Source organism: Leucobacter sp. OLIS6 (assembly GCF_002752355.1).
Classification (GTDB): Bacteria; Actinomycetota; Actinomycetes; order Actinomycetales; family Microbacteriaceae; genus Leucobacter.
Genome location: NZ_MRAV01000010.1, coordinates 56711 through 150519, shown reverse-complemented (window position 1 = coordinate 150519; position 93809 = coordinate 56711). Strand labels below are relative to the sequence as shown.

The 93809-nt window shown below is 71.2% G+C and carries 75 protein-coding genes and 2 tRNA genes (1 of these 77 cut by a window edge); 22 read left to right on the top strand and 55 right to left on the bottom strand.

The genetic code is table 11. The annotated features are described in order from the left end of the window. On the bottom strand, positions 1-1792 hold a 1792-nt coding region (locus BMH31_RS06565; protein ID WP_241898172.1), incomplete at its 3' end, for an Ig-like domain-containing protein. A gap of 856 nt (positions 1793-2648) precedes the next feature. Between BMH31_RS06565 and BMH31_RS06560 the strand changes: the two genes are divergently transcribed. Further along, a complete protein-coding gene (locus BMH31_RS06560) occupies positions 2649-2921 on the top strand; it encodes a hypothetical protein (protein ID WP_143469801.1) in 273 nt (90 codons plus the stop codon). A gap of 61 nt (positions 2922-2982) precedes the next feature. On the opposite strand, the gene BMH31_RS06555 is transcribed toward BMH31_RS06560, so the two are convergent. From BMH31_RS06555 to BMH31_RS06500, 12 genes are all read right to left on the bottom strand, one after another. Continuing rightward, positions 2983-4182 carry a M20 family metallopeptidase gene (locus BMH31_RS06555; RefSeq protein ID WP_099723124.1) on the bottom strand — a complete coding sequence of 400 codons (1200 nt, stop codon included), beginning with the start codon at positions 4180-4182 and terminating at the stop codon, positions 2983-2985. A gap of 67 nt (positions 4183-4249) precedes the next feature. Continuing rightward, complete coding sequence (locus BMH31_RS06550; protein WP_158234918.1) at positions 4250-5698, bottom strand: MFS transporter; 1449 nt, start codon at positions 5696-5698, stop codon at positions 4250-4252. A 352-nt stretch (positions 5699-6050) separates the two neighbouring features. Beyond that, the gene (locus BMH31_RS06545) at positions 6051-6887 is read right to left on the bottom strand and encodes a GntR family transcriptional regulator (protein ID WP_099723121.1); all 837 of its coding nucleotides are present in this window, start codon (positions 6885-6887) and stop codon (positions 6051-6053) included. A 264-nt stretch (positions 6888-7151) separates the two neighbouring features. Beyond that, positions 7152-7223 (bottom strand) — tRNA-Thr (locus tag BMH31_RS06540). A gap of 989 nt (positions 7224-8212) precedes the next feature. Next, positions 8213-9775, bottom strand: a complete 1563-nt coding sequence (locus BMH31_RS06535; RefSeq protein ID WP_099723119.1) for an alpha/beta hydrolase — start codon at positions 9773-9775, stop codon at positions 8213-8215. After that, positions 9772-10917: a DNA polymerase III subunit delta' gene (locus BMH31_RS06530; RefSeq protein WP_099723127.1), complete on the bottom strand. Its 1146-nt coding sequence runs from the start codon at positions 10915-10917 to the stop codon at positions 9772-9774. Before BMH31_RS06530 ends, BMH31_RS06535 begins: the two co-directional genes overlap by 4 nt. 79 nt (positions 10918-10996) lie before the next feature. After that, positions 10997-11704: a response regulator transcription factor gene (locus tag BMH31_RS06525; protein WP_099723117.1), complete on the bottom strand. Its 708-nt coding sequence runs from the start codon at positions 11702-11704 to the stop codon at positions 10997-10999. Continuing rightward, positions 11701-13113 carry a histidine kinase gene (locus BMH31_RS06520; RefSeq protein ID WP_099723116.1) on the bottom strand — a complete coding sequence of 471 codons (1413 nt, stop codon included), beginning with the start codon at positions 13111-13113 and terminating at the stop codon, positions 11701-11703. Before BMH31_RS06520 ends, BMH31_RS06525 begins: the two co-directional genes overlap by 4 nt. A gap of 132 nt (positions 13114-13245) precedes the next feature. After that, positions 13246-13878, bottom strand: a complete 633-nt coding sequence (locus BMH31_RS06515; protein ID WP_046455531.1) for a YigZ family protein — start codon at positions 13876-13878, stop codon at positions 13246-13248. Positions 13879-13882: 4 nt separating this feature from the next. Beyond that, a complete protein-coding gene (locus BMH31_RS06510) occupies positions 13883-14269 on the bottom strand; it encodes an RNA-binding S4 domain-containing protein (protein ID WP_099723114.1) in 387 nt (128 codons plus the stop codon). Between the two features lie 120 nt (positions 14270-14389). Next, entirely contained in the window at positions 14390-23698 is a 9309-nt protein-coding gene (locus tag BMH31_RS06505) for an isopeptide-forming domain-containing fimbrial protein (protein WP_099723112.1), read from the bottom strand. A 472-nt stretch (positions 23699-24170) separates the two neighbouring features. Next, positions 24171-25640, bottom strand: coding sequence for a PLP-dependent aminotransferase family protein (locus BMH31_RS06500; RefSeq protein ID WP_099723110.1), 1470 nt, complete (start codon positions 25638-25640; stop codon positions 24171-24173). A gap of 61 nt (positions 25641-25701) precedes the next feature. On the opposite strand from BMH31_RS06500, the gene BMH31_RS06495 reads away from it, so the two are divergent. Both BMH31_RS06495 and BMH31_RS06490 read left to right on the top strand, forming a co-directional pair. Then, positions 25702-26313, top strand: coding sequence for a hypothetical protein (locus BMH31_RS06495; protein WP_099769558.1), 612 nt, complete (start codon positions 25702-25704; stop codon positions 26311-26313). 536 nt (positions 26314-26849) lie between these two features. Continuing rightward, complete coding sequence (locus BMH31_RS06490; protein WP_099723321.1) at positions 26850-27722, top strand: 3-methyladenine DNA glycosylase; 873 nt, start codon at positions 26850-26852, stop codon at positions 27720-27722. A 7-nt stretch (positions 27723-27729) separates the two neighbouring features. Here BMH31_RS06490 and BMH31_RS06485 read toward each other — a convergent pair whose 3' ends face one another. The 7 genes from BMH31_RS06485 to dnaK all read right to left on the bottom strand — a co-directional run bounded on the left by BMH31_RS06485 (position 27730) and on the right by dnaK (position 35353). Further along, positions 27730-28875, bottom strand: a complete 1146-nt coding sequence (locus tag BMH31_RS06485; protein ID WP_241898171.1) for a glycosyltransferase family 1 protein — start codon at positions 28873-28875, stop codon at positions 27730-27732. Beyond that, complete coding sequence (locus tag BMH31_RS06480) at positions 28872-30059, bottom strand: glycosyltransferase (RefSeq protein WP_099723322.1); 1188 nt, start codon at positions 30057-30059, stop codon at positions 28872-28874. The genes BMH31_RS06485 and BMH31_RS06480 overlap by 4 nt, the downstream gene beginning before the upstream one ends. Positions 30060-30212: 153 nt before the next feature. Further along, on the bottom strand, positions 30213-31424 hold the full coding sequence (locus BMH31_RS06475) for a methyltransferase (RefSeq protein WP_099723225.1): 1212 nt from the start codon (positions 31422-31424) through the stop codon (positions 30213-30215). Next, positions 31417-31827: a MerR family transcriptional regulator gene (locus BMH31_RS06470; RefSeq protein ID WP_046455559.1), complete on the bottom strand. Its 411-nt coding sequence runs from the start codon at positions 31825-31827 to the stop codon at positions 31417-31419. The genes BMH31_RS06475 and BMH31_RS06470 overlap by 8 nt, the downstream gene beginning before the upstream one ends. A 117-nt stretch (positions 31828-31944) precedes the next feature. After that, entirely contained in the window at positions 31945-32910 is a 966-nt protein-coding gene (locus BMH31_RS06465; protein ID WP_099723227.1) for a DnaJ C-terminal domain-containing protein, read from the bottom strand. Then, positions 32910-33503, bottom strand: coding sequence for a nucleotide exchange factor GrpE (locus BMH31_RS06460; RefSeq protein WP_099723229.1), 594 nt, complete (start codon positions 33501-33503; stop codon positions 32910-32912). The genes BMH31_RS06465 and BMH31_RS06460 overlap by 1 nt, the downstream gene beginning before the upstream one ends. Before the next feature lie 2 nt (positions 33504-33505). After that, complete coding sequence (gene dnaK / locus BMH31_RS06455) at positions 33506-35353, bottom strand: molecular chaperone DnaK (protein ID WP_099723230.1); 1848 nt, start codon at positions 35351-35353, stop codon at positions 33506-33508. A 237-nt stretch (positions 35354-35590) separates the two neighbouring features. On the opposite strand from dnaK, the gene BMH31_RS06450 reads away from it, so the two are divergent. The 5 genes from BMH31_RS06450 (at position 35591) to BMH31_RS06430 (ending at position 41659) form a co-directional block, all read left to right on the top strand. After that, positions 35591-36490: a hypothetical protein gene (locus tag BMH31_RS06450; RefSeq protein WP_099723232.1), complete on the top strand. Its 900-nt coding sequence runs from the start codon at positions 35591-35593 to the stop codon at positions 36488-36490. Between the two features lie 4 nt (positions 36491-36494). After that, on the top strand, positions 36495-37826 hold the full coding sequence (locus tag BMH31_RS06445) for an MFS transporter (protein ID WP_099723234.1): 1332 nt from the start codon (positions 36495-36497) through the stop codon (positions 37824-37826). Beyond that, entirely contained in the window at positions 37823-39034 is a 1212-nt protein-coding gene (locus tag BMH31_RS06440; protein ID WP_099723235.1) for a hypothetical protein, read from the top strand. Before BMH31_RS06445 ends, BMH31_RS06440 begins: the two co-directional genes overlap by 4 nt. 91 nt (positions 39035-39125) lie before the next feature. Next, entirely contained in the window at positions 39126-40388 is a 1263-nt protein-coding gene (locus BMH31_RS06435; RefSeq protein WP_046455519.1) for a DEAD/DEAH box helicase, read from the top strand. 755 nt (positions 40389-41143) lie between these two features. Continuing rightward, a complete protein-coding gene (locus BMH31_RS06430) occupies positions 41144-41659 on the top strand; it encodes a hypothetical protein (RefSeq protein WP_143469798.1) in 516 nt (171 codons plus the stop codon). A 65-nt stretch (positions 41660-41724) separates the two neighbouring features. Here BMH31_RS06430 and BMH31_RS15830 read toward each other — a convergent pair whose 3' ends face one another. After that, positions 41725-42822, bottom strand: a complete 1098-nt coding sequence (locus BMH31_RS15830) for a biliverdin-producing heme oxygenase (RefSeq protein WP_306460329.1) — start codon at positions 42820-42822, stop codon at positions 41725-41727. Between the two features lie 142 nt (positions 42823-42964). Here BMH31_RS15830 and BMH31_RS06420 point away from each other — a divergent pair, with 142 nt between their 5' ends. Then, positions 42965-44233, top strand: coding sequence for a serine hydrolase domain-containing protein (locus BMH31_RS06420; RefSeq protein ID WP_099723324.1), 1269 nt, complete (start codon positions 42965-42967; stop codon positions 44231-44233). 77 nt (positions 44234-44310) lie between these two features. After that, a tRNA-Gly gene (locus tag BMH31_RS06415) sits at positions 44311-44381 on the top strand. A 212-nt stretch (positions 44382-44593) separates the two neighbouring features. Here the strand turns inward: BMH31_RS06415 and BMH31_RS06410 are convergent. Beyond that, on the bottom strand, positions 44594-45526 hold the full coding sequence (locus BMH31_RS06410; RefSeq protein ID WP_099723237.1) for a sulfurtransferase: 933 nt from the start codon (positions 45524-45526) through the stop codon (positions 44594-44596). Positions 45527-45739: 213 nt separating this feature from the next. On the opposite strand from BMH31_RS06410, the gene BMH31_RS06405 reads away from it, so the two are divergent. Further along, positions 45740-46624 carry an exodeoxyribonuclease III gene (locus BMH31_RS06405; RefSeq protein WP_099723238.1) on the top strand — a complete coding sequence of 295 codons (885 nt, stop codon included), beginning with the start codon at positions 45740-45742 and terminating at the stop codon, positions 46622-46624. Between the two features lie 118 nt (positions 46625-46742). On the opposite strand, the gene BMH31_RS06400 is transcribed toward BMH31_RS06405, so the two are convergent. Continuing rightward, positions 46743-47864: an ABC transporter permease gene (locus tag BMH31_RS06400; protein WP_099723239.1), complete on the bottom strand. Its 1122-nt coding sequence runs from the start codon at positions 47862-47864 to the stop codon at positions 46743-46745. Next, a complete protein-coding gene (locus BMH31_RS06395; RefSeq protein WP_099723240.1) occupies positions 47861-48751 on the bottom strand; it encodes an ATP-binding cassette domain-containing protein in 891 nt (296 codons plus the stop codon). The genes BMH31_RS06400 and BMH31_RS06395 overlap by 4 nt, the downstream gene beginning before the upstream one ends. A 123-nt stretch (positions 48752-48874) precedes the next feature. On the opposite strand from BMH31_RS06395, the gene BMH31_RS06390 reads away from it, so the two are divergent. From BMH31_RS06390 to BMH31_RS06380, 3 genes are all read left to right on the top strand, one after another. Then, positions 48875-50164, top strand: a complete 1290-nt coding sequence (locus tag BMH31_RS06390; protein WP_099723325.1) for a sensor histidine kinase — start codon at positions 48875-48877, stop codon at positions 50162-50164. Next, positions 50161-50982: a response regulator transcription factor gene (locus tag BMH31_RS06385; RefSeq protein ID WP_099723241.1), complete on the top strand. Its 822-nt coding sequence runs from the start codon at positions 50161-50163 to the stop codon at positions 50980-50982. The genes BMH31_RS06390 and BMH31_RS06385 overlap by 4 nt, the downstream gene beginning before the upstream one ends. Positions 50983-51133: 151 nt before the next feature. Next, a complete protein-coding gene (locus BMH31_RS06380) occupies positions 51134-51958 on the top strand; it encodes a DUF1684 domain-containing protein (protein WP_143469797.1) in 825 nt (274 codons plus the stop codon). Between the two features lie 136 nt (positions 51959-52094). Here BMH31_RS06380 and BMH31_RS06375 read toward each other — a convergent pair whose 3' ends face one another. From BMH31_RS06375 to BMH31_RS06345, 7 genes are all read right to left on the bottom strand, one after another. Continuing rightward, the gene (locus tag BMH31_RS06375; RefSeq protein ID WP_099723244.1) at positions 52095-54314 is read right to left on the bottom strand and encodes an FAD/NAD(P)-binding protein; all 2220 of its coding nucleotides are present in this window, start codon (positions 54312-54314) and stop codon (positions 52095-52097) included. Further along, positions 54311-55330, bottom strand: a complete 1020-nt coding sequence (locus BMH31_RS06370) for an ABC transporter substrate-binding protein (protein WP_099723245.1) — start codon at positions 55328-55330, stop codon at positions 54311-54313. The genes BMH31_RS06375 and BMH31_RS06370 overlap by 4 nt, the downstream gene beginning before the upstream one ends. 90 nt (positions 55331-55420) lie before the next feature. After that, complete coding sequence (locus tag BMH31_RS06365) at positions 55421-56458, bottom strand: ABC transporter substrate-binding protein (protein WP_099723246.1); 1038 nt, start codon at positions 56456-56458, stop codon at positions 55421-55423. Positions 56459-56546: 88 nt separating this feature from the next. Beyond that, positions 56547-57380, bottom strand: coding sequence for an amino acid ABC transporter ATP-binding protein (locus BMH31_RS06360; RefSeq protein WP_099723248.1), 834 nt, complete (start codon positions 57378-57380; stop codon positions 56547-56549). Further along, on the bottom strand, positions 57377-58504 hold the full coding sequence (locus BMH31_RS06355) for an amino acid ABC transporter permease (protein ID WP_099723249.1): 1128 nt from the start codon (positions 58502-58504) through the stop codon (positions 57377-57379). The genes BMH31_RS06360 and BMH31_RS06355 overlap by 4 nt, the downstream gene beginning before the upstream one ends. After that, a complete protein-coding gene (locus BMH31_RS06350) occupies positions 58501-60396 on the bottom strand; it encodes an NtaA/DmoA family FMN-dependent monooxygenase (protein WP_099723250.1) in 1896 nt (631 codons plus the stop codon). Before BMH31_RS06350 ends, BMH31_RS06355 begins: the two co-directional genes overlap by 4 nt. Beyond that, entirely contained in the window at positions 60393-61724 is a 1332-nt protein-coding gene (locus BMH31_RS06345; protein WP_099723251.1) for an LLM class flavin-dependent oxidoreductase, read from the bottom strand. The genes BMH31_RS06350 and BMH31_RS06345 overlap by 4 nt, the downstream gene beginning before the upstream one ends. 212 nt (positions 61725-61936) lie before the next feature. On the opposite strand from BMH31_RS06345, the gene BMH31_RS06340 reads away from it, so the two are divergent. Further along, positions 61937-62491, top strand: coding sequence for a flavin reductase family protein (locus BMH31_RS06340; protein WP_241898170.1), 555 nt, complete (start codon positions 61937-61939; stop codon positions 62489-62491). Positions 62492-62587: 96 nt separating this feature from the next. Then, on the top strand, positions 62588-63565 hold the full coding sequence (locus BMH31_RS06335) for a zinc-binding dehydrogenase (RefSeq protein ID WP_099723253.1): 978 nt from the start codon (positions 62588-62590) through the stop codon (positions 63563-63565). 8 nt (positions 63566-63573) lie between these two features. Here the strand turns inward: BMH31_RS06335 and BMH31_RS06330 are convergent, their stop codons facing one another. Continuing rightward, positions 63574-64200 (bottom strand): GNAT family protein, encoded by a 627-nt coding sequence (locus BMH31_RS06330; protein WP_099723254.1) that lies wholly within the window; start codon positions 64198-64200, stop codon positions 63574-63576. 149 nt (positions 64201-64349) lie between these two features. Beyond that, positions 64350-64817, bottom strand: a complete 468-nt coding sequence (locus tag BMH31_RS06325; protein WP_099723255.1) for a DUF1801 domain-containing protein — start codon at positions 64815-64817, stop codon at positions 64350-64352. A gap of 154 nt (positions 64818-64971) precedes the next feature. On the opposite strand from BMH31_RS06325, the gene BMH31_RS06320 reads away from it, so the two are divergent. Beyond that, on the top strand, positions 64972-66342 hold the full coding sequence (locus tag BMH31_RS06320; protein WP_241898169.1) for a glutamate decarboxylase: 1371 nt from the start codon (positions 64972-64974) through the stop codon (positions 66340-66342). Between the two features lie 154 nt (positions 66343-66496). Here BMH31_RS06320 and BMH31_RS06315 read toward each other — a convergent pair whose 3' ends face one another. From BMH31_RS06315 to BMH31_RS06280, 8 genes are all read right to left on the bottom strand, one after another. Beyond that, positions 66497-67432, bottom strand: coding sequence for a ribokinase (locus BMH31_RS06315; RefSeq protein ID WP_199068231.1), 936 nt, complete (start codon positions 67430-67432; stop codon positions 66497-66499). Positions 67433-67441: 9 nt separating this feature from the next. Beyond that, complete coding sequence (locus BMH31_RS06310; RefSeq protein WP_099723257.1) at positions 67442-68395, bottom strand: nucleoside hydrolase; 954 nt, start codon at positions 68393-68395, stop codon at positions 67442-67444. A 2-nt stretch (positions 68396-68397) separates the two neighbouring features. Continuing rightward, positions 68398-69336, bottom strand: a complete 939-nt coding sequence (locus tag BMH31_RS06305; protein WP_099723258.1) for a nucleoside hydrolase — start codon at positions 69334-69336, stop codon at positions 68398-68400. Between the two features lie 97 nt (positions 69337-69433). After that, complete coding sequence (locus BMH31_RS06300) at positions 69434-70411, bottom strand: nucleoside hydrolase (RefSeq protein ID WP_099723259.1); 978 nt, start codon at positions 70409-70411, stop codon at positions 69434-69436. 170 nt (positions 70412-70581) lie between these two features. Continuing rightward, complete coding sequence (locus tag BMH31_RS06295; RefSeq protein WP_099723260.1) at positions 70582-71541, bottom strand: ABC transporter permease; 960 nt, start codon at positions 71539-71541, stop codon at positions 70582-70584. Continuing rightward, positions 71541-74345 (bottom strand): ATP-binding cassette domain-containing protein, encoded by a 2805-nt coding sequence (locus BMH31_RS06290; protein ID WP_099723261.1) that lies wholly within the window; start codon positions 74343-74345, stop codon positions 71541-71543. Before BMH31_RS06290 ends, BMH31_RS06295 begins: the two co-directional genes overlap by 1 nt. An 85-nt stretch (positions 74346-74430) precedes the next feature. Next, positions 74431-75453, bottom strand: a complete 1023-nt coding sequence (locus BMH31_RS06285) for a BMP family ABC transporter substrate-binding protein (RefSeq protein ID WP_158234917.1) — start codon at positions 75451-75453, stop codon at positions 74431-74433. Further along, entirely contained in the window at positions 75450-76556 is a 1107-nt protein-coding gene (locus BMH31_RS06280; RefSeq protein WP_158234916.1) for a LacI family DNA-binding transcriptional regulator, read from the bottom strand. The genes BMH31_RS06285 and BMH31_RS06280 overlap by 4 nt, the downstream gene beginning before the upstream one ends. A gap of 199 nt (positions 76557-76755) precedes the next feature. Here BMH31_RS06280 and BMH31_RS06275 point away from each other — a divergent pair, with 199 nt between their 5' ends. Both BMH31_RS06275 and BMH31_RS06270 read left to right on the top strand, forming a co-directional pair. Continuing rightward, a complete protein-coding gene (locus BMH31_RS06275) occupies positions 76756-77673 on the top strand; it encodes a pseudouridine-5'-phosphate glycosidase (protein ID WP_099723264.1) in 918 nt (305 codons plus the stop codon). Next, positions 77670-78560 (top strand): PfkB family carbohydrate kinase, encoded by an 891-nt coding sequence (locus BMH31_RS06270; protein ID WP_099723265.1) that lies wholly within the window; start codon positions 77670-77672, stop codon positions 78558-78560. Before BMH31_RS06275 ends, BMH31_RS06270 begins: the two co-directional genes overlap by 4 nt. Before the next feature lie 88 nt (positions 78561-78648). Here BMH31_RS06270 and BMH31_RS06265 read toward each other — a convergent pair whose 3' ends face one another. The 9 genes from BMH31_RS06265 to BMH31_RS06225 form a co-directional block, all read right to left on the bottom strand. Next, positions 78649-79302: a LysE family translocator gene (locus BMH31_RS06265; protein WP_099723266.1), complete on the bottom strand. Its 654-nt coding sequence runs from the start codon at positions 79300-79302 to the stop codon at positions 78649-78651. A gap of 95 nt (positions 79303-79397) precedes the next feature. After that, positions 79398-80108 (bottom strand): hypothetical protein, encoded by a 711-nt coding sequence (locus BMH31_RS06260; protein WP_099723267.1) that lies wholly within the window; start codon positions 80106-80108, stop codon positions 79398-79400. Then, positions 80105-81058 (bottom strand): ABC transporter ATP-binding protein, encoded by a 954-nt coding sequence (locus BMH31_RS06255; RefSeq protein ID WP_099723268.1) that lies wholly within the window; start codon positions 81056-81058, stop codon positions 80105-80107. The genes BMH31_RS06260 and BMH31_RS06255 overlap by 4 nt, the downstream gene beginning before the upstream one ends. Further along, positions 81055-81471 (bottom strand): GntR family transcriptional regulator, encoded by a 417-nt coding sequence (locus BMH31_RS06250; protein ID WP_099723269.1) that lies wholly within the window; start codon positions 81469-81471, stop codon positions 81055-81057. Before BMH31_RS06250 ends, BMH31_RS06255 begins: the two co-directional genes overlap by 4 nt. A 130-nt stretch (positions 81472-81601) precedes the next feature. Beyond that, positions 81602-82249, bottom strand: a complete 648-nt coding sequence (locus tag BMH31_RS06245) for a response regulator transcription factor (protein WP_099723270.1) — start codon at positions 82247-82249, stop codon at positions 81602-81604. After that, positions 82246-83502 carry a sensor histidine kinase gene (locus tag BMH31_RS06240; protein WP_099723271.1) on the bottom strand — a complete coding sequence of 419 codons (1257 nt, stop codon included), beginning with the start codon at positions 83500-83502 and terminating at the stop codon, positions 82246-82248. Before BMH31_RS06240 ends, BMH31_RS06245 begins: the two co-directional genes overlap by 4 nt. A gap of 34 nt (positions 83503-83536) precedes the next feature. Beyond that, positions 83537-84400: an ABC transporter permease gene (locus BMH31_RS06235; protein WP_099723272.1), complete on the bottom strand. Its 864-nt coding sequence runs from the start codon at positions 84398-84400 to the stop codon at positions 83537-83539. Further along, complete coding sequence (locus tag BMH31_RS06230) at positions 84397-85320, bottom strand: ABC transporter ATP-binding protein (RefSeq protein ID WP_099723273.1); 924 nt, start codon at positions 85318-85320, stop codon at positions 84397-84399. Before BMH31_RS06230 ends, BMH31_RS06235 begins: the two co-directional genes overlap by 4 nt. Positions 85321-85410: 90 nt before the next feature. Next, positions 85411-86919, bottom strand: a complete 1509-nt coding sequence (locus BMH31_RS06225) for an NnrS family protein (RefSeq protein ID WP_143469796.1) — start codon at positions 86917-86919, stop codon at positions 85411-85413. 133 nt (positions 86920-87052) lie between these two features. Between BMH31_RS06225 and BMH31_RS06220 the strand changes: the two genes are divergently transcribed. Continuing rightward, entirely contained in the window at positions 87053-88102 is a 1050-nt protein-coding gene (locus BMH31_RS06220) for a beta-eliminating lyase-related protein (RefSeq protein ID WP_099723327.1), read from the top strand. 60 nt (positions 88103-88162) lie between these two features. On the opposite strand, the gene codB is transcribed toward BMH31_RS06220, so the two are convergent. The 4 genes from codB to BMH31_RS06200 form a co-directional block, all read right to left on the bottom strand. Beyond that, positions 88163-89500, bottom strand: coding sequence for a cytosine permease (codB, locus tag BMH31_RS06215; protein WP_099723276.1), 1338 nt, complete (start codon positions 89498-89500; stop codon positions 88163-88165). Further along, positions 89497-90006, bottom strand: coding sequence for a nucleoside deaminase (locus BMH31_RS06210; protein ID WP_099723277.1), 510 nt, complete (start codon positions 90004-90006; stop codon positions 89497-89499). Before BMH31_RS06210 ends, codB begins: the two co-directional genes overlap by 4 nt. Continuing rightward, on the bottom strand, positions 89993-90868 hold the full coding sequence (locus tag BMH31_RS06205; RefSeq protein ID WP_099723278.1) for a CPBP family intramembrane glutamic endopeptidase: 876 nt from the start codon (positions 90866-90868) through the stop codon (positions 89993-89995). The genes BMH31_RS06210 and BMH31_RS06205 overlap by 14 nt, the downstream gene beginning before the upstream one ends. A 105-nt stretch (positions 90869-90973) precedes the next feature. After that, positions 90974-91588, bottom strand: coding sequence for a LysE/ArgO family amino acid transporter (locus tag BMH31_RS06200; RefSeq protein WP_099723279.1), 615 nt, complete (start codon positions 91586-91588; stop codon positions 90974-90976). 91 nt (positions 91589-91679) lie between these two features. Here BMH31_RS06200 and BMH31_RS06195 point away from each other — a divergent pair, with 91 nt between their 5' ends. Next, complete coding sequence (locus BMH31_RS06195) at positions 91680-92615, top strand: LysR family transcriptional regulator ArgP (protein WP_099723280.1); 936 nt, start codon at positions 91680-91682, stop codon at positions 92613-92615. A 9-nt stretch (positions 92616-92624) separates the two neighbouring features. Next, on the top strand, positions 92625-93572 hold the full coding sequence (locus tag BMH31_RS06190) for an AEC family transporter (protein ID WP_099723281.1): 948 nt from the start codon (positions 92625-92627) through the stop codon (positions 93570-93572). Here the strand turns inward: BMH31_RS06190 and BMH31_RS06185 are convergent. After that, on the bottom strand, positions 93562-93809 hold the 3' portion of the coding sequence (locus BMH31_RS06185; RefSeq protein ID WP_099723282.1) for a TRAP transporter large permease subunit. 1126 nt of this gene lie beyond the right edge of the window; the window shows 248 of its 1374 coding nt (coding positions 1127-1374); its start codon lies off the right edge, out of view; the stop codon is at positions 93562-93564. The genes BMH31_RS06190 and BMH31_RS06185 overlap by 11 nt on opposite strands.

The following is a 93809-nucleotide window of genomic DNA, read 5'->3' as shown; positions in this document are numbered from 1 at the left end:
GCTTGACGGCGAACGGGGCCGCGGACAGGGCGTCGGGGGCGAGATCACTCCGGGCGATCACGACACTCTTCGCTCCGCGCGGGTAGGAGTCCTTGGACACCTTCACTGCGGTCTCGTACCGGTTCGCACCTCCCAGGCGCTTCCACTTCGTCTTGCCCGTGCTGGTGCCGCCGGCGTTCGCGCCGGCGTTGCTGGACGCGTTCGTGATCGCGGCCGACTGGGAGGCGGCGTTCGCGTTCGTGGTGGCGCGCTGCGACGCGCCGGCGTTCGCGTTCGAGGAGTTATCGGCGTTCGCGGCAACTGCGGCTGCGGCTTCCGCTGCACTGTTGGAGGCGGAGGTCAGGTTCGCGGTCGTGTCCGTGGATGCCTGCTGGGTGGCGGCGGCCTTCGCCGCGGCCTCGGCGGAGATGTCGGCTGCGGCAGATGCCTGCGCGGTGTTGTCGGCGTAGGCGGCGGCTTCCGCGGCGCCCTTCACGGAGGCGTTGGAGTTGTCGTCGGCCTTCGCGGTCGCGGCAGCGGAGGCTGCGGCGTTCGCGTTCGCGCGGTCGTTGCTGTTGGACGCGGATCCCGGATCGGACCCGTTCGAACCGTTCGACCCGTTGTCGGCACCGTTCGAGCCCGTGTTGGCGCCGTTGGCGTCACCCGAAGCCCGCGAGCTCGCTTCCGAAGAGGCCTGCGTGGTCGCGGCGGACTTCGCCGACGCGGCAGCGTTCGACTCCGCAGCGGCCGAGGCCTGCGCGTTCGCAGCCGAAGTGGAGGTGCTGTCGGCGGAGCCGATCGCGGCACCCGAGGCTGCGGCAGACGCGTCCGAGTCGATGTTCGCCGACGCGTTCGTCGACGCGGTGGCGAGTGCGGCGGCCTGGGCTGCGGCCTTGGCCGATACGTCGGCTGCGGCGGATGCGATCGCGGTCGCGTCGGAGAACGCGGCGGCCTGCGCGGCGCCCTCGATCTTGGCGTTGCCCTGCCCGTCGGCGTTCGCGGATGCTGCGGCCGAAGCGGACGCGTTCATGTTCGCGCGGGCGTCCTGTTCGCTCGCGGAGTTCGTGTTCGAGTCTTTCGAGTCCTCGTCCGTCCCGTTCGCGCCGGTGTTCGGGTCGGCCTGCCCGCCCGCGTCGGGGCCCGCGGGAGCGGCCGGCTTCACGGTGAAGTCGATCTCTTCCTTCCCGCCGTGTTCGTCGGTCACGGTGATCGAGAGATCACCCTCGGGCTGCTTGGGCAGGGTGAGGGTCCAGTCACCGTTCTCGTCCGCGACGGTCTCGCCGAGCTTCTCCCCGTCGGGGCCGGTCACGGTGATCTTCGCGCCCGGCTCCGCGGTGCCCGACACGGTCGGCGTCTCCGACTCCACCGTCGCGCCCGGGGTCGGACCAGTCACGACGAGTTCTGCGATCTCGGCGGCGACTTCAACCGTGATCGTCGCGGTCGCTTCACTCGTTTCTCCACCGTCCTTCGGGGTCTGCACCGCGGTGAGCATGTTCGATCCCTCCGCAAGATCCGCTGTCGGCGCGAGGGACCACTTCCCGTCTTCACCGACCGTCACCGTACCGAGAGACGTACCGTCCTGGTCCTTTACCTCGACTTGAGCACCGGGATGACCGGTGCCCGCCAGTATCGGACGCCTGACAGTCGACTCGGCGTCGTGGAAGGACACGAATTCAGCGACGACATATTTGGATAGCGGCTCAAGGTACTGCTTGCCTACCGACCCAACCGAAGGCCTGATCACCTGCACCTGATCAAGAAAATAGTCATAGCCGTTGAGCTGGAGCGTGCGGTCGGAATGAAGCTTCCACATGAGCGGCTCACCGGTTCTGCTGCAGTCGCCATATGTAGTGCTTTGCGTGGGCTTACTGTCATAGAACTTGACACCCAGGCATTTTCCGTCAGGGCCGATAATCGGGCCGACCTTCCCCACCGCCGGAAGCGAAAACACCGAAGCCTGTTTAACCGCGTCGCTGTAGTTGTAATGCCAGCCAACCATGTGCTTTCCGTCCCGAACCTGATGGCGCCCGACCTGATATGCACCCGCGTTATGGCTATACACCCAGGGCCCAATCAGTCGCTCTTCTCCGGGCTTCAACACCGAACGATGCTCTGCCGCACTCGCCGGTGCCGCCTGCACCACGTCGGCCACCACGATCCCCCCGAGCGCGAGCGCGCCCGCCAGGCCGAGTGCGCCGAGGCGCTTCACGTTCTTCTTCGCCATCTTGCTGTCCTTTCGCCTCCCGCGGCCGCCGTGCCGGCCTGCGGGGCAAGTCTTCGTCGGTCCGTTCGGCCCGACACAGAAAGATTAACATGTTAGCTGTTATGCGTAAACAGTAACCACGCAGCAGGCTGCACCTCAGCACACTCGCGGCCCGATCAACTCCTGGTCAGGAGCAATATCAGCGCTCCAAACTTTTTCAACCGGAGCTGCGCTCGACCGCGTTCAACCGCTCCGAAACACCCCTGGCAGTTCCCGAGGCGCTCACCCGATCGCCCCGTCGATCACGCTGAAACCCGATCGTGCGAACCGGCTTCGGTAGTGCGCCTCCTATGAACAGCTCGGAACCGGCACCCACCGCCCGGTCCCCCTATCTCCTGTCGCTCGGCAATATCCATGCGACCGAGTACTGGGCGGTCACACCGCGGGGTCCTGGCCGCTCGCACGCGTGACCATTGCAGTGCGGGATCGCAGCGCCACCACACCAGGACGGGTGCTTCGAGCGTTGCTCGACACCATCTGGACCTCCGCGTTCTCGGTACTCACCTCGCTCGATATGGACTCGAGCACACACGGGCACCTCGCGATTAGCGTGCGCGCCGACGGACAGTCCCACCTTGCGCAGATACCCGTGGCCACCGAGCCCGAACGGGCCGAGGTGCTCGACCGGGTCGCCTCCTTGCAGCACCTGATCGGCAACGCGCGGATCTCGGAGCGATAGCGCGCGCCGACGCCCGGGCGCCAGCAGCAGCGGGGGCCGCGGCCCGCGCCCGAGACCGGCCTCAGCCGGCGAGCGACCTGAGCTTCCGCCACGCGAGGGTCGCGAGCGCGGCCGCCTGATCCCCCAGCACGGCGTCGTCGAAGATCACACGCGGCGAGTGGTTGAACTCCGCGGTCGCCGGATCCGTTCCGGGCGGGCTCGTCGCCAGCATCAAGAACGCGCCGGGCACCTCGTTCAGCACGTACGAGAAGTCCTCGGAGCCCATGCCCGGTTTCGGCAGCGTCTGCGCACGCGATTCCCCGAACGCCTCATCCAGCCAGGCCAGCGCCTCGTCCGCCGCGGCCGGGTCGTTGATCGTCACCGGGTACTGCTCCTCAAACACCGCCTCGGCGACCAGACCGTGCGCCGCCGCGATGTGCTCCGCCAGCCGCGGCGCCTCCTCGGCCACGCACTGCCGGGACGCCGCGGACAGCGTGCGCACTGTCGCCCGCAGCGTCACCGACTCGGGGATCACGTTGACCGCCTCGCTGCCCTGCAGCTGCGTCACCGACAGCACGATCGGGTCGAACACGTCGAAGCGCCGGGTCGCGAAGGTCTGCAGCGCGAGCACGATCTCGGCCGCGACCGGCACCGGATCGAGCACCTGGTGCGGCTGCGAGCCGTGCCCACCCCGCCCCCGCACCGTGATGCTCAGCTCGTTCGAGCCCGCCGCGACCGCTCCCGGCCGGGTCAGGAATACGCCGAACGGGCCCGGCGCGACGTGGATCCCGTACGCCGCGACCGGACGCTGCCCGGACGCCGCGAGCAGCCCCTCTTCGAGCATGATCTTCGCGCCGCCGTGCCCTTCCTCGCCCGGCTGGAACATGAACACCACATCGCCGGCCAGCTGATCCCGGTGCGCTGCGAGCAGGCGCGCGGCCCCCACGAGCCCCGCGGTATGCAGATCGTGCCCGCAGGCGTGCATGCGCCCATTCGTCGACGCGAAGTCGAGACCGGTTTGCTCGAGCACGGGCAGCGCGTCCATGTCGCCGCGCAGCAGCACCGTCGGCCCGGGTCGCCCGCCGCGCAGCACTGCCACGATCGACGTCAGCCGCTCGCCGAGGGTGATCTCGAGCCCCAGCGGATCCAGCTCCCCCAGCACCCGTCGCTGCGTCTCGGGCAGCAGCAGGCCCAGCTCGGGGCTGCGATGCAGGTCGCGACGCAGCGCCTGCAGTTCGGGCAGGATCACGGCGGCTTCGGCGACGAACGCGGGGGTACTCATGAGGGTCTCCTTCGACGGGGGGGGGGCCGGGGCAGTGCGCGGAAGGACCGAGCCGCCCCGGTGGGGTTCAGTGTGCCGCAGGGGGATCCGCAGCGGCTGCACGCTCGGCCGCGGTCTCGCGCGGCACCAAGAGCAGTGCGACGAAGCAGACGACGAACGCCGCCCCGCAGAAGACCCAGATCGAGATGTATCCGCCGATCCCCGCGAACTCCGCGCCCGGCACGAGCGCCGCACCCAGCATCGCCGCGAAGACCGCGCTCGCGAGCGCCCCGCCGAGCGTGCGCAACGAGTTGTAGATGCCCGCGGCGATGCCCGTGGATCCGGCGGGCGCCAACTCGGCGAGCCGGGCCGGCAGTGCCCCCAGCAGCAGACCGTAGCCGAGCCCCTGCACGACCGACGCGATCAGATAGCCACCGAACGATCCGTGCAGCGGCAAGACCAGGAAGTTGCCCGCAGCCGACAGGAACGCGCCGACGAGCAGCACCGTACGGATCCCGATGCGCGCCGAGAGCACGCTGAACAGCGCCGCGCCCACGGTCGCGAGGATCGTGATCGTGCCGATCACGAGCGAGATCGTGCCGGCCGTAGCCTCGAAACCGTAGCCCTCGCGGCCCGGGCTCGACCCCATGAACGTCGCGATCTGAGCCTGTCCGCCGAACATCACCATGCCGAAGCAGAGACCCGCGAGATAGACGGGCCCGACGCGACGGGATGCGACCAACCGCACGTCGACCGCGGGGGCGGGCGACCGCAGCTCCCACAGCACCCAGCCGACGAACACTGCCGCCGCGATCAGCAGCGGGACGACCACGGCCGGGGCGAAGAGGCCGGTGTCTCCCGCGCCTCGCAGGCCGATCAGCGCCGCGACCATGAACACCGCGATGCCCGCGAACCCGACGTAGTCGACCTTCGTCGCGGTGCGCGCGGGCGACTCCGGCACCAGGCGGAACACGACGAACGCCGCGATGAGCACCAGCACGGACGGCGCGAGCAGCGTCAGCGAAAGGCTCGGAGAGATCAGCGCGATGCCGCCCGCCGCGAACGTGCCGAGGATCGCACCGCCCGTGAGGAACGTCACGAGCAAACCGATCGCGCGCCGCGCCGAATCGCCCGAGATGCGGGTGTGCACCAGCGCGATCTCGAGCGGCAACCACACCGACAACGCGCCGACCAGCACACGCCCGATCAGCGCGATCGGATAGCTGGGTACGAGCGCGGTGACGATCGTGCCGACCAGCACCGCCACCACCGCGATCCGCAGCAGACGGCGGTGCCCGAAGAGATCGCCGAGCTTCGAGAGCAGCGGCACGCACACGGCGGCCGAGAGGCTCTGCACCGTGAGGAACCAGGTGATGTCGGCATCGCTCACCGCCAGGTGCGCGGCGATGTCCTTGAGCAGCGGCGGAGTGAAGCCCTGCGTGAACCCGCTTGCGAGCTCGCAGAAGACGAGGAAGCCCACGACTGTGCGGGCGCGAGCTCCGGCGAGGGGCAGGGCGGCCGTCTGTGGGGAGTTCACGGTGGATCCAATCTCCGGCTTCGGTGGCAGAGGGGGGGGTGCGATGCTGGCTGGCTGCGCTGTCCGGTTGTGCTGGTTGTGCTGGTTGTGCTGGCCGGTTGTGCCGGTCTCGCCGTGCTGGCTGGCCGTGCCGGTCTCGCCGACGGCGGCGTCCCATCTGGAAACTAGCCGAACGGGCCTGCTGCGGTTCGCCGGTGTCACCCTCACGAGTCACCCCTCCCGGCGGCGCTTTCGGTGCGGGTGCGGGTGCCGGTGCCGGTGCCGGCACCGGCACCGGCACCGGTGCGAGCGTAGGCGCGCGCTGGCGCGGGCCCGGGAGCGCTGGGGCACACGGGCGTGGGGCACGGGTGCCTCAGTCGAGCGAGCGGTGCAGTCGCTCCGTGTATCCGAGGAACACCGAGCTGCGCCCCCGCAGCAGTTCCCGTTCGGCGGCGCACCAGTCGAGGCCGGATCCCCGGATCGCGGATCCGAAACCGCGCCGGTCGAGCGCGGACCTGGTGAGGTACGCACGGAGCGGCACCACGAGACCGCGGGCGAAGGTGCCGGATCCTCGCGGATACGCGACGGGGAACAGCTCCGCGCAGACGTCGAGGAACCGAGCGAGCCCCGCGAACGGATCCCGGTGGGCGCAGTCGGCGCCGGGATCGTGATCGTGCGTGTGCGTGTGCGTGTGCGTGTGCGCAGCTTGCCCGCTCGCTTGCGCAGCTTGCGCGCTCTCTTCGGAGGCGTCGACGGTGCCGAGGGCCGGATCCCGGTCGGAGCGAATGCCCGTCGGTTCGGTGGTGCCGTGGTCCACACGGGCGCGTTCACCCGGGCCGAGGCCGGCGAGCCGCACGGCGACGGCGATGCGCTCCTTCGGGGCGCGGTCGATGATGCTGCCGACGAGCAGGCCGAGCGCGCGGATCCGCTCCTGCATGTCGGAGTCGTTCCAGTCGGCGACCTGCGTGCGGGAATTGCGGGATATCTGGACGAAGCCCTCGTCGGCGAGCCGGCGGATCGCTTCGCGCACAGGAGTGCGGGAGACGCCGAGCTGGAGCGCGATGGCATCGAGGTTGAGGCGCTCGCCGGGCGCGTAGCGGTCGAGCACGATGTCGTCCATGAGCAGCGAGTAGACCTGATCGCCGAGCAGGTCCACGCTCAGGTTCAGGCGGGTCTTCACCGGAGCAGGCGGCGACGCGGGGCGGGGCATGCGGGATCCGTTCTCGAAGCGGGCAGGGCACGGCGGAATGGGGAGGTTTGCGGACGGGCACGCGGCGACCGTCCGCCGGTCAGACCGATGGCTCGACCGGCGGACGGTGAGCAGACGACTGCGAGCCGTGCTGGCGCCGACGAGCGGTATCGCCTTCCATCGCACATCACACTAACATGCTACCGGTCAGAGAGGATTGAAGTGCACATGCAAAAAAGCGGGTCGGACTGGAAACCTGCTTCCAGTCCGACCCGCTTGTGTCGGAGCCGCCTGTCGGATTTGAACCGACGACCTGTTCTTTACGAGGGAACTGCTCTACCCCTGAGCTAAGGCGGCGTGGGCCGAGACTCGCTCAGCACACAGTCGAAGATCTTATCACGGGGCGGGGCGCCGATACCAACCGCACGGGAGGGGCGAGTCCGGCGAACGCGGTGGGCGAGCCCGTCGGGCACGGCGGCGGACGCGATGATAGGGGCCCGTCAACTCCATACGCCCCGTGCACCTCGCACGTCCCCCGCCCGTACCCAGGCCGTCCCCTGCCCGCCACTGTTCCGCCGTCGCGTCTTCGCCCCTCCGCGCTCATCGAGTGGCCCCAAATCATCCTTTCCCCTGCTGGAAAGGTTGATTTGGGGCCACTCGATGGAGCAATCAGGCGGGTTCACCTCGCCCTCGCACGGGTGCACGCACAGACGCAGGTTCGGAGCCGGTGGATGGCTGGGGATCGGTGAGCGCACTCGTGATGACTCCTTCGGGATTGGTGGTGGTGGTGGTGGTGGTGGGTCGACGGGTCAGACGCGCCTTCTCGGGACCAGGGCCCTCGCAAGCCACCCAACGCCCGATCCCGCCCGCCACGGAGGCTGAGGCACGCGTTTGCGCGCGGGCAGGTCATCGAGTGGCGCCAAAGCAGGCATATCCAGCGTGAATAACCGCGGTTCGGCGCCACTCGGAGGAGGTCGCAGGTGCGAACGCGACGCAACGGGGCGGGAGCCAGGCACTCCGTTCGGCGTACCACCGCTCCGCGTCGGGCTGGGACCGGCCCGGCCCCGCCCGGCCCGGCCCCGCCCAAGCCTAAGGTCAAGGTCAAGGTCAAGGTCAAGCCCAAGCCCAAGGTCACGCTTGCGCAGCCCACGCGCGGCTCACCTCAGTCCCGGCGCACCCCAAGCCCGGCGCCCCTCCAGGCCCGGCGCACCCCCAAGCCCGGCGCACCCCGAGCCCGGCGCACCCGAGCTCCAGCTCACGCTCAACTCCAGACCAGGCCTGGTTCAGCCCGGCCCGGAGCCTAGCCCGCACTGCGGGTCAGCACCCAGAAGCCCCGCAGCCCAGGGCTAGGAGCACCGCGGGTCGGCGGACGGCACCCTGCCGCGCAGCAGATAGTCGTCGACCGTGCGCGTGACGCACGCGTTGCCCGTGCCGTATGCCGTGTGCCCCTCGCCCGTGAAGGTGACGAGCGTGCCGCTCTCGAGCTGCTTCGCGAGCGACTGCGCCCAGCGGTAGGGCGTCGCCGGGTCGCCCGTGGTGCCGACGACCATGATCGGCGCCGCACCGGCCGCGCGCACCGCGCTGCGATCGCCGACGGGTTCGAACGGCCAACCGCCGCACGAGACTCCGCTGTAGCCCTGGTACTTGCCCATGGTGGGCGCGGCGGCGGCGAGCTCGGCGGCCTCGCGGCGCATGGTCGCCGCGTCCTGATCGCGCGGGTAGTCGAGGCAGTTGATCGCCGAGAACGCGTCGGACGAGTTGCTCTGGTACTTGCCGTCGACGCGGTCGTTGTAGAAGTCGGCGAGCTGCAGCGCGACCGTCGCGTCGCCCTTCGGCACCTGCGTGAACAGGTCGGTCAGGTAGGGCCAGGAGTCCTGCGAGTACAGCGGCGTGATGATCGCCGTGATGAGTGTGCCGACCGTGACCCAGCGCCCGTCGGCGCCCTTCAGTGGCTTCCGGTCGACCTGCTGCAGCACCCGCCCGATCTGGCGCATGCCCGCGTCGACACTGCCGGTGAACGGGCAGCCGCGCGTGCCGATGCAGTCGGCGACGTAGGCGCGCAGCGCCGACTCGAAGCCGAGGGTCTGCGCGTACACCACCTCGGAGAGACTCGCGGTCGGGTCCATGGCGCCGTCGAGCACCAGGCGCCCCACCTTCTCGGGGTATCGGTCGGCGTAGCGGGCACCGATGTAGGTGCCGTACGAGTAGCCGAGGTAGTTGAGCTTCGGGTCGCCGACGATGGCGCGCAGCATGTCGAGGTCCTGCACGGTGGAGCCCGTGTCGACGTGGCCGAGCAGAGCGCCGGTGCGCTTCTGGCAGGCCTCGCCGTACTTGCGCACCTCGGCGTTGGCTGCCGCGATCCACTCGTCGCTGCCCTCGGGCAGATCGGCCTCGGGGTCGAGGCCGTACAGCCGCTCGTCGGTCTCGCGGTCGGTGAGGCAGCGGACGGGCGAGGAAGCGCTGACGCCCCGCGGATCCCAGCTCACGACGTCGTACTGCGCCCGCAGCGCGGCGGAGGTGGATCCCTGCAGGTTGCCCGTCACCTGGCCCACGCCCGATGCGCCCGGGCCGCCCGGGTTCATGAAGAGGGTGCCGAGACGGTCGGAGCCCGTGGCCCGGTGCTTGATGAGCCGCAGCGTGATGCGCTCGCCTTCGGGCTTCGCCCAGTCGAGCGGCGCGTACACGTCGGCGCACTCGAGCGCCTTGCCGCAGCTCTGCCACTTCGGCTGCTGCGCCCCGAAGCCCTCGACGGTGCCGGCGGGCTTCGCGGGCAGCGGCAGGCTGCCGGACTTCTGCTCGGGCTGCGCCTGCGCCCCCAGACCGGGCAGCAGCGAGCAGCCCGCGAGCGCGATCGCGCACGCGGCGGCGAGCAGGCCGGTGAGCGCGCGCCGCGCACCCCCGCCCCTCATCGCAGGTCCTCGATGTCGACGGCGATGCGCGCGAACAGCGCTTCGAGCACGAGACCGGGCGTCACGCCTCGGGCCAGGCGGTCGCGCGCCTGTTCGATGCCGGCGACCACGCCGAGCGTGCGGGCGACGGGCCAGCGCTCCGCGAGCTCGGCGACGGCGGGCGCGTGCTCGGCGTTGATGAGGTCGCTGCCCGAGCCCATTCCGACGAGCAGCACATCGCGGTACAGCGAGAGCAGGTCGGTGAGGATCCGGTCGATCCCGTCGCGGAGGCCGCGGGTGGCGCGGCGCTTCTGGTCTTCTTCGAGGGCGCGCACCTGCGCCCGCAGCTGCGGCGGCACCGCGGCGCCGGGCGCCACGCCGAGGTTGCGCAGCGCCTCTTCGCGCTCGCGCTCGTCGAGCGATTCGGTCAGCGCCTTGGCGTCGGCGTCGGCGACCTTGAGCAGCGCGCCCGCAGCCGCCATGCCTTCGCCGAGGGTGGAGACGCCGAGCGCGAGCTCGATGGTGCTGGTGCGTCGCGCGAGCGCCTCGGCGTCGGTGGCCAGGCGCCGCGCCATGCCGATATGGCTCTGCGCGAGCCGCGCCGCGCGCTCCGCCGTCTCGAACGGGATCCCGTCGCGGGCCTGCAGCATGTGCGCGACCTGATCCGGCTGCGGGGTGACGAGGCGCAGCGACCGCGCCCGGGACCGGATGGTGGGCAGCAGATCGGCCTCGCTGGGGGCGCAGAGTACCCACACGGTGCGCTCCGGAGGTTCTTCCAGCGCCTTGAGCAGCACGTTGGAGGCGTGCTCGCTCATGCGATCGGCGTCCTCGATGACGATGACCCGGAACCGGCCCTCGCTGGGCGAGTAGTAGGCGGTGGGGATCAGCTTACGCACGTCCTCGATGGGGATGATGACCCGCTCGGTCGACAGCACCGCCACGTCGGGGTGCGTGCGCGCGGCGACCTGCGCGTAGACGTGGTCGCGGTCGGCCGGGTCGCGCGCGATCAACGCCGCGGCGAAGCGCAGCGCGAGGTTGGACCGGCCCGAACCGGGCGGGCCCGTGATCAGCCAGGCGTGCGCCGGGACGACCTCGGGAGCAGCGGCGCGCTCGAGCACGCCCACGGCGGCCGGCTGACCCACGATCTCGTCCCAGAACTCCATGCCCATCAGGCTATCGCGGGGCACCGACATCGTCGCCGGGAGAAGCCCCTGCGACCGGGCCGACGCGCGGCCCAGCGGCTCAGACGCCGAGGTCCTTCGCGAGGATCACCGCGTGCACCCGATCGCGCAGCTCGAGCTTCGCGAGGATGCGCCCGACGTGGGTCTTGACCGTCGACTCCGACAGGAACAGCGCCCCGCCGATCTCGGCGTTGTTCCGCCCCTCGGCGATCAGCGCGAACACCTCGCGCTCGCGCTCGGTGAGCACGTCGAGCGCATCGGTGCGCACCGCCGGCGCGCCCGGAGCACCCGCCGCAGCACCGCCGGCCGGGCCGCCCCAGGGATCCGCCGCAGCGTCGTTCGACATGCGCTCGAGCAGCCGCCTGGTCACGCCCGGAGCCATCACGGCGTCGCCGGAGTGCACCCGGCGGATCGCGTCGGCGAGCTCGGTCGGGCGCGCGTCCTTCAGCAGGAACCCGCTCGCCCCCGCGCGTATCGCCGCCGCGGCATATTCGTCGAGGTCGAAGGTCGTGAGCACCAGCACGCGCACGCTCGGAAACTCCCGCACGATCGCGGCGGTCGCTTCGATGCCGTCCATCCCCGCCATCCGCACGTCCATGAGCACGACATCGCAGGCACCGCCCGAGGCTCGCAGCTCGGCGAGCGCAGCCCGCCCGTCGCCGGCCTCGCCGACCACCGTCATCTCGGGTTCGGCGAGCAGCACCAGACGGAAGCCCGTGCGGATCAGCTCCTGGTCGTCGACCAGCAGGATCCGGATCTCATCGCTCACGGAGCGCTCCCTTCGTTCCCCTCAACCGTATCCCGGTCGAGCGGCTGCGTCGTCCCCGGCTGCTGGATCACGAGCGGAGCCGTGTGCTGGCCGAGCCCCGCGGGCACCACGGCGCGCACGACCCAGCCCCCGCCCTCGGCGGGGCCCGCCGAGAACTCCCCGCCGAACACGCGGACGCGCTCGGCGATGCCGCGCAGACCGCGCCCGCTGCCGACACCGCCGAGACCCGGATCCGGGGCTGCGTTGCCCGACAGCCGCGGACCGTTGCGCACCTCGGCCGTCGTCGCGACCCGGTCGTGCACGAGGGTCACGTCGACTGACGCGCCCCCGGCGTGCCGCAATGCGTTCGTGAGGCTCTCCTGCACCACGCGGTAGACCGCGACCTCCTGGCCGCGATCCCCCGACGGCGTACCCTTCTCGGACAGCCGCACGGTGAGCCCGGCATCCCGGAAGCTCTGCACGAGCTCGGGGATCTCGGCGACACCCGGCTGCGGCGCGCGCGCCGCGGGCCCGTCGTCGCCCTCCTGCAGCGCGCCGAGCAGTCGGCGCATCTCGCCGAGCGCCGTGCGCCCGGTCTCCGCGCTGCGGCGCATGGCGTCGCTCGCCGCCTCCGGAGCGACCTCGGCCGCGCGGGCCGCGCCCTCCGAGAGCGCGATCATCACCGAAACGGAATGCGCCACGATGTCGTGCATGTCCCGGGCGATCCGCGAGCGCTCCTCGGCCACCGCGAGCCGCGCGAGCTGATCGCGCTCCCGCGCGAGCTGGTGCGCCCGATCGATGATGGCGCGCAGATAGCGGCGCCGGTTCCCCAGATTGATGCCGAGCATGAGCACGGCGAGGATCCCGAGCGAGACGATCAGGAACCCGGCGACGGTATCGGACTCGCGATTGATCGTGCCCGAGATGAGCATCGGCAGCGCGGTCGGCAGCAGCGCGATCCCGTACGCGACCCAACCGGCGCGCACGCTGCGGTACACCGGAACCGCGTACAGCAGGAACAAGAGCGCGACCACATTCCCCGCGAGCAATACGGTGTCGTCGCCGAAGCAGCAGAGGGCGACCGCGATGGTGCCGAGCAACGGGTAGCGGCGCCGCAGGATCAGCGCCGCGCACACGACCACGGTGCGCACGAGCGACAGCAGCACCACGAGGGCGACGAGCGGCGGCTCGTGCGGCAGCACGGGCGTCCCGGCGAGCGACGAGATCCAGCCGAGCAGCGCCAGGCTACCGTTGCCGAACAGGTAGCTGCCCGCGATGAAGATGTCGACCGCGAGCGGGTGCGCCGCGAGCCAGCGGCGGATCACGCCCGGTTCGCGCGGCAGCTTCAACTCGGAAGCGGCGGCCCGCGGATCCGCAGCCGGCCGCGCGGGCGGCGGGTCCTGCGGGACGGGCTGGGGTGGGAAGGTCATGCGGCTCCGGGTCGATCGGTGTTCGTACTCAGCCTATGCAGCGTCGCTGTGCGGCGCATCGCACCTCGGTACCGTGCGCATGGTCCCCCGGAGCTGCGGCGGCCCGAACATGCCGGGCGGAGCCACACGGGATCACCGCGGCAGGTCGACGACGAGCGGCTCGCCGAGCACCGGCTCGAGCGCCCCCGAGCTCAGCTCGGCGACCGCCGCGCGCAGCGCCGGCAGCTGATCCTCCGCGGGCAGCAGGCGCAGCAGCACCCGCTCGCCGTAGCCCGCCTCGCCGAGGGCGATCCCCAGGCGCCGGGCCTCCGCTTCGAGCTGCGGCGCGAGATCGTAGCCCGCCTCCACCTCGACCGGAAGGCGCACCGCGCGAGGCAGCCGCTCGGCCGCGGCCACGGCCTCGGCGACCGCCGCCCGGTAGGCGCGGGTCAGGCCTCCCGCGCCGAGCAGCACGCCCCCGAAATAGCGGGTGACCACCGCGACCACGTCGCTCAGCCCGGCCGAGACCAGCGCGTCGAGCATGGGTGCTCCGGCGGTTCCGCTCGGTTCGCCGTCGTCGTTCGAACGCCGGGTGCGGCCGTCGTAGCCGAGCACGAACGCACTGCAGTGGTGCCGCGCCTTCGGATGGGCGGCGCGCGCCGCAGCGATGACCTCGCGCGCCGAATCCTCGTCGGCGACGCGCTCCAGGCGCGTGAGGAAGCGGGACCGCGAGATCTCGATCTCGACGTCGACGGGACGCCGCACCGTGTCTCGAACCTCGCTCATCCCCCTATTCTCCCGCGTCGTGCGTATCGCCGCGGCCGCGCAGGCGGTCGATCTCGCGGCGGTCCCGCTTCGTCGGCCGGCCGGCGCCCCGATCCCGGATCACGGCCGCCGGGCGCTCGACCCGGGGCGGCGCCGGCGGCGTCAGATCCTCGAACAGCAGCGCGGCCTCGGCGGCGCTCCCGCGGCGCAACGCAAGCCCGACGACCCGGTAGATCTTCTCGAAGCCGTGCAGGCGCACGCGCACTATGTCTCCGACGGACACCTTCTGCGCGGCCTTCGCCGGCTCGTCGTTGACCCGCACGTGCCCGGCCCGGCACGCCGTCGTCGCCTGGCTGCGCGTCTTCGCGAGACGCACGGCCCAGATCCAGCTGTCGATGCGCACGGACTCCATGCTGCGAGCGTACCGGTGCCGCAAGCCGGACACCGGCGGAGACACCGGCGGAGACGACCGAGGGCGCGGCCGACGGATGGGGGTCCGTCGGCCGCGCCCTCGGGCGGCTGCCGCTGGGGGTTACTCGGCAGCGGTCCCGTTCGCGATCGGCGTGCCGTCGCGACGGCGTCGCACCGCGGTCACGGCCCCGCCCACGAGGAGCAGGAGCGCCGCGATCAGCGCCGCGTAGCCCGTCGCCGCGCCGCCGGTCACCGCGAGCGGATCGATCGGCTTCACCTTCGTCTCGACCGTGCTCGTCAGCTCCGAGTCGGGCGTCAGATCGGTCGGCGTCGAGACCACCGCGGTGTTCTCGACCTTGGGGTAGGCCGCCTGGCCGACCCGCACGACGAGATCGATGGTGACCTGCTCGCCCTTCGCGAGACCCTTCGGCAGGGTCCACTCGACGCGGCTGCCCTGCACCGAGGCCGCCGACACCGGGCGGGATCCGCCGGTCTGGGCCGCGACCGCGCTCGACACGTAGGTCAGCCCGTTCGGCAGGCGATCGGTCACCGTGATGGGGCCGGGATCCTCGGTCGGACCGTCGTTGCGCACCGTGATCCGGTAGTGCGCGTTGTCGCCCACCTGGAACTCGCCCTGCGCGGACTTCGTCACTGTGAGCTTCGCGAGCGCGGGCACCTTCACCGGATCGTCCGAGCGGTTGTTGTCGCGGTCCACGTCCTCCTCGGTCGAGGTGACGGTCGCCGTGTTCGTGACATCGGAGTAGGCGCTCGCCTGCACCTCGGTGCCGACCGTCAGCTTCGGAGCGCGTTCGCCCGGAGCCAGCTCGCCGCTCAGCGTCGCCACCACGAGGGTGCCGCCGTCGGGCAGCGCCGTCACCTCGGTGATGGTCCAGCGATCGCCCGAGAGGTCGCCCGCGGTGCTCGTCACCTTCAGCCCGACCGGAACCCGGTCGGTCACGCTGACGCCGGTCGCGATCGACGGGCCGTGGTTCACGACGTCGATCCCGAACTCGAGCGGCGAACCGATGCGCACCTGAGCCGCGTCGTGCGACTTGGTCACCGCGACGTCGACCCGGCGATCCACCGTCACCTCGGCGGTGTCGGTGTTGTTCGACTCGTCGGGATCCGGCGTGCCGGACTTCGCCGTCGCCGTGTTCGTCAGCTTCGCCCCGTCGGCGATGCCGGCGTCGAGCTGCACGGTGAACAGGATCGCGGGCGCGGCCGCGCCGTTCGCGAGACCCGTGCCGTCGGGGATCCGGGCGAAGGTCACGCGCTGCGTGCCGTCGGCCGCGGGATCCTCCGCGGTCGCGGTCCAATCGGTCGCCGAGGCGCCGTCGAGCGAGACGAAGCGGCTTCCCGCGGGGAGCGTGTCGGTCACCGTGATCGGGGCGATCGCGTCGCTCGGGCCGTGGTTCGTGACGACCATGCGGTAGCGCGCGGTCGATCCGGCCACGGCACGGTCGGTCGCCGTGCCGTCCGCGTCGATCGCGGTCTTCTCGAGGCTCAGATCGGCGCTCGTGGTGACGGTGATCGTCGCGTCGTCCTTCACCTGGTGCGGGGCCGTGCTGCGGCTGTCGGTCCACGAGAGGAAGGCCGTGTTGGTCAGCTCGGTGCCCGTCGGGACGTTCGCCCCGACGTGAGCGACCACCGTGAGGGTGCTCGTGCCGACCGGGTGGGCGGCGCGCTTGCACGACTCCGCCGCGTCGTCGCAGGTCCAGCCCGCGCCCGAGATCGACACCGGGGTGAGCCCCTCGGGCAGCACGTCCTCGACGAACGCGTCGGCGACCGACGGCCCGCGGTTCTCGACCGTGAGCGTGTAGGTCACGTCGGTGCCCGCGACCCAGGGTCCGGCCTCGACGTCCTTGGCGATCGTCATGTCGGCCTCGGTCACGACCTCGACGGTCGCCTCCGCGTGGTTGTTCGTCGGGTCCGTGTCGTCCGGGCCGCCCACGTCTGCACCGTTGACCAGCCGCTGGGCGGGCACGTCGGGCGCGATCGCCGCGACGACGTCGAACGTCATCTCGCCGTCCCGCTGCAGGGTCTCGGAGCCGCTGAGCATGTTCCACACGGCCGAGCGCTTCGTCGCCGAGACCTGCGGCGCGCTGTTCACCGTGATCCCGTCCACCTTGCTCGTCGAGGAGACGTAGGTCATGCCCGCGGGCATGTCGTCGGTCACCTTGATCGGCGCACCCGAGACGCTCGGGCCGTTGTTCTTCACCGTGATCCGGTAGCGGAGCTCGGTGCCGGCGGTGACCTTGGTGGTCGGGTTCCCGTCGAGATCGAGCGCCTGCTTGGTGATGGAGAGATCGGCCTGGCGGTCCGAGTTGCCGTTCTGGTCGTCGTCCTTCGGCTCGTTGTCCGAGTTCTCGGCGAACGCCTGCGCCCAGTTCCGCACGGTCGATCCGGGCACGAGGCTCGGGTCGATGTCGTAGGTGGCGACGAAGGTGCGCGAGGCGCCCTTCGCGATGGTGCCGGCGAGCGCGAACTGGTCGGTCGACGCGTTCGCCCCGGCCGTCCGGGTCCAGGTGCCCGAGAGGTTCGCGTGCTCCCGGTAGCTCAGCACGCTCGGCGCGGTGTCGACCACGCGCACCGCGCGGGCGTCAGCCGGGCCGAGGTTCGCGACCGTGATCCGGTAGCTGACCGTGCCACCCGCCGTGATGTCGGGCAGGGGTCCGCCGTTCTCGGCCGCGTCCTTCCAGACGCCGCCGACGTTCACGACACGGGTCTTGCTGATCCCGAGGTTCGTTCCGTCACCGGGCGTCGCCCCGACGTCGTCCGTGTTGTTGTCGGTCACGGGATCGGTCGTGGCGCCCGGGTGCACGACGGCCGTGTTCACGATCTTGCCACCCGTCCAGGACGAGTCGATCATGCCGTCGAGCGTCAGCTCCTGCGCAGGGCCGACCGGCAGCTGGGGTCCGGTGAACGTCCACGTGATCGTGTCGCCCGCCTTCGCCGGCCAGCCGTTCGAGGCCGTGACGGTCCACGAGGTGAGCGCGGCCGAGGGGTCGCGCACGTCGCTGATCCCGGCGGGGATCGTGTCGGTCACGGTGATCCGCTTGTCGGCGGTCGAGGCCGAGACCGAGGGGCCGCGGTTGCTCACCTTGATGCCCCAGCTGATCGGCCGGCCGGCCGAGGGCTCGGCGGTGTTCAGCACCTTGTCGATCGCGAGATCGGCCTCGGTGGTGATCGGGCGCTGCGCGGTCGACGAGTTGTCCTTGTCGATGTCGCCCTGGCGCTCGAAGCTGCGCCCGGTGACGCTCGCATCGTTCTTCGCCGTTCCGGTCGACGCGGCGTCGATCGTCACGTCGGCGAGCAGCACGATCCGGTCGCTGCCGTCGGCCGCGAGACGGGTGCCGCGGTCGCCCACCACGAAGGGATCCTTCGCAGTGCCCGCGCCCGAGAGGGTCAGCGGGGTACCGGTCTTGTCAGCGGCATTCGCGTAGTAGCGCGCGGTGAACGCGCCCGTCGTCACGCCGGCCGGCAGGGTCGTCTGGTCGACCACCGAGAACTGACCGGAGGCCGCGTCGGGACCCTGGTTTGTCACGGTGATGCGCCACTGCGGCTGGGTGTAACCCGATCCCGCGACCGCGCCGGCGGTCCACTGGTTCCGCTTGTCGCCGCCGATGGCCTCCTTGACGAGCTTCAGATCGACGCGCGCGATGTGCGCGTCGGCCGTCGCGTCGGGGCCGGTGTAGCCGCCGTCGGCGTTCGCCGTCTTGCCGGTCGCGTCGGTGATCTGGCCCGACAGCGTGTTGGTGTGGGCGATCGAGAGCCCGGCACCGGCGTCGGTGGTCGCACCGCTCTGCGGCTTCGCCGAGAAGGTGATGCGCACCGTGCGCTGCGGATCCGTCGCGCCCGACCCGACGCCCGGGAGGAGCGCCTGCGCGGGTGCTGCGGAACCGAGGTTCCAGGTCAGCGTCTGCTTGCCGTCCTTCGTGCCGATGGTCGGCGCGTCGAGGTCGGCGAACGCGCCGCCGCCGATGCTGATCTGCGGGCGCACCGAGGCGTCGAACTCCCAGTTCTTCGGCAGGGTGTCGGTCAGTCGCACGGTCTGCGCCGCGCCCTGGCCGGTGTTCTTCGCCTGCAGGGTCCAGCCGAAGCCGTCGCCCACGAACGCCTCGGAGCCGTTCGACGTGCTCTTCTGCAGCGTCACGTTCGGGAACCGCGGCGTGACCGTCGCGTTCGCCTTCACGTTCGTCGGATCGTACGAGCGGCCGCCGTTCGCGAACGACTCGTAGTGCATCACGGCCACCTCGTTGACGAGGTTCGCCTGCTTCAGCGCGTCCGAGCTCGTGAGCTTCGCCGTGTAGGTGAACGTCCGCACGTTGTTCGGCGCGACGTTGCTCAGCGGGCCCGCGATGTCCCAGGTGATCGTGCCGCCGCCGTTCGCGCCGGCACCGGTGAGGACGCCGCCACTCGCCGTGAGGCTCGACGGGTCGACCACCACGCCCGACGGCACGGTGTCGGTCACCTTCGCGTTGTACGCGGGGCTCGTGCCCGTGTTGCGCACGTCGACCGTGTAGGTGAAGGTATCGCCGGGATCCACCGATGCGGCGCTCGCGCCGTTCACGCGCTTGGTGATCCCGAGCTGCGGGTTCAGCACGTTCACCGTCGCGTTGTCGGTGAGCTCGATGCGCTGCGACGCGTCGTCGTGCGCCGTGGTCCAGCTGAAGCCGGCCGTGTTGGGCAGCGAGTTCACGCCGGCGGCCACGGTGTTCTTCAGGAGCACCCGGTAGGTCACCGTCAGGGTCCGGGTCTCGGACGAGGAGGCGATGTCGCCGTCCGAACCGGTGTAGGTACCCGTGACACGGTTCGCACCGTTCACCGCCCAGGTCCAGCCGCCGTCGGCGCCCGAACCGGCCGGGTCCACCGACACCGTCGGGGTGCCGATCAGCTCGACACCTGCCGGCAGCTGGTCGCGGATCTGCGCGTTGTAGTAGTTGATGTTCGGGTGCAGGGTGACCTTCACCTGGTACGACGCGGTCTCGCCGATCGGCGCCTGCGCGGTCTTCGCGTAGGCGCCGGTATCGCCGATGCGCACGCCCTTCGCGATCGCGGCGGTGGTCGCCGTGATCTTCGCCGTGCTGCTGGTCGTCCGGTCGCCGCGGCGGTCCGAGGTGTCGGCGCCGTCGATGGTCTTCGGCAGGGTGTAGCCCGTCGCCGTCGCGGTGTTCGAGTAGCTCTGGCCACCGCCCGTGCTCGGGTCGATCATCGCCGTGTAGCCGAGCGCCACGGTGGCGGGGACCGTCTGCAGCGCCGGCACGTCGGCGGGCTTCCAGGTGATCTTGCCGCCCGCGCCGGTGGAGACGCCGGCCTCGGCGTCGACGACGCTGCGCGCCAGCGGGGCGCCGTTCAGCGTCAGCGAGTCCAGGTCGACGATCAGGCCCGCGGGGACCTGGTCGACCACGGTGTTCTCGTAGCTCTTCGCACGACCGGCAGGGTTCGACACGGTGATCGTGTATTGCACCGGCTTGCCGATCTGCACATCGGTGTTCGGGTTCGCGGTCTTGACGACGCGCAGACCCGGCTCGATGTAGGTCGCGTTCGCGTTCGCGCTGGTGCTCACCCGCTTCGCGGGGTCGGCGGGGTTCGCGTAGCTGAACGCGGCGGTGTTCTGCAGCACCGCACCGTTCGCGAGGTCGGGCGAGTAGCCCGTGTGCGACGCGTCGCGATCCTTCACCCACACGGTGATCCGCGCGGTGAATTCCTGGTCCTGGTCGGTCGAGTTGGTGTAGGGCGCGGGGAACAGCAGCGTGCCCGCGGCATCGCTCCCCGACGCGCTGCGCAGCAGGGTGAACCCGGCGCTCTCGAGGTCGCCCTCGGTCATGCCGTTCGGGCCCGAGAACGCGGCCGATCCGGCGACGAACTCGTAGGGCACCCGGGTGCCGCCCTGCATGAAGAAGCCGTTGTCGGCGAGCTTCGCATCGCGCACGGTGGTGTGCGCGGGCACCTTGACGCGGTACTCGAAGGTCGCGTGCTCGCCCTGCACGATCTGCGTCTGGCTGTTGGCCGAGTCGATGTCGTTCAGGCCGACGGTGTTCCCGGCGCCCGCGGGGGTGCTCGGTCCGACCTCGGTCGAGACCAGGCGCTTCGCCGGAGCGGTGCCGGGCAGGTGCACCTCGGAGGTGTCGTGCGTCTTGCTGTCGTCGACGCCGAACTCGCCGTCCGCGACCGTGCGATCCGCGAGCAGCTGACCGCCGGTGGGCTCGCCGTTCGCATCGAGCTTCTGCGGCACCACCGTGGCGGAATCGCCGCTGTTGGTCGAGAAGCTGTAGTTCGAGATCGCAGCAGTGTTCTCGTAGGACTGCGTCAGCTGCGCGGCGGGTCCGCCGCCGGGCACGCCGCTCGGCACCACGAGGGTGTAGCCGAGGGTCAGGCCACTCTTCGCCGGAGGCGTCGCGCCGGGCACGGTGCCCGAGAACTCGAACACGATGACCGTGCGGCCCGCGTAGGCCGAGGTCAGGTGCAGGTCGGCGTACCCGGGGTCGCCCGGATCGAGCGCCTTCGCCGTGACCGAGCCGTTCGCCGCGGCCTCGGTGCTGCCGTTCCACAGGGCGGCCGTGGCCGAGCCGACGGCGCCCGTGCTCGGGTCGATCCCCTTGAGGTCGGCCTTGCGCACGCCCTCGGGCAGCGCATCGAGCACGCGGTAGTCGGCGGTGTCGTTCCGCGGCGCGGCGAGGTCGATGCGGTACGTCGCCTCGACGCCCTGCGCCACGACGAGCCCGTCGACGTTCGAGCCGAAGGCCGCGCCGGGCTGGGTGGTGCCCGCGGTCGTCTTGAGCGAGCGGACGCCCTTCACGAGCGAGGTTCCGCCGTCGACCGTGATGTCGGCGCCATCGCGCAGGAAGAAGATCTCGCCGTCGACGTTCTCCTGCTGGTACTTCGCGAGGTTCTGCGGCAGGTCGACGTCGCCGAAGTCCGAGAGGCCCGAGACGGTCACCTTCACGTAGACGTCGAGCTTCACGCCGCGGGGGAAGAACCGGTCGCTCGAGCGATCGAGGCAGCCGGTCTTGCCGAGGCTCCACGTGAGCGCGCGCCCGTCGGCACCGACGGTCGGCTGGCCCACGAACTGCTGCAGCAGGTCGTCGCGGCTGGTCGCCGTGCAGATGCCGAGCGTCGCCGAATCCGTCGACGGCACCACGACGATGTCGCGGTATGCGTTGCCGTTCTTCGTCTCGTCGAAGGTCACGCCCTCGGGCAGGAAGTCGGTGAGCTTCGCATTGCGCACGTCGGCACCCGCCGGCGGGGTGACGCTGATCTTGTACCAGACCTGGTCGCCGGCGGAGAAGGGCTCCTTCGCCGAGTCGACCCAGCCGGTGGCGCTCGCGACGTTGGCGGCGGTCGTCTGACCCGCGGCGTCGCGCGGCAGCACCCGCTTCTGCATGCCGCTCAGCGCGGCCTCCAGGGTCGCCGAGGAATCGTCGGCGGCGTGCTCGCGGCCGTCGGCCTTCGCGCCCTCCTTCGACACGATGCCGTCGAGCTCGGGGCGCGCGTCGGTGGTCAGGATGACCTTCGCGTTGTTGGTCACGCGGTCGCCGGAGCTCGTCGCACCCGACTGGCCGTCGTCCTCGGTGTAGCTCGCGCTCTGCATCACCGTGTAGACCACGTTGTGCTCGCGGTTCGGCGCGGCCAGCGCATCGGCCGGTGCGAGGGCCAGCTCGATCGAGAAGTGCCCGTTGCTCGGGTTGTACGAGAGCGAGGTGAGGGTCGCACCGGCGAGCTTCAGGTCGGACGCGGGGGTGTGCGTCGACGGCCAGGAGCAGTCGGACGAGACTCCGCGATCCGCGAGCATGGCGTTCCAGTCGCTCGCGCTCATCGGCGCACCGGGATTGTCGATGCCGCCCTGGGTGAGCTTCGGCGTGGATCCGCCTCCCGTGATCGCGGTGCCCGCGGGGAACGCCGGGCAGACGCCGTCGGCCATGTCGTCGACGAGGCGGTCGGGGGCGCCGCCCTGCGTGGCTCCGACGTACTCGCTCGTCGCGATGTTCAGCCGGTAGCTCGCGATCTGCCCCTGCGTGAAGGACGCGTTGCGCGACCAGTCGGAGGCGTTCGCGGGATCGGGGTTCGGCTTGGTGCTGACGCTCTTCAGCAGGCGCACGTCGACCGCGTCGACGGAGTGCGCGGCGCTGCTCTCGGTCTTCTTGCCCGCGTAGCTGCCCGAGACCGCGGCGACGTTGCGCAGGGTCTGAGCCGAGTAGGGATCGCCCGAGATGCCGTGGCGCGTCGATGCGCCGCGGTTGTTGTCGAGGTTCGCGGCCTGATCGCCGCTCGTCGCCGACGGGGTGGTGGCACCGAAGTCGAGGGTGTTCTCGAACAGCGGGATCCCCGCGCGGTAGCGGATCTCGAAGACGCCGGAGGTACCGGGGGCCGACGCGTAGTTCTGCTTGACGCCCGCGGTCGTATCCCGCGGGTCGCCGAGGCCGAGCAGCGTGCCCAGGTTCCAGGTCACCTTGGTGTAGACCTTGCCGACCTCGAGGCCGTACTGGTCGGCGAGCGCCTGATCGGCCTTGATGGTCTCGACCGACGAAGCGGCCCCCGCCGCGCCCGCGCCGCCCGCGGGGGCCGGGGTCGCGGTGAGCCGGGCTGCCCCGGGGTACTCGACGGCGCCCTGGGCGCCGTTCGCGTTGGTGGTGTGGTCGATGCCGCCCGTGCCGAGGAACTCGAGTCCCGCGGGCAGGAAGTCGGTCACCTGCGTGTTCGACAGATCGCCCTCGGCGGTGTGCGAGATGCGCAGGGTGTAGGTCGTGGTGTGGTCGTGGATCCCGCGCAGCAGCTCGCCCTCGGGGCTGGGCTCGCTCTTCGCGACGCGGAACGCCTTGACGGGCACGTTCGTCTTCGAGATGCCGGGGGCGGAGGTGGTGCCGGATCCCTTGGCCGTCGAGCCGGGGAACTGCGGCAGGCGGCTCGGATCGTTGCTCGTGTAGGCGGAGCCGACGATGTCGAGTGCGGTGGTGCCGACGGGGAACGTCTGCGCGTTGGGGCGGAGCGTCACGGTCGCCTGCTGCTTCGCACCGACGGGGAGGTCGGTGATGTTCTCGAAGACCAGGTACTGCTTGCCCGCGGGCACGCGGCACTTGCCGGCGCTGCCCGATTCGAGTCCGATCGCCGCGCAGTCCTGCGCGGTGGTGAACTCCTTGCCCGCGGCGTAGATCTTCGGCGCGGTCATGCCCGCCGAGGCGCCGACGTACGTGACGTCCGCCGGGATCACGAGCCCGGCGCTGACGTTGTACTGGTCACCGGCAGCGGCGCCGGCGCTCGTGAACGTCAGTTCGAGGCTCAGGTCCTCGCCCGCGACCAGATCCTTCTGCGGAGCGATGGTGAAACCGGGTGCCGGCGATGCGGCCTCGGCGTTCTGCGCGCCGACGCCGGCGGCGACCAGCACGCCGGCGATCAGTGCGGCCGAGACTCCCCCGGCGATCCATGCGCGCATCCGGGTCCACCCGCGCGCGGCTTCGTGCGTCCCTGCAGTCCGCTTCGCGCCGTGTTTCCGGGCGCGACGAGTCGTGCTCGTCCAATTCGACACAGTGTCCCCCACCGTCGATGCACTGCGAGCGGCGGGCGCACGGCAAAGCTGCGGTGCTGTGCACAACTCACCGCAGCGACCGACGTTCCCCCCTGGATCGTCGGCCCGATCGTGGCCCGGTGACGCGAGTCCCCTCACTCAGCTCGACGGCGCGGTTTCCTTGGGAATCGCGCCGACGATACGTCATCCGCTTGAACCTTCACAGACATAGTGAAGGATTCAACTATCGACCCTAGCCGGGATCCGGGCCCCGTGCCAACCGTTTGGCGATCCTTCATTCCGGGGCGTCACCCCAGCCGAGCGTTCCCCTTGGACTTCCTGTGAATTGCTCACGTGCGCACTGTATGACCGCGGGATCGCAGCGGAACTCCTCAGAGGATCAGATGATCCCGCCCCGCGCGCCCGGTGATCCGAGCGGCTCGACCCCCGGCAGATCCGCCCAGGAGTCCGCAAGAATACCGATCGCGGTGCGCAGCTCGCCGGGATCGCCGCAGAGCGGCAGGCGCAAGCGCCCCTCGTAGGCGCCGTCGATCCCGAAACGGGGTCCCGCCGGCACCACGAGCCCGCGCGACCGCGCCGCGAGCGCCAACCGCGAGCTCAGCGGAGCACCGAGGTCCACCCAGGTCGCGATCCCCCCGGGCGTCGGCGGGACCCGCCACCCCGGCAGCCGCTCCGCCAGCAGGTCCACCAGCAGTTCGCGCCCCGCACGCAGCTGCTCGCGACGCAGCTCCAGCGCGTCCGCGGTGCGCGGCAGCAACCGCGCGAGCAGCAGCTGCTCCAGGATCGGAGTGCCCAGATCGCCGACCGTTCGCGCCTGCGCCAGCCGCGCGATGAGCTCGCGTTCGGCGCGGATCCACCCGATGCGCAGGCCGCCCCAGAGCGTCTTGCCCGCGCTGCCGATCAGCACCGCATCGCCCTGAGCCGCGAGCGGCGGTGCAGCGAACCCCCGATCGATGTCGAGTTCGGCGGTGGTCTCATCGGCGACCACGACGGTGCCCTCGCGTCGCGCGGCCGAGAGGATCCGATCGCGCCCCTCGAGCGAGAGCGAACGGCCCGTGGGGTTCTGGAAGTCGGGCATGAGGAAGGCGGCCGCGGGACTCGCGCGGCGGAACGCCTGCTCGAAGGACTCGACCTCGGCGGTCTCGCCGGCGGCTCCCGCGGCGGCACCGGCGGTCTCGGAAGCGGGCACCGGCACCAGGCGGGCGCCGGCGAGCCGCAGCGCCTCGAACGCGTGCGGATAGCTCGGCGACTCGATCACCGCGCGGTCCCCGCGCCCCAGCAGCGTGCGCGCCACGAGCGCGATCGCGTGCTGCGCGCCGAGCGTCACGAGGATCTGCTCCGGTTCGGTCGGCAGCCCGCGCTCCTCGTAGCGCCGGGCGAGCGCCGCGCGCACCTCCGGCAGCCCGATCGGATCGTACCCGTCGGTGTGCAGCCAGGACGGGAGATCCTCCGCGGCCTCCCGAGCCGCCTCGGCCAGCCAGGGCAGCGCCGGCAGCGTGGCCCGCGAAAGGTCGATCTCATGCCCGCTCGGAGCCGACTCGGGCAGCCGCGGCACCGGCAGCCGGACCTGCGTGCCGGATCCGCGCAGGCTCCGCGCGAAGCCGAGGTCGCGGAGCCGCGCGTACGCCGCGGCCACCGTCGTGCGGCTCAGGTCGAGGCGGTCGCAGAGCTCCCGCTCCGACGGCAGACGGGTGCCCGCCGGGATCCGCCCGTCGAGCGCGAGCAGCCGGATCCGCTCGGCGAGCGAGCGCGCAAGGCCGCCCGGATCCGCACCGCGCCAGTCGCCCAACAGCGTGACGAGCGCGGTCGCCCCGATCGATCCCTGTCCCGATTCGTTCCGCAGCACCATCGGTCCAGACTATGCGAATTGGCCTCTGTCGAACAGGCCAATCCGCTGTTTGGATATCTGCATGCTCACTCGACGCCTGCTCCAGCTCCTCATCGGCCTCTTCCTCTACGGATTCGCCGACGCGCTGATGATCCGCGCAGCCGTCGGCGTCGACCCGTGGACCGTGTTCGCGCAGGGACTCTCGCACCTCACCGGCATCGAGATCGGCTGGCTCACCAACCTCATCGGCCTCGCCGTGCTGCTGCTCTGGATCCCGCTCCGGCAGAAACCCGGCATGGGCACCGTGCTCAACATCCTCCTCGTCGGCACCAGCATCCAGGCCGGCCTCGCGCTCGTCGGCACCCCGCCCGAGCTCTGGCAGCGGATCCTCATGTTCGCCGCCGGCCTGCTGCTGCTCGCCGTCGCGAGCGGCCTCTACATCGGCAGCCGCTTCGGCGCGGGCCCGCGCGACGGCCTCATGACGGGCATCAACGCCCGCACCGGGCTGCCGATCTGGATCGCCCGCACCATCGTCGAGGTGACCGTGCTGGCGGTGGGCTGGCTGCTCGGCGGCGACGTCGGATTCGGCACGCTCGCGTTCGCCGTGCTGATCGGCCCGCTGTGCGGCATCACCATCCCGCGGCTCCGCGTACCTGAGGCGGGCGAGCGGGGTCGGGACGGACGCTGGGCCTAGGGTTGGCGCCGAGGTTGAGGCCCGGGTTGGCGCCGGGCCTGGCGCTGGCGCCGAGGCTGAGGCCGGGCCTGGTGTCGACGGGCGAGTGGACGAGCCCGCACCCGCGCAGGCGTGACCCGGCCAGGCCCGGTCCGGTCCCGCCAGGCCAGATCCGCCCGACCTGATCCGCCCCGCCCGACCTGATCCGCCCCGAATTTTCATCGAGTGGCGTCAAACCGCTGCTTCGGCCCAGCCATTCGAGCGTTTTGCCGCCACTCGACGGGGGTCATGCGGGCGAGGTCTGGCGACCGGGCTCGACCCCGAGCGCTCACCCCGGCCGGCGCGCCTAAGCTGGGCGGGTGATTCCCACCTCCGCTGGCCTCGAACCCGGGCCCGCACTTGCCCCCGAGCACGCGACCGAGCCCGCACCCTCGCTCACGACCGAGGGCGAACACACGACCGAGCAGGAGCACGCGTCCACGACCGCGACCGAGCACGCGCTCGGACCCCGCGAGTGGGCGCCCCGCGAGGTCGCGCACCGGGAGCGTGCGGACGCTCTGACGGCAGGGCGTCGGGATCGCGCGCTGCGCCACGAGAAGCACCCGATCGAGGACTTCCTCTTCACCTACTACTCGGTGACGCCCGGTCAGTTGCGCCGCTGGCATCCGGGGGCGGGCGTCGTGCTCCTCGGAGCCGGCGCCCCGGAGTCAGACGGCGCACTGCCGGAGCGCGCGGGCTGGCGCGAGTACCGCGCCGTCGCCTCCGATCGCCCCGAGGATCTGGTATTCGATGCGGCGGCGTTCCTCGAGCGGCGCGGATCCACTGTCGATTTCGTCGACCGGCTGCTGCGCTCGACGCTCGAACGCCCGGCGTCGCTCGGCTGCTTCGGCCTGCACGAGTGGGCGATGGTCTACCGGCAGACGCCCGATGAGCTCCGCCACTCCTCGCTGCCGCTGCGACTCGGCCACGCGGGCACCGACGCGGTCGTCGAGGCGAATCCGATCAGGTGCAGCCACTTCGACGCGTTCCGTTTCTTCACCCCGGAGGCCGTGCCGCGCAACGAGCTGCGGCCGACGCGGGCGACCCAGCCCGAGATGGAGCAGCCGGGCTGCCTGCACGCCGGCATGGACGTCTACAAATGGGCGTCGAAGCTCGGGCCGGCCGTGCCCGGCGAGCTGCTGCTCGACTGCTTCGTGCTGGCGCGCGACATCCGCGAGCTCGACATGCGGGCATCGCCCTACGACGTGACCGGCTGGACCGGCGCCGACGGGCTGCCGCTCGAACCGGTCGCCATCGAGACGCCGGACGGCAAACGCGAGTACGCGCGCCTGCAGGCCGGCTTCGCCGAGCGCGGCAATGCGCTGCGCGAGCGGGTGCTCGACGCGATCGCCGATCTGCGCCGCGCGGGCGCGAGCCGCGCGGGCTACTGAGGACCCCTCAGCCCCCGGCGAGGCGGCGCACCTCGGCGAGCAGCGTGCCCGCCGTGCGCTCCCACGAGTACTCGCCCGCGTGGGCGACGCCCGCGGCGATGATCCGCTCCCGCACCGCGTCGTCGTCGAGCTCCCGCACCGCGGCTGCGAAGGCCTCGGGGTCCCTCGCCGGGACGAACAGCGCGCCGTCGCCCGCGACCTCACGGAAGATCTCGAGATCGCTCACCACGGCGGGCACGCCGAAGGCGAGCGCCTCGGCGATCGGCAGCCCGTAGCCTTCGTCGAGGCTGAGCGTCGCGAGGATCGCGCGATCGTCGAGCAGCGCGGCGTACTCGGTGTCGGAGACGCCGCCGTGGAACACGATGTCTGCACCGTTCGGCGCGATCGCTTCGAGCTCGGCCCGGCGCTGCGGGCTGATGCGGCTGAGCAGGTGCAGGGTTCGGCCCGGCAGCCCGGCCATGCCGCGCACCAGTGTCTCGACGTTCTTGTAGGGCATGAACGAGCCCATGTAGACGATCCGCTTGGGTACCTCGGCGCCGCGCTCGAGGCCCGGGTTCGCACCGGCGGGCAGCTCGGGCAGGAGCTCCTCGAGCCGCTGCGGCGCGTTGCCGAGCACGATCACGGGGCGCCGGGTCAGGCGCATGTCGCCGAACTGACGCTTGCTCGTCTCGCTCACCGTCGCCACGACGTCGGCGCGGTTCAGCACGAAGCGCTGCGGCACGTAGCTCAGGTGGAACAGCCGCCAGCCGAACCGCACGGGCGCCGGCAGGTCGCGCGGGGGCGTGCGGTGGCGGTAGTAGATGGTGTCGTGGAGCGTGAGGATCAGCTTGAACCGGCGCCCCAGCGATCCGATGGTCTGCATCGGAGAGAACACCGCGTCGGGCCGGTGCCGGTTGAGGATCAGCGCCGCGAAGGGCTCCTTCGCCGACGTCGGCGCGTGGATCTTCAGCGTGCGGGCGCCCGCGGGCAGCAGCGGGATCTGCGCATCGTCGTGGATCAGGAAGATCACCTGGACGTCGCGCTCGCCCGTCGATCCACCGCCCGCGGCGAGCTCGGCGACGGCGCGCGCGAGCTCCGCCGAGAACCGGCTGATCCCGTCGTGGAAGTCGGTGCGGATGTACCGGGCGTCGAAGAAGAGGCGGACGGGTCTCACTCGGGGATCGGCTCTCCGCGGTACAGCGCCTCGAAGGTGTCGAGCGTGCGCGTGATGTCGTGCACGAGCACCCCGTCGAGCGAGGCCCGCTGCATGCGCAGCCATTCCTCGGGGTCCGCGGTGAGCACCTCGGTGAGGCGGGCCGCGAGCTCGGCGTGGTTGTCGGGCTCGAAGAGGTAGCCGTTCTCGCCGTGGTGCACGAGGTGCGGCAGCGCGACCGCGTCCGCCGCGATGACGGGCAGGCCGGAGGCCATGGCCTCCATGGTCGCGATCGACTGCAGCTCGGCGATCGACGAGATGACGAATACGGAGGCGCGGCTGTACGTGTCGACGAGCTGCTCCTCATCGATCTTGCCGAGGAAGTGCACGCGATCCTGCAGGCCGAGCTTCTGCACGAGCTGCTCGAGGTGCTTGCGCTGGTCGCCGCCGCCGACGATGTCGAAGCGGACCCGGATCGACGGATCGAGCGCGGCGATGGCGCGCAGCGTCACGTCGATCCGCTTCTCGCTGGTGAGGCGCCCCACCGACAGGATGCGGTGCTCGGTGCGCGGCGTCTCGTCAGGCCGGTAGTTGCGGCGGTCGATACCGCAGCTGACGGGGATCACGCCGTCGATGTCGATGGTGCGCTCGAGGAACTCGGCCGCACGGCGAGTGGGCGTCGTGACGGCGCGCGCCATCTTGAAGGTGCGCTCGGCGTCGTCCCACGCGAGCTTCAGCACGAGCTTGTCGATGAACGGCGGCATGACCGTGAAGTCGAGGATGTTCTCGGCCATCACGTGGTTGGTCGCCACGATCGGGATCCGCCGCTGGCGGGCGATGCGCGCGAGGCCGCGGCCGATGACGATGTGCGACTGGATATGCACCACGTCGGGGCGCACCCGGGACAGCACCTTGCGGGCGTAGTGCTTCGAGCGCCAAGGCCAGACGAAACGCAGCCAGTCGTGGGGCAGCCAGCGGATGGAGGGCAGGCGGTGCACGGTCATCGGCTGGCCCTCGATGATCTCGACCTTGGGCCGGCTGCGCCGGTAGCGGGTGCCGGGGGCCACGACGTGGACCTCGTGCCCGCGCTCGACGAGGCCGGCGGCCAGTCGCTCGGCGAAACGGGCGGCGCCGTTCACGTCGGGGGCGAACGTGTCGCATCCGATCAGGATGCGCAGACGGTCGGGTCGATCGGTGGGGCTCACGGGTGCGCTCGCGCCTTTCGAGTCGTCGGGTGGGCCGCGGAACACGGGATTCGGCTCGCGGGAACGTGTATCAGTGTATTCGGACGTCTCTGGAGATCGCCCGGGGCGCGTCGGGATTCCGCGATCCGCGGCCCCCCGCGAACGCACACCCGGTCAGGCCCGCCGCGCCGACAGCACCGTGAAGGTGCGGTCGCGGGCGAGCTGCTCGGCGGGGCCGATCGCGCGCTCCACGGTCGGGCGGTAGCCGAGGGGCGAGTTGAAGACGATCCGCAGTTCGCCGCCCTGTGCGAGCGCGCGGGCGCACGAGCGGATGAGGCGATGCGCGACGGCGGTGTGCACGGTCGATCCGGAGTGGAACGGCGGGTTGAGCAGGATCAGATCGGCCCAGCCGTCGGGCACGGCTTCGCAACCGTCGGCGCGCACGGTCTCGACGCGATCCGCGACGCCGGCCGCTTCGGCGGTGAGCTCGGTCGACGCGACCGCCGCGGCCGACTGATCGGTCGCGATGACCTCGGCGTCGGGCCAGGCGAGCGCCGCGCTGACCGCGAGCGTGCCGGTGCCGCAGCCGAGATCGACCACGCGCGCCGGATCCTGCCCGGAGCTGCCGGCTGCGCCGGAGCCCGCCGCGCGCGGGGGCGCGGTGCGCAGCGTGTCGAGCAGCAGCCGCGTGCCGCGGTCGAGCTTCGTTCCGCCGAAGGCTGCGCCGAACGCGGCGAGGCGGAAGCCGAGGTCGGGATCCTCGCCCCAGACGGGGAAGCGCGGGTCTCCGAGCTCCTCGGCCGTGCGTGCCGCGGAGGCGGTGAGGATCCGGGACTTCTGCCGCGCGAGCCCTGCCGACACCTCGGCGAAGCTGCGCTGCAGCACCTCGTTCATGGCGAGGGTCATGTGCTTCACGCGGCCGCCGGCCAGCACGACCACCGAGGGGTCCGCCCAGCGCGCGATCGCATACGCGATCTCGTCGAGCGCGTCGAGCCCGCGCGGCAGCTGGAGCAGCACGAGCGTCGCTCCGCGCAGCAGTCCGGGGCCGAGCGGGAGCGAGATCGGCGCGTCCGCGACGCCCAGACGAGCCGCGTTCGCGTGCAGCGCGCGCTCGCCGAGCAGCGGATCCTGGTGGACCCGCACGCCGGTCGCGCCGAGCAGCTGCGCGGCGCCGAGCGCGAGCGCGCCGTGCCGGTCGCCGATCACGACGGTGCCGCCGTCGGCGCGCAGCGCCCCGGCGAAGCGGGGATCCCTCGCGGCATCGAGCAGCAGGCGGTCCGTCGCGTCGAACGGCAGCAGTTCGGGGGCGTCGAGATCGGGCTCCCTCGAGAGCCCGCCGAAGAACGCCGAAACTGCGTCTTCGAAGGTGGTGCCGGGCTCAGTCACCGGGGTGCCAGACGACCATCTCGGTGCTGCGGCGCACCCGCGTACCGCGGCTGAGGGTGAAGACCTCGCCCTCGGAGCCGGCCGCGAACACGCGCCGGCCCGGCCGGTTGAGCAGTTCATCGGAGAGCGCACGCTCGAGCTCGCGCACGCGCGTCTCGAGGTGCTGCACACGGTCCTCGAGCTCCAGCACGCGCCGGATCCCCTCGAGGCTCAGCCCCTCGGCCGAGAGCCGGCCGACCTCGCGCAGCTGCTCGACGTCGCGCAGCGAATACCGCCGGGTGTTGCCGCGGGTGCGCTGCGGCGAGACGAGACCGATCCGGTCGTACTGCCGCAGGGTCTGCGGGTGCATCTCGGCGAGCTCCGCCGCGACGGCGATCGCGAACACGGGCGTGGTGCGATCCATCTGCGGCCCGGTCATGGCGCTCATCCCCTTCGTCTGATGCGACGGGGCCGGCGGGTCCGGTGCCCGGATCCTCGTGAGGTTCCGGGCACCGGACCCGCGCGGCCCGTCGGTGTTGAGTTATCCCTTGGCGCGCGCGAGCAGATCCGCTCGCGGGTTCTCGTCGGGCTCGACGGCGCGGAAGGCTTCGAGCGCCTCCTTCGCCGCGTCCGAGAGGTGCGCGGGCACGACCACCTGGACCTCGGCGAGCAGGTCGCCGGTGCCCTTCGCGGACTGCACGCCGCGGCCCTTGACCCGCAGCACGCGGCCGCTCGGGGTGCCCGGCTGCACCTTCAGCTTGACGGTCGGACCGCCGAGCGTCGGCACCTCCACCGTCGCGCCGAGGGCGGCCTCGGTGAAGGTGACGGGCAGCGAGAGCCGCAGGTTCTGGCCGTCGCGCTCGAACACGGGGTGCGAGCGCACGTGCACGGTCAGGATGATGTCGCCGGCGGTTCCGCCGTCGGGACTGGGCTCGCCCTTGCCGCGGACCTTGATCTTCTGCCCGTCGGAGACGCCGGCCGGGATCTTGACCTTGACCTGCCCGCTCGGAGCCTGCAGCGTCACGGTGTTGCCGCGCACCGCCGTCTCGAAGTCGAGCGTGGTCGAGGCGGTGATGTCGCGGCCCCGCTGGGGACCGCGCGGTGCGCCGCCCCCGCCGAACATGCTGAAGATGTCGTCGAAGCCCTGCGGGCCGCCCTGCTGGTAGCTGAAGTTCCGGCCGCCGGTCGCGCTGTGCCCGCCCTGCTGGCCGAACATGCCTCCGAAGATGTCCTCGAAGCCCTGCCCGCCCGAGGTGAAGCGGGCCGACCCGGTACCCATGGCGCGGATCTGGTCGTACTCGGCGCGCTGCTCCGAATCGGAGAGCACCGAGTACGCCTCGCTGATCTCCTTGAATCGGGCCTCGGCCGCGGTATCGCCCGGGTTCGAATCCGGGTGGTACTTGCGGGCGAGCTTGCGATAGGCCTTCTTCAGATCCGCTTCGCTGACGTCCTTCGCGACGCCGAGGATCTGGTAGAAATCCTTCTCGAGCCAGTCTTGACTTGCCATCAGCCCCCCACAGCCACGGCCACCTTGGCGGGCCGCAGCTCGACATCGCCGATCCGGTAGCCGCGCTCGATCACGTCGAGCACCGTCTCGGACTCGGTGCCGGGAACCGGCACCTGGGCGATGGCCTCGTGCAGCTGCGGGTCGAAGGGCTCGCCCTTCTCGCCGAAGCTCTCGAGGCCGAGGCGCTCGAAGGTGGATCGGATCTTGGTCGCGATCGTGGCGAACGCGGAGCCCTCTTCGAGGTCCCCGTGCTGCTCGGCGCGGTCGAGGTCGTCGAGCACCGAGAGCATGGGCAGCACGGCCGAGGCCGTGGCGCGCTGCTTCTCGATGACCGCGTTCGCCTCGGTCCGCTTGCGGTAGTTCGCGTACTCCGCGGTGATCCGACGCAGGTCCTCCAGGTACGGGTTCTCGGCCTCGGCCGCCGCATCGGGATCCCCGGCCGCCGACGCGTCCTGCTCGGTCGACAGGATGTCGTCGACCGTCAGATCCTCGCCCTGCGGCGCGGGGCCGGAGGCGTTCGCCTCCGGCCCCGCAACGGGAACCTCGTCGCCGGGCTGGTCACCCTGGGGCGTGCGCTGCTCCTCGTTCGTCATGGTTACTTCTTCTCCTCGTCGTCCTCGACGACCTCGGCGTCGACCACGTCCTCGTCGTTCGACTCGGGCGCGGCGGTGCCGGCCTCGGGGGCGGCGTCCTGCGCCGACTGGTAGATCGCCTGGCCGAGCTTCTGCTGGCTTTCGCCGAGCTTGTCGGCGGCGGTCTTGACCGCGGCCTCGTCGTCACCGGCGAGCGCCTGCTTCAGCGCGTCGAGATCGCCCTGCACCTCGGTCTTGACGTCCTCGGGCAGCTTGTCCTCGTTCTCCGAGATGAGCTTCTCGACCGAGTAGGCGAGCTGCTCGGCGTTGTTGCGGACCTCGGCGGCCTCGCGGCGCTTCTTGTCCTCGGCCGCGTGTTCCTCGGCCTCGCGCACCATGCGGTCGATGTCGTCCTTCGAGAGGCTCGAGCCGCCCGAGATCGTGATCGTCTGCTCCTTGCCGGTGCCCTTGTCCTTCGCCGACACCTGGACGATGCCGTTGGCGTCGATGTCGAAGGTGACCTCGACCTGCGGCACGCCGCGCGGAGCCGGAGCGATGCCGGTCAGCTCGAAGGTGCCCAGGTTCTTGTTGTCGCGGGTGAACTCGCGCTCGCCCTGGAACACCTGGATGGCGACCGACGGCTGGTTGTCGTCAGCGGTGGTGAAGGTCTCGCTGCGCTTGGTCGGGATCGCCGTGTTGCGCTCGATGAGCTTCGTCATGATGCCGCCCTTGGTCTCGATGCCGAGGCTCAGGGGGGTCACGTCGATGAGCAGGACGTCCTTGCGCTCGCCCTTCAGCACGCCGGCCTGCAGGGCGGCGCCCACGGCCACGACCTCGTCGGGGTTGACGCCCTTGTTGGGCTCGCGGCCGCCGGTGAGCTGCTTGACCAGCTCGGAGACGGCGGGCATGCGGGTCGAGCCGCCGACGAGCACCACGTGGGCGATGTCGGAGACCTTGACGCCGGCCTCGGCGATCACGTCGGTGAACGGCTTGCGGGTGCGCTCGAGCAGATCCTTGGTGAGCTCCTCGAACTTGGCGCGCGAGAGCGTCTCGTCGAGGTTCGCCGGTCCGTTCTCGGTGAGCGAGAGGTACGGCAGCTGGATCTGGGTGCTCATCGAGTTCGAGAGCTCCTTCTTGGCCTGCTCCGCGGCCTCCTTGAGGCGCTGCAGGGCGATCTTGTCGTTCGAGACGTCGACCCCGGTCGACGACTTGAACTGCTGGATCAGCCACTCGACGATGCGCTGATCCCAGTCGTCGCCGCCGAGGCGGTTGTCGCCGGCGGTCGCGCGGACCTGGATGGTCGAGAAGTCGTCGTCCTTGCCCACCTCGAGGAGCGAGACGTCGAAGGTGCCGCCGCCGAGATCGAAGACGAGGATCAGCTCGTCCTCCTTGCCCTTGTCGAGGCCGTAGGCGAGTGCCGCCGCGGTCGGCTCGTTGATGATGCGGAGCACGTTGAGGCCCGCGATCTCACCGGCCTCCTTGGTGGCCTGGCGCTCGGCGTCGTTGAAGTACGCGGGGACGGTGATGACCGCGTCGGTCACCTTGTCGCCCAGGTAGGTCTCGGCGTCGCGCTTCAGCTTCATGAGCGTGCGCGCGCTGATCTCCTGCGGCGTGTACTTCTTGCCGTCGATCTCGGTGGTCCAGTCGGTGCCCATGTGGCGCTTGACGGACGCGATGGTGCGGTCGACGTTGGTGACGGCCTGACGCTTCGCGGTCTCGCCGACGAGCACCTCGCCGTCCTTCGTGAACGCGACGATCGAGGGGGTGGTGCGGAAGCCCTCGGCGTTCGCGATGACCGTGGGCTCGCCGCCCTCGAGGACCGCGACGACGGAGTTGGTGGTGCCGAGGTCGATACCGACTGCACGTGACATGTGCTCTCCTTGCTGTTGTGCGGCGGCCGTGGACCGCCCGGTTCTGGTGATTCTGCTCCGGGACCGCTCGGGATCCCGAATCCGGTGCGAACTCAGAAGGTTGAGTCGCTTGTGCTCAAGTTTATCGGGTTCATGCGCGCCGTCAACCTCGCCCGAGTGAACTTGAGTCGAACACACTCAACTCTCAGCTTCGATCCCTCCTGCCCTTCGGGCCCTCCCCGCAGTACGCTGTGGCCCATGCCCGAGCTCGATCTCAGTCCCCTCACGGGTCCCGAGGACCGCGCCTCCGCGCGCGAGCTCTCGGCCGAGATCGATCGCCGCCACGGACGGACGAAGGCCGGCACCGCGATCGGGACCGGCTGCGCGCTCCTCCTCGTGATCGTGCTCGGTCTCGGCCTCGCAGCCGCGTTCGCCATGGGCACGCTCAGCGGCGGCTCGGTCTGGTGGCTCCTCCCCGCGGCCGCCGTCGCGATCCTCACCGCCTGGCTGTGCGTCTTCGTGCTGCGCGGCGCGGTCCGGCAGAGCCGCGCGCTGCCCGACCAGCGCCGGCGCATCACCGGCTTCGCCGCGGCCAACGGCCTCGAACTCGTCGAACGCGAGGCCGATCCTCCCGCCGTCGGCTCGGTGATCGGTCGGGGCAGCAAGAATCAGCGCCTCGAAGGCGTGCTGCGCTGGCCGGACCGCTCGATCGAGGTCGGCGAGTACCACGCCACCGACGTCGGATACCGCGGGATCGAGTCGCCCGTGAGCTCCGGCTATGTCCGGATCGCGCTCGGCGGCTCGGCCCCGCCGTTCCTGCTCGACGCGAAGTCGAACAACTCGATGATCGACGGCGGCAGCATCGCCGGGTTCGTCGACATGCGCGAACCGGCCCGTCTCCGAGCCGCGAACGGGGACCGGTTCACCCTGTGGGCGTGGAAGCGCGACGGCGAGCGCGCCGCCGCGTTCGTCGATCCCGAGCTGCTCGACCTGCTCACGGCGCGCCCGGTCGATCTGGAGGTCCTCGGCGAGGAGGCGTTCCTCTACTCGCCGCGCCTGTTCCCGGTCACCGATCCCGAGCTGTGGCCCTGGCTGCTCTCGGTCGCGGAGGCGCTCCGGGCGCGGACCCCCGGTGTTTCCCCGCAGGCGCTACCCTGAGCGCATGATCGCCCCGAATACGGCCGCAGGCGCCGAGGCCGACACCGACCTCCCCGCCGTGCGCAAGCGCACGGTCTTCGCCTGGTCGCTCTGGGATTGGGGGTCGGCCTCGTTCAACGCGGTCGTCACCACGTTCGTCTTCAGCGTGTACCTCACGAGCGAGTCGTTCGGCCCCGAGCAGGAGGTCTCGGCGAAGCTCGGCACCGCGCTCCTCATCGCCGGCATCGTCGTCGCGCTCTTCGCCCCCGTGATCGGACGCCTCTCGGACGCGGCCGGTCGGCGCAAGACCTGGCTCGGCATCAACACGGCGATCGTCGTGGCCTGCACCGCGCTGATGGTGCTCGTCGCCCCCGCCGAGCAGTACCTCCTGCTCGGCCTCGTACTGCTCGCGGTCGGCAACGTCGCATTCGAGTTCGCGAGCGTCAGCTACAACGCGATGCTCGGGCAGATCTCCAACAACCGCAACGTCGGCAAGATCTCGGGCTTCGGCTGGGGCATGGGCTATCTCGGCGGCATCGTGCTGCTCGCGATCCTGCTGGTCGGCTTCATCTTCCCCGAAGTCGGCTGGTTCGGGGTCACGAGCGAGGGTGCCTGGAACATCCGCGTCGCCATGGTGCTCGCCGCCGCCTGGTTCGGGATCTTCGCCGTACCGGTCTTCTTCGCGGTGCCCGAGATCCCCGTCGCCGCCGAGTACCACGGCGCCGGTCGCGGGATCCTGACCGCGTACGCCGACCTGTTCCGCAGCGTGCGGAACCTGTGGCGCACCGCCCGACAGACCCTCTTCTTCCTCATCGCGAGCGCCGTGTTCCGCGACGGGCTCGCCGGCGTCTTCACGTTCGGCGGTGTGATCGCGGCGCGCAGCTTCGGCTTCGACTCCACGACGGTCATCGTCTTCGCCATCGCCGCAAACGTCGTCGCCGGGCTCGCCACGATCCTGATCGGCATGTTCGAGGACCGGATCGGAGCGAAGTCCGTCATGGTCGCCTCGCTCACGCTGATGCTGTTCTGCGGTCTGCTCGTCTTCCTGCTGAACCCGCTCGGATCCTGGGTGTTCTGGGTGTTCGGACTCCTGCTGTGCATCTTCGTCGGGCCCGTGCAGTCCGCGAGCCGCTCCTTCCTCGCCCGGCTCATCCCGCCCGGCAAGGAGGGTGAGATCTTCGGTCTCTACGCCACGACCGGACGTGCGGTGTCGTTCCTCGCGCCCGCCGGATTCACGCTCGCGGTCGCGCTCGGCGGATCCACCATCTTCGGCATCCTCGGGATCGTGCTCGTCCTGATCATCGGCCTGCTCCTGCTGCTGCCCGTCGGTCGGCGCACCATGGCGGCTGCGGGATGACCGAACGACCGACCGGCCGCAGCGCGCTCGCGCGACGCATCGGCGCGGCAGCCACCGCGTTCCTGGGCGTGGTCGCCGTCTCACTGCTCGCCGCTTGCGCACCGAGCGCGCCGCAGCACGCATCAGGGGAGAAGGAGCCAGCACGCCTGCATCCGACCGGCGACTCCGGCCGCTGGTTCGATCCGGCGTACGCCGCCGGTGTCGGATCGACCTATTCCACGTCCAATCGTGTCTGCGGCGTCTCGGACGGCTGGATCGTCGAGTTCCAGAGCGGCCCGGGGATCACGCAGCGGGTGCTCGGACGCCCCCTCCTGCCCGACGCCGCAGTCGGCTGGGAGATCGAGCAGGCCTCGTGCTCGACCGGATCATCGTTCGAGGGAGCGGTCGCCGTCGATCTCGGCCCCCCGGAACGCAGCACTCGGGCGCTCGTCTCGATCGAAACCGGAACGGTCGCCCAGAAGCTCCCCGGAAAGTCCCTCCTCTCGACCGCGACCCCGATCAGCAGAGCGGGCGGGCTGATCGTGCTCGACGCCGGCGAAGCCCTCGTCGGAGCCGACGGCGAGCGAGTCGCCTGGCGCCTCCCGCTGACGCCGCAGAGCAAGACCGTTCCGCTCGCGGACGGCCGCATCGGCGTCGACGACGCACTCGGCGACCGGCTCTCGGTGGTCGACGGACGCACCGGAACCGTGCTCGTCGAACGCGGCTACGACAAGCCGTTCGGCCTGAAGTGGGCCGGCGACGGCTTCGTGCTCAACGTGAACGAGCGCGACCCCGAGTACGCGTTCTCCGACGTGCACGGCGCAGAGGTGGAACGCACGACCGGTTCCTCGCAGTACGGCTTCGTGCCGTCGCCGTCCGACGGTATCACCTTCCCGATCGCCGACCACGTCGCGGCGGGAACCGTCGTCGGCGTCGATTCGAGCGGGCGTCCGGCGCTCTGGCAGAGCGAGCACCAGCAGAACTTCACCCGGAAGGGGCCGATCGACGATCTGCCCGACAGCATCATTTCGCTGCAGGCCGTCAGCGCCGATGGCTCGCTGCTGCTGTTCGACTCGCCATCGGACGAAGCCGACGGCATCGTCGTCATCGACGGAACCGGCAAACGCGTCCTCGAGTGGCGCGCCCCCGATGCGACCTCCCGGATCGACTCCGGACGCATCATCGTCAGGTCCGGATCCACAACCCACGTGCTGATCCCGGAGCGCTGATCCCGGGGTCCGTCCCCGCGCGTGCCGCGCAGCGGAATCACCCCCTCGGATCGAGCCCGATCCGGCCGCTCGGAACGGGTACCCTGGCTGGGTGCCCCGCCCCGAACTCAGCCCCGAGCAGCTCGCCGTCTACGAACGGATCGAGCACACCCGCGAGCACATCTTCGTCACGGGGCGCGCCGGCACGGGCAAGTCGACGATCCTGAACCACCTGGCGTGGAACACGAGCAAGATCATCGCCGTGTGCGCGCCGACGGGCGTCGCCGCGCTCAACGTGGGCGGGCAGACGATCCATTCGCTGCTGCGACTCCCCACCGGTGTGATCGCCGACCACGACCTCGACCAGCCCGCCGAGCTGAAGAAGATGCTCTCGTCGATCGACACACTCGTGCTCGACGAGATCTCGATGGTCTCCGCCGACCTCATGGACGCGATCGACCGCGCACTGCGGCAGGCGCGCGGAAAGAAGCACGACCCGTTCGGCGGCGCGCAGATCATCATGTTCGGCGACCCCTTCCAGCTGCCGCCAGTACCGCCGCGCGACCCGCACGAGCGCGCCTACTTCAACGACACCTACCGCTCGCTCTGGTTCTTCGACGCGAAGGTGTGGCGCGACTCCCCCATGAGCATCATCGAGCTCACCGAGGTGCACCGGCAGCGCGACAGCCGCTTCAAGCAGATCCTCGGCGCCGTGCGGCACGGCGTCGTCGACGCCGATATGGCCGGCGAACTCAACGCGGCGGGCGACCGTCCCGCCCCCGCGGACGCGCTCACCCTCGCGACCACCAACGCCACCGTCAACAAGATCAACCAGGAACGACTCGCGGGGATCAAGGGCGGGGCGATGCGCGCCGTCGCCGAGGTGAACGGCGAGTTCCGCGAGAACACCTTCCCCGCCGACGAGGTGCTCGAGCTCAAGCAGGGCGCGCAGGTCATGTTCCTGCGCAACGACCCCGACGGGCGCTGGGTCAACGGCACCATCGGGACCGTCTCGCGCGTCTCCGGCACCGTCTGGGTCGAGGTCGACGACGAGGAGTACGAGGTCGAGCCCGCCGTCTGGGAGCGGTTCCGGTACCGCTACGACGCCGAGACCAAGAAGCTCGAGAAGGAGGTCGTGGCGGAATTCGAGCAGTTCCCGCTGCGCCTCGCCTGGGCCGTGACCATCCACAAGTCGCAGGGCCACACCTACGACCAGGCCGTCATCGACCTCGGTCCCCGCGCGTTCAGCGCCGGGCAGAGCTACGTCGCGCTGAGCCGCGTGCGCTCGCTCGAGGGGCTCTACCTGCGGCGGCCGCTGCAGCCCAGAGACGTGATCGTGGACCCCAACGTCGTCAGGTTCATGCAGGGGCGGTAGATCCCGGGGCGGGTTCGGGCTTGGGGGTTGCTCGTGCCCCCTCTCCTTCCCTACTCGCGCACTCATTCCCCCATGGAAGCGCACCCGCGTGTTCTCCGTCGAGTGGCGGCAAAGCGCGCGAATAGCCCGCCATTCCAGTGATTTGCCGCCACTCGGTGGATCTCACCGCGTCCCGCCCCGACCTTCGAATCCCCTCCACAGCACGCATCCGTGCAGGATCGGTCGCCAGCGCGCCCCAGCCTGTGGATAACCGTCACCACCCGCGCAGCGGCGGGCAAGCTGCCTACATGTCCCGACGCCCAGCTCCCCTCCCCGAGCCGCTCCGCGAGCCCGCATTCACTCTCGCCGAGGCTCGGGCGCTCGGCGTCACCCCGGGTACCCTCGCCCACTCGAGATTCGAACGCCCGCATCATGGAGTCCGACGCCTCGGTTCACCGCAGTCCGCGCCACCGGGGCGGCCGACCTATGTCGAGGGCCGGGTCCGGGCGCGAGCACGGGACTATGCGCCGCTGCTGCGGCGAGAAGAGTGCTTCAGCCACACGAGCGCTCTCCTGCTGCACGGGGTGCCGCTCCGGGCGCCCGAAGAACTGCACGTGACCGCACCCCAGCCGCTCAACCGATCGACGGGTCGCGGAGTCATCGGCCACCGCACCTCGGCGCAATTCGCTCCGGTACGGAGCCCGAGCGGACTCCCGTGCGTGCCGGCTTCCCTCGCCCTCCTGCAATCCGCCGCGACGCTCCCGTTTCTCGAACTCGTGGTCGCCCTCGACCACCTGCGCCGTCCTCGACGGATCCCCGATGGGGCTTCACTCACCGAATCGGAAGTCGACGCTCTCCTGATCCGCAGCCGTACGCGCGGCATCAAGCGGCTGCGCGATGCCTGGTCGGTGTCCCGACTCGGCGCGGAATCCCGAATGGAATCCCACCTGCACTACGTGCTCGCCTCGATGGGCCTCGACGATCTCGAACTGCAAGCGGACCTCCACGATCGTGCCGGAGCCTGGATCGGACGATTCGACCAGGTCGATCGCGCGCGGAGGCGGATCCTCGAGTACGACGGCGAGCAGCACCGCACAGACCGCCAGCAATATCTCCGAGATCTGACTCGTCTCGACCGCGCTCGGGAGATCGGCTACAAGATCCTCCGAGCGCACGCCGAAGATTTCCATCCGCAGCGACTCCACGAGACGGAAGGGCGGCTCTGCGCATTCCTCGGCCGTGCGCCCCGACCACTGCGCGCCGGCCTTGCTCGAAGGTTCAGCGAAAGATGAGGGTCACCGAGCCAACGGCGTCTCCGAACCGGCTCCTCCCTTCACAGAGGCACCGCCGAGTCGCGCTAGTTCGCGGCCTTCGCCCGAGCCAGATCCCCGAACACGTCGGTGTTGAAACGGTAGGCGGTCCGCACCTCGGCCAGCACGCGATCGCGCTCCGCCTGGTCGAGCGTCTCGCCCAGCGCATCGAGCTCGGCACGGTACCGGTCCTTGAACTCGGCGAGGTCCCCGAGCGACGAGAAATCGTAGAACGAGATGCCCGCGCGCTCGAAGCCGAACTGCTTCCCCACGCGACGCGCGATCATCTGCCCGCCCGACAGATCGCCGAGGTAGCGGGTGTAGTGGTGCGCGACGAGACCGGGAAGCCAGCCCTCGTCCGCGATCTCACGGATCCGGGCCGCGTACGCCGCGGTCGCAGGAGTGGGTTCGATACGCTCTCGCCAGTCGTCGCCGACCAGGAACACCAGGTCCTCTTCGAGCGCGGCCATGCGCTCGAGGTCGTCCGAGTGGAATCCCGCGAACCGGGCGTCCTGCTCGAACTTCGCCGCGCTCTCCTCCAGTGCTTCGTACATGAAGTAGTGCTGCACGGCGAGCGCGACGTAGTCCTCGCGGGTACCCCGGCCGCGCATGATGCCCTCCATGAACCCGGCTCCCTCGCTGTCGGAGTGATCCGACCAGGAACCGCTGCGGATCTCGACCGAGAACGCCACGGGGCCCTCCTGCGCCGGGGCCGCGTGCGGATTCGAACCGGCGTGCGCCGCGTGGCCGTGGCCGCCGTGGGGATGAGCGCCGCCATGGGCCGCGTGCTCCGAGCCGTGCGGATGCGCCGCATCGCCCTGTCCGGGCAGGTGCTGCGGGGCCGCGTGCTCAGCGCGCGGTTCAATGCCCAGACGCTTGCACGCCTCGCGGTAGAGCAGCACGACTTCGCGACGGATCTGGGGCCGTTCGGTGATCCGGCCGGCCGGCCAGGGAACGCAGAGCTCGTACTCGCCCGCGGGATCCACCACGGTCCAGCAGCCGTGCTCCCCGGTCAGGCCCGTCATCGTGCTCGCCGTCGCCTCGGGATACCCGAAAGCACGCGCGATCAGCAGGTTGTCGTCGGTGTGGTCGCCGTTCATGTGGCCGATCACACCGGAAATGACGGTCTCGTCGAAATCACTCACTCCGACATCCTAACTAAGGCTTGCCTAACCCCGCACCTCGGCCCAGCTCCACGCACGCACCACAGACCCGGTTCAGCGGCCTCCCGAGAACCAGGCAGTAGAATCGCGAATGTTCTATGCCTGCAAACAGATTGGCGGTCCGGTGATTTCGAAACTCGCTCGGCGCTCCCGCATCGCTGTGATCGGTGCCGTCGCCGTCGCAGCTCTCGGCCTCACCGCGTGCACCGGCCAGGGCTCCTCGGGCGGCGCAGACGCCGTGAACACCATCGACAAGGGACTCTCGGGCAACATCGAGCAGGCCGTCCAGCAGGCGATGAAGCAGAGCGGGTCCACCGACGCCATCGTGGGCGTCTGGAGCGGCGACAAGAAGGGCGAGTACCTGCAGACCTTCGGCACGGGCAAGCTCGCCGCCGATGCCGCGATCCGCGGCGGACAGACCACCCAGCCGGCGCTCTGTGCCCTCCTACTCACCCTCAACGCGGACGGCACCGTCAAGCTCAACCGCGAGGTCTCGAAGGACCTGCCCCGCCAGAAGGGCTTGGAAGGCATCACCTACGAGCAGCTCTGCAACGGAACCTCGGGCCTCGCCGACTACAAGACGGGCATCAGCGACATCTTCGCGAACAACCCGCTGCGTCCGTGGAGCGACCGGGAGCTCCTCGCGAACGGCCTCGTGCGTTCGCCGCTCCCCTGGCCCGGTCAGAACGTCTACATCTCCGACACCGACAGTCTCGTGCTGGCCCGCGCGCTCGAAGAGGTCACCGGTCAGTCCCTTGCAGACCTCCTCAAGAGCCGGGTCTATAGCAAGGCCTCGATGAGTTCGACCTTCTTCCCCGACCCGGGCAACCTGACGCTGCCCAGCGGCGGCATGACCGGGCTCACCTACCCCGCAGCGGGCGGCAAGCCCGTCTGCGAGGCGAAGCCCGCGGAGCTCAACAAGATCTCCACCAGCATGCTCAGCGCGGCTGGCGCCTCGGTCACGACCGTCTCGGACCTGAAGAACTTCTACACCGCCTACTTCTCCGGCACCTTCGGCACGAAGAAGGACCAGGAGCTCATCGCCAAGACCCAGTCGACCCAGAACCCCGAGCGCGACAAGGACGGCAAGCCGACCAAGGAGGTCGCCGCGGACCCGAACGCGCAGCAGTACGGCTTCGGCGTCGAGAAGATGGGGCCTCTGTTCGGCCGCAGCGGTTCGATCACCGGCGCCATCACCGCCGCCTACCAGGATCCGTCCACGGGATACACGGTGGTCGTCACGCTCAACAACTCGAGCGCCGGTGCCGGCTTCGCACGCGCCCTGGCCTTCCAGATCGCAGCGCTCTCGAAGGACGCGGGGGCAGGCCCGGACGTCCCCTGGAGCGCCGACGATCAGGCCAAGACCCTCGCAGGCGCCGCGATCTGCCAGTAGGGCTGCTGCCCGCCGCAGGCTCGACCGCCTGCCAGCCGGGTTCTGCTAGGCTGAAAGAGTCGGGTCCGCCCGGCACTGGGGATGTAGTTCAATGGTAGAACTTCTGCTTCCCAAGCAGACAGCGCGAGTTCGATTCTCGTCATCCCCTCCGACACGAGAGCCCCGCCCAGGCGGGGCTCTCGTCGTTCCCGGCGCAGCAGCCGGCCGCGCTTCCACCCGCCATACCTGGCCGCCGCACCCGGGGCCGTCGCTTCAGACGCCGCCGCACCAGGAGCCGCCGCACCAGATGCCGTCGCTTCAGACGCCGCATCCGAGAGACCGCCGGCGCTGAACAAGCGACAAGCGCTGCAGCCCGCCCGCCTACTCTCCAGTCGCGACCGGCAGCCCGGGAGTGTTCGACCAGGCGCTCCAGGACCCCGGGAACACGACGACGTCGCGCCCGATGAGCGCCCCCGCGAGCGCCAACTGCGCCGCCGTCACGCCCGAACCGCAATACGCAGCGATCCGCGCCTCGACCTCTTCTCCGCCCGCATCCGGCAGAGCGTCCGCGCCCGCATCCGGCAGAGCACCCACGCCCGCCTCGGCGCCCGGGCCGGAGCCCACGCCCGGGCCGGAGCCCACACCCACCGCCGCGAACGCCGCCGCGATGCGCTCCGGCGAGCGGAACCGGCCGTCCTCCGTCAGCACCTCCGAGATCGGCAGGTTGCGCGCCCCCGGAATGTGGCCCGCGACCGGATCGATCGGCTCGCTCTCGCCCCGGAACCGCTCCGGCGCACGGGCATCGAGCAGGATCCCGTCCCACTCCGCGACCTGCCCCGCCGTGAGCACCCCGGCGGCACCGGGCCTCGTGAGCGTCACATCACCAGGCTCGGGAACCACCTCCCCCGGCTCCACCGCGCCACCGGCCGCGATCCACGCGGAGAGCCCGCCGTCGAGCAGTCGCACATCGTCGATCCCGGCCCGCCGCAGCGCCCACCAGGCGCGCGACGCCGGCAACGACCGCGCATCGTCGTACACGACGACCGTCTGGCCGGCACGGATCCCCCAAGCGCGCGCCGACACCTCGAGCGCCGCGTCGTCGGGCAGCGGATGCCGCCCGTCCGACGGGGCGCCGTGCCCGGCGAGGTCCCCCTCGAGATCCACGAACACGGCCCCCGGGATATGCCCGGCCAGGTACTGATCGTGCCCGTCGGCGAAGCCCAGCCGGTAGCGGACGTCGAGCACGCGCGGCCGAACCTCCCCGGACAGCAGTTCGCGCAGTTCTTCGGCCGAGATGAGGATCGGTGCGGTCATGCACCCATTCTGCTCCTCCGGCCTCGGCGATCCACCGTCTCGCAGCTCCCAAACCGCCGTCACTCCGTCGGAGATTCGCAGGATTTCGGAGGCTTCAGCCGCAAGCATCCGAAGTCAGGCGGATCTCCGAAATCGGGCGAGCGCGATCCTCGGTCCGGGCAGGCGGGCCGCGAGGCCGGGCAGGCGGACCGCGAGGCCGGATACGCTGGATCCATGCGCATCGCCACCTGGAACGTCAATTCGATCCGCACCCGAGTCGGCCGGGTGGTGGACTGGCTCGTCCGCGAGGACATCGACGTGCTCGCGATGCAGGAGATCAAGTGCCGTCCCGACCAGTTCCCGGTCGAGGCCTTCGAGCAGGCCGGGTACCACCTCGAGATCCACGGCCTCAATCAGTGGAACGGCGTCGCCTTCGCGAGCCGGCACGAGATGACCGACGTCGCGCGCGGTTTCGCCGACATGCCGGGCTTCGGCAAGCCGATCGCCGGCCAGGAGGACGTGCAGGGCGAGGGCCCGAACGGCCTCCCGCTCGAGGCGCGCGCGCTCGGCGTGACCGTCGGCGATCTGCGTCTGTGGAGCCTCTACGTGCCGAACGGCCGGGCGCTCGACGACCCGCACTACGCGTACAAGCTCGCCTGGCTGGAGGCGCTGCGCACCGACGCCGAGCAGTGGCTGGCCGAGAACCCCGAGCTGCCGCTCGCGCTCATGGGTGACTGGAACATCGCCCCGTTCGACGGCGACATGGGCGACCCGTCGTTCGTCGTCGGCCGCTCGACGCACGTCTCGCCCGACGAGCGCTCGATGTTCGAGAGCTTCTCGCCGACCGTCACCGACGTGGTGCGCCCCACCGTGCCCGAGGGCTACACCTTCTGGGACTACAAGGCGGGCCGGTTCCCCAAGGACGAGGGCATGCGGATCGACTTCATCATGGCGTCCGAGGCGTTCGCCGGCGCGGTGACGGGTGCCTCGATCCACCGCCAGGAGCGCACGGGCGACGCACCCAGCGATCACGTCCCCGTCGTCGTCGATGTGGATCCGGGCCGCCTCGGCGAGTCCTACGAGGACGAGGACGATCTCGACCGCCCCATGTGGTTCTGATCCGGTCGGATCTCCGACCGCCGATCCGACGGGATCGCAGCGCGCGTGCCGCACCCGCGGAGAACGCGGCGGGGCCGCGGACCCGATGGTCCGCGGCCCCGCTGCGCACGACGAGCGTTCAGCCCTTGAGCGCCTCGGAGAGCTTCACCCGGCTGCCGGTGCGCAGGATCGAGTTCTCGTAGATGCGTGCGCCGACGCCGATCACGAGCGCGATCGACGCGATGAGGATCACGATCGCCACGAGCGGCTCCCACCATTCCGCGAGTCCGAGGTAGAGACGCATCGGCATGCCGACGGGCGCCGAGAACGGCACGTAGCTCATGACCGCGAGCACCTCGGGGTTCGTGTAGAACACGATCACGAGCACGTAGGGGATCATCACGAGCATCATGACCGGGCTGGTGACCGAACCGATGTCCTCCTGCCGGGAGACGAGCGCCGCGGTCGCCGCGTAGAGCGTGGCGAGCAGGACGAAGCCGAAGGCGAAGAGCACACCGAACCAGATGAGCGCCGTGCCGAGATCCCCGAACAGCAGGTCCTGACCGGTGGCGAGCATGCCGAGGGAGGCGAGCGCGATGATCGCGACGACCTGGGCGAGTGCCAGGATGCTGTTGCCGATGATCTTGCCCGCGAGCAGCACGCGGGCGGGCACGGTGGCCAGCAGGATCTCGACGATCCGAGTCTGCTTCTCCTCGACCACGCTCTGCGCGATGGTCGTGCCGAAGGTCACGGCGCTCATCATGAAGACGATGCCGAAGCCGATCGCGATGAAGTATGCGAGCATCGGGTTCTTGTCGAGGGGATCGAGCAGCTTCACCTCGGGCTGCACCGAGAGCAGCTGCACGACGGACGCGGGCGCCGAGTCCTTCGCGAGCACGGTCACGCCGCCCGCACCGGAGCCGCCGGGGACGACCGCCGCCTCGACGTCGCCGGAGCGCACGAGCTTCTCGGCGGCGGACTGATCCGCGACCTCCTGCAGGTCGAAGCCGGGCGCCTGTTCGAGCACGGCACCGGCGGTGCCGACCACGGCGACCTTGGTATCGCCGCCGAGCTTCGAGGCGAAGCCGCCGAGCAGCACCGAGGCGAGCACGAGGAGGAGCAGGATCCCCGTCGAGACGAGGAACGCCTTGCTGCGCACCCGCGTGGTGATCTCGCGCTCGGCGACGAGCCAGGCGAGGCCGGCCGCGCGCGCGGGCGTCGCGGCGGTGGCCGGGCCGGCGAGGGGAGCGTTGGCAGTCATCGGATGACCTCCCGGAAGATCTGGGCGAGGGATGGGGTGACGGGTGCGAACCGGGCCACGGATCCGCGCGAGACGGCGGTGGCCAGCACCGCCTGAGCGGCGTCTTCGGGCGCGTCGAAGCGAGCGAAGCGACCATCGAGGTGGGTGACCTCGACCCCGGACTGCTCGCGCACCCAGCCGGCGTCCGCGGTATCGCCCGCGAGCTCCAGCTCGAACGTCGAACCCGAGTGCTCGGCACGGAGCGCCTCGCGGGACCCGGCAGCGCGGATCGAGCCGTCGGCGATCACCACGACGTCGTCGCAGAGCCGCTCGACGATGTCGAGCTGGTGCGAGGAGAACAGCACGGGTGCGCCCTGGGCCGCGAAGTCCCGGAGCACGCCGAGCACGACCTCGACCGCGATGGGATCGAGGCCCGAGAACGGCTCGTCGAGCACGAGGGCGACGGGATCGTGCACGAGGGCCGCGGCGATCTGGGCGCGCTGCTGGTTGCCGAGCGAGAGGCTCTCGAGCGTGTCGTTCGCGCGCTCCTCGAGGCCGAGCCGCTCGATGAGGCCCTCGGCCGATCGCTTCGCCTCGGCCGAGCCCATGCCGTGCAGGCGCGCCAGGTAGACGAGCTGCTCGAGCACCTTCATCTTGGGGTACAGGCCGCGCTCCTCGGGCATGTAGCCGAAGCGGGCGCGATCCTGCTGCGTGATCTCGGCGCCGTCGAACTCGACGCGCCCCGAGTCCGCGGCGAGCACGCCCAGGATGATGCGCATGGTCGTGGTCTTGCCGGCGCCGTTGCCGCCGACGAAGCCGGTCATCCGGCCCGCCGCGACGTCGAACGAGACGTCCCGCAGCACCCGGCGGTCGCCGAAGCTGCGCGAGATCGAGTGGAGGCTGATCATGGGTTCTCCCTTCCGACTCCCACGCTAGGGATCCGCGCGGGCCAGCGCCTCCCCCGCCGGGCTGATCCGGATCCGCCGCCAGGTGGATCCTCGATGTCGGTGCCTCCCGATACCGTGGGACCCATGCCGATCTCGTTGCCCCGCACCGACTCGAGCTGGGTCCGCCCCGCTCCGAGCCGCGCCGGGCTGCGCGCGGATGCCGCGTTCGCGGCGTTGATCGCGATCGGTGCGGTGCTGAGCGCGCTGCTCTACGAGCGCATCGGCATCTACAAGGACGTCGCCGACCCGTGGGTCTGGGTGCTCGGCCTCGGGCTCTGCACCCTGCCGCTCGCCGTGCGGCGCCGCTTCCCCGAGGCGGTGCTGCTGCTCGTCGCCGTCGGCTTCTTCGTCTGCGGCCAGTTCGGCGTGCCCGAGATCCTCTTCGTCAACATCGGGCTCTTCTGCGCCTATTACACGGTCGGCGCGTGGGGTCGCAATCGCGTCGTGGCCTTCTGGCTCAGGCTGGGCGTCTCGATCGCGATGCTCGCGTGGCTCATCATCTCCCTCATCGTCACCACCGGCGACCCCGAAGCATTCCCCGCATACTCGCGCATCGGCGTCTTCTCGCAGCTCGCCGCGTTCGTCGCCGTGCAGATCCTCACCAACCTGCTCTACTTCGCCGGCGCCGCCTACTTCGGCCAGCACGCCTGGCGCGCGGCCCGCACCGCGTCGCAGCTCGACGCGCAGGGCCGGGAGCTCGAGCTGGAGCGCCGCACGAGCGCGGCACAGGCCGTGGCGCTCGACCGACTCGGCGTGGCCCGCGAACTGCACGACGTCGTCGCGCACCACGTCTCGGTCATGGGGATCCAGGCCGCGGCGGCACGGCGCAGCCTGGATCGGGACCCGGTGCTCGCCTCGGAGGCGCTCGCAGTCGTCGAGGAGAGCGCGCACACCGCCGTCACCGAGCTGCGCGGCCTGGTCCGCACCCTGCGCTCGCCCGACGCGGACGATGCGGCGTCGACCGTCGGCGTCGCGCAGTTCGCCGAACTCGTCGAGGAATCGCGAAGGGCGGGCACACCGACCGAACTGATCGTGATCGGCGAACCGAGGCCGCTGCCGATGCTCGTCGACATCGCGCTCTACCGGGTCCTGCAGGAGGCACTGACCAACGTGCGCAAGCACGCGGGATCGGGGGCGAGCTGCACGGTCCGGCTGCGGTTCACCGCCGACGCCGTCGAGGTCGAAGTAACCGACGACGGGATCCGGCAGACCCTCCCCGGATCCCGCCCCAGCGGTTCCCAACTCGGCCTCCGGGGCATGCGCGAACGGATCGGCGCTGTGGGCGGCACGCTGCAATCGGGGCGGCGCGAGCAGGGCGGATTCCTGGTGCGCGCCCGCGTGCCCCTCGGCGTCGCCGAGGAGGTCGACGCATGATCCGGGTGCTGCTCGTCGACGATCAGGCCCTGGTGAGGTCGGGATTCCGCATCATCCTCTCCGTCGAACCCGACATCGAGGTGGTGGGCGAAGCCGCCGACGGCCTCGAGGCCGTTGCGCTGGCCGCCGAGCTGCGCCCCGACGTGATCTGCATGGACGTCGAGATGCCGAACCTCGACGGCATCGCCGCGACCCGGCGGATCCTCAGCGAACCCCCGACAGGATCCGAGCCGCCCGCGGTCCTGGTGCTCACGACCTTCGGGCACGAGGAATACCTGTTCGACGCCCTCGCCGCGGGCGTCAGCGGGTTCCTGCTCAAGACCGCGCGCGCCGAACAGTTCGTCGACGCCGTGCGCACCCTCGCGGCCGGGCACGCCCTGCTCGGCCCCGATGTCACCCGAGCCGTCATGAGCCGCGCCGCAGAAGGCGCCGGAGGTTCGGGCGAACCCGGGGGCGCGGACGGCTCGGGCGAGCCGGGAGGCTCGGGCGGCACCGACCGCACCCTGCCGATCACGCTCCCGCGCTCGGCAGCGAATGCCCGTGCCGGTGCCGACCCCGGCGCCGGCGGGGCTCCTGCCGGGTCCGCGCCCGACGATCACACCATCGACCCGGCCGCGCTCGACAGCGTCGGGCTCACCGAGCGGGAGCGCGAGGTGCTCGCCCTCATCGCCCTCGGCCGATCGAACGCCGAGATCGCATGCGAGCTGTTCCTCGGGGAAGCGACGATCAAGACGCACGTCTCGAAGATCCTGCAGAAGCTCGGGGCGCGGGATCGGATCCAGGCCGTCGTCTGGGCGCACACCCACGGCGGACGCTGACCTTGGACGGCGCTCGACCCGGCCGTTCGACCCGGCCGCTCGATCCGGCCGCTCGAAGTTCGGTGCGGGGCCGCGTAACCGCGGGTCACCTTCGCCGCGGGCCCGCCCCCTCGTGATTGGCTGAGTCGAGAACGCACCCCGGGAGGTTTCCGTGACCGCAGCAGCATCTCCAGTACCCGCGGCTTCCACCGCTTTCTCCGACGCCCACGCGGCCTGGCACGCCGGCGTGGAGGCGGCGCGCACCGCTCCGTACGGGCCGCTGAGCCCGACCGCGATGCACTGGCTCGGCGAGACGCCGGCCGTGCTGCCCGGCCTTCCTGGCAGCTGGACCGCCGACCGCGACGGCCTCGTCACCGTCGTGCTCGATGCCGCCGACAGCGTCACCCGCGACGGCGAGCTCGTGACGGGCACGGTCGAGCTCGGCCCGCTGACGGGGATCGCGGGGGCCTCGCTGACGTGGGGCGAGATCCTGCTCGACATCGCGGCGCGCAGCGGACGGATCGTGGTGCGCCCGCGTGACCCCGAGTCGCCCGACCGACGCGACTACGCCGGAACCGGAGTGTTCCCGCCCGACGAACGGTGGCGCGTCACCGCCCGCTTCGTGCCGGCCGTGCGCGACGCGGTCGCGGTCGCATCGGCCGCGGGACCGGACGCCCTGCAGCACTACGATTCGCCCGGCACCGCGGAGTTCGAGATCGACGGCCGACCGTTCGCTCTGACCCTGTTCGGCTCTGCGGAACGCGGCGACCTGCGCGCGATCTACGCCGACGAGACCGGCACCGACCTCACCTTTCCCGCGGCCCGCTTCGTCGGCGTCGAACCGGTTGACGCGGAGACCGTCGTGATCGATTTCACCCGCTCGACCAACCCGCCCTGCGCGTACTCGGAGAGCGCGACCTGCCCGTTCCCGCCGCCCGAGAACCGCCTGCCCGTGCGGATCGAAGCCGGCGAGCTGCGCCCCGGGGTGCGGCTCTAACTCCCGCCTCCGCTTCCGCCTCCGCTTCCGCTTCCGGAGGAGATTCGGGTTCAGCAGGACGGAACCACTCGGCGTCGTCCTGCTGAACCCGAATCTCCTTCCGAACCCGAGTCCCCTGCTGACCCGTCTTCGCGAGCTACCGCCCGGTGGGCGCCTCGGCCTCCACCGGAATCTGCTCGCGAGCGGCGACAGCAACCACCGCGTCCGCGAGTACGGCCCGGGCGCAGCGGTCGTGCACCCGGAACGGCAACGAGTCGAAGCCCGGGCGGGTGAACGCCCCGCCGGTGAGGCCGGCAACGAAGGGACCCACCGCGTACTGCCGCGGCGCTCCGGGCAGGCGCCCCTCGGGCGACGCCTCGATCCGGCCGGTCGTGAACCGCTCGCCCCGTTCGACCACGGCGAGCTCCCGCATCACGCCGCGCTCCACGAGCCGACGCAGCAGCGGATCGTCGCTGCGCGACGCGCGCGCCTCGGGCAGCCAGGCGTCGATCAGCAGACCGGCCGAAACACCGGAGCGCGCCGTGCCGCCGGCGACCGCGGCGGATCCCGAAGCGCGGAACACCCCCGATTCCTCGTCGGCCACGAGCTCGACGTCGGCGCCGAGGAACCGCACGATCCCGGCGTCCGCCAGCGCGAGCAGCTCCTCGAGACGATGCCCGGGCGGCCCGCTCGCGAGGTAACTGAAGAAGCCGTGCCAGCGGCCCGGCAGCAGTTCGACGCGGCTGCGCGCGTTCCAACGCTCCCCAGGGATCTCAGCGAGCGACAGGTAGACGTGCAGCGCGGTCAGGAAGAGGGCGAGGGTCGCGCTGTGCTCGGGCGAGGTGCGGTGCCGCAGGTCCTGCGCGATGTGCGCCCGGACCCGATCCTGCACGGAGCCTGCTCCGAACCCGCCGAACCCCGCGGCGAACCCGCCGGACGCGGCGAACCCACCCGCGCCGGGGTCCTCATCCGGATCGGGGGCCTGCGCGAGCGGCCGGTCGAACACGGCGAGGTCGAAACGGTCCTCGGGGTCCGGTACGTGCGCGGCGGCGAGCGCGGCGAGCACTCCGGGATCCCGCGTATCGAGCGCCGCCCGGAGCCGGGGGGCGAACTCGGCCCAGTCGAGGGACACGCGCCCGGGGTGCCCGGTGCTCAGTTCGCGGTAGTAGCCGGTGGTGAGTTCGGCGACGACGAGCGGCCACACGTCGCGCTCGAAGTCGAGACGCTCCGCCCGCTCGGCGAGCGCCGCGTGGAACTCCGCTCCCAGGTACTCCAGGCGCACGGGGTCGCCGGCGAGGGCGGTCGTGATCTTGGACCGGTACGGGACGCCGCGTCGGGATCCCAGGTGCAGGATCGGCTCGCGCCCGCTCGGCCGGTACCCGAGTGCGCCGTCGGCGTCGCGGGTGAAACGGCCGCCGCGCCCCTCGGTGAGGAGCACGACGAGGTCAATCGCCGCGAGGCCCATGCCGCGCACGATCACGTCGGCTCCGGCGGGAACCCCGTCGAGGTCGACGTCGGCGGTGAACGCGGGCGCGATGTAGCCGAGTCCGTGCCGGTCGGCGAACGCGCCGAGCCGGATCGACTCGTCGGACGGCAGCGTGCCGCTGTGGCCGAGCGCGTGCACGACGAGGTCGGCCGTCAGCTCCGCGCCGGAGGCCAGCCGGACCCGGTGCGGGGCGCCGCTCTCGCCGCATCCCGGCTCGACGTCGACGACGCGATCGCGCACCCACTCGACCGAGAGGCCGCCGGAGCCCGGAGGTCCGGCGGCACCGACGGCACCGACACCACCGGTGGCACCGGCAGCATCGACCCCACCGGCGACCCCGGCAGCACCGGCCCGTCGCAACGTCTCGTCGACGGCCCAGCTCAGGTAGGCGTTGTTCAGTCGTCGCGTCGGGAAGTCGCGCTCGCCGATCTCGGCGAGTTCGCGGAACAGCTCGGCGTCGGCCCAGGCGGGCGCCGGGATCGTTCCCTCGCGCACCTCGCGCACCCACTCGGCGAGCGTGGGGCCCGGCGAGACCGGCCCCTCGATCCGGCACGACGCGTCGGTGAAGAACGCGACGTCGGCGAGCATCGAGTTGAGCTTCAGCAGGGGCGACTGCGCGCTGCGCCAGATGCGCCCGCCGCCCGGCGGGTGCGGATCCACGAGCCGCAGCTCGAGCCGGACGTCCGGGGCGAGCTCGGCGCGATTGGCGGCGATGCGTTCGAGCAGCATCGCGGCGGCCGGGCCCGCTCCGATGCCGACGATCCGCACGACCGACTCGCCGGCTGCCCCGGCAGAACCGGCTGCGCCGGGCTCCCCGGTTGAACCGGCAGAACCGGCCTCATCGATCCGAGCGGCTGCGCCGGTCGCTCCCGTGCCCTGTCCCCCGCTCATGGCTTCGGCAATCCGGGCGGATTGAGCTGCGAGGTGCGCACGGCCTCTTCACCCTGCCCCCAGCGCTGCAGCACCTTCGCGTAGGTGCCGTCGTCGATGAGGTGCTGGATCACGATCTGCACGGGTTTCGCGAGCCCGCTGCCCTTCGCCGACACGGTGCCGACCTCGCCGCTGACCGGGTAGGCGCTGTTGAACTTGCCCACCACGCGGGTCTCGCCCGCCGTCTGCTCCTGGAACTTGGCCAGCGAGTAGGGCAGGATGCTCGCGTCGACGCGACCGGATTTCAGCGCGAGCTGCCCGGCGGCGAAGTCGTCGAAGTACACGGCCTCGCCGGGCGGCAGTCCGGCCTCGCGGTTCTGCGCGATCCAGTCGAGCAGGAACTTTTCCTGGTTGGTGCCGCTGCCCACCACGACCTTCAGACCCGAGACGTCCTTCGGCTCGGCGATCCGCTCGACGGCGCTGCCGTCGGCCACGACGAAGCCCATCACGGCGTCGCGGTAGGTCGCGAAGTCGAACAGCTCCTTCCGTTCCTCGGTGACGCCGATGTTGGTGAGCGCCAGGTCGTACTTGCCCGACTCGATGCCGAGCGGCCAGTCGGCCCAGGCCACGTTCTCGGGCGCGTACTCGAGCCCCAGGCCCTCGGCGATGAGCGAGGCGAGGTCTGGATCGCTGCCGATGATCGTCTGGGCGTCGTCCTCGGCGAAGAACGAGGTGGGCGGGGCGCCCGCACCGCCCAACGCCACCGTGAGCTTCCCGGCCTGCACGGGACGGAACCCGCTCTGCTCGAGCGCGTCCACGGCCTCGGCGATGGGCTTCGTGTGCGGCCGCTCGGCGAGGTTCTTCGTCGTGAGATCGAAGCTCGGCGCTGCCGCCGTGACCGGCGCCGATCCGTTCCCGCTCTGCCGCGCCGCGCGATCCGCATCGGTGACCACCGCCGAGCAGGCGGCGAGCGCGAGCGCGACGACGGCCATGGCGGCGACGGATCCGGCGCGGGAGAGGGGATTGGCGAGTGGCATGGGAGGCTCCTGGTGGGTTCGGGATGGCTGCGGCGCGGCCGGTCGCGGATCGCGCGACCGGCCGCGAGCCCGGTCAGACAGTGGCGCGTTTCAGGGCCGGGGCAGGCCCGGCGGGTTGATGCGAGACTCGGGGATCGCCTCGGCCTCGGTGGCCCAGCGCTTCAGCACGGTGTCGTACTCGCCGTTCTTGATGAGGTGGTTCAGTACGATCTGCACGGGCTTCGCGAGCCCGTTGCCCTTCTTGGTGGTCGCACCGATCTCGGCGGTCGCGGGGTAGCCGCCGTTGAGGGTGCCGACGACGGTGCTCTGGCCGGTGGTAGCGGCGCGGAACGAGGCCGCGGCGTTCGGGCCGAGGATCGCGTCGACGCGTCCGGACGAGAGGGCGAGGCCGGCGGCCGCCTGATCCTCGTAGTAGACGGGCTCGCCCGGGGGCAGGCCGGCCTTCTTGTTCTCGGCGAACCAGTTCAGCAGGATCTTCTCCTGATTGGTGCCGCTGCCGACCACGACCTTGAGCCCGGAGACGTCGGCCGCCTTCGAGATCTTGGTGATCTTGCTGCCCTTCTTCACCTCGAACGCGACGACGTCCTGCCGGTAGGTGGCGAAGTCGAAGAGGTCCTTGCGCTCCTCGGTAACGGTGATGTTGGTGACGCCGAGGTCGTATTTGCCCGACTCGATGCCGAGCGGCCAGTCGGCCCAGGCCACGTTCTCGGGGGCGAACTCCAGGCCGAGGCCGTCGGCGATGAGGTTCGCGATGTCGGGGTCGCTGCCGACGAAGGTGCGGTTGTCGTCCTCGGCGAGGAACGAGGTGGGCGGCACGTAGGCGCCGAGCGCGACGGTCAGCTTGCCGGGTTGCACGGGGGTGAAGCCGCTCTCCTTGAGCGCGGCCACGGCCTCGGGCACGGGGTCGATGTGCGGGCGCTCCTTCAGGTTCTTCGTCGAGAGATCGAACGGCGATTTCGCGGTCGACGAATCGCCCGTCGCGGAGGCGGCGGAGCCGGACGAGCTGCATCCGGCGAGGCCGGCGACGGCGAGCACGGCGATGAGGGCCGCCGAGGCGGTCGCGGTGGCTGCCGCGCGGCCGGGCCGTCGGTGGCGGGAGCGGTCGGGGGTCTGCTGGGGAGCGGGCATGCGCGGGGTCCTGATTCTGGAGGCGGTGATGGATGGTCGAGGTGAAGCGGTGAAACGGTGAAGCGGGGGTCGGGCGGGCCCGTCGTCGTCAGAGCACCTTCTCGAGGAACTCGCGGGTGCGGGGATGCTCGGGATCGCGCAGCACCCGCTCGGGCGGCCCGACCTCGAGCAGGCGGCCGCCGTCGAGGAACGCGACGCGGTCGGCGACGGAGGCGGCGAACGCGATCTCGTGGGTGACGATCACGAGGGTGGTGCCGTGGTGCGCGAGGCGCTGGATCACGGCGAGCACCTCGCCGACGAGTTCCGGATCGAGCGCGCTCGTCGGTTCGTCGAAGAGCAGCACGTCGGGATCGAGGGCGAGCGCGCGGGCGATGGCGACGCGCTGCTGCTGTCCGCCCGAGAGCTGACGCGGATAGTGCTCGGCGCGGTCGGCCAGGCCCACCGAGGCGAGCAGCTCGCGCGCCCGGGCCACGGCGTCGGCACGGCTCGAACGTCCGAGTGCGAGGGGCGCCTCGATCACGTTCTCGAGCGCGGTGAGGTGCGGGAACAGGTTGAAGTTCTGGAACACCATGCCGACCCGGGTGCGGCGCTGCAGCACCCGTTTCTCGGGCAGTTCGTGCAGGCGGTCCCCGCGGCGCTCGTAGCCGATGTAGTCGCCGTCGATCGTGATGGATCCCGCGTCGATCGTCTCGAGGTGGTTGATCGCGCGAAGCAGCGTGGACTTGCCGGAGCCCGACGGCCCGATCAGGGCGAGCACCTCGCCGGGTTCGACGGTCAGCGAGACGTCGCTCAGCACGGGACCGGCGGCGTAGGACTTGTGGACGCCCGCGATCTCGACGCGGCCCGTGGCTGCGGCCGCATCGGCGGCGGGCTCAGCGGCACCGAGCCCGGCGGAGCCGGTCGCGGTCGCGACGGCGCTCATGCGACGCCTCCCAGGGTGCGCGCGTCGGCGCGGAGCGCAGCGACGGAGTGCTCGGACAGCGAGACCGGGATCCCGCGCGAACGCGAGGCGGGAGCGGAGCCGGAGCCCGAACCCCGACGCCCCGATCCACCGAGACGGCGGATCCCCGACCGCAGCCGCTGCAGCGGCGTCGGCGGCAGCTCCCGCACGGATCCCCGGGCGAAGCGGCGCTCGATCGCGTACTGCACGATGCTCAGCACCGTGGTGAAGATCGTGTACCAGACGGCCGCGACGAGCAGCAGCGGCACCACCTGCTGGTTGCGGTTGTAGACGACCTGCACGGTGTAGAACAGCTCGGGCAGGGCCAGCACGAACACCACCGAGGTGCCCTTCAGCAGGCCGATCACCTCGTTGAACGCGTTCGGAACGATCGCGCGGGCCGCCTGCGGCAGGACGATCCGGAAGAAGCGCCGGCTGCGCGGGATCCCGAGCGCCTTCGCCGCCTCGATCTGGCCCTGATCGACCGACAGCAGCCCGCCGCGGATGATCTCGGCCGAGTAGGCGGCCTGGTGCAGCGAGAGGCCGAGGATCGCGGCGACGGTCGCCGAGATGAGGCGGGTCGTGTCGAACTCGACGATCCAGAAGTCGGTGGTGAACGGGGTGCCGAGGCCGAGCGTCGGGAACAGGTAGCCGAGGTTGAACCAGAGCACGAGCTGCACGACGAGCGGGATCGAGCGGAAGAACCAGGTGTACCCCCAGGCGAAGGAGCTCAGCAGGGCCGAGCCCGAGAGCCGGGCGAGGGCGAGCACCGCGCCGAGCACGAAGCCGAGCGCGGCCGAGACCGCCGTGAGCCAGAGGGTCAGCCAGAGTCCGCGCAGCACCGCCTCGTTGAAGAAGTACTCGGCGAACACCGGCCAGCGCCACTGCTCGTTGGCGAACAGTGTCCAGGCGAGCTGCGCGATCACGAACACCGCGACCGCGCTGAACGCCCAGCGCCACCAGTGGCGCAGCGGCACGACGCGGAGGGCGTCGCCGTCGGATCCGGCGCGGGTCGATCGCGCCGGATCCCGATCGTCCGCCGGGACCGCGCTCGCGGGATCGGCGACCTGTCGGTCGTCGGTCGTGGGGTCTGCGGTGAGGGTCATGCTGCGGCCTCCTGTGCCGTCGCGCCCGCGACGCCGACCGGCGCCAGGGGCTTCTCGAAGGGGTGCACGCCGACCTCGTCGGCGGGGAGCGCGGGATCGAAGAGCGGGGTGTAGCCGTGCCCCAGGTAGAGCGCGACGGCCTCGGGCTGGCGCGGGCCGGTGGTCAGGTAGACCCGCGAGTAGCCGAGGCGGGCGGCTTCGCGCTCCAGCTCGGTGAGCACCACCTTGGCGACGCCGCGACCGCGGTGGTCGGGCCGGGTCCAGATGCGCTTGAACTCGGCGGTGTCGTCGCTGTGCCGCATGAACGCGCCGCCCGAGATCGGCTCGCCGTCGCGCAGCAGCACGAGGAACGCGCCGCCGTGGGGCTCGGCGAAGGCCTCGGCCGGGTAGCGCGCGAGTTCGGTCGAGGCCGGCTCGCCGAACACCTCGACCCCGTAGCGGGCGTCGTACTCGCGTTCCAGGTCGTCGAGCAGCGGCTTCGCGAGGGGATCCGAGACGTGCACCCGGCGCACCTCGGTGCGGGGCCGCGGCGGGGTCGGCAGACCGAGCGTGCGACGCAGCGTCGGCGCGGCCCCCGTCACCGGATCCGCCTCGTACTCGGTGCGGAAGACGCCCCGCTCCTGCAGCAGCGGCACGACCCGGTCGACGAACTCGTCGAGGCCGCCCGGCGTGATGTGCGGCACGAGCACGAACCCATCGGAGGCGCGCTCGCGTACGTATCGGTCGATCTCGGCCGCGACGGTCCCGGGCGATCCGACGAGCGTGTGCTGCGCGGTCTCGGCGGCGACGAGCTCGCGCAGGGTCAGACCCTCGCGCCGCGCCCGCTCGCGCAGCTGCTCGGCCCGCGCCACGCGATCCTCGACACGGGTCGAGACCTGCCCCTGCCGCTGATCGCCGTCGCCAGGCTCCTGCGCGGGCAGCGCGCCGTCGGGGTCGAGGCCCGGCAGCTCACGGCCCCAGATCGCCTCGATCCACGCGATCGCCGTCTGCGGGCTGGTCTGGGCGAGCGCGATCTCGCGCGAGCGCTCCCGCGCATCGGCGTCGGTGTCGCCGAGGGCGAAGGTGGCCCCGGGCAGGATCAGCAGCGACTCCTCGGTGCGGCCCGCGGCGGGCAGGCGGCCCTTCACGTCGCGGTAGAAGCGCTGGCCGTCGGCGAAGCCCGTGTGCCGGGAGAAGATGATCTCGGCGTTCGCCGCGGCGAAGTCACGGCCGGCCGGCGAGTCGCCCGCCTGCACGATCACGGGGTAGCCCTGCGGACTGCGCGGCACCGTGCTCGTCGCGCTCACATCGAACTGCGGTCCCCGGTGCACGACGCGGCGCACCCGCTCGGGATCCACGAAGCGGCCCGCGGCGCGGTCGGCGAGGATCGCTCCCGCCTCCCACGAGTCCCACAGCTCCTTCGCGAGCTCGACGAACTCCTCTGCCCGCCTGTAGCGCTCGGCGTAGGGCAGGAATCCGCCGCGGCGGAAGTTGCCGCCGTGGAACGCGTCGGGCGACGTCACGACGTTCCAGCCGACCCGGCCGCCCGAGAGGTGGTCGATGGTCGCGAGCTGACGAGCCAGCTCGACCGGCTCGTTGAACGTGCTCGACAGCGTGCCGACCACGCCGATGCTGCGGGTCACCGACGCCATCGCGGTGAGGATCGCGAGGGTCGCGGGGCGCCCGGCGACGTCGAGGTCGTGGATCCGGCCGCCGTGCTCGCGCAGGCGCAGCCCCTCGGCGAGGAACACGTAGTCGAAGCGGCCGCGCTCGGCGGTCTGCGCGAATCGGCGGAACGACTCGAAGTCGATGTGGCTGCCCGAGGCGGGATCGCTCCAGACGGTGGTGCTGTTGACGCCCGGGAAGTGGGCGACGAGGTGCACCCTGCGGGCGGATTCGGGTGCGGCGCTCATGCGGCGGTCTCCGTTCGGGTGGCGTAGCGGTTGCCCGCGCGGCCGAGGCCGAAGCGGGTGCGCAGGTGGTGGGCGGTCGGGTCGGGTTCGGCGGCCGCGGTGGATCCGGCAGCGGATCCGGTGCGCGCGGACGCGATCCCGCGTTCGCGCAGGATCGGCAGCAGTTCGGCGCCGATAGTGCGCAGATCCGCGGGGAGGGTCAGCGGGCGCAGGCGCACACCGTCGATCCCGGCGGCCCGCCACGCGGCGATCAGCGCGGCGGCCTCGTCGGCCGATCCCGCGAGCACCCGGGCGTCGCTCGACGCCGCGAAGGGCGAGCCTGCGAGCGCGTCGAGGCGCACCAGCCGTTCCACCGCGGGTTCCCCGGTCGTGTCGAGAGCGAGCACCAGGTCGGCGACGATGCGCAGCGGCCCGAGGCCCGAGGCGGTGCGGGCCTCGGCGATGCCGGGATCCCGTTCGATGGCGCGGATCCCGGCGACGATCTCGGCGACCGAGCGGCCACGCCAGGCCCCGGCTCGGGGCGAGGAGCTCTCGGGGGTCACGATCACCACGTCGGCGATCCGTGCCGCGAGCTCCGCGACGGGTGCGGAGTGCGCGAGCACCACGACGGGCAGCTGCCCCTGCGGCGAGCGCGGCACGATCGAGGGTCCGGCGATGCTGAAGCGCTCGCTCGCGAAGTCGATGGGGTGCACGCGATCGCGGTCGAGGAATCGGCCGGTAGCGGCGTCGCGGATCTCGGCGTCGTCCTCCCAGCTGTCCCAGAGGCGGCGGGCGACCTCGGCGGAGTCGGCGGCGTCGGCGAGCAGTTCGTCGAGACCGGCGTCGGGGGCGCCGAACGCGACGGCGTCGCGATCGATCTCGGGGGCGGGCCTGCGGCCGAACGCGGCGGCGGATGCGGCGTCTGCCGAGATCCGCAGCTGCCAGCCGGCGCGACCGGTCGAGACGTGGTCGAGGGTCTGGAGCCCGGTGGCGACGTGGAACGGTTCGGTGTGCGTGGTGGTGACGGTGGGGATCAGCCCGATCCGGCTCGTGCGCGGCGCGATCCAGTCGGCGAGGAGTGCGGCGTCGAGGCGGCCGAGTACGGTCGATCCGCCGTTCGCCGGGTCGGCGGGGTCGGCCTGGGGCGCCAGTTCGTCGGCGATGGTGAGGTAGTCGAGCCCGGCGGCTTCGGCGGTTTCGGCGAGCTCGACCCAGGTCTCGGCGGCGAAGAGGGCGTCGGCGCGCGAGCTCGGCTCGCGCCAGGCTGCGGGGTGCCATCCGGCGCCGTCGAGCGCGACGCCGACGGTGAACGGGACGTCGATCGATTTCGATCCAGTTATGGGAGACATGCCGGTAGCTTATGAACATGCGGTCGGGTCGAATCAAGCAGATGACGCTCGATGACAGCGCGGGAATGCGCCGCCCAGGGCGATACGTCATTTTCCGTCACGTTATGGAAGCCATGCTGCAAGCTTATGAACGGGACTCGGTCCGACTACCCGGGCCCGGCACGAACCTCGAATCCGGCGGACGCCTCGCCGGAGGAAACGGAGAACGGCGCGTGAGCACCGAAACGATCACCGGCACCGCGGTCGCGACCCCGCCCGAGCACGGCGAACGAGCAACCCCGCGCAGCTTCGACGACCGCGAATACCGCGACGCGATGGGCGGCTTCGCCTCCGGCGTCACCGTCATCACCACCCACGGGGTCGACGGTCCCGTCGGCTTCACCTGCCAGTCGTTCTACAGCGTCTCGATCGACCCCCCGCTCATCTCCTTCTCCATCGCCCGCACCTCGCAGAGCCTCGCCTCGGTGCGCGAGCACGGCCGCATCGTCGTCAACTTCCTGAGCGCCGAGCAGCAGCACCTCAGCTCCCAGTTCGCGCGCTCCGGCACCGACAAGTGGCAGGGCGTCGCCTGGCACCCGTCCGAGAGCAACGGAGCCCCCACCCTCGACGCCGTCACCGGCTGGGTCGCCGGCGAGGTCGAACGCGAGGTCGAGGCGGGCGACCACCTCATCTTCCTCGTCCGCGTCACCGGCATCTCCACGGACCCAGAGCGCGACCCCCTGCTCTTCTACCGCGGCGCCTACCGCGAACTCGAGTACATGATCTGATCCCGCCGTTCGCCCGCAGCGAGTTCCACCCGGATTCTGCGTGCGCGCCCGGATCCGCGGAGTAGCCTGCGAGCGTCACCGACGAAACGAGGATCCATGCGCGCACTCAGCTACTCCGAATTCGGCCGCCCCGGCGAGGTGCTCGCGGTGCACGACGCACCCCTGCCCGAACCCGGTCCGGGACAGGTTCGGGTGCGCACCCGCTTCGCCCCGATCCACAACCACGACCTGCTGACCGTCATGGGCCGCTACGGGATCCGACCCGAGCTTCCGGCTCTCGCCGGCAGCGAGGCGGGCGGCACGATCGACGCGCTCGGCGCGGGGGTCACCGGCCTCGAGGTCGGGCAGCGGGTCTCGGTCGGGCGCGGATCCGGCACCTGGGCCGAGGCGTTCGTCGTCGCCGCGGAGTCCGCGATCCCCGTCCCCGACGCGCTGAGCGACGAGCAGGTCGCGCAGCTCGGCTCCATGCCGTTCAGCGCGATCAGCGTGCTCGACTCCCTCGGGCTGGCCGCCGGCGACTGGCTCGTGCTCAACGCCGGCAACGGGGCCGTCGGGCGCATGGTCGCCCAGCTCGCCGAGTCACGCGGCATCGGCGCCGTCTCGCTCGTGCGCCGCGCCGACGCCGTGGCGAGCCTCGCGGCGGAGGGCGTGCCGCACGCGATCGCGACCGACGACGACGGCTGGCGCGATCGCGTCGCCGAGATCACCGGCGGATCCCCGATCCTCGGCGCCATCGACTCGGTCGGCGGCGCCTCCGCCGGCGAGCTGCTGTCGCTGCTCGGCACCGGAGGCACCCTCGTGGTCTTCGGCGCGATGGAATCGCCCGCGCTCGAACTCGCCTCGACCGACATCATCTTCAAGCAGCTCACCGTGCGCGGCTTCTGGGGCACCAAGGTGTCGGCAGCCACCCCCGCCCCGCGGCAGCGCGAACTGTTCACCGAGCTCGTCGAGCGGATCGTCGACGGCACGGTCACCCTGCCCGTCGACCACGCCTACCCGCTCGAGCAGATCGCCGAGGCGGCGGCGCGCAACTTCGCACCGGGCCGAGCCGGCAAGGTGCTGCTGCAGCCGTAGGGACGCGACTACCCCAGCTGCGGCGGCACGTCCTCGCCACGTCGCTCGAGGTGCCGCAGCACGCGCGCCTCGAGCCCCGTGCGCACCCCGGGCCACTCGTGCTGCAGGATCGAGAACACCACGGTGTCGCGCACGTAGCCCGGCATTCGCTTGTGCGCGCGCAGGATCCCGTCCTGCTTCGCGCCCAGACGCGCGATCGCCGCGCGCGACTGCTGGTTGAGGAAGTCGGTTCGGAACTCGACCGCCGGGCAGCCCCACACCTCGAAGGCGTGCCGCAGCAGCATGAGCTTCGACTCCGGGTTGGTGCCCGACGCCTGCGCGCTCAGCCCGTTCCACGTGGAACCGATCTCGACCCGCGGCACCGAGGCGTCGATGTTCATGAACGTCGTCATGCCGATCAGCGCACCGGTATCGAGCCGGCGGGCGGCGAACGGGATCATCGATCCCTCGTCCTGCAGACGCAGGCGCCGCAGGATCTCGTCCCCCATGCCCTCGGGCGTCGGCACGGACGTGAACCATGCCCGCCAGAGCTCGCCGTCCCGCACCGCATCCACCAGGCCGTCGCGATGCTCCTCGGCCAGGGGTTCGAGGGCGACGAGCCGCCCGGTCAGCGTGCCGGGGTGCGAGAGGGTCATGCCGGGTCCTTCCACGGGAGCGGGTCGCGCCGCGGGGTCCCGCCGCAGCGCCGTCGATCCCCAGCGTAACCACCGCGGCGCCCGAACCGGCACCCCCGATCCGTCCGGCTCCGATCCGCGAGCCGGTGATCCTGTCCGACCGCTCGGCCCTATCCCTCGTTCTCGGCCGGCGCAGCCGTGCGGATCCGCTCCGCGAGGAACGCGAGATCCGCGTCGTTCAACGCCGTCACCGCGTAGCGGGTCGGCCAGAGGTCGCCGTCGTCCAGCTGCGCCGCCCACTCGAACTCGATCGTCGCGTACCGCACCTTGAACTTCGCCTTCGGCTTGAAGAACAGCACGATCTTGCCGTCCGCCCCCGCGTAGCCGGGCATCCCGTAGTAGGTGCGCGGGATCAGGTGCGGGGCGTTCTCGCCGACCAGGCGGTGCACGGCCTCGGCCAGCGGACGATCCTCGCCGTCGAGCTCGGCGATCTTCGCCAGCACCTCCGCCTCGCCCTCCCGGCGGGCGGTCTCGGGATCCACCTTCTTGCGCGAGCGCGACTTCGTGCGCTCCTTCACGGTCGCCTGCATCGCCGCGCGCTCCTCGGCGCTGAACGTGGGCTCGTCCGCCTTCGCCATGATCACTCCTCGGTCCGGCCCGGCACGGCGCCGGGCGTTGACGTCAGCCTAAGTCCCGCCGTCCGCCCGGCGCTTCTCCGGAACTGATCGATCCGCCGCGCACCCCGCCGGGCTATGGTGAGCGCAAGGAAGCACCCGCACGAACGGAGGACCCGTGTCCCGAGATCGCATCACCGTGAACCCCCTGCACCGCCGCGCCGCCGATGCGCCGACGGTCGAGAAGCACCGGCTCGCCGAGGCCGGCATGGACCCGCTCACCGCGTACCACGTGGTGCACGACGAGACCATGCTCGACGGCAACGCCCGCCTCAACCTCGCCACATTCGTCACCACCTGGATGGACGACGAGGCGAAGCAGCTCTACGCCGACGCGTTCGACAAGAACATGATCGACAAGGACGAGTACCCGCAGACCGCCGCCATCGAGCAGTACTGCCAGCGGATCCTCGCCGACCTCTGGCACTCCCCCGACGCGGCGGCCTCCCCCGCGACCTCGACCATCGGATCGAGCGAGGCGTGCATGCTCGCCGGCCTCGCGCTCAAGCGCCGCTGGCAGCACGCCCGCGAGGCCGCGGGAGCCGACACCGCGAAACCGAACCTCGTGATGTCGAGCGCCGTGCAGGTGTGCTGGGAGAAGTTCTGCAACTACTTCGAGGTGGAGCCCCGCTTCGTGCCGGTGAGCGACGAGCACCCGTGGCTCGACGGGTCGCAGATCGACGACTACGTCGACGAGCGCACGATCGGCGTCGTCGCGATCCTCGGCGTCACCTACACGGGCGCCTACGAGGACGTGGCCGGGATCCAGGCCGCGCTCGACGAGATCGAGCGCACGCGCGGACTCGACGTGCCGATCCACGTCGACGGCGCCTCCGGGGCGATGATCGCGCCGTTCCTGCAGCCCGAGCTCGTGTGGGACTTCCGACTGTCCCGGGTCGCGTCGATCAACACGTCCGGGCACAAGTACGGGCTCGTGTATCCGGGTCTCGGCTGGGTCGTCTGGCGCGACGCGGCCGCGCTGCCCGAGTCGATGGTGTTCCGCGTGAGCTACCTCGGCGGCGACATGCCGACCCTCGCCCTCAACTTCTCGCGGCCCGGCGCGCAGGTGCTGCTGCAGTTCTACCTGTTCCTGCGGCTGGGCCGCGAGGGGTACACCCGGATCCAGGACGGCTCGCGGGAGGTCGCCCTGCACCTCTCGGCGGGGATCGCCGCGATGGATCCGTTCGAACTCGTGAGCGATGGATCGACGATCCCCGTGTTCGCCTGGCGGCTGCGGCACGGCTGGGGCGGCAACTGGAACCTGTTCGACCTGTCGGATCGGCTGCGCATGCGCGGCTGGCTCGTGCCCGCCTACCCGATGCCCGCCGACCTCGAGGAGATCACAGTGCAGCGGATCGTGGTGCGCAACGGCCTCTCGATGGACCTCGCCGAGTCGCTGCTCGACGTGATCCGCGAGGAGGTCGCCTACTTGGAGGCGCTCGACGCGCCGCTGCCGCGCCCCACCCGCACGGGCGGGTTCGCGCACTAGCGCTCCGTCGGGGCGGGCGCGTTCGCGTGTTCGCCTGTTGGCGCATTCACGTGTTGGCGCGCGTACGCCACCGTTGCCGCTGCCGCCGCCAAGTGAACGCTTGTACACGAAATGAAGCGTTATTTCGTGTACAAGCGTTCACTCGGCGGAGACATCAAGCGCGTGCGGCGATGAAGTCCTCGACCTCGGCGCGGTCCGCGTACGACGACTGGGCGCCGACGCGCTGCACGGCGACGGCCGAGACGGCGGTCGCGAAGCGCACGGCCTCGCCCAGCGAACGTCCGCGCGCGAGCTCCGCGGCCGTCGCGCCGACGAACGCGTCGCCCGCGCCCGTCGTGTCGACCGCGGTCACCCGATAGGCGGGCACCGTCTCGATCTCGGGCGCTTCGGCGGCCCCCTCCGCGACGAGCGCGCCCTCGGAGCCGAGGGTCACGACGACGGAGCGGGCGCCCGCGGCGAGCAGCCGCTGCGCGAGCCGCGCGTAGTCGTCGGCGTCCGGGTCGTCGGAGGACGCGCCGAGCACTTCGAGCGCCTCGTGCTCGTTCACGACGAGCGGGTCGCAGTGCTGCAGCACCTCGCGGCCGACGCGCACCGACGGCGCGGCGTTCAGCAGCACGCGAGAGCCCGCCGCGGACGCGGCGGCGGCCACGTGGAACGCCGTCTCGTGCGGGATCTCGAGGCTGAGCACCACCACGGGCGCGCCCTCCCACACGTTGGAGACGCGGGCGGCCGCATCGAGATCGAAGGCATGGTTCGCGCCCGGCGACACGACGATGGAGTTCTCGCCGTCAGGGGTGAGCAGGATGATCGCGGTGCCCGTCGCGGCGTCGACCGAGGCGAGGGCCGACACATCTGCACCGGCATCGGCGAGGCGGGCGCGCAGGAACGCGCCGTTTCCGTCGTCGCCGACGCACCCGACGAACGCCGTCGCGGCGCCGCTGCGCGCGGCGGCGGCGGCCTGGTTGGCCCCCTTGCCGCCCGGCAGGGTGCGCAGCTCGCCGCCGATCAGCGTCTCGCCGCCGCCCGGCCGCCTCGGCACCTCGACCACCAGGTCGGCGTTCGCGCTGCCGACCACCGCCACGTCAGTCATGGGCACCCCTCAGGCCTGCGCCGCGATGAGGTCGACGACCTCGTCGGCGATGCGGTCGTCGACGTCGAGCAGCACGGTGCAGTGCGCGCCAGCCTGCTCGGGGTAGCCGCGGTAGACGCCGCGCAGGTCGGCGATGGTCTGGCCGTGGCCGGGGCCGCCGGTCGTGTCGACCTCGACGTTCACGACGGGCGCGAGGCGCACGTCGAGCGTGCCCGCGGCCGCGGCGACGGCGATCGTGTCGTGCATGGCGCAGCTCCACGTGCCGAACGAGTTGTCGCGGTAGAACTCGCCGTAGTGCTGCATGATCCGGGCCATGTACTGCCCGACCTCGCCGCCGGCGGCGAGCCGCTCGCTGTGCTCGGGGGTGATGATGATCTTCATGGTGACGTCGAGGCCCGCCATGATGATCTTCCAGGGCGCGCGGAACACCGCGGCAGCGGCCTCGGCGTCGTGCCAGATGTTCGCCTCGGCGACGGGCGACACGTTGCCCGGGGCCATCGTCGTGCCGCCCATGAGTGAGACGCCCGCGACGAGGCTCGGCAGCTCGGGATCGACCGCGAGCGCGGCCGCGATGTTGGTGAGCGGGCCGACGGGCACGAGCCAGACCTCGCCCGGGTGCGCGCGCACGATGTCGATGATCTGCTGCACTGCGCTCTGCGAGGACGCCGCACGCACGGGCTTGTCGTCGCCCGCGTTGCCCTGACCGTCGCGGCCGTGCACGTCGTAGGCGAACTCGGCGTGGCCGCCGGTGAGGGGGCCGGCGGCGCCCTGCGCCACCGGCACGTCGTTCCGGCCGACGAGGTCGAGCACGCGCAGGGTGTTGCGGGTCGCGAGCGGCACGTCGACGTTGCCCCACACGGTCGTCATGCCCAGCAGCTCGATGTCCGGGTGCAGCGCGGCGTACATGATCGCCATCGTGTCGTCGACGCCGGTGTCGCAATCGAGGATCATCTTGGTGGTCATGTTCAGGACTCCTTCAGTCGAGCGTCGAGCTGGGCGACGCGGGTGTTCAGCAGTGCGCGGAAGCGGGGCAGATCCACCGAGAGCGCGACGTCGCAGTTCGGCTGCTCGCCGCTGTGGCCCGCGAAGTCGACCACGGTCATCCCGGAGGTCAGCCGGCCGACGTTCTCGACGTCGACGAAGTAGTGACCGGTCTCGATGATGCTCGGGTCGAGTGCGGCGGCCAGCGCGACGGAGTCGTGCTGCGCCATGCCGTCCTCGGTCGGCTCGGAGTGGTAGTTGCCCATCATGTGCTCCACCATCTTCGCAGCAGGACCGCCCGACGCGACGAGGTCGGGCAGGTGCTGGAGCCCGACGAGGGCGCGCTCGGTCACGTTGAGGCCGACCATGGTGATGGGCACCCCGAAGTCGAAGAGCTTCGCCGCCGAGTCCGGGTCGTAGTAGATGTTGAACTCGGCCGCGGGTGTCGTGTTGCCCAGTCGGTCGAGGGTGCCGCCGCCCATGATCACGAATCGCTCGACCTTGCGCGCCGTCTCGGGGTAGTGCGTGATGAGGCCGGCGATGTTGGTGAGCGGGCCGATCGCGACGACGGTCACGGGATCCGCGCTCTGCTCGATGAGCCGCGCCATGAGCGGAACGCCCGGTTCGAGCACCCGCGAGGATGCCGGCAGCGCGTAGCCGCCGAACCCGTCCTCACCGTGCACGTCCCAGGCCGGCTTGGTGTCGCGGCGCCACAGCGGCCCGGCCGCTCCCTTGCCGACGGGGACGTCGAGTCGCAGCAGGTCGGCGAGCGCGGCGGCGTTGGGGGCCGTCTTCTCGAGCCCGACGTTGCCCGCGACGGCCACGATGCCGAGCAGGTCGATCTCGGGGCTCGCGGCGGCGAGCATGATCGCGAGCGCGTCGTCGATGCCGGGATCGGTGTCGATGATGATGGGACGGGGCATGTTCACTCCCTGGTCGATGGTGGATCCTGCGACTCGTGCCTCGCGCAGGATGACGGTTGCGGTTTCGGGCGCCTCGCGCAGGATGAGAGCGACGGCCTCAGCCGGCGCGCGCGGCGGAGAGACGCTCGATGGAGCCGGCGACGAGGTCGGCGAAGCGATCCCAGTCGAGCTCGGTGGCGACCTGCGTGCGGTGATCCTGCAGGTCGACGGCGACGCCCGTCGAGTGGTGCATGCCCGGACGATCGGCGAAGTTGACGACGGTCATCCCCTTCGTCCACTGCCCGTGCAGCTCGACCGCGACGTGCGCCGCCTCGGTGCGCATGACGGCGGGGTCGATGAGGAACGCGACGCAGCAGGCGTCGTGCACAGGCGGTGCCGCGAACTCGAAGACGTCCTCGTAGGTCTTGCCGATGAAGCCCCAGATGTCGAGCACGAACTGCGCGACCTCGCCGCCGATCGCGCGCACGCGGTCCTGCAACGCCTGCGTCGCGAGCGCCTGGTGGGTGAGGTCGAGGCCGACCATCGTGACGGGCCACGCGCCGCGGAACACGGCCTCGGCGGCCTCGGGGTCGACGTAGATGTTGTACTCGGCGCTCGGCGTCACGTTGCCGCGGGTGTACGAGCCGCCCATCACGACGACGCCCTTGACCCGCTCGACGATGCGGGGCTCCTTGCGCATCGCGAGGGCGATGTTGGTGAAGGGCCCGACGGGCACGAGCGTGACGGTGCCGGCGGGCTCCGCCATGACCGTGTCGATGATGAAGTCGACGGCGTGCCGCGGGTCGAGCTCACCCGTGATCTCGGGCAGGACGGGGCCGTCCATTCCGGTGCCGCCGTGGATGTCGTGCGACACGATCTGCGGGGTCACGAGCGGTTCGCTCGCCCCGCGCGCGATCGGCACGTCGATGCCCGCCACCTGGCAGACGGCCTGCGCGTTGGTGGTCACGTTCTCGATCGTGTTGTTGCCCGCCACGGTCGTGATGCCGAGCAGTTCGATCCCGGGGTTGCCGGCCGCGAGCAGGATCGCGATCGCGTCGTCGTGCCCCGGATCGCAGTCGAGGATGATGCGTTCCATTGCCTGGGTCTCCTGGAGGTGATGGATCCTGCGACTCGCGAGCTCACGCAGGATGACGGATGAGGGTGCTGCTCGCGCAGGATGACGGTGGACGGTGGTCCGGTCGACGGCCGGAGGGAGGGTCCTGCGGCTCGCGGCTCGCGCTCACGAACCGCAGGACGTGTGGGCGCTTAGGCGGTGGCCTGAGCGGGCGTCGCGGCGTCCGCCGCTTGCAGCGCCTTCTTGGTGCGCGCCTTGAACGCGGCGCGCACGCGCACCGAGGCGAACACCAGGGCGATGATCGTGATGATGTAGGGCAGGGTGAGCGACAGCGACGAGTTGACCCCGAGCAGGCCGAGCTGGTCGGCGAGGGCCTCAGCGACGCCGAAGATGAGGCAGGCGATCATGGTGCGGTAGGGCCGCGCGAGACCGAAGGTGAGCGCCGCGACCGCGATGAAGCCGCGCGACGCGGTCATGCCCGAGGTGAAGGTGCCGACCGTCGCCATCGCGAGCTGCGCGCCCGCGACACCCGCGAAGGCGCCCGACAGCAGGATCGAGATGAACTTCACCCGGAACACGTTGATGCCGGCGGCCATCGCGGCCGCCTCGTCCTCGCCGACCGCGCGCAGGTGCACGCCGTAGCGGGTGCGGTAGAGCACGAAGGCGTAGGCGGGCACGGCGAGCAGCGCGACCCAGACGAGGATCGTCTGGTTGTTCAGCATGGTGCCGATCACCGGGATGTCGCCGATGAAGCCGAGGTTGATCTTCGGCAGGTTCGCCTGCACGCCGGGCGGGGTCGCGCCCGCGTTGCCGTAGAGCACGGTGAGCAGCAGCACGGCGAGGCCGGCGGCGAGCAGGTTGATACCGATACCGACCACGATCGCGTCGGCCTTGAAGGCCAGCACGGCGACCGCGAAGATCACGGCCATCACGAGGCCCGCGACGAGCGCGGCGAAGATGCCGACGAAGGCGTTCGTGATCGCGCCGACCGAGACCGCGGCGAACGCCCCCATGAGCATCATGCCCTCGAGGCCGATGTTGAGCACGTTGCCGGTCTGCGTGAAGGAACCGCCGATAGCGGCGAGCAGGATCGGGGTGACCTTGAGCAGGACGACGGCGAGGATCGCCGTGATCAGGAGGATGGGATCCATCAGGCTGCGCTCCGTTCGGTCGCGGCACCGGCACTGGGCGTGACGGCGCGCTTCTTTCGGCGGTTCCACACGAAGGTGGCGGTGATCGCGATGATGATGATGCCCTGCAGCACGCTGACGACCGGGAACGGCACGTCGATGTCCTGCAATCCGGTCGAGCCGGCCATCATGGTCGCGTAGAAGAGCGCCGCGACGAGCGAGGCCCAGGGGTTGAGGCGGGCGAGCAGTGCCACCGTGATGGCGAGGAAGCCGTACCCCGGCGAGAACGCCTGCACGAAGCGTCCACCGTTCGGGCCGAGCACGAGCAGCGCGCCGGTGATGCCGGCGACCGCGCCCGAGAGCATCATGACCTGGATCGACATGGCCTTCACCGAGACGCCGGTGTACTGCGCGAAGCGGTTCATCTCGCCGAGCTGCTTGACCTTGAGACCCCACGGGGTGCGGCCGAGCAGCAGCGCGATGCCGACCGCGACGATCAGGGCGATGACGAGGTCGGGCCCGATGCCGTACTCGGGGCTGAACATCGTGAACTGCACGCCGTCCGGCAGCTTCTTGGACGCCTCGAAGCCGGCGGTCGGATCCTTGAACGGCCCGGTCACGAGGAAGCGGGTGATGAGCTTCGCGACCTCGGAGAGCAGCAGCGTGGTGACGACGATGTCGACGCGCCACGACGCGAACAACCAGCCGGGCAGGAAGCCCCAGATCGCGCCCGCGAGCGCGCCGACCACGAGGACGACGAGCATGACCACGAGGGGCGGGAGGCCCTGGCACGAGACGCCGGCGACCGCGCCGAAGAACGCCCCGAAGTAGAGCTGCCCCTCCGCGCCGATGTTGAAGAAGCCGGCGCGGAACGACACGATCGTCGCCGAGGCGATCACCGCGAGCGGGATGAACGTCGCGACGATGTTCGAGATGCCGAACGACTCGCTCCACCCGGAGGTGAAGAGCGCGACGTAGGCGTCGATCGGGTTCTTGCCGATCGCGAGGATGACGAAGACGCCGACCACGAGGGCGACGAGCACCGCGATGACCGGCTGCTTCGCGCTCTCGAAGGCCTTGCTCGCGAAGCCCGCGAAGAAGTTGCCCTTCGGCTCGGCCGCGGCCTCGTCGAGGCTCCGCTGCACCGAGACGGCGGTCGTATCGAACTCCGGTGCCGCGACGTCGACGCTCTCGGTGACGGTCGCGACCGAGGCGTCGGCCTCGATCGCGGCGACGACCTCGGTGTCGAGGCCGAGCTCGTCGGCGACGCGGGCGTGCTCGGCCTCGGCCTCGGCGAGCGCTTCGGGAGTCGGCCGCGTGCCGGCCATGGCCAGACCGACGGCGGTCTCGCTCATGTTGTCCTGCGTGAACTCGGCGACGAACTCGCCGCGGAACATCACGAGCAGGCGGTCCGACAGGCTCATGACCTCGTTGAGGTCGGCCGAGACGAGCAGCACACCGGCACCGCGGTCGCGGGCCGCGACGATCGAGTTGTGCACGAATTCCATCGCGCCGACGTCGACGCCGCGGGTCGGCTGCGAGATGACCAGCAGCTCGGGGTCGGAGGTGAACTCGCGCGCGATGAGCACCTTCTGCATGTTGCCGCCGGACAGGTCGCCGATGCGGGTGCTCGGCGCGGCGCCGCGCACATCGAACATAGCGATCAGCTTCTGCGCGAGCCGCCGCGTCTTCGCGAGCGAGAGCCAGCCGAGGCGGACGAGCGGGGCGCGCAGCTTCGTGGCGGCGATGTTCTCGGCGATCGTGAGCGACGGGCCGGCGCCCTCCTCGTGCCGGTCCTCGGGCACGTAGGCGAGGCCGATCTCGCGGCGCTTCGCGACCGTTGCACGGGTCACGTCCTGACCCGAGATCCGGATCGTTCCGCGCGGCACGTCGATCATGCCGGCGATCGCGGCCGTGAGCTCGGACTGGCCGTTGCCCTCGACGCCGGCGATGCCGACGACCTCGCCGCGGCGGATCGAGAGCGACACGTCGCGGAGTGCGAGGATGCCGCGGGCGTCGACCGCGGTGAGGCCCTCGACGCTGAGCACCTCGTCCTTCGGGTTCGCGGGCGTGTGCTTGATGCGCAGCAGCACCTCGCGGCCGACCATCATCGTCGCGATGTCGGTCTGGGTGAGGCCCGCCGCGGGCTGGGTGCCGACGACGCGGCCGTCGCGGATCACCGAGATGTCGTCGGCGATGGCCAGCACCTCGCCGAGCTTGTGCGAGATGAAGACGACGGCGCAGCCGCGGTCGGCCAGTTGCCGCACCACGACGAACAGCTCGTCGGCCTCGGCCGGGGTGAGCACGGCCGTCGGCTCGTCGAGGATCAGGAGGCGCGTGTCGTGCGAGAGCGCCTTGAGGATCTCGACACGCTGCCGCTCGCCGACCGAGAGGTCCTCGATGATGTCGGTCGGATCGATGGCCAGGCCGAAGCGCTCGGAGAGCTCGCGGACCTTCGTCTGCATGCCCTTCTGGTCGAGGCGCCCGAGCCCGGTCGTGGGCTCCTTGCCCAGGAAGATGTTGGCCGCGACCGTCAGCGACGGCACGAGCTTGAAGTGCTGGTGCACCATACCGATGCCGAGCTCGTCGGCCCGGTTCGGGTTCTCGACGGACACCTCGGTCCCGTCGAACAGGATGGCGCCGCCGTCGGGCTGCAGATTGCCCGAGATCATGTTCATCAGCGTCGTCTTGCCCGCGCCGTTCTCGCCGACGATGGCGTGCACCCGGCCGGGCATGAAAGCGAGCGAGATGTCCTCGTTCGCGACCTTCTCGCCGAAGGTCTTGGTGATTCCGCGGAGCTCCAGAATCGGTGTCGCGTCTGACACAGCGGCTTCCTTTCCGAATTGAAAGCGGGTGGCGGTCGGCGACCGGTCGATCCGAGGATCGACCGGTCGCCGACCGGGGAGGGGATCAGCCCTTGGGGACCGTGATCTCGCCCGAGACGATCTTGGCGGTGTAGTCCTCGACCGCCTTGACCACTTCGGCGGGCACGAGGTCGCCGTTGTTCTCGAAGTCGAGGCCCACGCCCTTGTTCTTGAGGTCGTAGGTCGTGGTCTCGCCGAACTTCAGCTCGCCCTTCTGATCGGCCTTGACCGCGGTGACGATCGAGTTGCCGATGAACTTGCGCATCGAGGCGAGCACGTGGCCCGGCTGGATCTGGTTCTGGTTGCTGTCGACGCCGATCGAGAACCTGTTCGAGTCCTTCGACGCCTTCAGCACGCCGAGACCGGCCTGGCCGGCGACCGCGTAGACCACGCCCGCGCCCTTCTGGTACATCGCCGTGGCCTGGTCGTAGGCCTTGGTCGAGTTCACGAAGTCGCCGACGGTGGCCTTCTGGACCTCGATGCTGGGATCGACCGCCTTCACGCCGGCTTCGAAGCCCGCGAGGAAGTCGGTGATCGGGGGCGCGTCCTGGCCGCCGACGAAGCCGACGCTCTTCGAGCCCTTCGCGAGGCCGGTCTGGTTCTTGACCGTCGACGCGGCGACCACGCCGGCGAGGAACGAGCCCTCGTTCTGCGCGTACTGGATCGAGGCCACGTTGGGCGCCTCGACCGCGGAGTCGTAGATCACGTAGTGCTGCTTCGGGAACTTCTTCGCCGCGGCCGACAGGATGTCGTTCATCTGCCAGGTGCCGACGACGACGAGGTTGTACTTTCCGGTCGAGACCGACTCGACGTTGGCCTTCCACTGCGACTGGTTGCCCGCGTCGGCCTGCAGCGTCTTGGTGTCGACGCCCATCTTCTTGAGCTCGGTCATGCCGGTCTCGGAGTCGTCGAAGAAGCCCTGGTCGCCCAGGTTTCCGTTGACGACGTTGGCGACGGCGTACGACTTGTCGCCGCCCTTGTCGCCGCCGCCGCCCGACGAGCTGCAGCCGCTGAGGGCGAGTGCGGCGACCGCGGCGATGGCCACGGCGCCAGTGATGTGCTTTCTCATAGAAACTCCTTCGGTTCCGTCTGGTTCTGTTCGATTCGAGTCGTGGGGGCCGAGGTGCCGGCGAGCGCGAGCGCGCCGTCCGCGTCGGCGCGGGCGGCGGGGCCGCATCCGCAGGTGTCGCGCCGCAGCAGCGTGGTCGGCAGCACGCGGTGCAGTCGGCTGCGGTCCTGCTCGGGATCCTCGATGAGGGTGAGCAGCATGCGCACCACCTCCGTCGCGATCTCGGCGTAGGGCTGCACCACCGTGGTGAGACGCGGAGTCGTGTAGTCGCTGATCGGCGTGCCGTCGAAGCTCACGATCGCGACGTCCTCGCCCGCACGCAGGCCGACATCGGCGAGCGCGCGCAGCGTGCCGACCGCCTGGGTGTCGGAGCCGGCGAAGATCGCGTCGATCTCGGGGTCGCGCGCGAGCAGCTCGAGGGTGGCGGCGTGGCCGGCCTCGACGCTGAAGGGGGTGAAGGCGAGGCGCTGGTCGTCGACCGGCAGCCCGGCGTCGGCGAGCGCGCCGCGCCAGCCGATCACGCGTTCCTGGGCCGACGAGAGCCCTTCGCCGCCGGTGAGGCAGGCGATCCGCGTGCGGCCGTGCCCGATGAGGTGCTCGGTCGCGACCCGAGCGCCGCCGGCGTTGTCGACGACGACCGACGGCAGATCGATGCCGGCCTGCAGGCGGTCGAGCGAGACCGCGGGCACTTTGGCCGCCTGCAGTTCGCGCCAGCCCTCCGCGAAGTCGCCGCCCGGCACGGCGATGATGCCGTCCACACGGCGGTCGAGGAACGCGCGGACATAACCGAGCTCACGGGCCGCGCTGTCGACGCCGTTGCCGAGGAGCACCGCGAAGCCGGCCTCGAACGCCGCATCCTCGATCGCGGAGGACAGCCTCGCGAAGTAGGGATTGGCCGACTCGGGGAGCAGGAGGCCGAGGGTGTGCGTGCGCGCCGTGGCGAGGCTGCGGGCCAGGGCGTTGGGCCGGTAGCCGAGCTCGTCGATGGCGGCGACCACGCGCTCGCGCGTCGCGGGGGCGACCGGGTGGGAATCGTTCAGCACGTACGACACCACGGCCGGGCTCACCCCGGCGAGGCGCGCGACGTCGACTCGTCCGACCACAGCACCCACCCCTTTCCGCACTTCATCGTGTTCGCAGGCATGTTACGCGGGTTTCAACACTGGAGATCAGTGAATACCCGCGCGCGTCGCACGTCAATCTCCGTTATCGAACCGCAACCTGGCGCCCCTCTTGCCCCCGGAGCTCCGCGCTCCATATGGTGGACATTTCCGATCACATGCGCGACGAAGGGCAGCAGAAATGACGAATGCGGTACGTGTCTCCGACGAGGTCCGCGAGGCGGTGCGCGACGGGCGCCCGGTGCTCGCGCTCGAGTCCACGATCCTGACGCACGGGCTCCCCCGCCCGGCCAACGAGGAGCTCGCCCTCGAGACCGAGGAGCGCGTGCGTGCCGCGGGCGTGGTGCCGGCGACCATCGGTGTCGTGAACGGCGTGCCCACCGTCGGCCTCTCGACCGACGAGCTCGTCGGCCTCTCGCGCGACGACTCCGCGGTCAAGGCCAGCCTGCGCGATCTGCCCATCGCGGTCGCGAAGGGCCTCAGCGCCGGTACCACCGTCGCGGCGACCGCCTACCTCGCCGTGCAGGCGGGCGTGCGCGTCTTCTCGACCGGCGGCCTCGGCGGCGTGCACCGCGGCGCCGAGACCACCTTCGACGAGTCCGCCGACCTCGGCACCCTCGCGGGCCTCCCCCTCGTCGTCGTCAGCGCCGGCGTGAAGTCGATCCTCGACATCGGTCTCACCCTCGAGCGCCTCGAGACCCTGAACCTCTCGGTCGTCGGCTACGGCACGACCGACTACCCCGGCTTCTACGTCGCGGACTCCGGCTTTGACATCGAGTACTCGATCGATTCCCCCGAGGAGGCCGCGCGCATCGCCGTGGCCCGCGACGCCCTCGGCATCGACTCGACGCTGCTCGTCGCGAACCCCGTCTCGGCAGACCTGCAGCTCTCGCCCGAGCTGCACGACCGCGTGCTCGCCGAGGCGCTCTCGGCGGCCGACGAGAACGGGATCCACGGTCACGACTCGACCCCGTTCCTGCTCGACTACTTCGCGAAGTCGACCGGCGGCGAGAGCATGGCGGCGAACCTCGCCGCCTACCGGGGCAACGTCGACCTCGGTGCGCAGATCGCGCTGTCGCTGAGCGCGCTCTCGGAATGAGCACCGCGATGAACGGCGGCGCGGGCGCACCCGTGATCGCGGTCGCCGGCGACCTCGTCGAGGACATCGTGGTGTGGGCCGACGACGACATCGCCTACGGCACCGACACCCGGTCCCGGATCTTCCGGGTGCGGGGCGGGAGCGCGGCGAACGTCGCCACGGCGCTCGCCGTGCACGGCGGACGCCCCCGGCTCTTGACCCGCGTGGGCGACGACGGCGTCGGCGAGCGGCTCGTATCCGACCTCGAGCGGGTCGGGGTCGAGACGCGGGCGCAGGTCGCCGGCACGACGGGCACGATCGTGATCCTGATCGACCGCTCGGGCGAGCGCACCATGCTGCCCGACCGCGCGACCGCGAAGGAGGTCGAGCCCTTCGACCCGAGCTGGCTCGACGGCGCATCGCGCCTGCACGTGCCCCTCTACGGCTTCGAGACGACGCCGGAGGCCGCGGTGTTCCACGGCCTCTGCGCCGAGGCGACCCGGCGAGAGATCCCCGTCAGCGTCGACGCCTCGTCGGCCGGGCTCATCACCTGGCTGGGCGCCGAGCGGGTGCGCGGGATCCTCGACGAGATCGGCCCGCAGCTCGTGTTCGCGAACGACGACGAGGCCGCGCTGCTCGGGCTCGATCTCGTCGACCCGCCCGCGGGCCGCACGGTCGTGATCAAGCACGGCGGCGACCCCGTCGTGATCCGCACGGGCGCCGAGCGCGTCGAGGTCGCCGTGCCGCCCATCGGCGAGGTGACCGACACCACGGGCGCCGGCGACCACTTCGCCGCGGGCTTCCTGCTCGCCGTCGCGGACGGCGCGGACCCGGCCGCGGCTGCGCAGCGCGGCATCGCCGCGGCCGCGCGGGTGCTCGGGCAGCCCGGCGCGCACGTCACGGTCTGATCCGCCGCCGGTCCGGTCGCGCCCCGCACGATCGGACCGGCGCCGGGCGACTGCCGGGGCATTTCGGGCCCGGCCCGGCGGAGCTCTTCTAGGCCGTCGGCGAGGCGATGAGCTTCGCGCCGAAGCCGACGAGCACCGTGCCCGTGACCCCGTCGATCGCGCGGATCGTCTTCGGGCGGCGCAGCCAGCGGGACGCGTAGGTGGCGAGCACGATGAGCACGCCGAACCAGACGACCGTGAGGACCGCGTGCACGGCGGCGAGCGCGAGCCCCATCAGCACGGGCGAGGCGCCGTGCGGGATGAACTGCGGGATGGTCGCGACGTAGAAGACTCCGACCTTGGGGTTCGCGAGGTTCGAGGCGAGGCCGACGAGACCCGCACGCCAGGGCGATGCGGGCACGGTGCTCGGCTCGGCGGTCGCGGCCTGCGCCGCGGCACCGTGGCGCTTCGCGAAGATCGCCTTCCACAGCAGGGTCCCGCCGAGCACGATCATGTAGGCCGCGCCCAGCCAGGTCACCATGCGGTACGCGAGCTCGGAGGCGGCGAGCAGCGCGGCGGCGCCGACCGCTGCGGCGACTCCCCACACGAAGGATCCGAGGCAGATCCCGACGCCCGTCGCGATGGCGGTGCCCCGCCCGCGCACGAGCGCCTGCCGCAGCACGAGCGAGCTGTCGATGCCCGGCAGGATCGTGAGCAGCATCGCGACGACGGAGAACGACAGCAGCGCCTGGAGGATCGTCATTGCAGCAGTGTAGGCGGGATGGACCGGACGCGGAACGGCGAACGGCGGGGACTCCGGTCGAGGAGGCCCCGCCGTTCGGCGCGGTGCGGCGCCGGTCAGCGCACCGAGGTGCGGCGCATCGACAGCCAGGTGCCGACGAGTGCGACCGCGGCGACCGCCACCGCGACCCCCGCGAGGATCCCGCCCGTGATCGCCGGGATGATCTCGCCGAGCTGCGGCGCGAGCAGCAGCACCGAGAGGGCGACCGCGAGACCGAGGAGGAGGCCGAGCACCGTGGGCCCCTTCGGGCCGAAGCGGAGCCAGATCGCTCCGAACAGGCCGCCGACGCTGAGCAGGGTGAAGGTGCCGAGGAACACCACCGGCGCGAGCACGAGCGGGTTGCCGGCGCCCAGGCCGTTGACGTCGAGGGCGTAGACGTTCATGAACCAGTGTCCGGTGGCCAGCTCGATGCCGAGCAGCGCCAGCATGATCGCCGTGATGAACGCCGACTGGATCAGGTTCGCGATCGCCGTGCCGAGCACGTACGAGCGGCGGGTGCTGCCGGTGGCCGTCGCGAACGGGAACGTGGTGGCGACCGCCTGCACCCCGTAGTAGACGAGGAAGCCGGGGAGCGACCACAGCATGCCCGAGTTGTATCGGGCTCCGGTCGCGTAACCGGGCGAGCTCGGATCGAGCCCGCCGCGCTGCAGTGCGAGCGCGATCAGCGCCGAGATCACCAGGACCAGGAGCACGATCGAGAGAGGTGCGACGAACATCGTCGAGGGCTTGTTGAGGTGCAGGCGGATGACCTTGCCGATGCGGTTCATGAGCGGACTCCGTTCGCGATAGTGGCGGGGCGGGCGGTGTCTGCGTCCGGCCGCTCGGTGGGGGTGTCGGCGCCGTCGAAGCCGTAGGCGGCCACGAGCTCCTGCAGTCCGACCGAGCCGATATCGACGCCGCGCTCGGCGGCAGCGGCACGATCCTGAGCACTCGGCTGGCCGTCGATCACGGCCGTCGCGAGTCCCCCGATGCGGTGCCGGCTGAGCACGCTGCGGCCCTCGGCGTAGGCGGCGACGTCGGCGTCACGGCCCGTGACCTGGTGCGCGGCCCCGCGCAGCTCGTCGACGTCGGCGTCGCGCAGCAGGCGTCCGCGGTCGAGGATCACCACCCGCTCGAGCAGCTGCTCCATCTCGTCGATGAGGTGGGTTGACAGGACGATCGTGCGCGGGTGCTCGGCGTAGTCGCGCAGCAGCACGTCGTAGAAGTGCGTGCGCGCCGTCGCGTCGAGGCCGAGGTAGGGCTCGTCGAAGAACGTGATCGGCGCGCGCGAGGCGAGCCCGATCACGATCCCGAGCGCCGACAGCTGGCCGCGCGAGAACTTCTTCACGACCGGCTTCTCGGGGATCCGGAACAGCGAGACCAGCTCGTCCGCGAGGGCCTGATCCCACTCGGGGAACCCGATGCGGGCGCCGCGCAGCACGTGCTTCAGTTTGTAGTCGTCGGGGTACCGCTGGTTGTCGCGGATGAAGCACATGCGCTCGACCACGCGGGCGTGCTCGAAGGGCGGTTCGCCATCGACGAGCACCGTGCCCGAGGTCTGGCGATCCTGCGCCGAGAGGATGGACATGAGGCTGGTCTTGCCGGCGCCGTTGCGGCCGAGCAGCCCGGTGATGGTATTGCGCCGGAAGGCGAGGGTGACGTCGTCGAGGGCGCGGACGGACCCGTGGGTGCGGGTCAGCGAGCGGACTTCGATCGCGTTCTGCGTCGATGCGGTCATGGCGTTGCCTCCGTAGTGTGGGGGTCGGATGCGGTGTCTGCGGGGGTGCCCGCGCGCTCGGCGCTGCGGCGGGAGACGAGGTCGAGCACGGCGTCGGGCGCGAGCCCCAGTGCGGCGGCTTCCTCGAGGAGCGGATCGACGTACCCCGCGATGAGACTCTCGTGCCGTCGGCCGCCGATGAGCCGCTTGGCTCCGGGCGAGACGAACATGCCGATGCCGCGCTTCTTGAAGAGCACGCCGTCGTCGACGAGGAGATTGAGCGCCTTGCCGGCGGTCGCCGGGTTGATGCGCAGGAACGCCGCGAGCTCGTTGGTCGAGGGCACCTGCGACTCCTCGGCGTAGGTGCCGCGGAGGATGTCGTCGGAGATCCGATCGGCGAGCTGCACGAAGATCGGCCGCGAATCGTCGAACACGGGCGCCTCCTCTTCGGTTCTTCATTGGTTCGTTACTTCACTAATGAACCTATGCACCGATGCGGGGGCTGTCAAGCCCCCGACGCGCGCAGCAGGAATCGGGAACGGCCCGGGCGAGAACGATGCCCGCTCAGATGATGCCGAGCTCCATCGCGCGGGTCACGGCCCGCGTGCGATCCGACACTCCGAGCTTCTCGAAGACGTGCAGCAGGTGCGTCTTCACGGTCGACTCGCCGATCGTGAGGCGCTCCGCGATGCCCGGGTTGCTGAGCCCTTCGGCGACGAGCGCCAGGATCTCGGTCTCGCGCGCGGTGAGACGCGGACTGGGCTCCCCCGCCGCCCGGTTCCCGGGCTCGCCGGTCGCTCGCGCCACCAGCGCGGCCGCGATCGATGGCGCGAGCACCGTCTGGCCCGCGGCCACGGCCCGGATCCCGGCTGCCAGCTCCGCGGCCGGAGCGGCCTTGACCAGGTATCCGCCGGCCCCCGCCTCGATCGCTGCGAGGATCTGGTCATCGTCCTCGTACGTCGTGAAGACCAGGACCCTCGGCGCCGCACCCCCGGCCTCCGCGATGAGACGTCGCGTGGCCTCGACCCCGCCGATGCCCGGCATCCGCAGATCCATCAGCACCACATCGGGGGCGAGCGAGGCCGCGAGTCGCACGGCGTCCTCGCCGGACGCACCCTCGCCGACGACCTCGAAATCCGGTTCGGTGTCGAGCAGGCCGACGATCCCCGCGCGCACGATGGGGTGGTCGTCGACCACCAGCACCCGGATCATGCCGCACCCTCCGCGACCGGCCGCAATCGGACCTCGAGTCGGGCTCCCCCGCCCGGTCGCGCGCCGAAGCGCACTTCGCCGCCGACCGCGCGCACACGATCCGCCAGCCCGGTGAGGCCGAAGCCGCCCGAAGCCCCGGCGGTCCCGTCGGTCCCGCGGGCGCGGCTCGCGGTTCCCGCCGGACCGACGCCGTCGTCGTCGACCACCAGCACCGCTCCGCCCTCGGCCGCCGAGCTCAGCGACACCGCGACCCACGACGCACCGGCGTGCTTCCGCGCGTTCGACATCCCCTCCTGCGCCGCGCGCAGCAGGACGACCTGGCGCTCGCGATCGAGCTCGGGCGGCAGCAGTTCGCAGTCGACCCGCACCCCGGCATCGACCCTGAGCCGCGCGGCGAGCCGTCCGATCGCGGCCTCGAGGCCGCCGTCCCCGAGCGGCTGCGTCGTCGCCACGAGCGCACGTGCCTCGGCGACCGCGTCCCGCGCCGCCGAGCCCACCCGCACGATCCGATCCGCCGCGCGCTCCGGATCCCCGGCAGCGAGCGCGCGTTCCGCCTGCTCGCTCAGCATCACGAGCCCCGCGAGCGTCTGCGTCAGCGTGTCGTGGAGCTCGCGCGAGAGGCGTTCGCGCTCCGACGCCGCACCGGCGGCCTCGGAGAGCTCGGCGACCTCGGCCTGCGATCGGCGGAGCTCCTCCGCCAGGGCGCGGTACCGCTCGCCCTGAGCGAAGATGCGCGTGATCCAGGTGCCCATGACCACCGCGAACGCGAACGAGATGAGGGCGATCGCGACGGCGGCCCCGACGCCCCCGCTGACGCCGAAGCGCGTGAAGACGCCGATGAACCCCGCCCCGACGGCGAGCGCCAGCCCGGCGCTCCAGATGATCGCCGAGCGGTAGCGCGCGACGATGGTCCAGATCACGGGGTAGCCGATCGTCTGCAGCGTGGCGTAGTTCGCGAACACCGCCGTGGCCGCCGCGATGATCGCGATCATCCCGAGCAGGAAGACGAAGTCGGCGGGCCGCGCCACGCGCTCGAGGATCGCGCGCCGCAGTGCCGCCCGACCGAGCAGCACGTACCAGAGGGCGAACACCGCGGGAGCCGCGACGATGCTCCAGCTCTCCGCTGGTTCGAGCGGTGGATCGCTGAGCAAGATCTCGAACAGGCCGATGGTCGCCATGACCGCGAGCGTCGCCGAGATGCCGAGGTCCCACCACAGCAGCGGCCCGCGGCGCACCGCTCCGATCTCGCTCATGCTCTCACCCTCTCACGGCTCCCGACCCACGGTCTCACGAACGCCGGATCCAGCGGAACGTCACGATGCTCAGCACCAGGCCCGCCGCGAGCCACGCCCCGAGGTTGATGGCGACGAGCCAGAGATCCCACGAACCGGAGAGCTCGGCCCCGGCGAAGTGCTCGGGCAGGAACACGCTCCGCATGCCCTGCGCCAACCACTTCAGCGGGAACAGCGAGGCGAGGTTCTGCAGCCACTCGGGCAGCATCGAGAACTGCAGATAGACGCCCGAGATGAACTGCAGCAGCAGCACGATCGGCAGCACGACCGCCGTCGCGCTGCGCGGCGACCGCGGTACCGATGACAGTGCGATGCCGAGCAGCGTCATGGTGACGATCCCGAGCACGTAGATCCACGCGAAACGCAGCCAGAGCGTGGGATCCGTCGGCAGCGCGACGCCCAGCACGATCGCGGCGAACGCCAGGAGCAGCGCGAGCTGGAGGACGGAAGTGACGAGGATCATCCCGCCCTTGCCGATGAAGTACGACACCGGGGACAGCGGGGTGCCTCCGAGCCGACGCAACCACCCGTCGCCCTTCTCCCGGGCGATGTCGACCGCGAGATTCTGCACGCCGGTGAGCAGCAGGCCGGCTGCGATCATCCCCGGCAGGTAGTAGGCCGCCATCGAGATGCCCCCGGTGCCGTCGGGCCGAGCCCCGACCTCGCCCACCGAATCGAAGGCCACCCCGAAGATCCCGAGCATCAGGACCGGGAAGAGGAAGGTGAAGAAGACGGTGTCGGGCGTACGGAAGTACCCGCGCAGCTCGAACCGGATGGACGAGACGCCCGCGCGGAGGATGCCCGGGGCGGTCCTCCGCCCCGTTCCGAGCGTGCGTACGGATGCCTGGATCGCGGTCATGATTCCGTTCCCGGTTCGGGGGCCGCCGCGGAATCCGCCGCGATGAGGCCCAGATAGATCTCCTCGAGCGAAGGTCTCCGCACTTCGAGGTCCTGCGGTTCGCCACCGGGCACTCCCGCTTCGACGGCCCCCGCCGCCAGGCGCGAGACGAGCGCGGCCGGGGCCGCAGTCCGCTCCTCCCGGATCGTTCCCGAGGAGTCCCTCCAGCTCACGAGCGGAACCCGGGCCTCGGCACCGCCGAGTTCGCCCGGAGACGCCTCGGCCACGATCCGACCGCCCGTCACCACCCCGACCCGGTCGGCCAGGTGCGCGGCTTCGTCGAGGTAGTGCGTCGTCAGCAGGATCGACGTGCCCGAACCGGTGAGTCCCGCGAGCATGTCCCAGAAATGGCGCCGCGCTTCGGGATCGAACCCGGTCGTCGGCTCGTCGAGGAACAGGAGTTCGGGACGCCCGACGATGCCGAGCGCGACATCGAGCCGTCGCTGCTGCCCGCCCGACATCCTGCTCGCGCGGCGGCCGGCCTGCTCGGTGAGCCCGACCAGGTCGAGCACCTCGTCGACTCCGCGCGGATCGGGGGAGAACGACCCGAAGTGCGCGAGGAGCTCGCGCGGCGTGTACGGGCCCAGGTCCCCGGTGCTCTGCGCCACGATGCCGATCCGTGCACGCCATGATCGTGATGCGGTCAGCGGGTCCTCCCCCAGCACCCGCACCTCGCCGCGATCCGGCTTTCTGATCCCCTCGAGGATCTCGATCGTGGTGCTCTTGCCCGCGCCGTTCGGCCCGAGCAGCGCGTACGTCTCGCCGCGCCCGATCTCGAGGTCGACGCCGTCGAGGATCGGGCGCCCGCCGTACTGCTTGCCGAGGCCGCGCACGGCGATGGCCGGCGCGCTGCCCGTGCGGAGTGTTCCGGTTCTGCTCATGGTTCCAGGATCGCCGCCCGCGCCTCCCGGCGGCAGCGCCCGACCGGCTGATCTTTCGCGGGCCCCGCATCCACCGGTCGGTGGATGGGACTACCTCAGGTTGGCGAGCACGGTGAGCAGCAGATAGATCGCGCCGTACCCGAGCGCGAAGACGAGGCCGGCCCCGATCCCGCGCCGGAGGCGCCGCCCGCCCGCGCCGACGACCGGACCCGAAGCCGATCCGGTCGCGGGCCCCGCGCCGGTCCCGTCCGCGCGCGGCTCCTCGACGCCGCGCACGAGGCGCGCCGCCGGATCCTCCGCGGCGACCCGGTCGTCGCGCCACCGCTCCCACTGCACGATGCGCGCATCGAGCGCCCCGAGCGCGAGCGCGAGCCGATGCCAGTCCGCCGGATCGAATGTCACGAGGTCGCCCCGGGTGCGCAGCACCATGCGGTTGTCGATGAGCTCGACGTCGAAACCGCCGACGTCGTCGATCAGCCAGGCCATCACGTCGGGGGTGAAGAGGTACAGCGCGTCGCGCTCGTAGCCCGCCGGGCAGTACAGCTCGAAATACCGGTCGAAGTCGCCCTCGAGCGACAGGATCTGCGAGCGCGCCGGGGCGGTGTACGCCGAGAGCACGGGCGCGCGATCCTGCCGGGCGCGCAGCCAGATGTTCGGTAGGGGAACCGCCAGCTCGACCTCGCAGATCCCGCTGAACTGCGCGTACCCGTCGTGGCCGGTGCGGCTCGTCAGCACCGAGTTCGCGAGCAGCACCGGGCGGCGCAGCCGGCCGACGAGCACTCGCGAGAGCTCGCGCAGCCCGCTCCGATCGGCGCCCCGCTGCGGCACCAGTCGCATCCCGTTGGCGCGTCCGAAGCGGTCGAGGCGCACGAGGTCGGCGGCCCGGGTCATCCGGCTCCGCCCGGCGGTCGTGAAGACCATCAGGATCCCCGCCGCGAGCAGCATGAGCGACAGTATCGCCGACATGCCGAGCAGCTGCGGCACCGTGTCGCCATCGCCGCTGCGCGCCTGCTGCACCATGCCGAATCCCATGGCGAACAGTCCGACCGGCATCACCACCCAGGCCACGAACGAGAACAGCCCGAATTGGAATCGCCGCGCCGGATCGTCGGCCTCGGGGACCGCGCGGCGCATCGCGACGACCTCGGCGCGCGGCGGCTTCGCGAGCAGCGCACGGGTGTCGAAACGCAGCCCGCCCTCGCGCGCCTCGCCGACCATCTCGGCGCCGGCCCAGTCGGCGGCGAGCACGCGCCGAGGCACCCCGAGCCGTCGTTCCCGCAGCGCGTGGATCCACGCGCCGACCGTCGCCGCGGGCAGCAGCGCCAGCGGCGCGATCCACTGGCCTCGTGACACGAGGGAGAGCGAGAGCGGGATCGCGATGAGACCGGGCACGCCGGCGACGAGCAGGAAGCGCGCCCAGAGCGGGCCCGGCCGCCAGCGGAACAGCGCTGCGCCGAGCACGAGGCCGAGGATCCCCATGAACGCCGTCGCGCCGGTGCCCTCCGGAGCCGCGCCCCAGGCCAGCACCGCGAAGAACAGCACCGCGACCGGCACCGCCGCCCTCCAGGCGATCCTGATGAGCTTCGCTCGATCCATCATCGCCGCCACCCTACCCGGAGGGCACGAGGGGCGCGACCGGGCCGGTCCGGGTCTGTTCGGGTCGCAGGGCTAGGCTGACGAGGTGACCGACCCTCAGAACCGCGCCCCGCAGAGCCGCCCGAGCGCTCCCGCCATCAGCACCGATCCCGCCGCGCACCCGGCGAGCTTCGCCTCCGACAACTGGGCCGGCGCTCACCCCGAGGCACTCGCCGCGCTGGCCGCCGCGAACGTCGGGCACGCGCCCGCGTACGGCGGCGACGCGTGGACGGCCCGGTTCCAGGGTCTCGCGAAGGAGCTGTTCGGCACCTCGGCCCAGGCGTACCCCGTCTTCAACGGCACGGGGGCGAACGTGCTCGCGCTGCAGGCAGCGCTCCCCCGCTGGGGCGCGGTGATCTGCGCGGCGACCGCGCACATCGCCACCGACGAGACCGGAGCTCCCGAGAAGACGGGCGGGCTCAAGCTGCTCACGGTCGAGACGTCCGACGGCAAGCTCACGCCCGAGCTCGTCGCGCAGCAGGCCTGGGGCTGGGGCAACGAGCACCGCGCTGAACCGCTCGCCGTATCGATCTCGCAGTCGACCGAGTTCGGCACCTCGTACTCCGCCGACGAGGTCGCTGCGCTCGCCGCGCAGGCGCACGCCCACGGCATGCTGCTGCACGTCGACGGTTCCCGCCTCGGCAACGCGTCCGCGTATCTGGGCACCTCCCTCGCGGCGACGACCGCCGAGGCCGGCGTCGATCTGCTGAGCCTCGGCGGCACCAAGAACGGCCTGATCGGCGCGGAGGCCGTCATCGTACTGCGGCCGGGCGCGACACCCGGCATGCCGTACCTGCGCAAGATCAACCTGCAGCTCGCGTCGAAGATGCGCTTCGCCTCCGCGCAGCTCCTGGCGCTCTACGAGGGGGACCTCTGGCACCGTTCGGCGGCGCACGCGAACGCGATGGCCGCGCGGCTCGGAGCCGGTATCGCCGCGCTCGGCGCGCAGGATCCGGGTTTCGCGCTCGCGTTCCCGGTCGAGTCGAACGGGGTGTTCGCGCTGCTACCAGCCGAGGCCGCGGCGCGGGCCCGCACGCGCTACGCTTTCTCGGAGTGGCCCGGCCGTCCCGGCCTCTTCCGGCTCATGTGCGCGTGGGACACGACGCCCGAGGACGTCGACGCACTGCTGGCGCTGCTCGCGGGGTAGCTCGCGGGGATCGCCGCGGGAGACCCCGGACGCCGAGAGCGCGACCGCGGGCGTACCCGCTCAGTCGATCGCGATCGTCCGCGTGACGCCCGCCAGCGGGCGCTGCGGCCCGAACTTCGACAGCGCGACCGAGAGCAGGAGCGCGACCGCGATCCCGATGACCGGTGGGATCCCGAAGGAGAACTGGCCCGACACCCACGCCGCGGCGCAGGCGACGACGTACACGCCGAGGTTCACCCAGTTGAAGCGCGGCAGCGCCTCTCCCTCGGGCATCTGCGTGCGCCGCCACCGGGCGAGATAGTCGCCGATGATCACGCCGCCGAGCGGCGGGATGAACGTGCCGAGCAGGCCGAGGTACTGCGGCAGGTGCTGGTGCACGCCGACGAGCGCGAGCACGGTGCCGATGACGGATCCGAAGATCACGAAGCGGGTCTTGCTCGGCCGGTTGAAGAGCTCCGCACCCGCGACGCCGAACGAGTAGGCGGCGTCGGCGTTCGACTTCCACAGGTTGCCGAACAGCAGGAACAAGCCCCAGCCGATCATGCCGAGGTTGAACAGCACGAGCACGAAGTCGCCCTCGCCGAAGGTGATCGCGCCGATCGCGCCGAAGAAGATCATGAGGCCGTTGCCGACGAGGAAGCCGACGACGCAGGCGAGCACCGCCTGGCCGCCGCTGCGGCCGAAGCGGGTCCAGTTGGGGGCCTGCGTGCCCGCCGAGACGAACGTGCCGACGACCGCGGTCACGGCGACCGCGACGGGCATCGATCCGCTCGGGTGGATCGCCGCGAGTCCAGCCCAGCCGCCGACCTCGTCGAGGGAGCGGAACATCACCCAGAAGGCGAGGATCAGGATGAGCGGCGTCGAGATGAGCGACACCCAGTACATGCCGCGGTACCCGTAGACCGCGGTCGCGCACATGAGCGCGCTGACGACGATCATCACTGCGGCCTTCGCGGCGTACGATTCCCAGCCGAACGCCTGCGCGGTCAGCTCGCCGATGGTGCCGACGACGACGCCGTACCAGCCGATCTGCGTGCCGCCGAGCAGCACCGAGGCGAGCTTCGACCCGCGGGTGCCGAGGGTGTACCGCGCCATCACGACCGTGGTGAGGCCGGTGCGGGCGCCGATCCAGCCCAGTACGGCCACGTAGGTGCCGAGCACGGCCGAGCCGAGCGCGATCACGACGAGCAGCTCGCTCAGGCCGAAGGCCTTGCCGAGCGAAGCGCCGGCCAGCATCGTCGGCGTGAAGATCGTGAAGCCGAGCAGCACCACCATGAGCGAGAAGAAGCCCTTGCGCGCGTGCTGCGGCACGGGCGTGACGGGGTAGTCGGGATCGACCGGGGCCGATCCCGCCTGCGCGTCGGTGGTCTGCTGGGTGCCGGTCGAGCCGGCGCTCACGCGCGGGCCTCGCCGGCAGCGCCCTCGAGGTCGGAGGTCTCGACGCCGATGTCTTCCGCCCAGATCTCGGGGCGCTCGCTCATCATGCGGTTCATGAGGCCGATGCACTCGGCGTCGTCGACGACGACGAGCTCGGTGCCCTTCGAGCGCAGCCACTCCTCGGAGGCCTCGAAGCTGCGGTTCTCGCCGATCACGACGCGCGGGATGTCGTAGAGGATCGCGGTGCCCGCGCACATCGTGCAGGGCGACAGGGTCGTGTAGAGCACGCTGTTGCGGTAGACGCTCGCGGGGAGGCGCCCGGCGTTCTCGAGGCAGTCGGTCTCGCCGTGACGGATCGCGCTGCCCATCTGCACCCGCCGGTTGCGCCCGACGGCGAGCACCTCGGGACCGTCGGCGCCGAAGTGCACGAGCGCGGCGCCGATGGGCACGCCGCCCTCGGCCCAGCCGATCCTCGCCTGCTCGATCGCGAGGTCGAGGAATCGGCGGTCGTCGTCATTCAGCTGCATGCATCCCATCGTACCGGCCGCGTCCGCCCCCGCCGGGCGCTCCGACGCGTCCCCGGATGCAGCAGAGCGCGATCACGGCGAAGGCCATGATGACGAAGTTGAACGGGCCCGCGAGCACGAGGAGCGCGTTCTGGGGACCGCTCGCGGCGACGTCGATACCGCCGGTCGAGAGGAAGGTGGTCGGGTCGGTCAGGCCATGGATGATGATCGGCCAGATGAGCGACCCGGTGACCCGCAGCACGAGGTACATCAGCACCCCGAATGCGAACGCGTAGCCGATGGTGAGCAGCACCGTCCCGATCGGCTGCCCGGTCAGCAGGTTGACGGAGTGCAGGAGCGCGAACAGCGCCGAGGAGATCACGGCGACGGCGAGCTCGCCGTGCCCCGCGTCGCGCAGGATCTTGACCGCGATGCCGCGCGTGAGGAGCTCTTCGGTGAAGCCGATGAGCAGGCCCGCGAGGAAGGTCAGCGGCACGACGCCTGCGGCGTACGAGCCGTAGTCGATGCCGATGAGGCGCAGCACGATCGGCAGCAGCAGGATGACGACCGCGATCCACATCCACCGACCGCCGCGGATCGGCTGCCGACCGAACAGCGCGGGGAACCAGCGCAACGAGCCGAGGAACGCCACCAGCAGGATCGCACCGACGACCAGCGGGGCGACGAGCGCGACGAGCACGCTCTGGGCGTTCGCGAACGGGTTCGGATCGACGTCCGCGCCCCAGACCGGGCCGATGAGCAGACCCGCCCCCTCGTAGAGCCCCAGGTAGACGGCGGCGGCCAGCAGCGCCTTCCACCAGCTTCCCCGGTTCCAGAACCCCGCCCAGGCACCGGTTCCGGCGCGCTCCCCCTGCTCGGCCATCGCTCTCCCCTCCGATGCGACCTCGGCGGTGAGCCGCCCGATGCGCTCAGGATAGCGAGCGCACAGGCACCGCGGCGAGCATCTGATTCGCGACGTTCCGCGCGGTTACACCCCGATCCCGCCGAAGGCGAGGCGGGCGGCGATCACGAGCATGGTCACGGCGACCACCCCGTCGAGGATCCGCCACGACTTCGGCGTCGCGAAGAATCGGGTGAGGGCGCGGGCGCCGTAGCCGATCAGGGCGAACCAGACGATGCTCGCGAGCGCCCCGCCGGCCACGAACCACCACTTGCCGGGGTCGCCCTGGGCGTTGCCGATCGACCCCATGAGCACCATCGTGTCGAGGTAGACGTGCGGGTTCAGCCAGGTGATCGCCAGGCAGGCGAGCACGGTGCGGCGCAGGGATCCCCCGCTGCCCTCGCCCGCGACGAGCACCTCGGGCCTGCGGGCGCGCTGGAACGCGGTCCAGGCGTACCAGAGCAGGAACAGCACGCCGCCCCAGCGCACGATCTCGAGCACGAGCGGCGCGCGCTCGACGACGAACCCGATCCCGGCGACGCCGGCGAACTCGAGCACGGCGTCGGTGAGCCCGCAGATGAGCACCACGGGCAGCACGTGCTCGCGGCGGATGCCCTGGCGCAGCACGAACGCGTTCTGCGCGCCGATGGCCATGATGAGCGAGAGGCCGCTGCCGATGCCGACGAGGAAGGGAAGGATCATGGAGTCGACGCTAGGGCCGTGGACGCCCGAGAATCCAATTGAGCGTGCCTCATGATTCTCATGCTGCTTCAGTTCTGCTTAAGATGCCCTCATGGACCTCCCCGTCGAGCACCTGCGTACCTTCGCCGCGATCGTCGACGAGGGCAGCCTCGAGGGGGCGGCACGGCAGCTGCACGTCACGCCTTCGGCCATCAGCCAGCGGCTCAGCGGCATGGAGCGCCGCACCGGGTCCGTGCTGCTGCAGCGCACGCGGCCCATCGCGGTGACCGAGGCCGGCACCGCGGTGCTGCGGGCCGCGCGCCAGTTGGAGCGCATCGTCGACGACGTCGCGCGCGAACTCTCGGGCGGGCCGACGGGCGGCACCGCGATCCCGCTGGTGGTGAACGCCGACTCGCTCGCGACCTGGGTGGTGCCCGCGCTCGCCCGGGCTGCGCGCGAGACCGACGCGCGCTTCGAGGTGCTGCGCGCCGACGAGACCGTCTCGACCGAGCTGCTGCGCCGCGGCGCGGCGATGGCGGGGCTCACGTCGACCAAGGAGGCGGTGCCCGGGTGCAGCTCGACGCGGGTGGTCGTGGATCGCTACCTCGCCGTGGCGGCGCCGGAGTTCGCCGCGGAGCACTTCGCGGGCGGCCTCACCGCCGAGGCGCTGCGGGTGGCGCCGCAGATCGAGTTCGATCGGCACGACGTGTTCCAGCAGCGCTTCATCCGCCGGCACACCCGCGCGCCCCTCAGCCCGCCCCGGCACTTCATCCCGTCGTCGGCCGAGTTCCTGCACGCCATCGAGCTCGGCATGGGCTGGGGCATGGTGCCCGAGCTGCAGTGCCGTGACGCGATCGCCGACGGGCGCGTGGTCGAGCTCGACCCCGGCAGGCCGGTCGCCCTGCCGCTCTACTGGCAGCGCTGGAACCTGCGCTCCCCCGTGCTCGACCGGCTGAGCGCGATCATCGCGGAGGAGGCCGCGGCGGCGCTCGGATCTCAGGCGGGCACCGCACCGGGCACCGCAGGGCCGGCTCGCACCGCCCGATAGCCTGAACCCATGGTCGGGGTGCTCGAGGGATTCGCGCTGATCCTCGGTGTCATCGGCATCGGATACCTGGCGGGCCGCTTCGGCGTGGTGCGCGGCGAGCAGCGGCTCACGCTCAACCGGGTCGCGTTCTTCGTCGCGACGCCCGCGCTCATGTTCACGGTGCTCCACCGGAGCGACATCTCGGTGCTGCGCTCCCCCGTGATCCTCGTCACGACCGTCGCTGCGCTCGTCGTCGCGGCGGCGTTCATCGTGATCTCGCGCGTCTGGTTCCCGCGGGACCTCGCCACGACCACGCTCGCCGCTACGGGCTCCGGCTACGTCAACTCCAACAACCTCGGCCTCCCGGTCGCCGTCTACATCCTCGGCGACGCCGCCTACGTGGCACCGCTCATCATCGTGCAGCTCGCGCTCTACGCGCCCGTGATCCTCTCGATCCTCGATTCGACCCGCACCGGTCGCGCACCGGGGTCGGGCGCTCGTGGGGTGCTGCGCGCCGTCGGCCGCGCGTTCACCAACCCGATCGTGGTCGCCTGCCTCGCAGGCGTCCTGTGCGCGCTGTTCGCCGTACCCGTGCCGAAGCTCGTGCTCGCGCCGCTCGAGATGATCGGCGGCGCCGCGATCCCGATGGTGCTGCTGAGCTTCGGCATCTCGCTGCACGGGCAGCGGGCGCTGCAGCCCGGCACCGGCGTGCGGGTCACGCTGACCGCGACGGCGCTCAAGGTGCTCGCGATGCCGCTCGTCGCGTGGGGGCTCGGCACCGCGATCGGGCTTCCGCCCCACCAGCTCTTCGTCGCGACGGCGATCGCGGCGCTGCCGACCGCGCAGAACGTCTACAACTACGCCGCCACCTACGGGAAGGCCGAGACGATCGTGCGCGACATCGTGTTCGTCACGACGTTCGCCTCGCTGCCCGTCATCGCGCTGATCGCGTGGCTGCTCGGCGACGCTACGCCATGACGAAGCCGGTGATCAGGTAGGCGATGAAGGTGAGCGCTCCGGCGAGACCCGCGTAGGGCAGGATCGCCGTCATCAGGTTGACCGGCTTCACCCCGACGGAGCGCGAGGCGAGGATGATGCCGTCGCCGTACAGGCAGGTGGTCGATCCGAACGCCGCACCCGAGAACACGGCCGCGCCCGCGAGGATCGGATCCACGCCCATCGCGATGGCGAGCGGCAGCACGATCGGGGTGATGA

What these genes read in the sequence shown, in the direction of transcription:
- BMH31_RS06555 (WP_099723124.1), bottom strand. Translation starts at nt 4,182, where the DNA reads ATGAGTACCCCCGCGTTCGTCGCCGAAGCCGCCGTGATCCTGCCCGAA.
- BMH31_RS06545 (WP_099723121.1), bottom strand. Translation starts at nt 6,887, where the DNA reads ATGCCCCGCCCCGCGTCGCCGCCTGCTCCGGTGAAGACCCGCCTGAAC.
- BMH31_RS06535 (WP_099723119.1), bottom strand. Translation starts at nt 9,775, where the DNA reads ATGAGGGGCGGGGGTGCGCGGCGCGCGCTCACCGGCCTGCTCGCCGCC.
- BMH31_RS06530 (WP_099723127.1), bottom strand. Translation starts at nt 10,917, where the DNA reads ATGGAGTTCTGGGACGAGATCGTGGGTCAGCCGGCCGCCGTGGGCGTG.
- BMH31_RS06520 (WP_099723116.1), bottom strand. Translation starts at nt 13,113, where the DNA reads ATGACCTTCCCACCCCAGCCCGTCCCGCAGGACCCGCCGCCCGCGCGG.
- BMH31_RS06515 (WP_046455531.1), bottom strand. Translation starts at nt 13,878, where the DNA reads ATGAGCGAGGTTCGAGACACGGTGCGGCGTCCCGTCGACGTCGAGATC.
- BMH31_RS06510 (WP_099723114.1), bottom strand. Translation starts at nt 14,269, where the DNA reads ATGGAGTCCGTGCGCATCGACAGCTGGATCTGGGCCGTGCGTCTCGCG.
- BMH31_RS06505 (WP_099723112.1), bottom strand. Translation starts at nt 23,698, where the DNA reads ATGCGCGCATGGATCGCCGGGGGAGTCTCGGCCGCACTGATCGCCGGC.
- BMH31_RS06500 (WP_099723110.1), bottom strand. Translation starts at nt 25,640, where the DNA reads ATGGTGCTGCGGAACGAATCGGGACAGGGATCGATCGGGGCGACCGCG.
- BMH31_RS06495 (WP_099769558.1), top strand. Translation starts at nt 25,702, where the DNA reads ATGCTCACTCGACGCCTGCTCCAGCTCCTCATCGGCCTCTTCCTCTAC.
- BMH31_RS06470 (WP_046455559.1), bottom strand. Translation starts at nt 31,827, where the DNA reads ATGGATCGCACCACGCCCGTGTTCGCGATCGCCGTCGCGGCGGAGCTC.
- BMH31_RS06465 (WP_099723227.1), bottom strand. Translation starts at nt 32,910, where the DNA reads ATGGCAAGTCAAGACTGGCTCGAGAAGGATTTCTACCAGATCCTCGGC.
- BMH31_RS06460 (WP_099723229.1), bottom strand. Translation starts at nt 33,503, where the DNA reads ATGACGAACGAGGAGCAGCGCACGCCCCAGGGTGACCAGCCCGGCGAC.
- dnaK (WP_099723230.1), bottom strand. Translation starts at nt 35,353, where the DNA reads ATGTCACGTGCAGTCGGTATCGACCTCGGCACCACCAACTCCGTCGTC.
- BMH31_RS06450 (WP_099723232.1), top strand. Translation starts at nt 35,591, where the DNA reads ATGCCCGAGCTCGATCTCAGTCCCCTCACGGGTCCCGAGGACCGCGCC.
- BMH31_RS06445 (WP_099723234.1), top strand. Translation starts at nt 36,495, where the DNA reads ATGATCGCCCCGAATACGGCCGCAGGCGCCGAGGCCGACACCGACCTC.
- BMH31_RS06440 (WP_099723235.1), top strand. Translation starts at nt 37,823, where the DNA reads ATGACCGAACGACCGACCGGCCGCAGCGCGCTCGCGCGACGCATCGGC.
- BMH31_RS06410 (WP_099723237.1), bottom strand. Translation starts at nt 45,526, where the DNA reads ATGACCGCACCGATCCTCATCTCGGCCGAAGAACTGCGCGAACTGCTG.
- BMH31_RS06405 (WP_099723238.1), top strand. Translation starts at nt 45,740, where the DNA reads ATGCGCATCGCCACCTGGAACGTCAATTCGATCCGCACCCGAGTCGGC.
- BMH31_RS06400 (WP_099723239.1), bottom strand. Translation starts at nt 47,864, where the DNA reads ATGACTGCCAACGCTCCCCTCGCCGGCCCGGCCACCGCCGCGACGCCC.
- BMH31_RS06395 (WP_099723240.1), bottom strand. Translation starts at nt 48,751, where the DNA reads ATGATCAGCCTCCACTCGATCTCGCGCAGCTTCGGCGACCGCCGGGTG.
- BMH31_RS06390 (WP_099723325.1), top strand. Translation starts at nt 48,875, where the DNA reads ATGCCGATCTCGTTGCCCCGCACCGACTCGAGCTGGGTCCGCCCCGCT.
- BMH31_RS06385 (WP_099723241.1), top strand. Translation starts at nt 50,161, where the DNA reads ATGATCCGGGTGCTGCTCGTCGACGATCAGGCCCTGGTGAGGTCGGGA.
- BMH31_RS06375 (WP_099723244.1), bottom strand. Translation starts at nt 54,314, where the DNA reads ATGAGCGGGGGACAGGGCACGGGAGCGACCGGCGCAGCCGCTCGGATC.
- BMH31_RS06370 (WP_099723245.1), bottom strand. Translation starts at nt 55,330, where the DNA reads ATGCCACTCGCCAATCCCCTCTCCCGCGCCGGATCCGTCGCCGCCATG.
- BMH31_RS06365 (WP_099723246.1), bottom strand. Translation starts at nt 56,458, where the DNA reads ATGCCCGCTCCCCAGCAGACCCCCGACCGCTCCCGCCACCGACGGCCC.
- BMH31_RS06360 (WP_099723248.1), bottom strand. Translation starts at nt 57,380, where the DNA reads ATGAGCGCCGTCGCGACCGCGACCGGCTCCGCCGGGCTCGGTGCCGCT.
- BMH31_RS06355 (WP_099723249.1), bottom strand. Translation starts at nt 58,504, where the DNA reads ATGACCCTCACCGCAGACCCCACGACCGACGACCGACAGGTCGCCGAT.
- BMH31_RS06350 (WP_099723250.1), bottom strand. Translation starts at nt 60,396, where the DNA reads ATGAGCGCCGCACCCGAATCCGCCCGCAGGGTGCACCTCGTCGCCCAC.
- BMH31_RS06345 (WP_099723251.1), bottom strand. Translation starts at nt 61,724, where the DNA reads ATGTCTCCCATAACTGGATCGAAATCGATCGACGTCCCGTTCACCGTC.
- BMH31_RS06335 (WP_099723253.1), top strand. Translation starts at nt 62,588, where the DNA reads ATGCGCGCACTCAGCTACTCCGAATTCGGCCGCCCCGGCGAGGTGCTC.
- BMH31_RS06330 (WP_099723254.1), bottom strand. Translation starts at nt 64,200, where the DNA reads ATGACCCTCTCGCACCCCGGCACGCTGACCGGGCGGCTCGTCGCCCTC.
- BMH31_RS06325 (WP_099723255.1), bottom strand. Translation starts at nt 64,817, where the DNA reads ATGGCGAAGGCGGACGAGCCCACGTTCAGCGCCGAGGAGCGCGCGGCG.
- BMH31_RS06315 (WP_199068231.1), bottom strand. Translation starts at nt 67,432, where the DNA reads ATGACTGACGTGGCGGTGGTCGGCAGCGCGAACGCCGACCTGGTGGTC.
- BMH31_RS06310 (WP_099723257.1), bottom strand. Translation starts at nt 68,395, where the DNA reads ATGACCACCAAGATGATCCTCGATTGCGACACCGGCGTCGACGACACG.
- BMH31_RS06305 (WP_099723258.1), bottom strand. Translation starts at nt 69,336, where the DNA reads ATGCCCCGTCCCATCATCATCGACACCGATCCCGGCATCGACGACGCG.
- BMH31_RS06300 (WP_099723259.1), bottom strand. Translation starts at nt 70,411, where the DNA reads ATGGAACGCATCATCCTCGACTGCGATCCGGGGCACGACGACGCGATC.
- BMH31_RS06295 (WP_099723260.1), bottom strand. Translation starts at nt 71,541, where the DNA reads ATGGATCCCATCCTCCTGATCACGGCGATCCTCGCCGTCGTCCTGCTC.
- BMH31_RS06285 (WP_158234917.1), bottom strand. Translation starts at nt 75,453, where the DNA reads ATGAGAAAGCACATCACTGGCGCCGTGGCCATCGCCGCGGTCGCCGCA.
- BMH31_RS06275 (WP_099723264.1), top strand. Translation starts at nt 76,756, where the DNA reads ATGACGAATGCGGTACGTGTCTCCGACGAGGTCCGCGAGGCGGTGCGC.
- BMH31_RS06270 (WP_099723265.1), top strand. Translation starts at nt 77,670, where the DNA reads ATGAGCACCGCGATGAACGGCGGCGCGGGCGCACCCGTGATCGCGGTC.
- BMH31_RS06265 (WP_099723266.1), bottom strand. Translation starts at nt 79,302, where the DNA reads ATGACGATCCTCCAGGCGCTGCTGTCGTTCTCCGTCGTCGCGATGCTG.
- BMH31_RS06260 (WP_099723267.1), bottom strand. Translation starts at nt 80,108, where the DNA reads ATGAACCGCATCGGCAAGGTCATCCGCCTGCACCTCAACAAGCCCTCG.
- BMH31_RS06255 (WP_099723268.1), bottom strand. Translation starts at nt 81,058, where the DNA reads ATGACCGCATCGACGCAGAACGCGATCGAAGTCCGCTCGCTGACCCGC.
- BMH31_RS06245 (WP_099723270.1), bottom strand. Translation starts at nt 82,249, where the DNA reads ATGATCCGGGTGCTGGTGGTCGACGACCACCCCATCGTGCGCGCGGGG.
- BMH31_RS06240 (WP_099723271.1), bottom strand. Translation starts at nt 83,502, where the DNA reads ATGAGCGAGATCGGAGCGGTGCGCCGCGGGCCGCTGCTGTGGTGGGAC.
- BMH31_RS06235 (WP_099723272.1), bottom strand. Translation starts at nt 84,400, where the DNA reads ATGACCGCGATCCAGGCATCCGTACGCACGCTCGGAACGGGGCGGAGG.
- BMH31_RS06230 (WP_099723273.1), bottom strand. Translation starts at nt 85,320, where the DNA reads ATGAGCAGAACCGGAACACTCCGCACGGGCAGCGCGCCGGCCATCGCC.
- BMH31_RS06225 (WP_143469796.1), bottom strand. Translation starts at nt 86,919, where the DNA reads ATGATGGATCGAGCGAAGCTCATCAGGATCGCCTGGAGGGCGGCGGTG.
- BMH31_RS06210 (WP_099723277.1), bottom strand. Translation starts at nt 90,006, where the DNA reads ATGCAGCTGAATGACGACGACCGCCGATTCCTCGACCTCGCGATCGAG.
- BMH31_RS06205 (WP_099723278.1), bottom strand. Translation starts at nt 90,868, where the DNA reads ATGGCCGAGCAGGGGGAGCGCGCCGGAACCGGTGCCTGGGCGGGGTTC.
- BMH31_RS06200 (WP_099723279.1), bottom strand. Translation starts at nt 91,588, where the DNA reads ATGATCCTTCCCTTCCTCGTCGGCATCGGCAGCGGCCTCTCGCTCATC.
- BMH31_RS06195 (WP_099723280.1), top strand. Translation starts at nt 91,680, where the DNA reads ATGGACCTCCCCGTCGAGCACCTGCGTACCTTCGCCGCGATCGTCGAC.
- BMH31_RS06190 (WP_099723281.1), top strand. Translation starts at nt 92,625, where the DNA reads ATGGTCGGGGTGCTCGAGGGATTCGCGCTGATCCTCGGTGTCATCGGC.